Here is a 109,926-nt window from a genome sequence, read left to right as displayed (position 1 = left end):
GGTCTCACGGCTGGTTTGGGGGTTTCCCGTCAGTCCCATCGTCCTTCCGTGTCGGGCCGGTCCCTCAAGGGCGCTCCCTTCGGTCGCGTCGCTACGCGATGGCCTTCGGCCACCCTTGACCGACCGTCCCGCCCCGGAAAGACAAAGGACTGCCGGGAAGCCCCCAAAAGAACGGTCACGGTCCATGGTCGGAGGGGCGGGTCTCTCAGTGATGAGGCGAGGGGCCGGGCCTTGGCCGGCCGGGCATCCGGGCCCTTGCAGGCCTGGTCCAGGGTCGGGGGCGCGACTACCTGCACGAGAGGTTGATCAGAGCGACCTGCGGCGCCTCCAGGCGCGCCAGATCGCTACGCGCTCCCGTCGTCTCAGCGTCCGACGACCGTCCGGGGCTGATACCCGCACCATAGGTTGATCAGAGCAGCTCAGGGAGCGGACGGGCACGTGAGATCGCTACGCGCTTTTCTCGTCTCGGCGGCTGACGGCCGTCTGGGGCTGATCGGATCGCCGGGGGATCAGGGCTGCTCGCCCATGGCTGCGCGGAGCCAGTCCAGGGTGCCTTGGGCGAGGAGTTCGTCGGCGAGGCGCTGGGCGGTTTCTGTGGTCAGTCGGCCGCGGCTGTTGTCGATCCAGCGTTGTGCGTTCGCGTAGCCCTGTGCCTTGTACTCGATGCCCTGGAGCATGCATTCAAGCTTGTCGGCGTCCCGGGCGCAGATCGATTCGGGTGTTTCCTTGGCCTCGTATTCCGCTACGAGGTCTTGGATGGTTGCGGCGAGGAGGTCGGGCATGCCGGCCGTCTGGTCGGCCGTGATCGCGGCGGGGTCGGCGGACGGGGAGTACTTCTTGCCCAAGTGATTCACGTCGCCGCTGCGGGTTTCCTGGGTGTCGTGCCACACGGCGAGGAAGGCTGCGCGGGCCGGGTCCGCGCCCTCCAGCTTGGCGATGACGGAGGCGATCAGGGACGTGCGCCAGGAGTGCTCGGCCACACTCTCGGGGTTGTTGATGCCTGCCATCCACCAGCCCGTGCGGCGTGCGTTCTTGAGCGTTCCGGCTTCGTAGAGGAAGTGCGCCACCGCGGACAGGTCGTCAGCCACGTCTGTCTCCTTCTCACGCCTCGGCGAGGCGGATTGCGTACCGAATGCCTTCAAGCTCCCGACGCGATCCGGTCGAGGGCTCGGTGCCATCCAACAGCACGGGCATCCGGGCCCGCAGGTCTCGGGTAGTGGAAGTGGCCGTCTTCAGGAGGCTGGGGCGGGCCGCCAGGAGTGCCCAGAGGGTGTGCACGTTCAGGTCGAAGTAGCCGTGTTGCGGCCTGAGCCCCTTCACCAAATGCTGGAAGAGCTTCTGTCCTTGCCACGAGGCGGGATCGGTCTCCACGATGAAATCATCGGAGAGCTGGGGGTGCGCGGCCTCGCCGGTCCAGTACGCCCAGTAGTTGAGGTTGGCGGTCTCTCCCAAGTCATCGCCTTCGAGCGCGGCGGAGATGAAGTGCCCCATGCGCTCCCGGTCACCTTGACGGGCCGCAACGGTGGCCACGGAACGGGCATTGAGCCAACGGGTGAGCCAGTCGTCGGGTCGTTCCGCCTTTTGCTGCTGCATCAGCCAGCCGACGGTGTCCTCTGCCTGGTCGTAGTCTGCGAGGTACAGGGCTTGGCGGCGCAGCAGGAACTGGTCGGCGGCACGGGCCTCTTCGGCTGTCGTGCGCAAGTACTGGAAGAACCGGGTGCGTTCTGACACGCCCAACTCGGGCCCTCTTGGCACCGGGCCGCGCCGGGAGTGAATCGAAGGCGGCAGCGCACGCATGGAACTCCGGCGCTTCGCCGTTCAATGGCCAGGCCAGGACTTCCACCAGGTCGCGTTGCATGACCCACGAGCCGAGAGGGCTGATGCTGGCCGACTCATCCCCTTCGAGGGCACTCAGCAACAGGACGTCTGACTCCATCGCCCTTTCCAAGGCAGTGAGTAAGGCTGCCGGAGTCCCCATGTGCATGAGCCGATGACGGTGTCCGAGCATCTGGCCGACGGAGAGAGCCGTGAGCGGCCGTCTGCCGGATTCCCATCCCGCGATGGCGTCCGTCGAGAGGTGAAAGGCCTCCGCGAGGGTCTCCTGAGTGTGGCCGAGCTGCTCCCGGATGACCCGGAAGACATACCCGGAAACCGTCCCGAGACGGCTGGGCCGTCGACTTCCCGGACTGATGGTCAGGTTGGAACGTCCCTTGCCGACCACAGCACCTCCAGGCCCTCGGATTCTTCGCCAAGTACCCGTACCAACAGTCACTTCGACCGGCCGGGCGATGTGCCTACGCTCGTAGGCACAGTGACAAGCAGACCACTCAGCGTAGCGACATGGGGCCGTCTTGAACGCAGCAGAGAAGGATGCCGCCAGCGCACAGCCTCCGGGCGGCAAGCGTCTTGTCGTGTCCTGGCCGGAGCCGAAGGGCGTTTCCGCACCAAGTCTGGGGCTTCTCGCCCGAGCGCGCGCCGGGTGGGAGCGCTTCGTCGATTCCATGGAGGAGGACATGAGTGAGTGCTACGAGTACATCCCCCACAGGCTCCTTCGCCGCCGTGTGCGCGACATCGCGTCCGGTACTGAGGGCGTGCTGATGGCGGTGATCAACGAGAACGTCTCCGACACCGGCATCGAACGCTGGATGGAGCTCGCCTACATCCGCAAGGCCTCCGGCCGCGAGTTCACCACGGCAGTCACCAACATCGAGCCGGCCACCCACTGACCCTCAGGAGAGTCATGTCTACTCCGCTACCCCGAACAGCCCCCCAACCCCGGCCCCCCACTCCCCTCACCCCCACCCGCCCCGACCCCCGGACGCCCACCGGTCTAGAACTCTGACGCCCCTCTGGCGCCGGTATCAGCCCGAGAGGGCCGCCGGCCGCCGAGACCAGAGGAGCGCGTAGCGATCTCAGGCGCCCATCCGATCCCTGGGCTGCTCTGTTCGTCCTCTGGTGCGGGTATCAGCCCCGGGCGGTCGCCGGACGCTGAGACGACAGGAGCGCGTAGCGATCTGCTGCGTCTGGGTGCTCCGCAGGGGGCTCTGGTCAACATTTGGTGCAGGTAGTCGCGCCCCGACCCTGGACCAGGCCTGCAAGGGCCCGGATGCCCGGCCGGCCAAGGCCCGGCCCCTCGCCTCATCGCTGAGAGACCCGTCCCTCCCCCTTGGACCGTGCCGTTCTTTTGGGGGTTTCCCGGCAGTCCTTTGTCTTTCCGGGGCGGGTCGGTCGGTCAAGGGTCGCCGAAGGCGATCACGAAGTGACGCGACCGAAGGGAGCGCCCTTGAGGGACCGGCACGACACGGAAGGACGATGGGACTGACGGGAAACCCCCAAACCGACTCTGAGACCGCCCAGGGGGACACCGCTCCCCACCCCACCGGCCCGCACCTGGGGAGGCGGGTGGGCAGACACCGCCCGGCCCCCACCCCTCGAGGGGGAGATGGCGGGCCCGCGCCGCAAGCCGCGTACCGCGTACCGCGCCACCCCCCCCCGAAACGCCGACGGCCCCCTCGGCCGGAGCCGAGGGGGCCGTCGCAGGCGGAACGGGGGTCTCAGAGGCCCATCGCCGCCGAGAGGTCCTTCTTGATGCCGTCCAGGATCTCCTGGCCGCGGGTGCGGGCGCTCGCGAGGTCGGAGGCTTCGGCGACCGGGACCACTACCTCCAGGTAGCACTTGAGCTTGGGCTCCGTGCCGGACGGGCGGCAGATGACCCGGGCCTTGTAGTCGCCGTCCAGGTAGTAGCGCAGGCCGTCCGTGGGCGGGAGGGCGGCCGAACCGACCGACAGGTCCTCCGCCGAGACCACCCGCAGGCCCGCCAGGGAGGCCGGGGGCTCGGCGCGCAGCTGCGCCATGGCGTTGGCGATGACCGACAGGTCCGAGACGCGGACCGACAGCTGGTCGGTGTGGTGCAGGCCGTGGGCCATCGCCAGGTCGTCCAGCAGGTCGGTCAGGGTGCGGCCCTGCTCCTTGAGCTTCGAGGCGAGCTCGGCGACCAGCAGGGCGGCGGTGATGCCGTCCTTGTCGCGGACGCCCTCGGGGTCCACGCAGTAGCCGAGGGCTTCCTCGTAGCCGTAGCGCAGGCCCTCGACGCGGGCGATCCACTTGAAGCCCGTCAGGGTCTCCTCGTAGCCGACGCCCGCGGCCTCCGCGATCCGGCCGAGGAGGCTGGAGGAGACGATGGACTCCGCGAAGACGCCCCGGGCGCCCTTGTGGACCAGGTGGGCCGCCAGCAGCGCGCCGACCTCGTCGCCGCGCAGCATGCGCCAGCCGCCGTTGTCCGGGACGGCCACCGCGCAGCGGTCGGCGTCCGGGTCGTTGGCGATGACGATGTCCGGCTGGACCTCGGCGGCCTTCGCGAAGGCCAGGTCCATGGCGCCCGGCTCTTCCGGGTTCGGGAACGCGACCGTCGGGAAGGCCGGGTCGGGCTCGGCCTGCTCGGCGACGAGCACCGGGTCGGGGAAGCCGTGGCGGGCGAAGGCGGCCAGGACGACGTCCTTGCCGACGCCGTGCATGGCCGTGTAGACGGTCCGCGCGCCCCGGGGGGATCCGGGGGTCAGGACGGCGTCCGTGCGGGTCAGGTAGGCCTCCAGGACCTCCTCGTCGAGCTGGAGCCAGCCGTCCGAGGGCTGCGGTACGTCGGCCAGCGCGCCGACGGCCGCGATCTGCGCCGCGATCTCGGTGTCCGCGGGGGACACGATCTGCGAGCCGTCGCCGAGGTAGACCTTGTAGCCGTTGTCCCGGGGAGGGTTGTGGCTCGCGGTCACCTCGACGCCGGCGACGGCGCCGAGGTGCCTTATGGCGTACGCGAGGACGGGCGTCGGCAGCGGCCGGGGCAGGACGGCCGCGCGCAGTCCGGCGCCGGTCATCACGGCGGCGGTGTCGCGGGCGAAGTCCGCCGACTTGTAGCGCGCGTCGTAGCCGACGACGACGAGGCCGCCGGCGTGGCCCTGGGCCTTCAGGTAGGCCGCGAGGCCCGCCGCGGCCCGGATGACCACGGAACGGTTCATCCGCATCGGCCCGGCGCCGATCTCGCCGCGCAGTCCGGCGGTGCCGAACTGGAGCGTGCCGGAGAAGCGGTCCGCGAGCTCGGCCGTGTCGTTCGCGTCGATCAGGGCCGCGAGCTCCGCCGCCGTCTCCGGGTCCGGGTCCTCGGCCAGCCAGGTCCGGGCCCGGGCGAGGAGGTCGTCCTGTTCCTGCACTGCTTCCGCCTTACCTCTCGTACGTCGTCGTCGATCGTCGGTCGTCGATCAGATGCGGGCGAGGACCTGCGTCAGCAGCGTGCCCATGCGGGCGGCGGAGTCGCGGCCGGCCTGGAGGACCTCTTCGTGGTTCAGCGGCTCGCCGGACAGGCCCGCGGCCAGGTTGGTGACCAGGGAGATGCCGAGCACCTCGGCGCCGGCCTCGCGGGCGGCGATGGCCTCCAGCACGGTGGACATGCCGACCAGGTCGGCGCCCATTACGCGGATCATGTTGATCTCGGCCGGGGTCTCGTAGTGCGGGCCGGGGAACTGGACGTAGACGCCCTCTTCGAGGGTCTCGTCGATCTCCTTGCACATCGCGCGCAGGCGCGGGGAGTACAGGTCGGTGAGGTCGACGAAGTTCGCGCCGACGATCGGCGAGGTGGCCGTCAGGTTGAGGTGGTCGCTGATGAGGACCGGCTGGCCGGGCGCCATGCCCTGGCGGAGGCCGCCGCAGCCGTTGGTCAGGACGACGGTCTTGCAGCCGGCGGCGACGGCGGTGCGCACGCCGTGGGCGACGGCGGCGACGCCGCGGCCCTCGTAGAAGTGGGTCCGGCCGAGGAAGACCAGGGCGCGCTTGTCGCCGATCTTGTACGAGCGGATCTTGCCGCCGTGGCCCTGGACGGCGGCGGGGGGGAAGCCGGGCAGCTCGGTGACGAGGAACTCGGACTCGGGGGCGCCGAGCGCCTCTGCGGCGGGGGCCCAGCCGGAGCCCATGACGAGGGCGACATCGTGGGATTCGACGCCGGTGAGCTCGCGGAGGCGGGCGGCGGCGGCGTCGGCGGCGGCGAAGGGGTCGGTAACAGATGCGTTCACGCAGACGAGCGTAGCCGCTTATCGCCTACGCGCGTAGATGGCGCAGCTCACGGTGTTCGGATCGTTGCCTTGTCGTTTCCGCCGAATCGTCCCCCTCCGCCCGCGCGGGCCGGCCTCAGCAGGGGCGCTTGCGGAGTTCCATGACGTAGTCGTGCGGCGCGCCCGCCGATTCGGCGGCGTCCGCGATCTCGCCCAGGTAGCGCGCCGACGGCAGGCCGCCCTCGTAGCCGTTGAGGACGTAGCACCACGCCGCCTCCTCGCCGTCCAGGGTGTGGACGCGGATCCGCATGCGGCGGTAGATGTCGAGCCCGACACCCTCCCAGCGGTCCATGGAGTCCTCGTCCAGCGGGGCGATGTCGTAGAGCGCGACGAAGACCTGCTGGCGGGGGGCCTCCACGATGGTGGCGAGGGCACCCTCCCAGCCCATCTGCTCGCCGCCGAAGGTCAGCCGCCAGTCGTTGATCCAGCCCGTGCCGCGCAGCGGGGAATGGGGAGCGCGGCGCGTCATCAGCCGCGGGTCGAGGTTGCCGGCGTACGCGGCGTAGAGCGACATGAGGTCGAGGGTACGGGAGGGTCGCCCCGGCACGCGTGTCCGGATGGTGCGAGCACCTTGATGCGTGCGGGACAATGGGGCACGGAATGCATCCCCCGGGGAGGACCCCCGGACCGCCGGCCGGGGCGGCAGCCGGCCGGGTAGACGTGAGGCGGACTTTTCGTGACCCGGATCGTGATCATCGGCGGCGGACCCGGTGGGTATGAGGCGGCCCTGGTGGGCGCCCAGCTCGGCGCGGAGGTGACCGTCGTCGACTGCGACGGTCTGGGCGGGGCTTCGGTGCTGACCGACTGCGTGCCCTCGAAGACCCTCATCGCGACCGCCGAGGTCATGACGACCTTCGACTCGTCGTACGAGGAGCTGGGGATCGTCGTCGCGGACGACACACCGCACATCGAGCAGGCCGCGCGCGTCGTCGGCGTGGACCTCGGCAAGGTGAACCGGCGCGTGAAGCGCCTCGCGCTGGCCCAGTCCCACGACATCACCGCGTCCGTGACCCGGGCCGGCGCCCGCGTCATGCGCGGCCGCGGCAAGCTCGGCGGCCCGCAGGGCATCGACGGCACGCGGGACGTCATCGTCACCGCCGCCGACGGCACCGAGACGATCCTCACCGCCGACGCCGTGCTGATCGCCACCGGCGGGCACCCCCGCGAGATCCCGGACGCGATGCCCGACGGGGAGCGGATCCTGAACTGGACCCAGGTCTACGACCTGGAGGAGCTCCCCGAGGAGCTGATCGTGGTCGGTTCCGGTGTGACCGGTGCCGAGTTCGCCGGCGCGTACCAGGCCCTGGGCTCCCGGGTGACCCTGGTGTCCTCGCGCGACCGCGTGCTGCCGGGCGAGGACCCGGACGCGGCCGCCGTCCTGGAGGACGTCTTCCGCCGCCGCGGCATGAACGTCATCGGCCGTTCGCGCGCCGAGTCCGCCAAGCGCGTGGGCGACCGGGTCGAGGTCACCCTCTCCGACGGCCGTGTGATCACGGGTACCCACTGCCTGATGGCGGTCGGCGCGATCCCGAACACCAAGGACATGAACCTGGAGGAGTCCGGGGTCCGGCTCAAGGAGTCCGGGCACATCTGGACCGACAAGGTGTCGCGCACGTCCTCGCCGGGCGTCTACGCCGCCGGTGACGTGACCGGGGTCTTCGCGCTCGCCTCCGTCGCCGCCATGCAGGGGCGCATCGCGATGTACCACTTCCTCGGCGACGCGGTGGCCCCGCTGAACCTGAAGACGGTCTCCTCGAACGTCTTCACCGACCCCGAGATCGCCACCGTCGGCTACACCCAGGCCGACGTGGACGCCGGCAAGATCGACGCCCGTGTGGTGAAGCTGCCGCTGCTGCGCAACCCGCGCGCCAAGATGCAGGGCATCCGGGACGGGTTCGTGAAGCTGTTCTGCCGTCCGGGCACCGGGATCGTGGTGGGCGGCGTCGTCGTCTCGCCGCGCGCGAGCGAGCTGATCCACCCCATCTCGATCGCCGTCGACAACAACCTGACCGTCGAGCAGATCGCAAACGCGTTCACCGTGTACCCCTCGCTGTCCGGTTCGATCGCCGAAGTGGCCCGCCAGTTGCACACCCGCAAGGCGGGCGGCGAGGCGTAGGCGGCCCCGCCCCGATGCCCAACCGCCCCTTCCCGTACGCGGGTTGGGGCGGAGGCCGAGGTGGGGCGGGGGTGCGTGGTGGCGGGGGTCGGCAGCGGGCCGACCGCGTATACCACTTGCCGGGCCGCCGTATGGACAACTTCGGTATTCCGGCGCAAGGAGCTGAAAGCAGACGGTCGTTGGGGTTACTGTCAGTTTCGTGTTCGCTGCTGAACGTCGCCAATTGATCCTCGAAATGGTGCGGGCCAACGGTGCGGTATCGCTCCGTGAGCTCGCCCGTGTCGTCCAGACCTCCGAAGTGACCGTACGGCGGGACGTGCGGGCACTGGAGGCAGAAGGACTCCTCGACCGCCGGCACGGCGGTGCGGTCTTGCCGGGCGGTTTCACGCGGGAGTCCGGCTTTCCGCAAAAGTCCCATCTCGCCACGGCGGAGAAGACCGCCATCGCCGATGTCGCGGCCGGCCTCGTCGAAGAAGGCGAGGCCGTCGTCGTCGGCGCGGGCACCACGACCCAGGAGCTGGCCCGCCGGCTCGCGCGGGTGCCCGGTCTGACCGTCGTCACCAACTCGCTGCTCGTCGCCCAGGCGCTGGCGCACGCCAACCGGGTGGAGGTGGTGATGACCGGCGGCACGCTGCGCGGCTCGAACTACGCCCTCGTGGGCAGCGGCGCCGAGCAGTCCCTCCAGGGGCTGCGGGTCTCCCGGGCCTTCCTGTCCGGGAGCGGCCTGACCGCCGAGCGCGGGCTGTCCACGTCCAACATGCTCTCCGCGAGCGTGGACCGGGCGCTGGTGCAGGCGGCGGCGGAGGTCGTCGTACTGGCCGACCACACGAAGCTCGGCACGGACACGATGTTCCAGACCGTGCCGACCGACGTGATGACTCGGCTGGTGACGGACGAGCCCCCGCAGCACGACGAACGGGCCGCGACCGAGCTCCAGGCACTGGCCGACCAGGGCGTGCAGATCACCGTGGCCGGGTCGGCGCCGGTGGCCGGGGGCCACGGGGGCGCCGGGGAGGGCATGCCGGGGCGCAGGCCGCGCCGGGAGGCCCCGCTGCCGGTCCAGCGGCGCGGCGGGCCCACCGCCCAGCTGCGCAGCGCCCCCGCGTCGCTGCTGGAGCAGCAGGCCGGGGAGCGGGCGCGGGTCGCGGACATGCGGCGCCGCTAGGCCCTGTCCGGGGGTGCCGGGGCCCTGCGAGGCCGGAAGGGCGAAGGCCCCCGTCCGGGGTTCCGGGCGGGGGCCTTCGCGTGAGCGGGTGGGGCGTCAGTCCTTGATCTCGCAGATCGTGGCGCCCGAGGTGAGGGAGGCGCCGACCTCGGCGGTGAGGCCGACGATGGTGCCGGAGCGGTGCGCGTTCAGCGGCTGCTCCATCTTCATCGCCTCCAGGACGACGACCAGGTCGCCCTCGTTGACCTGCTGGCCCTCCTCGACCGCGACCTTGACGATCGTGCCCTGCATCGGGGACGCGAGGGTGTCGCCGGAGGCGGCCGGGCCGGACTTCTTGGCGGCGCGGCGCTTCGGCTTGGCACCGCCCGCGGCGGCCGTGCGGGCCAGGGTCATGCCCAGCGAGGACGGGAGGGAGACCTCCAGGCGCTTGCCGCCGACCTCGACGACGACCGTCTCGCGGCCCGGCTCGTCCTCGGTCTCCTCGGCCGCCGGAGCGGCGAAGGGCTTGATCTCGTTGACGAACTCCGTCTCGATCCAGCGGGTGTGGACCTTGAACGGGGTGCCGTCGGCCGGGGCGAAGGCCGGGTCGGCGACGACCGCGCGGTGGAAGGGGATGGCGGTGGCCATGCCCTCCACGTTGAACTCCGCCAGGGCGCGCGCGGCGCGCTGGAGGGCCTGCTCGCGGGTGGCGCCGGTGACGATCAGCTTGGCGAGCAGCGAGTCCCAGGCGGGGCCGATGACCGAGCCGGTCTCCACGCCCGCGTCCAGGCGGACGCCGGGGCCGGTCGGCGGGGCGAAGAGGGTGACGGTGCCGGGGGCGGGCAGGAAGTTGCGGCCCGGGTCCTCGCCGTTGATGCGGAACTCGAAGGAGTGGCCGCGCAGCTCCGGGTCGCCGTAGCCGAGCTCCTCGCCGTCGGCGATGCGGAACATCTCGCGGACCAGGTCGATGCCGGCGACCTCCTCGGTCACCGGGTGCTCGACCTGGAGGCGGGTGTTGACCTCCAGGAAGGAGATGGTGCCGTCGGTGCCGACGAGGAACTCGACGGTGCCCGCGCCGACGTAGCCGGCCTCCTTGAGGATGGCCTTGGACGCGGCGTAGAGCTCGGCGTTCTGGGCTTCCGTCAGGAAGGGGGCCGGGGCCTCCTCCACGAGCTTCTGGTGGCGGCGCTGGAGCGAGCAGTCGCGGGTGGAGACGACGACCACGTTGCCGTGCGAGTCCGCGAGGCACTGGGTCTCGACGTGGCGCGGCTTGTCGAGGTAGCGCTCGACGAAGCACTCGCCGCGGCCGAAGGCGGCCACGGCCTCGCGCACGGCGGACTCGTAGAGCTCCGGCACCTCTTCGAGGTTGCGGGCGACCTTGAGGCCGCGGCCGCCACCGCCGAAGGCGGCCTTGATGGCGATGGGCAGGCCGTGCTCCTGGGCGAACGCGACGACCTCGTCGGCGCCGGAGACGGGGTCGGGGGTGCCCGCGACGAGGGGGGCCCCGGCGCGCTGGGCGATGTGGCGGGCGGCCACCTTGTCGCCGAGGTCGCGGATGGCCTGCGGCGGCGGGCCGATCCAGGTCAGGCCGGCGTCGAGCACGGCCTGGGCGAAGTCGGCGTTCTCGGAGAGGAAGCCGTATCCGGGGTGGATGGCGTCCGCACCGGAGTCCGCGGCGGCCTGCAGGACCTTCGCGATGTCGAGGTAGCTGGCTGCCGGGGTGTCACCGCCCAACGCGAAAGCTTCGTCTGCCGCGCGGACGTGCAGGGCGTCCCGGTCCGGATCGGCGTAGACGGCTACGCTTGCGATTCCGGCATCCCGGCAGGCCCGAGCAACGCGGACAGCGATTTCGCCACGGTTGGCGATGAGCACCTTGCGCACGATGGCTCCCTCCTTGAAACAAGCTGAGTTTAGGGACTGCCGACACGGCCTTACGACCCTTCCCCGGTGGTGACCTTGCCCACACGGAGCGTGATTCGAGTGCCCCTTGAGTGCGAAATCCCGTGTGTCGCCCCAGGTCAGGGTGATCCCCGACTGCACAGTAACCCCGTGGAGAGGGGAAGGTCTCTGTTCGGCGGGTCAGCGGCCCCCGCTGATTCTTTGTGGAGTCCCTACGAACGGCCTATGCATTCTTTGAGTGAGAGCCGTCACGGTCGCCCGCGCGGCGCCTTCCCGTAACGAAGCGGGCCCGGACTCTTGTCCGAAGGTTTACTCGTTAGTAGCCTCCCAGGCGTCGAACACGCTTGTGGCGTGGGAGGGATGGGGGCGTCGTGCTGCGCAGACTCGTGGCGGGGCTGGCCGCGATCGCGCTCGTCGCGGAGGCCGCCGTACTCGTGCTCGTCCACCTCGTGCTGGGCCGGGCGACCGAAGCCCAGTCGATGTCCATCGCGGGCATGGATTCGGATGTCATGGCCACGGCAACCTACGGGATGGGGGCCGGCATGGGCGCCTTCCTCCTGCTGTGCGCCGTCCTGGCCGCCGTCGCCGCCCTGCGGGACCGCCCGCCGGGCCGTGCCGCCCGCGTCGTGCTCGTCGTCGCCGCCGTCACCCACGGGGTGCTCGGCGCCCTCGCCGTGGGACTCGTCGGCTGGGGTGCCTTCGCGGCGACGATGGTGATCCTGTGCCTGCTCGTGCTGACCCTGATGCTCCACGCCGGGCCGGCGGCCGGGCCGGCCGAGCGGCCCGGTGAGAGCCTCAGGCCCACAGGTCCGTGATGGAGACGTCCAGTTCGCCCAGCAGGGAGCGCAGCAGCGGCAGCGACAGGCCGATGACGTTGCCCGGGTCCCCGTCGATGCCGTCGATGAACGGCGCCGACAGGCCGTCCAGGGTGAACGCCCCGGCCACGTGCAGCGGCTCGCCGCTGGCCACGTACGCCGCCACCTCCGCGTCCGTCGGCTCGCCGAAGCGGACCGTCGTGGAGGCCGTCGCCGACACCTGACGGCCGGTGGCCGTGTCGATCACGCAGTGGCCCGTGCGCAGCACCCCGGCCCGGCCGCGCATCGACTTCCAGCGGGCGGTGGCGTCGGCCGCGTCGGCCGGCTTGCCGAGCGCCTCGCCGTCCAGCTCCAGCACGGAGTCGCAGCCGATCACCAGCGCGCCCGCGGCCTCCTCCAGGCCCGCCACCACGCCCGCCTTGGCCTCGGCCAGGGCCAGCGCCAGGCCGGCCGGTTCGTCGTGGTCCAGGGTGTCCTCGTCGAAGCCGCTGACGATCACGTGCGGGGCGAGCCCGGCCTGCCGCAGCAGGTTCAGCCGGGCGGGCGAGGCGGAGGCGAGGACGAGCGTGCGTACGGTCATGGGGGCCATCGTAGGGCGGCCGCCGGGACCGTCGCCGGGCCGCCCCAGGGGGTGTCCGGCGGATCACGGCCGGGCCCGGGTCCGCCGGGCACCCCCTAGAACGGGGGCACGCCGAGGACGTACACCGCGATCACCATCGCCAGTACGAGGACCACGAGCATCCGCCGGAGCATCGCCTGGGCGTCGCGCATGTCCTTCGGGGGCTCGTTCTTCGGGTCTGACCAGAGCATGCTCCGATCCTGGCCCCCGGTACGCCGGTGGCGCCTGAGTACGGGTACTCAGGCGCCACCGTCCGTTCGCGCCATCTTCCGGAACGCGGGGCTCAGCCCCGTCCGGGCCAGTACGTACGGCCCCACGCGCGCGGCCCGGGCAGCATCTGGCGCCGCCGGGCCACCCGGCTCGGCGAGGCCCACTCGTCCGGGATCCGGGGCGCGCCCGACGGGGCCGAGGCCAGCGCCGCCGCGCGCGCTTGGACCACCGCCAGTGCGGCGGCCAGCTCCTCGGGGGTCGGGTTGCCCTTGACGACCTTGATCACCACAGAGTCCTCCTGGAGGGCCTAGAGGGGGATGTTGCCGTGCTTCTTCGGGGGCAGCGACTCCCGCTTCGTACGCAGCTGGCGCAGCCCCTTCACCACGTGGGCGCGGGTCTCGGACGGCATGGTCACCGCGTCGATGTAACCGCGCTCGGCGGCCGTGTAGGGGTTGAGCAGGGTGTCCTCGTACTCGGTGATGAGCCGTGCCCTGGTCTCCTCCACCTCCTCCGGAGCGGCCTCCGCGATGGTGCGCCGGTGCAGGATGTTCACCGCGCCCTGCGCGCCCATGACGGCGATCTGGGCGGTCGGCCAGGCCAGGTTCAGGTCCGCGCCGAGGTGCTTGGAGCCCATGACGTCGTAGGCGCCGCCGAAGGCCTTGCGCGTGATGACGGTGATGAGGGGGACGGTGGCCTCGGCGTACGCGTAGATCAGCTTCGCGCCGCGCCGGATGATTCCGTTGTACTCCTGGTCGGTGCCGGGCAGGAAGCCCGGGACGTCGACGAACGTCAGCACCGGGATGTTGAAGGCGTCGCACGTCCGGACGAACCGCGCGGCCTTCTCGGAGGCGTTGATGTCCAGGCAGCCGGCGAACTGCATCGGCTGGTTGGCGACGACGCCCACCGGGTGTCCCTCGACCCGGCCGAAGCCGGTGAGGATGTTCGGCGCGAACAGGGACTGGGTCTCCAGGAACTCCGCGTCGTCCAGCACGTGCTCAATGACAGTGTGCATGTCGTACGGCTGGTTCGCACTGTCCGGGATCAGGACGTCGAGTTCCAGGTCGGTGTCCGAGACCTCGGTGTCCGCCTCCTCGGGGAAGGCGGGCGGCTCGGAGAGGTTGTTCGACGGCAGGTACGCCAGCAGCGACTTGACGTACTCGATCGCGTCCTTCTCGTCACCGGCCATGTGGTGGGCGACGCCGGACGTGCTGTTGTGCGTGCGCGCCCCGCCCAGCTCCTCGAAGCCGACGTCCTCGCCGGTGACCGTCTTGATGACGTCCGGGCCGGTGATGAACATGTGCGAGGTCTGGTCGACCATGACCGTGAAGTCGGTGATGGCCGGGGAGTACACGGCTCCGCCGGCGCAGGGCCCCACGACCAGGCTGATCTGCGGGATCACGCCCGAGGCGTGGACGTTGCGGCGGAAGATCTCGCCGTACATGCCCAGGGCGCTGACGCCCTCCTGGATGCGGGCGCCGCCGGAGTCGTTGATCCCGACGACCGGGCAGCCGGTCTTCAGGGCGAAGTCCATCACCTTGATGATCTTCTGGCCGTAGACCTCGCCGAGGGCCCCGCCGAAGACGGTGAAGTCCTGCGAGAACACGGCCACCGGGCGGCCGTCCACCGTGCCGTAGCCCGTGACGACGCCATCGCCGTAGGGGCGGGTCTTCTCCAGTCCGAAGTTGGTCGACCGGTGCCGGGCGAACTCGTCCAGCTCTACGAAGGACCCCTCGTCCAGCAGCAACGCCACTCGCTCACGTGCCGTCAGCTTGCCCTTGGCGTGCTGCTTCTCGACGGCACGCTCGGAACCGGCGTGTGTGGCTTCCTCGACGCGGCGCCGCAGGTCCGCGAGCTTGCCCGCGGTCGTGTGCATGTCGATCGGCTCTGAGGGTTGGGACATCGGGGTCGCGGCTCCCTGTGTGGTGTCAACTGCCTGGTCAATTGATTGACTGCTGCTGGCTACTGGTGCGTAGCGTATCGGCGGGCATGGCGCTCGGCAGTGCGGCGTTTGACACACCTACATTGGGTTGCATGACTCCACAAGATGCTTCAGCCGGAGCGGGCCAGGGCCGCTGGTCGAGCCTGGACCGCCCGCCCCTGAACGCCTCCGCGCTCTCCAGGGCGCTCGTCACGCCGGACGGTCTGTGGACCTCCCTGGAGGTCGTCGCCGCCACCGGGTCCACCAACACCGATCTCGCGGCCCGGGCCGCGGAACTGCCCGAGGGCGCCGTGCTGGTCGCCGAGGAGCAGACGGCCGGGCGCGGCCGGCTGGACCGCAGCTGGGTCGCGCCGGCCCGGTCGGGGCTGTTCTTCTCCGTTCTGTTCAAGCCGGGCGCGGGCGTACCGCAGGAGCGGTGGGGGTGGCTGCCGCTGCTGGCCGGGGTGGCCACCGCGGCCGGGCTGTCGCGGGGCGCGGGCGTGGACACCGCGCTCAAGTGGCCGAACGACCTGCTGGTGAACGTGGAGGGTGAGGAGCGCAAGGCCGGCGGCATCCTCGCGGAGCGGGTCGAGGACGGGGTGGTCCTCGGCATCGGCCTCAACGTCACCTTGACGGAGGACGAGCTCCCCGTACCGGCGGCCGGGTCGCTGGCCCTGGCCAAGGCGTCGGTGACCGACCGGGAGCCGCTGCTGAAGGCCGTGCTGCGGTCGCTGGAGGAGTGGTACGGGCGCTGGCGCGACGCGGCGGGCGACCCGGCGGAAAGCGGCCTCCAGGAGGCCTACGCGGCCGGCTGCGCGACGCTGGGCCGCCACGTCCGCGCGGACCTGCCGGGCGGGCGCGAGCTCACCGGAACGGCCGAAGCGCTGGACGCGGACGGGCGGCTGGTGATCCGTACGGCCGACGACGCCCGTGAGGCGGTGGGCGCGGGGGACGTGGTGCACCTGAGGTCGGTGAGGTGACACCGGAGGTCCGGGGGTCCGCCCCCGGACCTCCGCGGCGTTGCCCGCACGTGCGGGGCCGGAACTGGGGGAGTGAGCTACGGCACACCTGCCGTATGGTTTAGGCGATCCCGGTCCTCCCGGTGATCACCCGGTTCGGCAGCGCGCACGGAATGGACAGGAGGCGGCCCTTGACCGTCGACGACTCTACGTCCAGCGCGTCCCCGTCCGGTTCCGGTTCCGCGTCCGGTTCCGCGTCCGGCTCCGCGTCCGGTTCCGGCGGGAATCCGGGCACCCCGATCGGGCGGGACCAGCACACGCCCTTCCACGAGGTCGACCACGCGGCGCAGCCGACGGCCGACCCGCTCGCCATCCGGCTGGAGCAGCTGATCCTGGGCGCCGAGCGGCGGTACACGCCGTTCCAGGCGGCCCGGAGCGCGGGTGTGTCGATGGAGCTGGCCTCGCGGTTCTGGCGGGCCATGGGCTTCGCGGACATCGGGCAGGCCAAGGCCCTGACGGAGGCCGACGTACTGGCGCTGCGGCGCCTGGCCGGTCTGGTGGAGGCGGGGCTGCTGAGCGAGCCGATGGCGGTGCAGGTGGCCCGGTCCACCGGGCAGACCACCGCCCGGCTGGCCGAATGGCAGATCGATTCCTTCCTGGAGGGGCTGACGGAGCCGCCCGAGCCGGGCATGACCCGTACGGAGGTCACGTACCCGCTGGTCGAGCTGCTGCTGCCGGAGCTGGAGGAGTTCCTCGTCTACGTGTGGCGCCGCCAGCTGGCGGCGGCGACCGGCCGGGTGGTGCAGGTCGCGGACGACGAGGAGATGGTCGACCGGCGCCTCGCGGTGGGCTTCGCGGACCTGGTGGGCTTCACCCGGCTGACGCGGCGGCTGGAGGAGGAGGAACTCGGCGAGCTGGTCGAGGCCTTCGAGACGACGGCGGCGGACCTGGTGGCCGCGCACGGCGGCCGGCTGATCAAGACGCTGGGCGACGAGGTGCTGTACTGCGCCGACGACGCGGCGACGGCGGCCGAGATCGCGCTGCGGCTGATCGAGACCATGGAGGCGGACCCGCAGATGCCGGAACTGCGCGTCGGCATCGCCTTCGGCACGGTCACGACCCGGATGGGCGACGTCTTCGGGACGACGGTGAACCTGGCGAGCCGGCTGACCTCCATAGCCCCCAAGGACGCGGTGCTGGTCGACGGGGCGATGGCCGAGGAGCTGAGCCGGACGGGCGCCGCGCCGAAGTCCGAGAAGGACGCCGAGAACGAGGAGGGCGGCGGCGCGTACCGCTTCGCGCTCCAGCCCATGTGGCAGCGGCCGGTTCGCGGCCTCGGGGTCGTCGAGCCCTGGTCGCTGACGCGGAGGACACCTAAGATCCCCGGGTAACGATCGTTAACCGGGAGGGTGGCAGGATGTCTGAGCAGCGCTTCGGAGAGTTCGTGGCGGTGCGGCGGCACGGTGACGGCGACGTGGTCGCCGAGCTCGTGCTGGACCGGCCGAAGGCGATGAACGCCGTCTCCACGGAGATGGCGCGCTCGATCTCCGCCGCGTGCGCCGCGCTCGCCGCGGACCCCGGCGTACGGGTCGTCGTACTGACCTCCACCCATGAGCGCGCGTTCTGCGTCGGCGCGGACCTCAAGGAGCGCAACTCCTTCTCGGACGCCGATCTGGTGCGCCAGCGTCCCACCACCCGGGGGGCGTACGGGGGCGTGCTGGAGCTGCCGATGCCGACGGTCGCGGCGGTGCACGGCTTCGCGCTGGGCGGCGGCTTCGAGCTGGCACTGGCCTGCGACGTGATCGTGGCCGACGAGACGGCCGTGGTCGGGCTGCCCGAGGTGTCGGTCGGAGTGATCCCGGGCGGCGGCGGTACGCAGCTGCTGCCGCGCCGCGTCGGCGCGGCGCGGGCCGCCGAGCTGATCTTCACGGCCCGCCGGGTGGAGGCGGCCGAGGCCCTGTCCCTGGGCCTGGTCGACGAGGTCGCCCCGGCGGGCGGGGACCGCGCGCGGGCCCTGGAGCTGGCCGCGGCGATGGCGGCGAACTCCCCCGTCGGGCTGCGCGCCGCCAAGCGGGCGCTGCGGCTGGGACACGGGATGGACCTTGCGGCGGGGCTGGAGATCGAGGACGCGGCCTGGCGGACGGTGGCCTTCTCGGGGGACCGGGCGGAGGGAGTGGCGGCCTTCAACGAGAAGCGCAAGCCGAACTGGCCGGGGGAGTAGTCGGCGGCTGCCCGGAGCGGCTACTTGGGGTGACCTTCGGTCACCCCAAGCGGGGCTAACTATCACTAAATCGGATAAAACTCCCTAGTCTGGGGTGATGGGAGTTGACGGGCGGCTTCGGGCCGTCGTGGCACTCGCGCAGGCCATGGCGGCGGCCAGCGCGCCGCGGGACAGCGTCCGGGCAGCCGCGCGGGGTGCCCGGCTGGCGATGGACGGCTCGTTCGCCGCGATCTCGGCCTGGGAGCGCGAGCGGGGGCGGCTGCGGGTCCTGGTGAACGAGGGCGAGCGGCGGGCCGGGGAGGAGGAGTTCCCCGAGGACGAGTCCTATCCCGTGCACGACTTCCCCGAGATCACCGAGTTCCTGCACGAGCGCTGGGCGGGCGGCGGCGGCCCGCACGCCTGGGTCGAGAGCGCCGTCGGCGACCGCCCGGGCCGCCGCGGCGACGCCCTGCGCCGGCGCGGACGCGGGACGTGCGTGGTCGCGCCGGTCGTGCTCAGCGGGCGGGCCTGGGGCGAGCTGTACGTGGCCCGGGACGAGGGGCTGCCGGACTTCGACGAGGACGACGCGGAGTTCGCGGCGGTGCTGGCGGCGGTGGTGGCGGCCGGGCTCGCGCAGAACGAGCGCCTGGAGGAGGCCCGGCGCCTCGCCTTCACCGATCCGCTGACCGGCCTGGCCAACCGGCGGGCCGTGGACATGCGGCTGGACGAGGCCCTGGAGGAGCACCGGCGCAGCGGGGCGGTGGTGAGCCTGGTGGTGTGCGACCTGAACGGCCTCAAGCGGGTCAACGACACCCTGGGGCACGCGACGGGTGACCGGCTGCTGGAGCGGTTCGGGTCGGTGCTGAGCCTGTGCGGGGCGATGCTGCCGGGGGCGCTGGTCGCGCGGCTGGGCGGGGACGAGTTCTGCCTGGTCAGCGCGGGGCCGTCGGCGGACGAGGTGGTCCGGGTCACCGGCGAGGTGTGCGTACGGGCGGCCGAGCTGGAGCTGGGCGAGGGGGTGGCGTGCGGGGTCGCCTCCACGGGGGACCCGATCGGGCCGGTGAAGTCCTCGCGGCGGCTGTTCCGGCTGGCGGACGCGGCGCAGTACAAGGCGAAGGCGGCGCGGTCGGCGGAGCCGGTGGTCGCGGGGCGCGACACGGCGGTGGTCCGCCTGGCCGACGCCGCGGCCGCCCGCGAGGGCCGCGGGGAGCGGCGCCGCTTCCGGGGTCGGCAGTAGGGGGCGGGGCGGGGGCGGGCCCGCGCCGCAGAGTGCGTGGCGCCGCGCCCGCACCGCACCCGGGCGCCAGGCCGTGGACCGTGGGTGCGGCGGGTTGGAAATGGAGGGGTGACATGAAGGGATTCAGTCCGTAGGGTGCTGAATATGGATATGCACACTGTCGTGGTGGGGACGTCCGGGACCACCGCCGAGGACGTCATCGCCGTCGCCCGCGGCAACGCGCGGGTCGAGCTGTCCGCCGAAGCGCTGGAAGCGCTCGGCCGCGCTCGCGAGATCGTCGACGCGCTCGCCGCCAAGCCCGAGCCCGTCTACGGGGTCTCCACCGGCTTCGGGGCGCTCGCCTCCCGGCACATCAGCCCCGAGCTGCGCGCGCAGCTCCAGCGCAACATCGTCCGTTCGCACGCCGCCGGCATGGGCCCGCGCGTCGAGCGGGAGGTCGTCCGCGCCCTGATGTTCCTGCGTCTGAAGACGGTGGCCTCCGGGCACACCGGCGTGCGGCCCTCGGTCGCGCAGACCATGGCCGACCTGCTCAACGCCGGGATCACCCCCGTCGTCCACGAGTACGGCTCCCTCGGCTGTTCCGGCGACCTCGCGCCGCTCTCCCACTGCGCCCTCGCGCTCATGGGCGAGGGTGACGCCGAGGGCCCCGACGGCACCGTCCGCCCCGCCGGCGAGCTGCTCGCCGAGCACGGCATCGAGCCCGTCGAGCTCCGCGAGAAGGAGGGCCTCGCCCTCCTCAACGGCACCGACGGCATGCTCGGCATGCTGGTGATGGCCCTCGCCGACCTCGACACGCTGTACAAGTCCGCCGACATCACCGCCGCGCTGACCCTGGAGGCGCTGCTCGGCACCGAGAAGGTGCTCGCGCCCGAGCTGCACGCCATCCGCCCGCACCCCGGCCAGGGCGCCTCCGCCGCCAACATGGCCGCCGTGCTGAAGGGCTCCGGGCTCACCGGGCACTTCCAGGAGGAGTCCGCCCCGCGCGTGCAGGACGCCTACTCCGTGCGCTGCGCCCCGCAGGTCGCCGGCGCGGGCCGCGACACCATGGCGCACGCCGCCCTCGTCGCCTCCCGGGAGCTGGCCTCGGCCGTCGACAACCCGGTCGTGCTGCCCGACGGCCGCGTGGAGTCCAACGGCAACTTCCACGGCGCGCCCGTGGCGTACGTACTGGACTTCCTGGCCATCGCCGCCGCGGACCTCGGCTCCATCGCCGAGCGGCGCACCGACCGGCTGCTCGACAAGAACCGCAGCCACGGTCTGCCGCCGTTCCTCGCGGACGACGCCGGCGTCGACTCCGGTCTGATGATCGCCCAGTACACGCAGGCCGCCCTGGTCAGCGAGATGAAGCGGCTCGCCGTGCCGGCGTCCGCCGACTCCATCCCCTCCTCCGCCATGCAGGAGGACCACGTCTCCATGGGCTGGTCGGCGGCGCGCAAGCTGCGTACCGCGGTCGACAACCTGACCCGGATCGTCGCCATCGAGCTGTACGCGGCCACCCGCGCCATCGAGCTGCGCCACGGGCTCACCCCGGCGCCGGCCAGTCAGGCCGCGATCGCGGCGGTGCGGGCCGCGGGCGTCGAGGGCCCCGGTCCGGACCGCTTCCTCGCGCCGGACCTGGCCGCCGCCGACGCCTTCGTGCGCGCGGGCGGGCTCGTCGCGGCCGTCGAGCCGGTGACCGGCCCCCTCGCCTGATCCGGAGCGGGAGCAAGGGCAGGAGAAGGGCCGCACCCCGTTGGGGGGTGCGGCCCTTCCGCTGTGTCTAGAGGCTGCGGGAGCGGCGTACGGAGAAGGCCACGAAGCCCGCGCCGAGGCCCAGGCAGAGGGTGCCGCCCAGCACGTAGGGGGTGGTGTCGACGCTGCCGGTGTCGGCGAGCGAGAGGACGGTGATGCCGGCGGGCCGTTCGTCGGAGACGCCGGCGATGGTCCCCGTGCCCGTACCGGTGCCGGTGCCGGTGCCGGTGCCGGGGTCGGCGTCGCCGTCGTCCGTGCCGGTGCCCGAGACGGTTCCGGTGTTGGCGGCGGCGGGCGCGCCCGGGGTGCCCTCGGACAGGCCGGGGGCGGTGGCGTTCGCCGACGGGACGAACCAGAGGGCGGCGAGGAGGGTGGTCGCCCCGAGGGCGGTGAGCAGAGGTCGACGTGCGGACACGGTGCGATCCCCCTTGCGGAAGCAGCGAATTGGCCGTGTGCGCAGATGCTAGTGAAAGGGGCGGGTCGCGGGAAAGTCGAGGCTGTCGCGGGCTTACTCTCCGTCGTATGAACCCTTCTGATGCATCACGATACGTACGACTTCGGGTGGATTTGGTGCTGGAGGTGTCGGACTCCGACGCCCTCATCGGCGCGGCCCTCGCGCACATCAAGGCCGACGAGTTCATGCCGGACGAGGAGCGCGCGCACGCGGAGTCGGCCGTCATGGAGGACGAATCGGAGGCCCTGGCCTACCTCGTCGACCCCACCGACCTGGTCGCCGAGCTGACCGGAGTCGAGCTGGCGCAGGCCTCCTGGAGCAGTGAACCGGTCGAATACGACCCCGAGTCCCTGGAGTGGGACCTCGACGAGGAAGATGGTGCTTTCGAAGAAGGGGCCGACAACGCCTGACCGTGGGGTTGCACACATTCGAACGGAATGTGGAACCGAACCGCGTCGTTAACGCGTTGTCAGGACGAGCAGGGGGCGTCGCCCCCTGCCCGGCCCGATCCCGGGATCGCAGCCCGGGGTTTCACGGCAACGATGGAGTGACGTGTGAGGACGTACAGCATGCGGCGGAGAAGGTCCCTGGTGGCCGTGTCCGCCGTACTCGGTGGCGTACTGATGCTTTCGGCCTGCAATGACGGGGGCGGCGAAAAGTCTCAGGGCAGCTCGGAAGCGGGCAAGTCGCAGGCGGAGGTCGACGCGGCTGCGGCCAAGGACGCCTCCAAGGCCCGAATAGCCATCACGCCCAAGGACGGCTCCACCAATGTCCCGCTGAACGACGGGACGAACGTCGCCGTCACCGACGGCACGCTCACGAAGGTCGAGCTGAAGAGCTCCGACGGTTCGGCCGTCACGGGCAAGATCGCCGCCGACGGCAAGAGCTGGAAGCCGGACGCCGCGCTGAAGCGCTCCACCAAGTACGCCCTCGCCGCGACCGCGAAGGACGAGGCCGGGCGCGAGGCGCACGAGAACGCCTCCTTCACCACCCTCTCCCCGGAGAACAGCTTCGTCGGCTCCTTCGTGCCGGAGGAGGGCGAGACGGTCGGCGTGGGCATGCCGGTCTCGATCACCTTCAACAAGCCGATCAAGGACCAGAAGGCCGTCCAGGCGGCCATCAGCGTCACCTCCAGCAGCGGCCAGGAGGTCGTCGGCCACTGGTTCGGCAACCAGCGCCTGGACTTCCGCCCCGAGCAGTACTGGCAGGCGAACTCCACCGTCACCCTGAAGCTCGCCCTCCAGGGCGTCCAGGGCGCGCCCGGCATCGTCGGCGCGCAGAACAAGACCGTCACCTTCAAGATCGGCCGGAGCCAGGTCTCCACCGTCGACGTGAAGGCGAAGACGATGACGGTCACCCGTGACGGACAGGTCCTCAAGACCATCCCGATCTCGGCCGGTTCCCCCGAGAACCCCACCTACAACGGCCAGATGGTGATCTCCGAGAAGTTCAAGGAGACCCGGATGGACGGCTCGACCGTGGGCTTCACGAACAAGGAGGGCAAGGGCGAGTACGACATCAAGGACGTCCCGCACGCGATGCGGCTGTCCACGTCCGGCACCTTCATCCACGGCAACTACTGGGGCGCCGACTCGATCTTCGGCAAGGTCAACACCAGCCACGGCTGTGTCGGTCTGAACGACGCCAAGGGCGCCAACGACCCGAACCAGCCCGGCGCCTGGTTCTTCGACAACTCGCTCATCGGCGACGTCGTCACCGTGGTGAACTCCCCGGACAAGACCATCAAGCCGGACAACGGCCTCAACGGCTGGAACATGTCGTGGGCCGAGTGGAAGGCCGGCCCGTCGGCCTGACGCCACGGCAGCGGTACGGACGGACGGCGGGGAGCCCGGAAGGGCTCCCCGCCGTCCGGCGTTTGAGGGGCGCGCAGCGGCTCGTCCTGGACCGCGGCGGGGAGATGGCCATGGTCGCGGCGGTCACCCCGGCCGGGGAGGTGGCCGCGTACACGGTGCTCGTGCGGCCGGACCCGCAGGGCCCGCGCGCCCTCCAGTACGACACCGTCGTCGTCCCCGGCCACCGGGGCCACGGCCTGGGCCGCGCGGTCAAGCTGCGCATGGAGGCGTACGCCGCCGAGCACCTCCCGGGGCTGCGCCGCATCGGCACCACGGTGGCCGACGAGAACGCCCCGATGCTGGCCGTGAACGAGTCCCTCGGCTACCGCCGCGAACGCGGCGCGGGCCTCTTCCAGCTCACGCTCTGATCCCTACGCCCTCTGATCCCTACGCCCGGTCTTCGGCGGGCCGCTGGGCCGACACCGGGGACACCGGCGGAGCCGTCCAGGACGACAGCAGCCGCAGGGCGTCCGCCGAGGGCGAGCCCGGCTCGGCGTGGTAGGTCACCAGGAACTGCGCCGGGTCGTCGGGCAGCGTCAGCGTCTCGAAGGCCAGCTCCAGCTCGCCCACGATCGGGTGCCGCAGCCGCTTCACCCCGTGCGTCTTGTCGGCCACCGTGTGTGCCGCCCACAGCCGGCGGAACTCCTCGTTCTTCACCGACAGCTCCCCGACCAGCGCGGACAGCCGCTCGTCGTCGGGGTGCTGGCCCGCGTACAGCCGCAGGTTGCTGACGACCTCGCAGGCCCGGCACTCCCAGTCGGCGTACAGCTCGGCCGTCGCCGGATCCAGGAACACCAGCCGCACCAGGTTCCGCTCCGCCGCCGGCAGCGCCCCGAAATCCCCGAAGACGGCCGCGGCGAGCGGGTTCCAGCCGATCACGTCCTGCCGCCGCCCCACCAGGTACGCCGGTACGCCCTCCATCGCCGCCAGCAGCGTGCGCAGCTCCGGCCGGACCTGCTGGGGGCGGGCCGGGCGGCCGGCGCGGCGGGTGCGGGGGCTCGCGAGGTGGTTCAGGTGCGCCGACTCGGTGCCGCTCAGGCGCAGCGCACGCGCGATGGCGTCCAGCACCTCCGCCGACACGTTCTGGCCGTGCCCCTGCTCCAGGCGGGTGTAGTACGCCACCGACACCCCGGCCAGCTGCGCCAGTTCCTCCCGGCGCAGCCCCGGCACCCGGCGCCGACGCCCGTGGTCGGGCAGGCCCACGTCCGCGGGGCGCAGCCGGGCTCGGCAGCTGCGCAGGAAGTCCCCGAGTTCGGCTCGCTGATCAAGCTGGTCCATACCGCAAGTATCCCCGGCGCGCGCGCCCCGAGCGGGGCTCAGCCTGACCCCGTCAGGGGTAGGTCCAGCAGTCCTAGGCTCGACAGGGGGCTGGGTGGGCCGCGCCGGGAGGGGCATCGTGGGGACGTCGCAGAACGGACGCCCCGGCCCGCCCGCCACACAGCGGACCGCCCCGCCGGGCGTCCTCGTCCGAGGAGAGCACCCCATGTCCGTCACCCAGGCAGCCGCCTACGCCGCCCCCGCCCCCAAGGCTCCGCTGGAGCGCACCACGGTCCCGCGCCGCCCGGTCGGTGAGCACGACGTACTCATCGAGATCAAGTTCGCCGGCATCTGCCACTCCGACATCCACCAGGCCCGCGACGGCTGGGGCGAGGGCATCTTCCCGATGGTCCCGGGCCACGAGATCGCCGGTGTCGTCACCGAAGTCGGCTCGGGCGTCTCGAAGTTCGCGGTCGGCGACCAGGTCGGCGTCGGCTGCCTGGTCGACTCCTGCCGCGAGTGCGAGTACTGCCTCGCCGGGCAGGAGCAGCACTGCGTCCGGGGCGCGACCGGCACGTACAACGCCCTCGACCGGAACGGCGAGCCCACGTACGGCGGTTACTCCACGCACCTCGTCGTCGACGAGAACTACGCCGTCCGCATCCCCGAAGGGCTCTCCCTCGAGGTCGCCGCGCCGCTGCTGTGCGCCGGCATCACCCTGTACTCGCCGCTCAAGCACTGGCAGGCGGGCCCCGGCAAGAAGGTCGCGGTCGTCGGCCTCGGCGGGCTCGGCCACATGGGAGTGAAGATCGCCGCCGCGCTCGGCGCCGAGGTGACCGTCCTGTCCCAGTCGCTGCGCAAGAAGGACGACGGCCTGCGGCTGGGCGCCGCGCACTACTACGCGACCAGCGACGAGGCCACCTTCGAGGAGCTGAAGGGCCGCTTCGACCTGATCGTGTCCACCGTGTCCGCGCCGCTCGGCCTGGACCGGTACCTGTCCCTGCTGCGGGTCGGCGGCGCGCTGGTGAACGTGGGCGCGCCCGAGGAGCCGGTGGAGCTGAACCTGTTCTCCGTCATCGGCGGCAACAAGACCCTCGCCGGGTCGATGATCGGCGGCATCGCCGAGACGCAGGAGATGCTGGACTTCTGCGCGGAGCACGGCCTGGGCTCGGACATCGAGGTGATCCGCGGCGAGGACATCAACGACGCCTACGAGCGGGTCCTGTCCAGTGACGTCCGCTACCGGTTCGTCATCGACGCCTCGACCATCTGATCCGCCGCCCGCCCCAGCGCCTCCCGCAGCCTGTCCCGGGCGGCCGTCTGCACGGCGATCCGGGCCTCCAGGACGGCGAGCCGCTCCCGGGCCACCGCCAGCCCCTTGGCCGACGGCGGCCCGGCGGCCACGTCCCCGTCCAGGCACGGCAGGAACACCCGTACGTCCTCCAGGGTGAGCCCCGCCTCCAGCAGCACCCTGATGTTGCGGACCCGTACGGCGGCCCGCTCCTCGTAGACCCGGTAGCCGTTCGGCGCCCGCTCGGAGGAGATCAGCCCCGCCCGCTCGTAGTGGCGCAGGGCGCGGGCGGTGGTGCCGGCGGCCGCGGCGAGTTCCCCGATCAGCATGCGGTCATGCTGTCAGGCCGCCGAGGCGCCCCCGTCCACCGGGACCACGGCCCCGGTCAGGAACGAGGCGGCCGGGTCCGCGAGCCGGCACACCGTCCAGGCGACCTCCTCGGGCCGGCCGACCCGCCCCAGCGGGGTGCGCGCCACCTGCCACGCCCGCACCTCGGCGGCCCGCTCGGGGCTGAGCCCCTGGTGGTCGCCGATCGGCGTGTCCACCGCGCCGGGCGCGACTCCCACGACCCGGACGCCGCGCGGGGCGAGCTCCACGGCCCAGCTGCGGGTGAGGGTGTCGAGGGCGGCCTTGGTGGCGGCGTAGACGGAGGCGCCGGGCCAGCCCCGCTGCCCGACGGCGGTGCTGACGTTGACGACGACCCCCGCCCCGGCGGCCTCCAGCGCCGGCAGGGCGGCCTGGGTGAGCAGCACCGGCGCGACGAGGTTGGTGCCCACCTGCGCGGCGACGTCGCCGCCGCTCACCCCGCCGAGGGCGCCGGCGCGCACGATCCCGGCGTTGTTCACGAGCACGTCGAGCCGGCCGTGCTCCGCCAGGACCCGCTCCACGATCCGCTCCGGCCCGCCGGGGGCGCTCACATCGCCGGCGAGCGGCCGGATTCCGGGATGGCCGCCGGCGCTCTCGGTGAGTGCCGACGCCCTCCGTCCGACCACCACCACCCGCTCACCGGCGGCCGCGAAGGCCCGCGCGGTGGCCCGCCCGATCCCGGTCCCGCCGCCGGTGACGAGGACGACCCGCTGCTCACTCGCTCTGTTCTCCATGCCCCGATGGAACAACCCTGCCGCCAGCGGCAAGGTCAAGCCCGGGGCGGTCCGGGCGGTGGCGCAGGGCCGTCACTCCGCCGCGGCCACCCCGATCGGGCAGGAGACGCCCGTGCCGCCGATGCCGCAGTAGCCGCCGGGGTTCTTGTCGAGGTACTGCTGGTGGTACGGCTCCGCAGGCCAGAAGGGGCGGTCCTCGGCGGGGAGGACGGCGGTGGTGATGTCGCCGTGGCCCGAGGCCGTCAGGACGCGCTGGTAGGCCTCGCGGGAGGCTTCGGCGGCCGCCTGGTGGGCGGGGGAGTGGGTGTAGACGGCCGAGCGGTACTGGGTGCCGACGTCGTTGCCCTGGCGGAAGCCCTGGGTGGGGTCGTGGGACTCCCAGAAGAGCTTGAGGAGGGTGGAGTAGGCCACCTGCGCCGGGTCGAAGACCACGCGGACGACCTCGGTGTGGCCGGTCTGGCCGGAGCACACCTCCTCGTACAGCGGGTTTTCGGTGTAGCCGCCCTGGTAGCCGGCCAGGGTGGTCCACACCCCGGGGGTCTGCCAGAACTTGCGCTCGGCGCCCCAGAAGCAGCCCAGGCCGAAGTCGGCGACCTCCAGGCCCTCCGGGTAGGGGCCGGACAGCGGGTTGCCGAGGACGGTGTGGCGCTCGGGCAGCGAGAACGGCGCTTCGGCGCGGCCCTTCAGGGCCTCCTCGCGGGTGGGGAGCTCGGGCGTGCGGCGGTACGAGAACATGGATTCCCTCCTTGTGGGAGGGACAACGGTCGGGGGGGGGGGGGGGGGGGGGGGGGGGGGGGGGAGGGAGGAGGGGGGGGGGGGGGGGGGGGGGGGGGGGGGGGGGGGGGGGGGGGGGGGGGGGGGGAGGAGGGGGGACCCACAGACCCCCCCCCCCCCCCTCCCACCACCCCCCCCCCCCCCCCCCACCCCCCCCCCCCCCCCCCCCCCCCCCCCCCCCCCCCCCCCCCCCCCCCCCCCCCCCCCGCCTCCGCCGGGGACTACGCGTCCGGCGTGGTCACGTTCACCGCCCAGTCGCGGGCGTACAGGTAGCGCTGCTTCGGCGACCCGGCGTACGTCCACGGCACGGCGCCGATGTGCCCGTCGACGTGGCGGAACTGTTCGACCGCCTCCGCGTCCCGGTCCTGCCAGAACAGCAGGTAGGCCAGCATGTGCCGCATCCGCGGGGTCCCGGGGTGCTCGTTGCCGGCGGCGGCCAGGTCGGCGAGTGCGGCGTCGGCCGCGGCGACGATCTCCGGCTCCTTGTAGTACGTCTCCGGCAGGAGGTCGTCCTCGTACGTCTCCTGCTCGAAGTACGCCATCAGGGGGAGCAGGGTGAGCAGGTCGCCCGGCTCGCCGGCGGCCGCCGACTCGCGGGCGAAGGCCATGGCCAGCTCGTGCGAGCCCTGCCACTTCGCGCACCAGTACTGAAGGCCCGCGACGTGCGACCACAGCACCCGCGGGGCGCGCTCGGTGATGCGTTCCCACAGCTCCCGGTAGCGCTCGTGCGAGTAGCCCAGGCCCATGCCGATGGCCTGCTCGACGACGTACGGGCCGGGGTCGGCGGGGGCGGCCAGCTTCTGCGCCTCGTGCGCGTCGGCCTGGGCCTTGGTCAGCAGCTGGTGGAAGAGCCGGAACTGCTCCTGGGTGGTGCGGCTGCCGGACTGGCTGCCGCGTACGTTCCAGGCCACCATCACGCTGGTGTCGGCGTTGACGAGGGCCGCCGTGGCGTCCCCGGGCCGGGCCGCGCGCCAGGCCAGCAGCCAGGCGTCGTCCTCGGCGGCCGCCTCGGCCAGCGGGCGCACCCGCTCCAGCCGCTCCTGCCAGTCCTGCCCGGCGTCCTCGACGTACGCGGCGGCCGCCTCCCAGTCGCCCGAGCGGACGGCCTCCAGGACGGCGAGCCGCCCGGCCGGGACCGGCGCCGGGTTCTCGGTGTCCAGGTCGGCCTCCGCGACGAAGCCCAGCGCGACGACCGCGGCCGCCTTGCGGGCCTCAGCGTCGGCCTCGACGGCCTCCGTCTGCGCGTTCAGGGTGCCGATCTCGGCTTCCAGGCGCTTGGCCTTGCGGATGAGGTACACCCCGCGCAGGACCCAGCAGGCGGCGGCCAGCAGCAGGACGCCGATGACGACGAGTACGACGGTCACGGGGCGAGCACCAGCTTCCGCAGGAGTTCGGTGTCGGGCAGGTCGGCGACGGCCGCGTCCAGGGCGGGGCCGAGCTCGTCCTCGAAACCGGGGACGGGGTAGGACAGGGCGGCCGAGTCCGACCAGGACAGCTCCCAGCGGGCGGCGCCGCGGGCCAGCAGCTCGACGGTGACGAGCTGGCCGAGGGCCCGCCGGACGACCGGGCGGGCGAACTCGCGGGCGGTGCGGCCGGTCGCGGCCTGCGCCTCCTCGGACTTCGGGAAGCGGTCGGCGATCCGCCAGCGCACCGCCGGGTCGGCGTCGATCGAGTCCAGCAGGTCGCCGAGGCCCGGGCCGGCGCCCTCGGCGGTGAGGGCCTCGCGGATCTCCTCCGCGCCCCGGCCGACGTAGGTGGTCATCGACTGGTGGACGAGCTCGTCCCAGTCCACGCGGGTGAGCGCGAGTGCCTCGGGGGTGAGGACGACCTGCTCCAGCGCGGCCAGCGCCTCCTGCGGGGCGGCGAGCAGCTCCAGGGCCGGGCGGGCCGCCTGGCCGGCGCGGCCGTCGTCGGGCAGGGCCTCGATGCGGGCCACGCGCTCGGCGAGCGCGGGGTGGGAGTCGTACGGGGAGGCGGGCTCGGTGGACAGGTCCCTGCGCAGGTCCTCCAGCTCGCCGGAGCGGGCGTCGAGCAGCTGCCGGAGTCCGCCGAAGACCTGGCCGGGGCGCGGCAGCAGGCCGGCGCCGACGCCGAGGGTGGCGTACGAGCTCATGTAGAAGCCGTGCGCCGAGTCGAGGGCGTTCAGCTCGCGCAGCGCGGAGGCGGCGGAGTCGCGGCCGGCGACGCGGACGGAGGCGAGGTCGGCGGCCAGCTCCTGGCGGCGCGAGGAGGACAGCGTGGCGCGCATGTAGAAGGCGGCGTAGAAGGTGTAGACCGCCGCCATGGCGCGGTACGAGAAGCCCGCGCCGTCGGTGTCGATCTCCTTGGCCTTCTTGCCCTTGGCGATCCGCTTCTCGGCGCGCTTCTCCTGCTTGGCGCGCTCCTTGGCCTCGGTGTTGTCCGCGCGCTCCTCGAAGTGGCGGATGGTGCGCACGATCTGGGCGCGGCCGCGGGCGATCAGCGGGGTGAGGCGGGTGTCGAAGTTGGCGTAGTGGCCCATCTCGTGGGCGAGCACGGCGCGCAGCTGCATCTCGTCCAGGCCCGTCATCAGGGGCAGGCCCAGGTAGAGGCGGCGGGTGCCGGACACCAGCCCGAGCAGCCTGGAGTCCTCGGAGACGGCGGCGTTGACCTCGTCGATCAGGAGGATCTCGTCGGGGGCGCGGGTGCCGACCTCGTCGGCGATCTCGCGTACGGCCCGCCACAGGGCGGGCTCCTGCGCCTCGGTGACGCGGACGCCCGGCATGGGGTCGGCCTTGGGGGTGCGGAGCATGAACATGCCGCGCACGATCGGGATGGCGAGGACCACCGTGCCGATCAGGATCTTGCCGGCGATACCGCCGTGCAGCCAGCTGAAGACCGCCCAGTCGATCAGCCCGAGGATGGCGAGCAGGAACACGCTGAGCAGGTAGAAGCCGGCGAGCAGGACGAGGGCGCGCAGAGCGCGCAGCGAAGCGCCCATATGGATGGGGTCCCCCACAGGATGGTGCGGTTTTTGACGCGCACATGGTGCAATGTTTACGCGCACCTTATGGCCCGGCGCCGACGGGCCGGGAGCGGGGGTGCCGGTATCCGCAGCGGGGGCGAGGGGTGAGGGGCGCACGCCGCCCCGCCCCTCACCGTCGCGGGTCAGTTCGGCAGCGTCGCCGGGGAGCCGCCGTTGGCCTCGTAGCCGGCCACCGCCATCGCCCGGGCCACCGCGTACGCGGCCGCCGGTTCCTCCGAGGCCGACCAGGGCAGGGCGCCCACGTACCCGTCGACGTGCCGGACCTGCTCCATGGCCTCCGCCCAGCGCCCCATGCTCACCAGGAACCACATCAGCAGGTGCCGTACGTGCGCCAGCATCGGGTCGTCCGCCCGCGCCTGGTGCACCGCGTACAGGGCCCCTTCCACTGCCCGCGAGACCACCGCGGTCTTCCCGAAGTCGCTCACCATGACCATGTCGGGCATGTTCTCGTACACCGAGAACAGCGGCAGCGCCGCCAGCAGCGAGCCCTGCGGGGCGCGGGCCGCGGCCGTCTGCGCGAAGGCGTCGGCCTTCTCCCGGGAGCCGTGCCACTTCTCGCACCAGTAGTGCAGGGCGGCCAGGTGCGCGCCCATGTGCTCCGGCGCCACGTCGATCACCCGGGCCCACAGCGCGTCGAACTCCGCCTCCGAGTACCCCAGCCCCCGCGCGATCGCGAGCTCCGTGATGACGGGGACCGGGTCGCCGGGCGCCAGCAGCGACGCCTTTCGGCAGGCGTCGCGGGCCTCCTCCAGGATGATCCGGTGGTCCTGCGAGCCCACCCCGCCCGAGGACCGCCACGCCTGCTGCACCAGCAGCTCCGCGTGCACCTGCGCACCGCCCGCGTCCTTCTCCGCCTCCAGCCGCCAGGCCTTCAGCCACTGCGCGCCGGCCCCCGGCCGCTGCGCCAGCTCCAGGGCCGCCGCGCCGCCGAATGCCTGCACGCGCTGCCAGCGCCGCTCGCCGTCCTTCGGGGTGCCGGCGAGCAGCGCGGACGCGGCCCGCCAGTGGCCGGTGCGCTGGACGTTCTCCAGAGCGTCCATCAGGTCGTGGTCGGGCCCGGGCACCCGGACGTCCAGCTCTTCCTCGCGTGCGAACCCGTAGTCCGCGGGGTCGGCGGCGTCGGGGCTGCCCGGCGCGACCAGGGTCAGACCGCCCCGCCCGGCCCGTCTGAACGAGAAGAACACGGCGACGGCCAGGGCCAGCCCCATCAGGACCCAGATAATCTGCATACCGCCAAGCGAACCAGACCCGGCGGCCGAATGGCGAACGGCCCGCTCCGCCCACCCCGTCCGCGCGCAGGTCAGCGCACGGTCAGGCCAGGAGAGGACCGCGGGGCTGACGGGGCATAGCATCTGCCTCATGAGCGACGACAGCCACGAGCACCAGAGCTTCGAGACCCGCGCGATCCACGCGGGCAACACGGCGGACCCGCAGACCGGCGCGGTCGTACCGCCCATCTACCAGGTGTCCACCTACAAGCAGGACGGCGTGGGCGGACTGCGCGGCGGCTACGAGTACAGCCGCAGCGCCAACCCGACCCGTACCGCGCTGGAGGAGAACCTCGCGGCGCTGGAGGGCGGCCGGCGCGGCCTCGCCTTCGCGTCCGGGCTCGCCGCCGAGGACTGCCTGCTGCGTACGCTGCTCTCCCCGGGCGACCACGTGGTCATCCCCAACGACGCCTACGGCGGTACGTTCCGCCTCTTCGCGAAGGTCGTCTCCCGCTGGGGCGTGGAGTGGTCGGTGGCAGACACCTCCGACGCGGACTCGGTGCGCGCCGCCCTCACCCCGAAGACCAAGGTCATCTGGGTCGAGACCCCCTCGAACCCGCTGCTGGGCATCACCGACATCGCGATGGTCTCCCAGATCGCGCGCGACGCCGGCGCGAAGCTGGTCGTCGACAACACCTTCGCCTCCCCCTACCTCCAGCAGCCGCTGGCGCTCGGCGCCGACGTGGTCGTGCACTCGCTGACCAAGTACATGGGCGGCCACTCCGACGTCGTCGGCGGCGCCCTGGTCACGGCCGACGAGGCCCTCGGCGAGGAGCTGGCCTACCACCAGAACGCGATGGGCGCGGTCGCCGGGCCCTTCGACTCCTGGGTCGTGCTGCGCGGCATCAAGACGCTGGCCGTGCGCATGGACCGGCACGCCGAGAACGCGGCGAAGGTCGTGGAGGCGCTCAAGCGCCACCCGAAGGTCACCAAGGTCCTCTACCCGGGCCTGCCCGAGCACCCGGGCCACGAGATCGCCGCCAAGCAGATGCGCAACTTCGGCGGCATGGTCTCCTTCCAGGTCGCCGGCGGCGAGGAGGAGGCCGTCGCGGTCTGCGGCCGCACCAAGATCTTCACCCTGGCCGAGTCCCTCGGCGGCGTCGAGTCCCTCATCGAGCACCCGGGCCGGATGACCCACGCCTCGGTGGCCGGCTCGGCCCTGGAGGTCCCCGCGGACCTGATCCGCGTCTCCGTCGGCATCGAGAACGCCGACGACCTCGTCGCGGACCTCGTCCAGGCCCTCGGCTAGGACTGCTCCGCCCCCGCCGCCGCCCCTGGAGCGCTACCAGCCCAGGGGCGGCGACACGTCGCTCGGCGGGACCACCCACGGGCGGGTCAGCGCCGCCCACACCGTGAAGGCCACCGCCGCCGCCCACAGCAGTGCCCAGCCGAACCGGCGCAGGGCCCGCCGACGGCGCAGCAGCCGCCTGCCGTGCGCCCGGGCCGCCGCCGCGAGGTCGGCCGGGACCGCCGGGTGCGGACCGTCGAGCAGCTGCCTGACCTGCGCCTCCTTGCGGTCGAGGGGGCTCATGCCGCCTCCGGGGCGGCTTCGGAGCGCAGGACCGCCACCGCCCGGTTGCACACGGCCTCGACCCGCTCAGGCGGCAGCCCCAGCTGCGCGGCCGTGACCTCCTCCGCGACGCCCTCGTAGATCCGCATCACCAGCACCAGCCGCTCCAGCGGGCCCAGCGGCGCGAGGACCCCGCCGCCCGCGGGGAGCCGGCGGGCGGCGCGGGCGTACGCGGCGCACAGCTCGGCGCGGGTGTGGTCGTACGGGTCGTCGTCGCGCAGCCGCGCCCAGTGCGCGTACGTACGGGCCAGCGCGCCCGCGAGGATCCGCCGGGCGGCGGGAGCCGCGTCCGGGGGCTCGGCCGTCAGCAGGGCGGCGACGTGCAGCAGCCGCCCCGCCGCGCCCGCGACGAAGGCCTCGAACTCCGCATCCCGCCCCGAACGCCGGTCCACAGCACACATGGTGGGGCCGGTGCCACCACCCGGGTCAAGGGGTCGGACACGGCCGGATCCGACGCGTCGGCGCCCGCCGGGTCAGGAGGCCGGGCCACCCTCGGAGGCGGCGGACATCAGCTCCGACAGCGAGCCGTTGAAACGGGTCAGCAAGGCGGTGAACACCTCGCGCTCGTCCTCCGCCCAGCCCTCCGTCACCCGGGCCATCAGCTCGCGCCGCGAGGAGCGGACCTCCTCCAGGCGGGCCAGCCCGCGCGGGGACAGCGCGAGCACCACGGCCCGGCCGTCCTCGGGGTGCGAGGTCCGCTTGACCAGGCCGCTGTCGACGAGCGGGGCGACCTGGCGGGTCACGGTGGACGAGTCGATGCCCATCCCGCCCGCGAGCGCCTTCACGCCCATCGGGCCTTCCAGGTCGAGCCGGTTCAGCAGCAGGTACGCGGCCCGGTCCATCGAGTTGCGGGCCTGGCCGACGCCGCCCAGGCGGGTCTGCTCGGCCCGGCGGGCGAAGACGGCCACCTGGTGCTGGAGCGCGTCGAGGAGTCCGGCTCCGGCGGGCGCTTCGGCCGCCGTGGGCAGGTCGGAACTGGCCGGGATCGAGGGCATGGCCGTGGGCTCTCTTCGCATGGGGCCGACAGGGATGGGGGACAGAGTACGCGGCCCTGCGGCGCCTCGTACGCCGCGTTTGATAACTGATACGGCCCGTCGTGGCGCCCGCCGGGGGTGTGTCCCGCATGGCGAGATTTCGCCGCTTGTGTGCCCCTTATGCGCCCCTTGTGAGGCCCTCGCGAGGCCCCGCGCGGTCGCCGCCCCGGCACGGCGCGCCCCTCGCGCGCCGCCCCGCCCGCGCTCCGTCCGTCCCTGAGCCGGGGCCCCCGCGGGCTGCGAGACTGGCCGCATGAACTACCGCGTGCCCGTGCCCGTTCCGCAGGTCATCCTCGACGACGTCCGGGGGGCCCAGAAGATGCTGTCGGGCGTGTCCCGGGTGACGCCGATGGAGGGCAGCCGGCACCTGTCGGCCCTCACGGGCTCCCCCGTCCACTTCAAGTGCGAGAACCTCCAGCGCACCGGCTCCTTCAAGCTGCGCGGAGCGTACGTGCGCATCGCGGGCCTGCGTCCCGAACAGCGCGCCGCCGGGGTCGTCGCCGCCAGCGCGGGCAACCACGCCCAGGGCGTGGCGCTGGCCTCCTCCCTGCTCGGGGTCCGCTCCACCGTGTTCATGCCGGTCGGGGCCCCGCTGCCGAAGATGGCCGCCACCCGGGAGTACGGCGCCGAGGTGCGCCTGCACGGCCAGGTCGTCGACGAGACCCTCGCCGCCGCCCAGGAGTACGCCGACCGCACCGGGGCGGTGTTCATCCACCCCTTCGACCACCGCGACATCATCGCCGGCCAGGGCACGGTGGGCCTGGAGGTCCTGGAACAGTGCCCCGAGGTGCGCACCATCCTCGTCGGCATCGGCGGCGGCGGGCTCGCCGCCGGCGTCGCGGTCGCGGTCAAGGCGCTGCGCCCGGACGTGAAGGTGATCGGCGTGCAGGCGGCGGGCGCCGCCGCGTACCCGCCCTCGCTGCGGGTCGGGCACCCGGTGTCGATCGAGAACCCGAACACGATGGCGGACGGCATCAAGGTCGGCCGTCCCGGCGACGTCCCCTTCGCGATCATCGGGGAGCTGCTGGACGACGTACGGACCGTGTCCGAGGACGCCCTGTCCAGTGCCCTGCTGCTCTGCCTGGAGCGGGCCAAGCTGGTCGTGGAGCCGGCCGGGTGCAGCACGGTGGCGGCCCTGCTGAGCGAGCCGGAGCTGTACGGGAGCGGCCCGGTGGTCGCCGTGCTGTCGGGCGGCAACGTCGACCCGCTGCTGCTCCAGCGGATCCTGCGGCACGGCATGGCGGCGGCGGGCCGCTACCTGTCGCTGCGGCTGCGGGTCGCGGACCGGCCGGGGGCCCTGGCGGGGCTGCTGGCGGTGCTGTCGACGGTGGACGCCAACGTGCTGGACGTCAGCCACGTACGGACCGACCCGCGGCTCGGGCTGACCGAGGTCGAGGTGGAACTGCAACTGGAGACGAAGGGTCCCGAGCACTGCGCGGAGGTCGCCCGCTCCCTGCACGCGGCGGGCTACCGGGTCATGGACTGACGCCGGGGACGCACGCGAGCCCCCGCCGGACCCGGTCCGGCGGGGGCTCGCGCACAGGTGTGCGTAGGGGGGTGATCAGCCGTTGAAGGGCTTGACGGCCAGGATCTTGACCGTGGCCTTCTTGCCGTTCGGCAGCTCGTACTGGGCGTCGTCGCCGACCTTCTTGCCGTTCACGCCGGCGCCCAGCGGGGACTGCGGCGAGTAGGTCTCGAAGTCGGAGGACGCGTACTCGCGGGAGGCCAGCAGGAACTCCAGGGTGTCGTCCTCGTCGCCGTCGAAGGCGATCGTGACGAGGGTGCCCGGCGCGACCTCGCCGTCGGAGGCGGGGGCCGTGCCGACCTTGGCGTTCTCCAGGAGCTGCGTGAGCTGGCGCACGCGCAGCTCCTGCTTGCCCTGCTCCTCCTTGGCCGCGTGGTAACCGCCGTTCTCGCGCAGGTCGCCCTCCTCGCGGGCAGCCGCGATCTTCATGGCGATCTCCGTGCGGGCGGGACCAGAGAGGTAGTCCAGCTCGGCCTTCAGCTGGTCGTACGCCGCCTGGGTCAGCCAGGTGACGCTCTCGCTCGTCTGGGTCACGGGTGCTCCTCGTCGGTACAGGGGACTACAAAGCCGCCAGCGGCGGGCGAAACCACGAGCCTAACAATTCGGGAAGAAAAGGGGGAGGACACCATGTGTATGAAGTGTGTCATTGGGTCCGGGGGGCGCGCACGGCCTCCCAGGCGGCACTGGTGCCGAAGTACGTGTCGTACAGGTCCTGGACCTCCAGCAGGCTCTCCGGCGGCACCTTTCCGTACCTGATGCGCTCCAGGTGGCGGAAGTACTCGAACCGCTCCACCCCCGGGGTGATGACCACCAGCATCTCGGCGCTCTCCCCGGGCGCGGCGGCGAAGGCGTGCTGCTGCCCCGGCGGCACGATGACCAGGTCGCCGGCCTCGGCGGTGACCACCTTGTCACCGGCCAGCAGCTGGGCCGTCCCGTCGATCATGTAGAACATCTCGGCGGACCGGCCGTGGTGGTGCGGGCGGGCGCCGTCGGAGCCCGCGTGCAGGCTCACGCGCATGGTGGACAGGAACCCGCCGCCCGTGGAGCTGTCGGCCAGCAGGCGCAGGGAGGAGTCCGGCCCGTAGTGGATCTCCTCCGCTTCGGCGGCGCGGACGACCACGGAGTCGTCGAAATCCGGGATGAAGAGTGACATGTCGGCTCCTGGTGCTCCTGGTGCTCGGATGACGGAACACCCCAGTCGATACCCCCCGGGGCGCGCGGCGCACGCCCCGGGCGGCCGTCTGTCACGTTCCCGGGCGCTCGAAGTTGGTCAGCACGCAGCCCTCGACCTGTGCCTTCTCCAGCCGGTAGCCGGCCGGCGCGGTGAAGCCGGTCTCGCAGTTCAGGTACAGGAACTGGAGCTGGTACAGACCGCCGCGGACGTTCTTGTTGTTGGTCTCCACGGCGATGTTCGTACCGACCAGCAGCTTGCTCGCGGTGGCCTTGAGGCGCCCGTCGTCCTTCAGGTCGGCCAGCTGCGCCGCCTTGGCCTTGGTCTGGAGGGTCTTCATGTCGGAGACGGTGTCCAGCCAGTTCAGGTTGTGCGCGCGCCGCTCCCCGCCGAGCTCGCCGCAGACGGCCCGCTGCTTGACGCCCCACGAGCGGGGGCTGCCGTCGACGACCGGCATGTAGTCGATCGACTGCACGTGCTCGTCGGTGACGGTCATCTTCGTGCAGTCGACCGTGTGCGGGCTGACGAGCTTCTTCAGCTCGGCGATGCTGCCCGCGCTCGGCAGGCCCAGGCTGCCGGTGGCCGGCTGGCCCGGCTCCGCGCTCCCCTCGGTGGAGGGGTCGCGGACCGCCCCGCGGTGGGGGCTGCCCTGGCCGTCGGGGCTGTTGACGTAGTCGGTGAGGAAGCACCCCTCGACCAGGGCCTTCTCCTTCTTGAAGCCCTCCGGTACGTAGACGTTGGGGTTGCAGCTCAGGATGCGCAGGTCGGAGTTGGGCGGGTCGACCAGGGACACGGCGGTGGCGGTCTTGAGCGCGGTCAGCGCGAAGGTCTTGCCCACGACCGTGCGGCTGGCGAGGTCGGTGTCGTCCCGGCCCTCGGCGAGCAGCTTCGCGGCGTGGTCCTTGGCGGCCTGCTGGAAGGCCTTCATGTCCGGGGTCAGGAAGAGGACGATCTCGCCCCGCGCCTTCTTGTCCGTGCAGACGCCGCGCTCCGTGATGGACCAGTCCCCGGCGCCGATGAACCCGCTGAGCGGCACCCGGCCGTCGTTCGGGTCGGTGCTCAGGTTCTCGCAGGACGTGTACTGCTGTACGTGTGCCTGCGCCCCGGCCAGCGTGGCGGGCGCGGAGCCGGCGGCCGTGGGGGAGGCCGGGGCGGAGGCCCCGGCGGTCGCGGCGGCGCTCGCGGCGGGCGGGCCCGGCTTGGCGGGGTCCTCGCAGGCGGTGGCGAGGGTGGTGAGCGCGGCGAGGGCCGCGGTCGCGGCGGATATCCGCTGGAGGCGCATGGGTGTCTTCCGTCGGGCTGGACAGGGGCGCGGGGGAGTGGCATGTCCATGCTAGGCGGCACCGATGGCCATGATCAAAGAAGCCGGGCCGGGTCATCCGGGCCGGATTCCGCCGCGCCGGGGCCTTCCGCCGAGCCTTCCGCCGCCCGGGTTCCTGAGCCCGCGGCCGCACGCGCCACCGGCCGGGCCGGTCGGCGGCAGGGGCCCGCGGCTCCAGCCCCCGGGCCCCGGGTTCCGAGGGCCGGGCGCCGAGGGGCGTCAGCCCGTCGTGCCCGCCGGCTGGCAGCCGACCAGCTCCACCATCGTGGCCCGCCCCGTGGTCTTCAGGGTGACCATCTCGTCCACCCGCTTCGCGTCCTGCCCGAACGTGAAGTCCGCGCGGCCCACCTCGCCGTGCTGCTCGTCCTGGGAGCTGAGGGTGCACACGCCGGTGACCGAGGCCTCCTTGCGGACCTCCAGGTGCACCTTGACCTCGCTGTCGGAGACGATCTGGAACTTGATCACCTCGGCGCTGACGCTCTGCCCGCCGACGTAGTCCCAGCCGATCCAGCCGACCACGGCCAGCAGCCCGACCCCGAGGACCGACCCGACGATCTTCAGCTTCCGGTCCGCGCGCTCGTCCGCCGACCGGCCGTACCGGCCCTCGGGGAGCCCTTCGCGCACCGCGCTCATGATCGATTCCTCTCGTCGGGGAGGGGTGGGGCACCCAGGAATTTTCCAACCCCCGATTCGGTCAATATAGAGGCTGACCGTCGCGCCGAATCACAGAGGATCCTGTCTTGACCGAGCAGCTTCGACTGATGGCCGTTCACGCCCACCCCGACGACGAGTCGAGCAAGGGCGCGGCCACGATGGCCAAGTACGTGTCCGAGGGGGTGCCGGTGCTCGTGGTCACCTGCACCGGCGGCGAGCGCGGCTCCGTGCTGAACCCCAAGCTCCAGGGCGACACGTACATCGAGGAGAACATCCACGAGGTGCGCGCCAAGGAGATGGACGAGGCCCGCGAGATCCTCGGCATCGACCAGGAATGGCTCGGGTACGTCGACTCCGGCCTCCCCGAGGGCGACCCGCTGCCGCCGCTGCCCGAGGGCTGCTTCGCCCTCGCGGACGTGGAGGAGGCCGCCGGCGAGCTGGTGAAGAAGATCCGCGCCTTCAAGCCGCAGGTCATCACCACCTACGACGAGAACGGCGGCTACCCGCACCCCGACCACATCATGACCCACAAGATCACGATGGTGGCCTTCGACGGCGCGGCCGACACCGACAAGTTCCCCGAGGCCGAGTACGGCGCCCCGTACCAGCCGCAGAAGCTCTACTACAACCAGGGCTTCAACAAGCCGCGCACCATCGCCCTCCACGAGGCGCTCCTCTCCCGCGGCCTGGAATCCCCCTACGGCGAATGGCTGGAGCGCTGGAAGGAGTTCGAGCGCAAGGAGCGGACCCTGACCACCCACGTCCCCTGCTCCGACTTCTTCGAGATCCGCGACAAGGCCCTCATCGCGCACGCCACGCAGATCGACCCGGACGGCGGCTGGTTCCGCGTCCCCATGGAGATCCAGAAGGAGGTCTGGCCCACCGAGGAGTACGAGCTCGCCAAGTCGCTCGTCGACACCTCCCTCCCCGAGTCCGACCTCTTCGCGGGCATCCGGGAGAATGCTTAGCCATGAGCGCTACCCAGGCAGCAATCACCCAGTTCCTTCCGCTGGCCGCCGACACCTTCGACAAGAACAAGGTGACCCCGGGCCTCCTCGGGTTCATCGTGTTCGCCGCCCTCGCCCTCGGCGTGTGGGGCCTGATGAAGTCGATGAGCAAGCACATGGGCCGCGTCGACTTCGAGGAAGCCCCCGCGCCGGCCGCCACCCCGGCAGCCGACGCCTCCAAGGCGTAGGACCACAGCACGGCGCGGCAGCGCCGTCCCGCCCCGGGCGGGACGGCGCTCACGCGCGCGCCGCTACGGCCTCGGCACCGGCACGCCCATGACCTCCCGCGCCCGCAGGTTCGGGACCAGGCCCAGGCGCCACGCCTGCCAGCCCTCCGCCGGATCCACCTCGCGCGCCAGCACCACCCCGTACGTCTCCAGGCAGTCCTCCAGCCGGCCGTCCCGCAGCGGATGCGGAGCCGCCGCCAGCCGGGCCAGCTCCGCCCGCGCCTCCTCCAGCGCCGAATCGCCCGCGCCCGCGTACGGCAGCATCGTGCAGCGCAGGAACCGCGCCCAGTCCTCCCCGCGCCGGTCCCCGTACGACACGAACAGCCGCACCGCGTCCTCGCACAGCCCGACCGCCTGCGGCACCCGCCCGTTCCCCGCGTCGATCACCGCCAGCTCCACACAGGTCCACCCCTCGCCGTGCGCCAGCCCGATCCGCCGGAAGTCCGCCCGCGCGTCCACCAGCAGCTGCCGCGCGAACCCGGAGTTGCGCAGGTTCCCCGTCTGCGCCGCCCGCTGGTCCCGCGTCACCCGCCCCGAGTGGTAGCGGGCGTGCGCCAGCCCGTACACGTCCCGCATCCGCGAGAACATCGTCCGGGCCCGCTCCAGCTCCCGCACCGCCCGGTCCCGCTCACCGTCCTCCTCCAGCGCCTGCCCCAGGTAGTACAGCGTCCACGCCTCACCCCGCGCGTCCTCCGCCAGCCGGTGCCGCGCCAGCGCGTCCCGCAGCCGCGCCAGCGCCGCCTCGGGATCACCGTCCACCACCCGGGCCCGCCCCAGCTGCGTCAGCGCCCACGCCTCACCCCGGTCGTCCCGCGTCCGCCCGTACAGGCCCAGCGCCAGCCGCAGCTCCTCCTCCGCCCGCGCCACCTCACCCGTCCGCAGGTACACCTGCCCCAGCTGGAAGTGCGCCCACGCCTCACCGTGCACGCTCTCGCTCTCCCGGTGCAGCTCCAAAGACCGCTCCAGCAGCGCCACCGCCTCCCCCAGCCGCGCCCGGTCCCGCTCCACCGCCCCCAGCGCGTGCAGCGCCCACGCCCGGTCGCCCGCCAGCTCCTCCGGCTCCTGGAGCACCAGCGCCTCCCGGATCCGAGCCGCCGCCTCCGGCAGATTGCCCTGGTGGTGCAGCGTGATCCCGAGCGACACCAGCGCCATCCCCGCGCCCGCCTCCTGCTGCGCCTCCCGGTACTGGTCCACCAGCGACGTCAGCGTCGTACGCGACTTGTCCAGCTCGCCCAGCTGACGCGCCGCGATACCCGTACGCCACTGCACCGAACGGTTCAGCCGCCCCTGGTCCACCGCCCGCGTCAGCTCGTTGATCTCACCGAGCCGGTACAGGTCCCCGCGCAGCAGACAGAAATCGCACAGCGCCCCCAGCAGGTCCAGCACCGCCTGCTGGTCCACCCCCTCCGAATGCCGCAGCGCCGCCGTGATGAAGCTCGACTCGTCGTCCAGCCATCTCAGCGCCGCGTCCAGCGACGCGAAACCGTGCCCCCCGAAGTGATTCGCCCGCGTCGACATCTTCCCGTCGACCATCCGGATCACCGAGTCCGCCAGCTGCGCGTAGTCCCGGACCAGCCGCTCGTGCGCGGCCGCCGCCTCCGCCCGGTCCTCGTCCGCCGCCAGCCGCGCCGCCGCGTACGAGCGCACCGCGTCGTGCATCCGGTACCGCTCCCCGCGCACGAGGTCCAGCAGACCCGCCCGCGCCAGCTCGCCCAGCAGCCGCCCGGCCTCCACCCGGTCCGCGCCCGCCAGCGCCGCCGCCGCGGCCGCCCCCAGCGAGGCCCGCCCCGCCAGCGTCAGCCGCCGCAGCAGCCGGCGCCGCTCCTCCGGCAGCCGTACGTAGGCCAGCTCCAGGGCGTGCTCCAGACCCCCGCCCCCACCGCCGTCCGAGGCCCGCGCCGACCCCAGCGGAGCCAGCACCCGCAACGCCAGCGGCAGCCCCGCACCCAGCTCCAGCAGCCCCTCCAGCGCCGCCCCCTCCGGCGCCGCCTCACCCGCCGCCCGCGCCCCGGCGCGCAGCACCTCGGCCGCCTCCTCCCGCGCGAGCCGCACCACCGGCAGCTGGTACACCCACGCCCCCAGGTCCCCGGGCAGCTCCAGCGGCTCCCGCGCCGTGACCAGCACCAGGCTCTCCGAGCGCTCCGGCACCAGCGCCCGCACCTGCCGCGCGTCCACCGTGTCGTCCAGCACCACCGTCACCGGGAACCCCTGCAGGTGCTGGTGGTACAGCTCGGTCAGCCGGCGCACCTGGGACTCCGCCGACGCCCCCTCGCGGAACAGCAACTGCTCGCGCGGCGCCCCCAGCCGGTTCAGCAGGTGCAGCAGCGCCTCCCGCGTCGACAGCGGAGCCTCGCCCGCACCCGTGGCCCCGCCCCGCAGGTCCACCACGCACGCCCCGCGGAACTGGTCCCGCAGCGCGTGCGCCGCCCGCAGCGCCAGCGCCGTACGCCCCACCCCCGGCTCGCCGTGCAGCACCACCACCACCGGCCGGGTCTCCGTACTGGCCCGCGCCGCCTGCACCCACTGCGCGATCCGGGTCAGCTCCGCACGCCGGCCCGTGAACAGCGCGTCCGCGTCCGGGAGCTGCCCGAACGACTGCTCCAGCATGTTGCGCCGCCGGGCCTCCGCGCTGCGGTCGCCACCGCGCACCTTCGGCGCCACACCGTTGCCGTTGACCGGCGCCCCGCTGGCGACGCGCCCGCGCACCGGACCGCGTACCGAGGCCGCCGCCACCGCCCGCTCCTGCTCCAGGAACGGCCGGATCCCGCGCACCTCCAGCGCCGTCAGCCACTGCAGCCGCAGCTGCTCCGGCCCGCCCGGCCGGCCCGCCGCCCCGGCCCGCCGGTTCGCCGCCGGCACGTGCAGCGCCGTCACCTTGGCCACCGTCGCCGCCGCCCCCGCGACGCCCACGACGATCCCCGCGCTGAACGCCGTCCCCGCCTCCACCCCGAACGCCAGGTCCGCCCCGACGGCGGCGGCCGCGGCGACCCCCGTCACGAACAGCGACGCCCCGGTGTTGCCCCGCCGGAAGGCCTCCCCGAGGGACTGCTCCCCGGCGGCGGCCTCGTCCAGCGCCGCCACGTACGCCGCGTACTCCTCGGCGGCCGCCGCCGCGATCCCGTCCAGCGCCTCCCGCCCGCGCGCGAGCAACGCCTCGGGATCCCCCGCGCCCGCCCGCCGGACCTCCTCCTCGACGGCCCGGGCCAGCACCCGTTCGGCCTCGACACGATGGCTGTCCCGCATCGGCATCCTCCTCGGAGAGCTCCGGAAACGTGCGCCAAGTGTCCTGCGGGACAGTCCGGAGCGCGAGGAATCTGAGCTATTTCAGAGGGAGTTGGGGGCTCGACGGACATCCGCGTGCATATATGTACGCCCAGAAGCGGCCTAGGCTGGACGCATGACCCCACGGTGGACGGTCCTGGCCCTCAGCGCGACCCTCCTCGCGGCCTCGGCCGCCTGCCAACAGCAGCCGTCGGCCCACGGATTCACCCTCCGCTACGAGACCCCCGACCCCGCCGACGAGGACCACGCCGCCCTGCTGCGCGCCCACAAGCCCGCCGAACGCGCCGTCGCGGCCCTCAACGCCCACCTCGGCCTCCCGGCCCCCGTCACCGTCCTCGCCCGCTCCTGCTCCGGCGAGGGCACCGGCTACGACCCGGCCGCCCGCCGCATAGAACTCTGCTACGACGACCTCGCCGACGACCGGGACCTCCTGGGCGACGACGCGGCCGCCGCCGACGTCACCGCCGAAACCGTCCACCACGAAGCCGGCCACGCCCTCATCGACATCCTCGGCCTGCCCGTCGCCTCCGACCGCGCGGAGGAGGACGCCGCCGACACCTTCGCCGCGTTCATGCTCATCCGCGAAGGCCCCGAGGGCGAACGCGCCCTGCTCGCCGCCGCCGAGGCCTACCGCCTCGCACCGCCCCCCGGCCCCGGCCCGGACGAGCACGCCCCACCCGCCGAGCGCGCCGCCGCCCACCTCTGCCTGCTGCACGGCGCCGCCCCCGAACGCCACCCCTCCCTCGCCGCCCGCACCCAGGGCTGCACCCCCGCCTGGCCCACCGTCCGCGACACCTGGACCCGCGCCCTCGCACCCCTGCTCAGGCACCGTTCCCAGTGATGCCGGATCCGGCTGCCTGATGGCCCGGTCATGAGGTACACGTGAGGTGGTGCGGCAGTATGGGCGCATGCCGAACCGCCTCGCGAACGAGACCTCGCCGTACCTGCTCCAGCACGCCGACAATCCGGTCGACTGGTGGCCCTGGTCCTCGGATGCCTTCGCGGAGGCGCGGGAGCGCAACGTACCCGTTCTGCTAAGCGTTGGGTACAGCTCGTGCCATTGGTGTCATGTCATGGCCAGTGAATCGTTCGAGGACGAGCTGCCGGCCGCCTACATGAACGAACACTTCGTCAACATCAAGGTGGACCGCGAAGAGCGCCCCGACATCGACGCCGTCTACATGGAGGCCGTGCAGGCCGCGACCGGGCAGGGCGGGTGGCCCATGACCGTGTTCCTCACGCCCGAGGCCGAGCCCTTCTACTTCGGGACCTACTTCCCGCCCGAGCCCCGGCACGGGATGCCCTCCTTCATGCAGGTGCTCGAAGGCGTGCGGACCGCCTGGGTCGGGCGGCGCGAGGAGGTCGCCGAGGTCGCGCAGCGGATCGTGCGGGATCTGGCCGGGCGGCAGCTGGACTACGGGAAGGCCGGGCTGCCGGGGCCCGAGAAGCTGGGGCAGGCGCTGCTCGGGCTGACGCGGGAGTACGACGCCGCGCGGGGCGGGTTCGGCGGGGCGCCGAAGTTCCCGCCGTCCATGGTGCTGGAGTTCCTGCTGCGCCACCACGCCCGGACCGGGTCCGAGGGGGCCCTTCAGATGGCCGCCGACACCTGTGAGGCGATGGCCCGGGGCGGGATCTACGACCAGCTCGGGGGCGGGTTCGCGCGGTACTCCGTGGACCGGGAGTGGGTCGTACCCCACTTCGAGAAGATGCTGTACGACAACGCGCTGCTGTGCCGGGTGTACGCGCATCTGTGGCGGGCCACCGGTTCGGACCTGGCGCGGCGCGTCGCGCTGGAGACCGCCGACTTCATGGTGCGGGAACTGCGGACGGAGCAGGGCGGGTTCGCCTCCGCGCTCGATGCCGACAGCGAGGATCCGGTGAGCGGCAAGCACGTCGAGGGGGCGTACTACGCCTGGACGCCCGCGCAGCTGGCCGAGGTGCTGGGGGAGGACGACGGCGCTCTCGCCGCCGCGTACTTCGGGGTGACCGAGGAGGGGACCTTCGAGCACGGCAAGTCGGTGCTGCAACTGCCGCAGGACGGGCCGGTGGTGGAGGGGGAGAGGGTCGCCTCGATCAAGGAACGGCTGCTCGGAGCGCGGGGCCGGCGGCCCGCGCCCGGGCGGGACGACAAGGTCGTCGCCGCCTGGAACGGGCTGGCCGTCTCCGCGCTCGCCGAGTGCGGGGCCTTCTTCGAGCGGCCCGACCTGGTCGAGCGGGCGATCGAGGCCGCCGACCTGCTCGTGCGGGTGCACATGGACGGGAGGGCCCGGCTGGCGCGGACCAGCAAGGACGGGCGGGTCGGGGCCAATGCCGGGGTGCTGGAGGACTACGGGGACGTCGCCGAGGGGTTCCTGACGCTGGCCTCCGTCACCGGGGAGGGGGTGTGGCTGGAATTCGCCGGGTTCCTCGTCGACCTGGTCATGGCCCGGTTCACCGCCGAGGACGGCTCGCTCTACGACACCGCCCACGACGCCGAGCAGCTGATCCGCCGGCCGCAGGACCCCACCGACACCGCGGCCCCCTCGGGCTGGACGGCTGCCGCCGGCGCGCTGCTCTCGTACGCCGCGCACACCGGTTCTGAGGCCCACCGGGAGGCGGCGGAGCGGGCGCTCGGGGTGGTGCACGCCCTCGGGCCGCGCGCCCCGCGGTTCATCGGGCACGGTCTGGCTGTGGCGGAGGCGCTGGTGGACGGGCCGCGGGAGGTGGCCGTGGTGGGTCATCCGGAGGATCCGGCGACGGCCGCGCTGCACCGGACGGCGTTGCTGGCGACGGCTCCGGGGGCCGTGGTGGCGGTCGGGCTGCCGCGCAAGGCGGACGGGAGCGGTGGGGAGTTCCCACTTCTGGCCGAGCGCACACTCGTGCACGACCTTCCGACGGCGTATGTGTGCCGTCATTTCGTCTGCGCGCGGCCTACGACGGAACTCGTCTCACTGGCTGAGCAGTTGGGTGTGGTTCATCACTGATTGTGGCAGAGTGGCGTCAATTCCGGTTGCCGCACTACCACTTGGAAACGTGGTTTTTATTCGAGTGGCGCCTGAGTTTCATTTTCACTGTCTAGTCTCGTGTCTTCGGGAGTAACGAGACGGCGCACTGGGGGGTGCGCGCGTGTGGGGGATGCGGGGGCGGCAGGCCGGGGGGCCGGGCCGTCTCCGGGGGGTTTTCGATCGCCGCCTGGGGTTGCGGCTCGGCTGTGGGGGACAGTTTGCTCACCTCTGTCTTTATTGCCGCCATTTCTCTGGCGCTCTTCTGGATGGCCGCGTTCACGCTGTGGTGGCAGATGCACGCCTGGCGGACGCCCGAGACGCTCGCCTCGACCCGTTTCGACAGCCCTGACGGCGGGGGACGGCTGGCCTTCTCGCTGCTGCTGCCCGCCCGCCACGAGCAGGCCGTGCTGGAGCACACCATCGACCGGCTGCTCGAATCGAGCCACACCGACTACGAGATCATCGTCATCGTCGGCCACGACGACCCCGAGACGGCCGCCGTCGCCGAGCGCGCCGCCGTACGCGCGCCCGAGCGGGTACGCGTCGTCGTCGACCACAACGAGACCAAGAACAAGCCGAAGGCCCTCAACACCGCCCTCCCGCACTGCCGGGGCGACATCGTCGGGGTCTTCGACGCCGAGGACCAGGTCCACCCCGAGCTGCTCACCCACGTCGACCACGCCTTCCGCTCCACCGGCGCGGACGTGGTCCAGGGCGGGGTGCAGCTGATCAACTTCCACTCCAGCTGGTACAGCCTGCGCAACTGCCTGGAGTACTTCTTCTGGTTCCGCTCCCGCCTGCACCTGCACGCCGAGAAGGGCTTCATCCCGCTGGGCGGCAACACCGTCTTCGTGCGCACCGCGGTGCTGCGCGAGGCCGGCGGCTGGGACCAGAACTGCCTCGCCGAGGACTGCGACCTGGGCGTGCGGCTGTCGTCGGTGGGCAAGAAGGTGGTCGTCGCGTACGACTCCGACATGGTCACCCGTGAGGAGACCCCGGGCTCGCTGATGAGCCTGCTCAAGCAGCGCACCCGCTGGAACCAGGGCTTCCTCCAGGTCTACCGGAAGAAGGACTGGCAGCAGCTGCCCGGCCGCGGGCAGCGCTGGCTGGCCCGCTACACCCTGATGACCCCGTTCATGCAGGCGGCCACCGGGGTGATCATCCCGCTCAACTTCGCGGTGGCGGTCTTCCTCGACGTGCCCGTGGGCATCGCGATCATCACCTTCCTCCCCATGATCACGGCGATGGTGACGTTCGTCTTCGAGATCGTCGGCCTGCACGACTTCGGCCGCCAGTACGGCCTGCGCGTGCGGTTCACGCACTACCTCAAGCTCATCGTGGGAGGTCCCTTCTACCAGGTGCTGCTGGCGGGCGCCGCGATCCGTGCGGTCTGGCGCGAGCAGCGCGGCCGCAACGAGTGGGAGCTGACCAGCCACACCGGCGCCCACCTGACCTCCGCCACCTCCGCCGCCTCCGCCACTCCGATCCGAGAGGACAGCCTCCAGTGACCGCCACCCTGCCCACGGCCACTGATCCCCAGCCGGCTGACACCACCGACACCGCCCAGCTGCTGCCCGTACGCCGTCCGCCCGGCTCCGGCGGTGCCGGTTCCGCGGGCCCCGGCGGCCGCGGCGGCGGCCTCGGGGTGCGCCCGGCGGCGTTCGCGCGCCCGATGGTGCGCTTCCGCTCCTCCCGCCCGGACCTGCTGCTCTGCGGTGCGATCCTGCTGGCGATCCTCCTCGTACAGGGCTGGAACATCACCAACTTCCCGACCCTGAGCGACGACGAGGGCACGTACCTCGCCCAGGCGTGGGCCGTCCAGCAGGGCGACGGGCTGGCCCACTACACGTACTGGTACGACCATCCGCCGCTGGGCTGGATACAGGTCGCGGGCCTGACGTACCTGCCCGCCCTCTTCGTGCCCGACTGGATGACGGTCGCGCCGATGCGCTTCTCGATGCTGGCCGTCTCCGCCGCGAGCTCGGTGCTGATGTACGTGCTGGCGCGCCGGCTGTGGCTGCCGCGCTGGGCGGCGGGGCTGGCGATGGGGCTCTTCGGCCTGTCGCCGCTGTCGGTGGTCCTCCAGCGGGAGATCTTCCTCGACAACCTCGCCGTGATGTGGATGCTGCTGGCCTTCTGCCTCGCCGCGTCCCCCAGCCGCCACCTGTGGCACCACTTCGGCTCGGGCCTGGCGGCCGCCACCGCCGTCCTGACCAAGGAGACGATGCTGGTCGTGCTCCCGGCGCTGCTGGTGACGATGTGGCGCCACAGCCACCGCGACACCCGCAAGTTCGCCGTGACCGGGGCGATCACCGCCTGCGCGCTGATAGGGCTGTCCTACCCGCTGTACGCCCTGCTCAACAACGAGCTGCTGCCCGGCGCCGGGCACGTCTCGCTGATCGACGGCATCACCTACCAGATGAGCCGCCCCGGCTCCGGCTTCATCCTCGAATCCGGCACCGGCTCGAACGGGGTCTTCCGGTCGTGGCTGTACTACGACGCGGTCCTGCCGCTCGGCGGGCTGGCCGGTGCCGTGCTGCTGCTGGCCACCCACCGCTGGTCGGTGACCGCCCGCGCGCTCGCCGGGCCGGCCCTGGCCGTCGTGATCCTGGCCGTGGTCGCGATGCGGCCCTCCGGCTACCTCCCGGCGATGTACGTGATCCAGGCGCTGCCGTTCCTCGCCCTGGTCCTCGCCGGGGGCGCGGCCAGCGTCACGCACGCCGTGCTGCGCCGCCGCCGTGCGCCGGGGGAGCGCCGGGGCGTGGTGTACGCGCGCCGTGCGCTGGTCGGCGTACTCGCCGTAGCGGCCGCCGCGTTCGTACTGCCGCGCTGGTACGAGGGCAACCGGACCGCCCTGACCGTCGACGCCAACGCCCCCTACCGGCAGGCGGCGGCCTGGCTCGGACGTGAGGTGGCCGATCCGGCGAACACCCGCGTCCTCGTCGACGACGCGCTCTGGCTCGACGCCGTTCACCACGGTTTTGCACCCGGGGACGGGGCAATCTGGTTCTACAAGGCGGACCTCGACCCGGCCGTCACCAAGACCCTGCCGCGGGGGTGGCGGGACATCGACTACGTGGTCTCCTCGCCCACCGTGCGTCGCGACGCGGCGGACCTGCCCAACGTGAAGGCTGCTCTGGAGCATTCGACCGCGGTCGCCGTCTTCGGTACGGGCGAGGACCGTATCGAGATCCGCCGGACCGACCGCGAGAGTGGGAGCTGAACCACGATGAGCGAGGACCTGTGGCCCCCGCATGCCCTGGATGATCCGGAAGTCGACGCTCCGCCGGGGGCGGCCGGCGGCAGCGTCACCCTGATCGTCCCGACCTTCAACGAGTCCGCGAACGTGGCGGAGCTGCTCGGCCGGCTCCGCGCGGCCGTTCCCGGCCGGCAGCCCTTCGAGGTGCTGTTCGTCGACGACTCCACCGACGACACCCCCGCCGTGATCGAGAAGGAGGCCGCCGGCTGCCCCTTCCCGGTCTCCGTACTGCACCGCGACAGCCCGGACGGGGGCCTCGGCGGGGCCGTCGTCGCCGGGATCGAGCGGGTCGGCTCCGACTGGGTCGTCGTCATGGACGCCGACCTCCAGCACCCGCCCCACCTGGTCCCCGAACTCGTCGGCGAGGGCGAGCGCACCGGGGCCGACCTCGTCGTCGCCTCCCGCTACCTGCCCGGCGGCAGCCGCGCGGGGCTCGCCGGCGGCTACCGCGTCGCCGTCTCGCGCGGCGCGACCTGGCTGGCCAAGGGGCTCTTCCCGCGCGCCCTGCGCGGCATCAGCGACCCGATGAGCGGCTTCTTCGCGGTCCGCCGCACGGCGGTGGCGGGTGCGGTGCTCCAGCCCCTCGGCTACAAGATCCTGCTGGAGCTCGCCGTCCGCTGCCGCCCCGAGCGGCGCGCCGAGGTCCCCTTCGTCTTCCAGGACCGCTTCGCCGGGGAGTCCAAGTCCACCGCCCGGGAGGGGCTGCGCTTCCTGACGCACCTCGCGGCGCTGCGCTCGGCGAGCCCGCTGGCCCGGATGATCGGCTTCGGGCTGATCGGCCTCTCCGGCTTCGTGCCCAACCTGCTGGCGCTCTGGCTGCTGACCCGCGCAGGGATGCAGTACCTCGCCGCCGAGGTGCTCGCCAACCAGGCCGGGGTCCTGTGGAACTTCCTGTTCATCGAGACGCTGCTCTTCCGCGACCGGCGCCGCCACCGCCACTGGGCGGACCGCCTCGGCCGCTTCGCCCTCCTCGCCAACGCCGACCTGCTGCTGCGCATCCCGGTCATCGCGCTGTTCGTGGGCCGCTTCGGCATGGAGGTGCTGCCCGCGACCGCCCTCGCGCTGGTCACCACGTTCGTCCTGCGCTTCGCCGCCACCGAAGCGCTCGTCTACCTGCCGCGCGGGCCACGTGCGGAGCGCACCACCAGGAGTTGAGCCGTACCGAAAGGACCCACGTATGCGTAGGAAGATCCGACGGGGGGCGGGGCGCCGGGCCGCTCTGGTCGCCGTCGGCGCGATGACCGCCAGCCTGCTCCTGACCGCACCCCAGCAGGCCACGGCCGGAGCGCCGAACCTGCTGACCAACCCCGGCTTCGAGACCGCCGGTCCGGCCGGCTCCGACATGCCCGCCTGCTGGTCGAAATCGGGCTGGGGCGACAACGACTTCACCTTCGCCACCGTCGCCGACTCCCACAGCGGCACCAAGGCCATGAAGGTCTCGGTGACCCGCCGGGTCAGCGGCGACCGCAAGGCCCTGGTCACCGAGAACGCCGCCTGTGCCCCGACCGTGGTGCCGGGCAAGCAGTACGACCTGTCCGCCTGGTACAAGTCGGACACCCCTGACGTGTCGGTGACGGTGTTCCGCCACGACACCACCGCCGGCTGGCAGTACTGGACCGACCTTCAGAACCCGCCGGTCAGCGCCGCGTGGGCGCGTACGGAGGTCCGTACGCCCGCCGTCCCGCCGAACACCGACAAGATCGCGTGGGGTCTGTCCGTCTACGGCGTGGGCACCCTCACCACCGACGACTACGCGTTGGAGGAGGTGGGCGCGGTCCCGCCGCAGCCCGCCTGCACGGGCACGGCCGAGCAGTGCGCCAAGGGCAAGTGGGAGGTGATGGCGGCCCAGAACCCGGTGCGCTCGATGCACGCCGTGGTCCTGAAGAACGGCAAGGTGCTCCTGATCGCCGGCTCCGGCAACGACATCTCCCAGTTCAACGCGGGGACCTTCACCTCCGCCGTCTACGACCCGGTGGCGGGCAGCGTCAAGACGATCCCGACGCCGGTGGACATGTTCTGCTCCGGGCACGTGCAGCTGGCCGACGGCCGGGTGCTGGTGATGAGCGGCAACAAGGGCTATCCGTCCGCCGACGGGAAGATCGGATACCAGGGGCTGAAGGACTCGTACGTCTTCGACCCGGCGACCGAGCAGTACACGAAGACCAACGACATGAACGGCGGCCACTGGTACCCGTCCGCCACCATCCTCGGCAACGGTGACGTCATCTCCTTCGGCGGGCTGAAGGAGGACTCCACGGGCAACGTCACGGCGGAGAAGTTCTCGGCGGCGCAGAACAAGTGGCTGCCGATGAACGAGGTCAACCAGACCTGGTCGTACTGGGGCCTGTACCCGTCGATGATCCTCATGCAGGACGGCCGGCTCTTCTACTCCGGCAGCCACACCTTCGGCAACGGCACGCCCGGCTCGGGCGCCTCGGTCTACGACTACGACGCCAACACCATCACGGACGTGCCCGGCCTGCGGAAGAAGGACGAGCGGGACGAGTCGGCGAGCGTCCTGCTGCCCCCGGCTCAGGACCAGCGGGTGCTGACCGTCGGCGGCGGCAACAACGAGACCAACCCGGCGGCCAACCGGCTCACCGACATCATCGACCTGAAGAAGCCGAGCCCCGCCTACACGGCGGGCCCCGACCTCCCGCAGGGCCTCGTCGACACCGGCACGGGCAAGCGTCCCCAGACCGGTGCCGAGGGCAAGATGTACGTCTCCGCGGTGCTGCTGCCCGACGGCAAGGTGCTGGAGACCGGCGGCGGCCTCCACGACCGGGCCGACCCGGTCTTCGAGGCCTCGTTCTTCGACCCGGCGAACAACACCTACCAGGCGGGCCTCGCCACCGACCCGATCCCGCGCACCTACCACTCGGGGGCGTTCCTGCTGCCCGACGGTCGGGTCATGTCGGTCGGCGACAACCCGGGCAACGGCACGTACAACCACGCGGTGTCCGTCTACACCCCGCCCTACCTGTTCAAGGGGCCGCGCCCGAAGCTCACCTCGGTGATCGACACGGAGTGGGTGTACGGGGACACGCAGCGGATCACCGTCGACCGGCCGATCGCCAAGGCGGAACTGATCCGCCCGGCGGCGGTCACCCACTCCTCCGACCCCAACCAGCGGTTCGTGGACCTGCCGATGACGGTGATCGACAACAAGACCATCGACCTCAACGTCACGAGCAACCCCAACCTGGCGCCGCCCGGCTGGTACATGCTGTTCGGGGTCGACGCGAACGGCGTCCCGTCGGTCGCGACCTGGGTCCACCTGGGCGGGGCCCCCGCACTGGCGGCGGCGGCGAAGGCGGACGGGAAGCAGCTGCCCGCCCCGCACGAGCACTCCTTCGCCGACAAGCTGGCCGCGCCCAAGGCCAACCCCGCGCAGCGGGACGCGGCCCCGGTCGCGCCCACCGTGGCCGGCTGCGACCGGCACTACGGAACGGCGAGCATCTGCGTACCGGGCACCTTCCCGGCGGAGGTGAAGAAGACGACCAAGGACCGCTGCGAGTGGCTGGCCGCCCACCAGTTCCCGAAGCGGATGAAGGTCAACGGCAGCGACCCGCTGCGGCTGGACCCGGACAGGGACGGCTACGCCTGCTGAGCGCGTAACGCCCCAAGTGCACCCGTTTGACGGCCCGTCGTCCCCTGTGGGAGGCGGGCCGTCCTCCTACGCTGGGCGTCGGTTTCTCCGGCCCGCCCCGTTCCGGTCGAAAGGTTCCGCGCCCATGCCCGTGACCGCCCCGTCCACTCCGCGCCGTCCTTGGCCCGCCGTGCTGCTGGCCTGCGCCCTGCTCGGTCCGCCGGTGCTCGCGGGGCAGGCGCGGGCCGCGGACGGCATCGGCAGCATCAAGGAGTTCACGCCCCCCACGGCGGGCAGCGGGCCGGTCGGCATCACCGCGGGGCCCGACGGCAACGTGTGGTTCACCGAGAACGCGACCAACAGGATCGGGCGGATCACCCCGGACGGGAAGATCAAGGAGTTCCGGGTACGCACCGCCGGCAGCCTCCCGGACGACATCACCTCCGCCGCCGACGGCAACCTGTGGTTCACGGCGCCCTCCGGCAAGCGGATCGGGCGCATCACGACCTCCGGCAGGATCACCGAGTTCCCGCTGTCGCGGGCCGGCACCTACCCGGTGGGCATCACCGGGGGGCCGGACGGCAACGTGTGGTTCGCCGACTCCGGGGCCGTCCGCGTCGGGCGGGTCACGCCGTCCGGCAAGGTCACCGACTTCCCGCTGCCCGCGACGGAGAGCGCCCCGTACCGGATCACGAACGGACCGGACGGGAACCTGTGGTTCACCGAGCCCGCCACCAACCGGATCGGGAAGATCACCCCGTCCGGCAAGGTCACCGGGTACCCGCTGCCGAACGCGGAGGGCGCCCCCTTCAACATCGCCGCCGGACCGGACGGGAACCTCTGGTTCACCGACCCGAACTCCAACGCCATCGGGCGGATCACCCGGCACGGCCAGGTCAGGATGTTCCCCCTGCCCACGGGTAACAGCGGGCCGGTCGGCATCGCGGCGGGCCCGGACGGGAACCTCTGGTTCGGCGAGTCCAACATCAACCGGATCGGGCGGATCACCCCGGGCGGCCAGGTCACCGAGTTCCCCGTGCCCACCCCCGATGTGGACAGCACGCCGTTCCACATCACCGCCGGCCCCGACGGGAACATGTGGTTCACGGAGATGCTCGGCAACCGGATCGGGCGGGTGAAGGTCGGGGGCCGGGCCGCCGATCTGGCCGTCCGGCTGGCGGCCCCGGGCAGGGCCCGCGCGGGCGACGCGTACACCTGCACGGTGACGGTGACCAACCACGGCCGTTCCGCCGCGGCCGGCACGGTCGTGCGGCTGGCCAAGCCCCGCGGCGCTTACACGGTGTCGGCCACTCCGCAGGCCAAGCGCCCCACCGCGGACGAGCTGACCTGGGCCGTGGGACCCCTGCGCGCGGGGGAGAAGCGCACCTTCCGCGTCGTGGTGCGGCTGAAGAACAAGGGTGCGGTCGAGGCTGCGGCCAGGGTCACCGCCGCCACGTTCGACCCGGCCACCGGGAACAACGCGGTGACCGCCCGCACCACCGTCTCGGGCCGCTGAGGCCCGGGGGCCCGGGGGCCGCCTACGCGTGCCGGTACGCGGCCAGCGAGATGCCGACGTAGTGGGCCACGAAGGCGGCGAGCGTCAGGGAGTGGAAGACCTCGTGGAAGCCGAAGAAGCGGGGGGAGGGGTTGGGGCGCTTCATCCCGTAGATGACCCCGCCCACGCTGTAGAGCAGACCTCCGACGATCACCAGGACGAGGACGGCGATCCCGCCGGTGCGCATGAAGTCGGGCAGGAAGAACACGGCCGCCCACCCCATCGCGATGTAGCACGGGGTGTACAGCCAGCGCGGGGCGCCGACCCAGAAGACCCGGAAGGCGATGCCGGCCGCGGCCGCGATCCACACCGCCCACAGCAGGGGCTTGCCGGTGGAGTCGGGCAGCAGCAGGACCGCGAGCGGGGTGTAGGTGCCCGCGATGATCAGGAAGATGTTCGCGTGGTCGAGCCGCCGCAGGACGGCTTCGCCGCGCGGCCCCCACGTACCGCGGTGGTAGACGGCGCTGACGCCGAAGAGCAGGCAGGCGGTGAGGACGTACACCCCGCAGGCGACGCGGGCCTTCGTCGAGTCGGTGAAGGCCATCAGCACCAGGCCGGCGATCACCACGGCGGGGAACATCCCGGTGTGCAGCCAGCCGCGCATCAGCGGCTTGGCCTCCGGAGCTGCCGGAACGACCGGTACAGCCGGCACGGCGGCGGCGTCTGAAGTCATGGTCCACATGCTACCTACGGGTCCGTAGGTTTCGGTTTTCCTCTTTACGGAAGATTGACGGACGTGGCGATGCTCACGTGAGAGGCCCCCTGGACATATGCGCACATCCACCGGATGATCAGATGAGTGCGGTCGGCACCGGATGAGCGGAGCGCGAAGCGTCCGGGTCGCAGCCCCCACGGGGCATACACCAAACAAACCCCTCAACAAGGAGCAATCGTGGCGCGCGACAACGCGGCTCCCACTTCCGTCCCGACGACCCACCGGGAGCTCGTCTCCTGGGTGGAGGAGATCGCAGCCCTGACCCAGCCGGACCGCATCGTCTGGTGCGACGGCTCCGAGGCCGAGTACGAGCGCCTGTGCGAGGAGCTCGTCGCCAAGGGCACGTTCAAGAAGCTCGACGAGACCAAGCGCCCGAACTCGTACTACGCCGCCTCCGACCCCTCCGACGTCGCGCGCGTCGAGGACCGCACCTTCATCTGCTCCGAGAAGGAGGAGGACGCGGGCCCGACCAACCACTGGAAGGCCCCGGCGGAGATGAAGGAGATCTTCGCGGGAGAGAAGGGCATCTTCCGCGGCTCCATGAAGGGCCGGACGATGTACGTCGTCCCCTTCTGCATGGGCCCCCTCGGCTCCGACCTCTCCGCGATCGGCGTCGAGATCACCGACTCCGCCTACGTCGCGGTCGCCATGCGCACCATGACCCGCATGGGCAAGGCCGTCCTCGACGAGCTCGGCACCGACGGCTTCTTCGTCAAGGCCGTCCACACCCTCGGCGCTCCGCTCGCCGAGGGCCAGGACGACGTGCCGTGGCCCTGCAACACCACCAAGTACATCTCGCACTTCCCCGAGACCCGCGAGATCTGGTCCTTCGGCTCCGGCTACGGCGGCAACGCCCTGCTCGGCAAGAAGTGCTACGCGCTGCGCATCGCCTCCGTCATGGCCCGCGACGAGGGCTGGCTCGCCGAGCACATGCTGATCCTCAAGCTGACCCCGCCGGCCGGCGAGGGCGAGGCCAAGTACGTCGCGGCCGCCTTCCCGTCCGCCTGCGGCAAGACCAACCTCGCCATGCTGGAGCCCACGATCCCCGGCTGGACGGTCGAGACCATCGGCGACGACATCGCCTGGATGCGCTTCGGCGAGGACGGCCGCCTCTACGCGATCAACCCCGAGGCCGGCTTCTTCGGCGTCGCCCCCGGCACCGGCGACCACACCAACGCCAACGCCATGAAGACCATGTACGCCAACACCGTCTTCACCAACGTCGCGCTCACCCCCGACGGCGGCGACGTGTGGTGGGAGGGCATGACCGAAGAGGCGCCCGCGCACCTCATCGACTGGAAGGGCAACGCCTGGACCCCGGAGTCCGGGACCCCGGCGGCCCACCCCAACGCCCGCTTCGCCGTCCCGGCCGCCCAGTGCCCGACGATCGCCCCCGAGTGGGAGGACCCCAAGGGCGTCCCGGTCTCCGCGATCCTCTTCGGCGGCCGCCGCGCCTCCGCCGTCCCGCTGGTCACCGAGTCCTTCGACTGGAACCACGGCGTCTTCATCGGCTCGAACATCGCCTCCGAGAAGACCGCCGCCGCCGAGGGCAAGGTCGGCGAACTGCGCCGCGACCCCTTCGCGATGCTGCCGTTCTGCGGCTACAACATGGGCGACTACATGGCCCACTGGGTCAAGGTCGCCGCCGACAAGGACCAGGCCAAGCTCCCGAAGATCTACTACGTGAACTGGTTCCGCAAGAACGACGCGGGCAAGTTCGTGTGGCCCGGCTTCGGCGAGAACAGCCGCGTCCTGAAGTGGATCGTCGGCCGCCTCGACGGCACCGCCGAGGGCGTCGAGACCCCCATCGGCGTCCTGCCGACCAAGGCCGCGCTCGACCTCGACGGCCTCGACATCGCCGACGAGGACCTCGACTTCCTCCTCACCGTCGACAAGGAGGTCTGGCGCGAGGAGGCCGCCCTGGTCCCCGAGCACCTGAACACCTACGGCGACCACACCCCCAAGGAGCTGTGGGACCAGTACCACGCGCTCGTCGAGCGCCTGGGCTGACCGCCCGCCCGGTCCGACCGGGCCCGCCCTGACACGACAGGGCACACGAACGTGGGAGTCCCCGACCAAGGTGCTCCCACCGCTGTGGGAATCCCCGACCAAGGCTTTCCCATCGCAGCACACGCCTGACTGGCCGACGGGCCGGCGCCACTGTCCCGGCCGCCGCCCGCCTCAGGAGCGTCCTCGCTCCTCCAGATAGGCCGTGTGCGTCTGCTGACGGCGGGCCTCCCTGTCCTGGAGGTCCGCCGTCAGGCGTTCCGCCTCCTGCGACAGCAGCGACAGCTGCCGCTCCAGGTGCCGCTCCGGGGACTCCCCGCCCGGCGTCAGCCGGGTCCACCAGCGCGTCCGGTTGTACGTGTCCACGCACTCCGGCACGTCCAGCCGGACCGCCCGCGCCAGCGAGTGCACCGCCTCCGGGTCCGCCGCCAGCTCCTGCGCCGGCCAGCCCGGGTCCAGCAGGGCCGCGTACAGGTCCAGCAGTTCGCTCAGCTTCCCCTCGGCGGCCGGCGGCAGCTCCACCTCCGCCACGTACCCGCGCAGCCGGCCCAGGTCCTCCCTTACGAGGTCCAGCTGCTCGGCGGGACCGGGGAAGGGCGGCGGCGGCGTCCGGTCCGGCGGTGCGATCAGCGCGCCGGCCCCGTACAGACCGGCGACCACCGCCGGCCAGTAGGCGCCCGCCACCCCGGCCAGGGTCAGGCCCAGCCCGAGGAGCCCACAGGCGCTGCCCCACAGGTTCTTCTTCGACTCCAGGTACGCGAGCGCTCTACTGGTAGCCACGGATCTCCTCGAACGCCCCGTCCAGCGAACCCCCGGCTACCGCTGGGCCGCCCCCCACGCCGGTCGCGTCGAAGAGCCGGCCCCCGGTCAGTTCCGTGATGTGCGTCAGCTCCTTGCGGTCCGAATCCCCGAACAGCACCGCGAAGACCGGGGTGCGCTTCTGCGCCTCCGGCAGCCCGGCGTAGAAGGAGTCGAAGTCCTTCACCTTGTCCCCGCTCTGCCCGTCCGTCATCAGCACGATCGAGGTGAACGCGTCGGCGTTGCCCTGCCCCAGGTGCTGGTACGCGGCCTTCAGGCTGGCGTAGACGGCCGTGCCGCCCTCCGGGCGCAGCGACTTCACGTCATCACGGATCGCGTCCAGGGCCGGACCCGGATTGCCCGGCTCGACGACGTGCGTCAGCACCTGCTTGACCTTGTCGCCGAACGGCAGCAGCGTCACCTCCTCGCGGTCCCGGAACCGCCGGCCCGTCCCCGAACTCCCCGTCCCCGTCAGGTCGGTGAGTGCCGAGCGCAGCCGCCCGATCCGGTCCGCCTCCTCCATCGAGCCCGAGGTGTCCAGCACGTACACCGTCCGCGAGGGCCGGCGCAGCTCGTTCTCGTACGAGGCCAGCAGCCCGTCCGCCACCGACCGGGCGCCCGGGAAGGGCAGTTCGCGGCGCACCGAGGAGTCCAGCCCGGCCGCGGGGGCCACCCCGGCCGCCACCGGCCGCCGGAACGTCTTCTCCGTGATCGCCTTCTGCGCCGCGTCGCCCCGCAGGTACTCCGTCAGCAGCCGGCCCGACTCCCGCGCCCCCGCCGGGGACGAGGTCAGCAGCGTCAGCGGGTAGTGCGCGGTGACCACCCCGTCCTTCGGGCGGATCACCTTCAGCGGCGCCTTCGCGCGGTCGTTCATCGACAGCAGCACCGACTCGTAGTTGACCAGCGCGTCCACGTCGTCCCGCTTGGCGTACGCCGTCACGAGCCAGCCCGAGGAGCCGGAGGTCAGCTTCTGCCCCTTGAAGAACTCCTTCAGCCGGGGCCGGGCCTTCTGCACGTCCGCGTCGGTCAGCGCGGACTGCGCGCCCGACAGGCCCGAGGCCACCGAGACGAGGGTGGAGAAGCCGGAGTTCGAGCGCACCGGGTCCGTCATCCCGTACGTCAGCTTCCCGGCCGCCACGGCCTCCTCGACCGCCGACCAGGTCACCTCCTCGGGCTTCCAGCCGAGGCGGGCCAGCGCCTCCGGCTTGACGCCGACGGCGACCGGCGAGGACATCACCGGGGTCTCGTTGGCGAGCTTGGCCGCGGCCTCGGGCCGCAGCCGCAGGTAGTCGTTGGAGGACAGCCAGATCGCGTCGTACTTGCCGTCGGCCTTGCCGGAGGCGACCTGCTCGGCCGCGTCCAGCGTCCCCGACCAGGTGAAGTCGACGGAGACCCCGGTGGCCGTCTTGGCGTCCTTCAGGACCTGGGCCATGTCGCCGAGCTCGCTGGAGGCCAGCACCCGCAGCCGGCCCTCCTTGTACTCCTGGGGCTTCGGGCCTCCGGCGGAGCCGCCGCTGCTCGTGGCGGGTTCGTCGGAGGTGCAGGCGGTGGCGCCCAGCAGGGTCGCGGCCAGGACCACGGCCGCGGCCAGGCGTCTGCGGACCCGCGCCGTGCGCAGTGCCGTCCTCGTGGTGCGTGCCTTCATCGCTCGCCGCCTTCCAGGGCGTTCGCGGTGCGGGTGCGGGCCAGGTGGGCCGAGGCCGCCTGGAGCTCGCCCGTCAGGGACTCCACCGTCGCCGCCATGTTCTCCGTGGCCTGGACCTTGAAGGTGTCGATCGCGTCGAGGGTCTTGTAGATCTGCGCGAACGCCGTACGGAGGGTCTCCGCGCCGACGGCCGGGTCGGCGGCGATCCGCTGGATCTCGCCGCTCTGGGTGGCCAGCATCTCCGCGTTCCCCCGGATCAGCTCCTCGGTGGTGCCGCGCAGGGCGTTGACCTGCTCGGCCACCTTGCGCTGGTTGTCGAGGGCCGAGGCCAGCATCACCGCGATGCGCAGCGCCGAGACGGTGGTGGTGGCCGCCCGGTCGACGCCCTTGATGAGCTCTTCGTTGTTGCGCCGGACCACGTCCATCGCCAGGTAGCCCTGCGCGCACACGGCCAGCTGGGTCAGCAGGTCCTGGTGCTTCTGGCGCACGGGGAACAGGACGTCGGCGCGGAGCGCGTCCGCCTGGGCGGGGTCGGTGTGTCCGGTCCGGGTGATCCGCTGCTCGACGGCCGCGTCCAGGGCCTCGGTGAGGACCGCGTACTCCTGGAGCTTGCCCATGGTCTCCCAGAGCCGGGCCCGCTCGGTGTGCAGGGCTGCGTTGTCGCGGCGCAGCTCGTCCTGGCCCCCGCGCAGCGCGCCGACGATCCGGTTCAGGGTCGCCTGGGAGGAGGCGTACTTGGCCACGTGGTCGCGGAACCTGTTGCCGCCCGGCAGCTTCGCCAGCAGTCTGCGGGCCCCCTTGGCGGGCGCGTCGCGCGGGTCGAGGTCCTCGACGGTGCGGCGCAGCTCGACCAGCGACCCCGCCACCCGGGCCTGGGCGTCGCCGCCGCCGTCCGGGCCGAGGGAGCGTACGGCCCGCTCCAGCATCCTGTTGGACTGGTTGGCGGCGGTGCGCATGTCGGCGGAGCCGAGTGCGGTGACGTCGCCGATGCGGGCGGCGAACTCCGGGGAGCGGACGTCGATGCCGGCGAGCTGGCCGACGTACTCCCCGGCCCGGCGGGCCATCTCCTCCTGGACGCCGTCCTGGAGCGGGACGAGGCCGGAGGCCTGTTCCCGCTTCACGGCGGGTACCGGCTCGGGTGCGGTCAGCACGAGCGGGCCGTCCTCGGGCGGTGTCAGTGTCACGGCGTGCCCCCCTGTCCCTTGGCGCGGCCTGCCAGCGCCGTCAGGACCTTCACGGTCGGAGCGCTGACCTGGCGGATCCCGGTCAGCTCCGGGTTGAGGTACCCGGCGTACCGGGTGGTGGCGGCGGAGAACTCGGCGGTGCCCTCCTGGGGGCGGAAGCCGTGCCGCACGGCCAGCTCGCGCAGCTTCTTGTCGGTGGCGAGGAGCGTGCCGAGGTCCTTGGCCTTCTCGCCGAGCGGTACGAAGGTGTGGGGGGAGTTCACGGTGGTGTCCGGGTACAGCACGACCATGCTCGCGGCCTCCCCGGTGGGCTGCTTCTGCAGCAGCAGCGCGGCGACCTGGGCCTCGTAGGCGAGGACCAGCGGCTCGCCGCTGCCGCTGATGAAGGAGCGGAAGGGGCCGTCGGTGCTGGGCTCCAGGGAGCCCTGGACGGAGATCAGCTTCCGCAGGAGCGGGGTCGTGCGCTCGATGCCGGTGTCGTCGGAGACGACCGTCTTGTTGTTGGCCACGTTCGAGGTGGCTCCGATGAACAGGGCGCCGGAGTTGGAGGTGGTGGGGTCGGAGGTCTTGATGAAGACCGTGCCGGTCAGTTCCGTGTGGGCCGAGGAGCCGGGGAGCTGCTGCCAGGTGCGGTCCTCGCCGGCCGCCTTGAGGAAGGGTTCCATCAGGAGCGTGCCGGTGTTCTTGCCGTTCATCTTGGCGAGGCCGTTGTCGGCGAGGACGCGCGCCGCGTTGGCGCGGGCGATGACCACGAGCGGGGAGAAGAAGGGCTTCGCGCTCTGCGCGCCCTTCACCCCGGCCTTCGCGGCGATCTCGTCGGCGGGCTCGCTGCTGCTGGGGAAGGCGAAGTCGTACTCCTTGAGGGCCAGCTGGTCCATGGCCCAGGAGCCCGAGGTCTCGGTCTTCACGGTGTAGCCCTTGGCTGCAAGGGCCTTGACGACGTCGGGATCGCGGAAGAACTCGGACTTCTCCGATCCGATGACGCCACGCACGGTCTTCGTTGCCGTGCCCTCTGATGTTCCGGTTCCCCCGAGGACGATGACGGCGACTACGCCGCCTATCAGGAGGACCGCCAGAGCGATTCCTAGGATGCGTCTCACGGGGGCAGCCTGCTCACGGAAACCCACATTCCGCGCGGCGTTGGGTGAACGCCGGGTGTCCAGACGGTCCCGCTTCGAAATGCTGTGTGGGTTGGCGGGTGCTGGTGGGCGGGGGCGGGCGGCGGGAGGATCTGGGGCATGGGTGTGAGAGCGTGCGGGTTGAGGTGGCAGGGGTGGGTGGTGGGCATGGTCTGCCTGTCCGGCCTGCTGGTGTTCGCCCCGTTGGGGCTGTACGTCTGGGCCAGCGGGAGCCCTGCCGGCCCGGAGGGCCGTGCGGCCGCCCCGCCGGAGGTACGGGTCACCGGGTGCCGGATCGACCCGCCGAGCCGGCGCGTGGTGGCGGTCCTGGAGGCCCGGGGCGAGGGCTCGTACGTCGCCACGGTCGAGTTCCGGGACCGGCAGCCGGAGCTCCCGGACGCCCGGGAGGCCCGCACCCTGGTCCGCCTCCCGGGCCTGACGCCCGATGCTCCCGCCGCCCGCGCGGAGGCGGTCGGGCCGGTGTGGGCGGCGGGGGCGGGCGTGTGGTGCGGGGTCGCGGGGGTGGTGGGGGAGGCGGGGGAGGGGTAGCCCCTTGACCGGGGTCAGGGAAGCCCCCAAAGGAACGGCACGGTCGATGGTCAGGCGTTGGCGGCGGCGATCTCCGCGCGTACGCCCTGGAGGGCTTCCTCGAAGGTCTTGGTGGTGTGGTCGTGGCCCGTGAAGCCTTCGTGGGGGGCCGGGTTGAGGCTCCAGCCCCAGCCCGTGGCGTCTTTGCCGTCGATCACCGCGAAGTCGTCCCCGATGGTGATGCCGACCGACACGTTGCCGACGGGGTGGACCTGTACGTCGGTCCGGGGGACGTCACCGAGGATGCGGCGGACGGTTTCGCGGGTGGTCTGCTCGTCGATGCCGGGCTCCGGGGCGGTCAGGACGACCGTGCGGCCGTCGGGGTCGGTCAGGGTGGTGGAGGAGAGGCCTGTCGGGGCCGTCAGGCCGAGGCGCAGGTAGCCGGTTCCGGGGCGGCGGGTGGCGGGGTAGAGCTCCAGGACGCTGCCGTCGGCGAGGGTCGCGGCGTAGTGGTCAGGGCCGTTGCCGTGGCGCTCCGGTACGAGGTCGAGGCCGAGGCCGGCGTAGAAGTCGCGGCACTCTTCGAGCCGGTGCGTGTAGATGACGAGCAGGTCGATGGTCATGCGGCACCGGGGGTCTTCTGCCGTCCGAGCAGGGCCGTGAAGCCCTGGAGGGCCAGGTCGATGCCCGCGAGGACCGCCGCCACGATCCACAGCGTGTGGTGGTCGGGCTGTGACGCCGCCATCGTGATCGCGGTTACGAGGCCCACGGTGGTGCACAGCGGGCGCAGGAAGGGGTTCCGAGCAAAGAATCCGAGCATCTGTCTTCCTTCCGTCGGGCGGGACACCCGCCAACTCGGCTTGTACGCCGGGGTGATGCGGCACCCACTGGTATCCCGCTCAAGGTATACATACCATTGGGGGTATGCCAAGGAAGAATGAGTCCGACGAGCTCGAAGAGCGGGACCTCGCCTACCGGATCGCCCAGGCGGTGTACGACCGGCGGATGGAACTCGGCTGGTCACAGCGCCAGTTGGCGGAGGCGGCCGGCATGAGGCAGCCGCACGTCTCGCGGCTGGAGGCGGCCAGGAGCCTGCCGAGCCTCGATGTCCTGCACCGGGTCGCGGAGGCGATGGGCACCGACCTGACCGTGTGCCTCGTACCCCGCGAAGCCGCGTCCCGGCAGGCCGCCGAGGTGATCGCCCCATGACGACCTGGCTCGGACGGGCCTCCAGACTGAGGCACCGTCACTACGGGAACGCGCTGGAGGCGGTCGGCGTTGCCGTCGTGGTCGTCGCGCTGACGGTCACCCACGGGACGTACGCGAACTTCGTCGTCGGCACCGCCGGCCAGTTCTTGCTGTTCGTCCCCACCCTGATGCGAGCCCGGCACCGGTCAGGGCCTCCGTGCGCGGAGTGCGTCATGGAGCTGCCGCTCAACCCGGCGGAATCGGCCCGGGCCGGCTGGTCGCACCGGGCCCTGCGCCTGTTCCACGTCACGGGCGGATCGAAGCTGCGGCTGATCCTGCTCCTGATCGTGCTGCTCACCCTCCTGGCCCTGAGCCCCGGCCTGCTCTACGCCACTGCCGGCATGGACGGCGCGGCGCGCAGGGCGGACTTCTTCCTGGGCCTCCTGCTGGTCATCGGCGTCGGGATGAACTGGACGACCCGGACCCACAACCGCCTGGCGCCGTGGTGCCCGTACTGCGACGACGGGGACGACGGCGACGAATCACCGGCCGTCGACCCCACCGGCGGGCGGGGTCAGCCCGCGCCGGCGTGAGTGCGGCCGCACAATGCGTGCTCGATCAGGGCGCCGGCCGCCTTCTCCTGCTCCAGCATGTGGTCCTTGGTGTCGCCGCGGGCCTCGGACATGGAGACCACGACGCTGCGCGTGCCGTCGTCGGTGACGCCGTTGAGGGTGATGTAGCCGCCGTCCCCGCCCTCGTGGCTCCAGTAGCTTCCGCCGCAGCTTTCGAGGGGGCGTTCGACCAGGCCGAGCCCGTACCTTCCTCCGGGCCAGAGCTCTTGGGCCTCGCTGCTGACCGCGACGGTCTGCTTCATCTTCGCCAGCTGGGGCGCCGGCAGCAGGCGGCCCGAGAGCAGCGCGCGGAAGAGGACGTTCTCGTCCCGTGTGGTCGTGACCCAGCCGAGGTTCTCGTGGTCCACCGGGATCTGGTCGGTGACGTCCACGCGGGAACCGGGGCCGAAGAACTCGTAGGACCGGGCGTGCGGCCGGGGCAGGGTGGGTGAGGTTCCCGTCCACCGGGTCCGGTCGAGTCCGAGCGGACGAAGGACGCGGGCCTCGATCTCCTGGTGCGCGGGGTGGCCCGTGGCCTTCTGGATGATCATGCCGAGCAGGACGTAGCCGGTGTTGGAGTACGCCCAGCCCTCGACCGGTGTGTGGGCCATGGCGCGGGCGACCAGCTGCTCGGGGCTGTGCACCTGGTGGCGCTGCTGGTAGTACTCGGCAGGTGTGGTGTATCCGGGCAGGTCGTCCTGGATGCCGCTGGTGTGCTGGAGCAGCTGCTGGATGCTGATCCGGCTGCCGTCGTTGCCGTTGCCCCGCACCATGCCCGGCAGCCAGTGCTCGACCGTGTCGTCCAGGGACAGCCTGCCCTCGGCCTCCAGTTGGAGGACCACGACGGCGACCAGAGTCTTGGACGTGCTGGCCATGCGGAAGTAGCCGTCGGGAGGGACCGGTCGGCCGGTGTTCAGGTCGGCGGTGCCGCTGGTGGCGACCGACTGACGGCCGTCGGGGCCGATCATGCGGGCCTGTACGCCGCTGATGCCGAGGGCGTGGAGGGCCTCGGTGTCCTTGCGTAACTGCTCGGCCGGGGTGGGAGGGGCGGGCCGGGCGGCGGCGGTGGTCACCCCGGAGGCGAGCAGCACGGCGGTGGCCAGTGCCACGGCGAGGCGCTTGTGCGAAGTCATGGCCACACGCTAGACCGGCCCCGGGGAAGGGCCGATCCGGCGGACCCCCTGAAGGGCCTGGGGCTGGCCCCCGCATGCGACGGGGGTCAGACCACGGCGAGCCGGTCCACCAGCAGCTCCACCCTCGGCTCGACGTCCTCCGGCAGCAGCCGGCCGGCCCGGGTCAGGGTCGCCAGGCCGTGCAGGGACGCCCAGAACACCTCGGTGAACAGCTCCGGTCTGACGCCGTCCCCGGCGACCTCGCCCAGGCTCTCCAGCAGCGCGGCGAAGGCGTCCTTGAGGGGTTCCGGGGTGTCCTCGACCGCGAAGGCCAGGCCGCCGTCGAGCTGGAACAAGGCGTCGTAGACCGCGGGGTTGCGGGCGGCGAAGTCGAGGTAGGTGCGGGCGAGGGCGGTGACCCGCTCACGCGGGCCGCCCGCGCCGGAGGTCGCGGCCCGCACCGCCGCGGCCATCTCGGCGGCGCCTTCGAGGGCGACGGCGCCGATGATCTCGCGTTTGCCGCGGAAGTGGCTGTAGAGGACGGGCTGGCTGTATTCGATGCGCTCGGCGAGCCGACGGGTGGTGACCGCGTCCCAGCCCTGCTGCTCTGCGAGTTCGCGGGCCGTCGCCACGATGAGGCGCTCGCGGACCGCCCTCTCGCGCTGCTTGCGTTCCTGTACCGACATGATTCGATCCTAGCACCGCTAGACAAGAGAGCGGCAGCAGTACTAGCGTTGCCTCATCACCTAGCAACGCTAGATATCGGAGGGGTCGTCATGCTCAACGCACTTGAGGTCATCACCACCGTGGTCGTCGGCGTGATGGTGGGGGTGGAGTTCTCCGTCGCCTTCGTCGTCAACCCGATCCTCGCCGCACTCCCCGAGGACAGCGGCCAACTCGGCCGCGCCCACGGGGGCCGGATGCTCGGCGCCGTGATGCCGGTCTGGTACATCGGCTCGCTCGTCCTCGTCGCGGTCTGGGCCATCGCCGGATGGCACCTTCCCGGCACCGGCCTCGTCGTCACCGCCGGCGCGCTGCTGCTCCTCAGCGTGATCATGTCGCTCCTGCTGCTCGTCCCGATCAACAACCGGAGCAAGACGTGGACCCCCGAGAACCGGCCCGCCGACTGGAAGGAGCAGTCGAACCGCTGGGACCGCTTCCACTACGTCCGCGTCGCCGTCATCATCGCCGCCTTCGCCCTGCTGGCGACCGCCCTCGCCTGAGCCACCGCGGACGGCATCCGGGAACCTGGCCGTCAAGAGCTGCACGGCTCCGTGGCCACGGGGCTCGGCGTCCACGGCCGTGAGCGCCTTCAGCAGGTGGAGTGGAACAGCCCGCCGACGGCCTCCCCGGCCCCGGCCAGCCGGTTGTACACCTCGACGGCGCCCCTGGTCTCGTCGACGTGCACGGCGACCCCCGCCTCCCGCAGCACCCGCACCGCCTCCGCCGTCGTCTTCAGCCGCCGCTCCATGCCCTGGCTGAGGACGACGACCGCACACCCCCGCTCAACCAGCTCCCGCACGTCCCCGGCCTGGATCCCCGGCTCGTGCCGGGTGCCGTGCGTGTTCCAGTCCCAGGCCTTCCCGCCACCGGGGTACAGCACGAAGTCCTTTGCCGCCGGCAGCCCTTCGACCTCCATCTCGCCCCACGAGACGTGCGTGATCAGCGGCGATCGATCCATCAGCACCCTTTCACGGTCCTCAGACGGCCTCGAAGACATCCGCACCCGTCTCCTGAGGCCAGGACGGAAGGGGCCTCGCGGAACAGCCGTGCGCCCTCGGTCCGCGACATGCCAACTCCTCTCGTCACGTCCCGTCCAGGGGTTCACCAGTCACCGAACGGGAGTAGCTTTCTGAGTGTCGAGGCCAGAAACGGAGTGTCCAGGATGCCCGAACAGCACGACGCCAATACGACATTCGCCCAACGGGTCCGTCTCGCGAGAGACCGAGCGGGGCTCACCCGGCCAGTGGCCGCAGGCCTCGTGGGCCGGTCATCGGAGTGGGTCAAAGGAATCGAGACGGGCGCCATCGGGATGCCCAGGCTCCCCATGCTCATCCGACTCGCCACGATCTACGAATGCGACCTCGGGGACCTCACCGGGGACGAACGCATCTCCGCAGCGACGTACACCAAGGCGACCCATACGGACTTGCCCGCGATCAAGCGCGCCCTGACCACCTACCGCCTCACGTCGGCGGACGGTGAGCCGGAGCCCGCCGAGGTGCTCAACGCGCGTGTGCGTTCGGCGTGGAAGCTGTGGCACAGCAGCGGTGACCACCGGTCCCGGGTCGCCGCACTGCTCCCGGACCTCCTCGCCGACGCCCAGCATTCCGCACGCCTCCTGGAAGGCGTGGAGCGCCGCCGAGCGCTCGTCGCGCAGGCGCAGGCCTACCACCTCACCCAGCTCTTCCTGGCGTTCCAGCCCGAGCCGGAACTCATCCTGCTCACCGGCGACCGCTCGATGGCAGCAGCCCAAGACGCCGACAGCCCGCGCGCGATGGCGGGCGCGGCCTGGTACATGAACCACGTCTACCGGGATGCCAGCGAGGCCGCCGACGCCCGGGTAGAGCTGGCGGAGCAGGCCGCTTCCCTCCTCCGCCAGGAGGATCCGGAAGACCTCGCGCGTTGGGGCCTCCTCCAGCTCGCGGTGGCGCTGTCGTTCGCGAAGATCGGCAAGGCGGGTCTCGCATGGCGGTACTGGGACCTGGCGCAGGACGCCGCCCGCCGCCTCGGGGACGAGTACGCACATCCGTGGCTGATCTTCGGGAAGGGGCTGGTGGACGCCTACGCACTCACCATCCACCTGGACCTCGTCCAGCCCGGCAAGGCGGTCGATGCGGCGGCAGCCCTCGACCTGAACACGGTCCCCTCCGCGACCCGCCGCTCGTTCCACATGATCGAGGCCGCCCGCGCGTACGGCATGCAGGACGAGGGCGTAGCCGCAGTGGCGCTCCTGCAAAAGGCCCACAAGACATCGCCCGAGACCGTCCGCTTCAACATGCACACCAGGATGGTCCTGCCGGAACTGGCGAAGACCGGCCCCCGCATGGTCCGTGAGGATGCCCGCGAGCTGGCACTCGCACTCAGCATCTCGACTTGATCGCCAAAGGGGTGGAAACCCTACCCCTGAGCACAGGGGTAGGACCCTCACCCTCCGTCAGTTCCCGAGGCCCCTACCGTCGGTGCACCACCCGCAGACGACGGTAGGGAGCCCCGCATCATGCCCGACGCATGCAGCACCGACACTTTGGACCTACCCAGGGTGAGGGCCATAGGCGAACCCAGCGCCGAACTCCTGGACCGAGCGCTCGTCGGCTGGGAGCGCTTCCTCGGCACCTTCGAGGGAGCGCCCGATGAGTGAGTGCTACGAGTACGTCCCGCACCGCCTCCTCCGCCGCCGAGTCCGCGACATCGCGTCCGGCACAGAAGGCGAATTGATGGCCGTGATCAACGAAAACGTCTCCGACACCGGCATCGAGCACTGGATGGAGCTCGCCTACATCCGGGGCGCCTCCGGCCGCGAATTCACCACTGCCGTCACCAACGTCGAACCCGCCGGCGACCAGCCCAGGACGGCCGTCGGCCGCCGAGATCAGGGAAGCGCGTAGCGATCCGTCGCGCCCAAGCGCTTCCCGCAGCGCTCTGATCAACATGTGGTGCGGGTATCAGCCCAAGACGGTCGCCGGACGCCGAGAAAAGAGGAGCGCGTAGCGATCTGCTGCGTCTGGGTGCTCCGCAGGGGGCTCTGGTCAACATCTCGTGCAGGTAGTCGCGCCCCCGACCCTGGACCAGGCTTCCAAGGGGCCGAATACCCGGCGGGGCATGGCCCGGCCCCTCGCCTCATCGCTGAGAGACCCGTCCCTCCCACCATCGACCGTGCCGTTCTTTTGGGGGCTTCCCGGCAGTCCTTTGTCTTTCCGGGGCGGGACGGTCGGTCAAGGGTGGCCGAAGGCCATCGCGTAGCGACGCGACGAAGGAGCGCCCTTGAGGGACCGGCACGAACCGGAAGGACGATGGGACTGACGGGAAACCCCCAAACCAGCTCTGACACCGCCCAGGGAGACACCGCTCCCCACCCACCGGCCCGCAGACGAGGGGGCGGGTGGGCAACTACCGCCCGGGCCCGGGGGGTCGAGGGGGAGATAGCGGGCCCGAGGCGTGAACCCCAACGCGTGAACCCCACCCCACCCCACCCCACCCCACCCCCCCCCCCGCAAAAACCATGGCGCCCGGTCCGGAGCCTGCGCGGTCCCGGACCGGGGCCGGTCAGTGGGCGCCGGCCCGGTCGGGGGCTTCGAGGGCGGCGGTGTGGGCGTCCATGCGCTGGGCCGCGAGGATCGCCGCGGCGGTGTCGGCGCGGGACGCGGCGACGAGCAGGGCGCGGGCGGCGAGGTCGCGGGCGCGGCGGTGGAGGGTGCGGGCGTCGGCGTCGTCGGCCAGGGCGGGGTAGGCGACGCGGACGGGGTGCGACCCGCGCAGACGGGTCACCTGGGCCGCGATGCGTACGGCACCGTCGTCGTCGAGGCCGAGCTCGTCGGTGACGGCGAGCAGCGCGGCGAGGTGCCCGGCGAGCTGGATGTCGAGGGCTTCGCCCCGGCTGCTCTGCGGGTAGGCGGCGGTGTCGGTGCGGTTGCCGTCCACTCGGTGGACGACCGACTTGGGGCGGCTCGGTTCGTACATGAGGAGGCCTCCTGCGTGGTCAGGAGGCCATCCTACATTGGAACCGGTCTAAGGTTGAGTCGAATCTTGGTAGAGCGCCACCGGAGCGCGGCTCCCGGCCCTACGGCTGCCCGTACCCGTCCAGGAAGCGGCCGATCCGGGTCACGGCGTCCGCGAGGTCCTTCGCGTTGGGCAGGGTCACGATGCGGAAGTGGTCGGGCTCGGGCCAGTTGAAGCCCGTGCCGTGCACCACCATGATCTTCTCGGCGCGCAGCAGGTCGAGGACCATCTGCCGGTCGTCCTTGACCTTGTAGACCGCCGGGTCCAGCTTCGGGAACAGGTACAGCGCGCCCTTGGGCTTCACGCACGTGATGCCCGGGATCTGGGTCAGCAGGTCGTACGCCGTGTCGCGCTGCTCCAGCAGCCGCCCGCCCGGCAGCACCAGGTCGACGATCGACTGCCGTCCGCCCAGCGCGGTGGCCACGGCGTGCTGCGAGGGCATGTTCGCGCACAGCCGCATGTTGGCCAGGATCGTCAGGCCCTCGATGTACGACGAGGCGTGCTTCTTCGGCCCGCAGACCGCCATCCAGCCCGCCCGGTAGCCGGCCACGCGGTAGTTCTTGGACAGCCCGTTGAAGGTCAGGGTCAGCAGGTCCGGGGCGATCGCCGCGGTGTTCGTGTGCGTGGCGCCGTCGTAGAGGATCCGGTCGTAGATCTCGTCGGAGCAGACCACCAGGTTGTGCCGGCGGGCGATGTCCGTCAGGCCCCGCAGCATCTCGTCGTCGTAGACGGCGCCGGTCGGGTTGTTCGGGTTGATGATCACGATCGCGCGCGTGCGGTCGGTGACCTTGCGCTCGATGTCCGCGAGGTCGGGCATCCAGTCGGACTGCTCGTCGCAGCGGTAGTGCACGGCGGTGCCGCCGGCCAGTGAGACCGACGCGGTCCACAGCGGGTAGTCCGGGGCGGGGACCAGCACCTCGTCGCCGTCGTCCAGCAGCGCCTGCATCGACATCTGGATCAGCTCGGAGACGCCGTTGCCGAGGTAGATGTCCTCGACGTCCAGGTGGATGCCCTTGGTCTGGTAGTGCTGCATGACCGCGCGCCGCGCCGACAGCAGGCCCTTCGCGTCCCCGTAGCCGTGGGCGTTGCCCAGGTTGCGGAGCATGTCCTCGAGGATCTCCGGCGGGCAGTCGAAGCCGAAGGCCGCGGGGTTGCCGGTGTTCAGCTTGAGGATGCGATGACCTGCCGCTTCGAGCCGCATCGCCTCTTCGAGGACGGGTCCGCGGATCTCGTAGCAGACATTGGCGAGTTTCGTTGACTGGATCACCTGCATGACGGGAGCTTACGGGCCCGGCCGCGCGCCCGCTCGGCCGTTCCGGCGGAATTACACCGCGCGATATATCCCATTTCGCGCGATGTATTGGTGCCGCCCCCGTCCACCCTTTGAAACGGCGGCCGGGCCCCCGTCCGGCCTGCGGAATGGGTGAACCGGCCGCGGCCCCCCGCCCTCCGGTGTTGCGCTCGTCACCCCGGCCGGGGGCGGCGGATCACCCCGCGCCGAGAGCGGCCGTGACGCGGACGCCAACCAGCTGAAGCGGCACGTCAACACGCGCCCGATCTACCCCTGAGTAGGGTCCCGGGTCCCGGCGGGGCCTGTGTCGGGGCTCACGGTTCCGGCCCGTGGACCCGGATTGACGACAAGGTGACTTTAGGTGAGCCTTACCTTGCTTTGACGCGGCTGACGGAGCCGCGCCCCTCATCCCGGAGCCTGCCGCCATGTCGTCCCCAGCCGCCAGACCCGCCCCCCGCCCCGTCCGCCTGTACGACTCGTGGTGGACCGTCGCGGCGGGGGCCCTCTGTGCGCTGGTAGTCCTGGCGGCGGGCCTGTGGTGCTCGCTCCACATGCAGGCCGACGCGGCCATGCACTCCGCCGCGCTGTTCGCGCACCTCGCCTCGCTGGTGCTGGGCTTCGGCGCGGTGCTGTCCGCCGACTACTACGGCCTGCTGTGGGCCACCGGGCGCTGCGGCCTGGAAGAGGTCGTCGCGGCGACCTCCCGGCTCCACGTCCCGATCTGGGCCGGCCTCGGCGGCCTCGTGGTGAGCGGCCTGATGCTCCACCCGGACCTGAACTCGCCGCTGACCCTCGCCAAGATCGGCCTGGTCGGCCTCCTGACCGTCAACGGCCTCCAGGCGGGCCTCCTCGGCCGCCGCCTGGAGGCGGCCGCCACCGGAGAAGTCGGCCGCGGCCTCCTGCTCTGGGGCGGCGCCACCGCCCTGGTCTCCCAGGCCTGCTGGTGGGGCTCGGTCGTCATCGGCTTCCTCAACACCAACCGCTGAGGCGGACGGCACGCGTTGTCAGAGCCCCCGCCTACGGTGGGGGGATGAAGCCGATCACCATCGTCTCCGGGGACGCGACGAGTCCGCAGGCCAAGGGCCCCAAGCTGATCGCCCACGTCTGCAATGACATAGGAGGTTGGGGGAAGGGCTTCGTGCTCGCGCTCTCCCGGCGCTGGCCCGGGCCGGAGGCCGAGTTCAGGGCCTGGCACCGGGCGCGCAGCGGCAACGACTTCGGCCTCGGCGCCGTGCAGGTGGTGCGGGTGCAGCCCGACGTGTGGGTGGCCAACATGGTCGGCCAGCGCGGGATACGCACCGGCAGCGGCGGCCCGCCCATCCGCTACGACGCCGTCGAGCGCTGCCTCGGCGCGCTGGCGGAGCACGCCCTGGAGCTGGGGGCGAGCGTCCACATGCCCCGCATCGGGTGCGGGCTCGCCGGCGGCAAGTGGTCCCGCATCGAACCGCTGATCACCGAGGCGCTCTGCGCGCGGGACGTCGCCGTGACGGTGTACGACCACGCGTGAGGTGACATGCGGGGCCTGTCGCCGGGGGTCGGGCCGGGGCGCGCGTGACAGCATCGCGGCATGCGCTTCCGATACGCCACCGAGGCCGACGCGCCCGCCATGGCCCGGCTGTTCGCCGCCAACCACCACGACGCCCTCACCGAGGAGCAGCGGGCCGCGCAGGGCTTCGTGCAGGGGGCCTTCGGCATCGACACCCTGCGCGGCATGGCCCGGGACGGGGAACTGCTCGTGGCCGACGCCGGGCACGGGCGGGTGGCCGGGCTGCTCGCGCTGTCGGTCGCCGAGGACATGGGCCGCCCGCCGGCGGCGGTCGCCGGGCTGCTGCGCGCCCAGTCCGCCCTCACCTGGCAGGGACGCCCCCTGAGCGAGGTGCCGTGGCTGCTGTACGGGCCGGTCGTGGTCGACGCGGCCTTCCGCGGGCACGGCGTGGCCCGGGGCCTGTTCGGGATGGCGGTCGAGGCCTCGGCGGGGCGCGCCGAGGCGCTGGTCGCCTTCATCGAGGCGGGCAACGCCCCCTCCTGGCGGGTGCACGTCGACGCCTTCGGCATGACCCCGCTCGGCGAGTACACGGTCGCCGGCCGCACCTACACCGCCGTAGCCACCCCGGCCGAGCAGCCGGCCGCGTAGCCACGGCTCATCGGCGGAGGTCCGGCGCGGTGGCCCGTCGTCAGGGGCTTCAGGGGCTTCAGGGGCTTCAGGGGCTTGCGGGGCACACGTGCCGGTGGCTGATCCGGCACGTGTCCGCCGGTGAGGCCGCTCCCAGGCCGACGGCCGTGCCGTCGGGGGCGATCCGCCGGGACCGCCCGGGCGGGGAAGGCGCCGGGCTCGATCAGGATCGGCTTCCCGTGGCGGATCGATTCGCCTCCGCGGGGACCCCGGGGCCGCCCGTCAGCCCTCCACGATGACCAGCGGCAGCTCCCGGGGCCACGCGAGCGCCTGGTAGTCCTCGTAGAGCGGCCACAGCGCCGTCAGCGCCTCCCAGTACGTCTCCCGCTCCACCGGGTCCGCCGTGTGCGCCCACGCCGCGAAGGTCCGGGTGCCCACCTGGAGGCGGACCTCCGGGTGCGCGGTCAGGTTGCCGTACCAGGCGGGGTGGCGGGGCCCGCCCGAGTTCGCGGCGACGACCAGGTACCGGCCCTCGTCCTCGGCGTAGATCAGCGGCGTGCGCACCGGCCGGCCCGTGCCGCGGTCGAGGGTGGTCAGGAGCAGGGTCGGGACCCCGTGCCACAGGTGGCCGTCGGTGCCGCCGCTCGCCACGTAGGTCCGTACGTGATCGAGCCGCGGCCCGGGGTGCGGGTCCGTCGGGTGGTCCCAGTCGACCGGGGAGACCGGGGCGACCGGGGAGACCGGCACGGCAACACTGTTCATCTGACCTCCGTAGGGCGTCCCCCGGAGCGCTAACGAGCCTTTACCGATTCTGGATGCGCCGGACCCGTAGCGCACGCCCGCAGGTCTGGACCAAGCTCGGACCATGGATCTGGAGCTGAGGCACCTCAAGATCGTCAGGGCCGTCGCCGACGCCGGCAGCCTGACCCGCGCCGCCACCGCCCTCGGGCTCGCGCAACCCGCCCTGAGCGGCCAGCTCAAACGGATCGAGCGGGCCCTGGGCGGCGAGCTCTTCGAGCGCGGGCGGGACGGCGTACGGACCACCGCGCTCGGCGAGCTGGTGCTGGAGCGGGCACGGGTACTGCTGCCCGCGCTGTCCGAGCTCCAGGAGGAGGCGGTGCGCTTCGTCCGGAGCGGTGCCGCCGGCTACCGGCTCGGCGGCACCCACGGGCCGCTGCTCGGCGGGCTCGTCGACAGGATCGCCCACCAGGAACCCGGGGTGCCCGTGACCACGTACACGTCCTGGTCGGAACGGGAGATCGCCCAGGGCGTGGCCGCAGGCCGGCTGGACTTCGCGCTGGTCGGGGCCTGCGGCGAGAGCGCCCCGCCCGAGCCCGGGCGGCTCGCCTGGCTGGAGGTGGCCCGGGACCCGGTCCACGTGATGCTGGCCGAGGACCACCCGCTGGCCCACCGCGCGGAGATCGAGCTGGCCGAGCTGGCCGCCGAGGCCTGGACCGACGTGCCCGGCGACGGGTGCTTCGGGGACTGCTTCGCCGCGGCCTGCGTCCGCGCCGGGTTCACGCCCGCCTGCGTCTACGAGACCGACACCGCCTCCTGCGTGCACCTGGTCCAGGTCGGCCGGGCCGTGGGGCTGTGCCGGGCCACCTTTCCCGTCACCCCCGGGGTGGTGGCCCGGCCGCTCGCCGGGAGCCCGCTCGTCTGGCGGCACCTGCTGGGCTGGCATCCGGCGGCGCCGGCCGCGGCCCGGGCGCCGGGCGTACTGGCGCACGCCCGGTCCGCGCACGCGCAGGCGCTGGCCCGCTCCTCGGGTGCCGCGGCCGGTCAGCCGGCCGTCGCCGCCTTCTCGATCACCACCGGGACCAGCGGGACGTCACCGTGCCCGCCCGCGCGGCCGGTGCGGACGGCGGAGATGGAGTCCACCACGTCCTGACCCCCGCTGACCGTGCCGAACACGGCGTAGCCCCACCCGGCCGGGGTCGGGGCGGTGTGGTCCAGCGCCGGGTTGTCGGCGGTGTTGATGAAGAACTGGGAGGTCGCCGAGTGCGGGACGCTCGTGCGGGCCATCGCCACCGAGTACCGGGTGTTCTTCAGACCGTTGTCCGCCTCGTTGCGCACCGGCTCGCGCACCGGCTTCTGCCGCATGTCGGCGGTGAAGCCGCCGCCCTGGTTCATGAAACCGGGGATCACCCGGTGGAAGACCGTGCCGTCGTAGTGGCCGCTCTCCACGTACGCGAGGAAGTTGGCGACCGTGGCCGGCGCCGCCTCCTCGTGGAGGTCGATGACGATGGTGCCGAGGCTGGTGGTCAGCTTCACCTGAGGCATGAGGGGGTCCGGTCCCTTCGGGTGCGAAACGTGCCTCTCAGCTTCGCAGAGGGTGATGGCGGGACCACGGGCCGGGGGCGGGCGGGACACCTCGAACGCCCCCGGCCACCGCTGGGATGCCCCCCGGGCGGGGCTCGACCAGGCCGCGGCCCCGGGGGCGGCCCCCGGGGTCGTGGGTTCGGCAGCCGTCGGCCGGGCGGGCGTTACGGGAGGTAGCGCTCGATGACCTGCGGGCCCTCCTTCTCGATCAGCTTCCGTGCCTTCTCGACCCGCTCCGGAGTCGGGTCGTGGCCGGTCGCCATCACCAGGTCCTCGGGGTCGTACGCGCGCTCTCCACCGGTGAAGAGCCGGTCCGACCGGGTGGGCTGCTCGTTGGTTTCACTGTCCATCGGATACCTCCTACCGTGCCCCCCAGGCCCCCATCCTGCGTCTCCCGCCCCATGAACGCACCTCGGGTGCCGGCGTCGCCCGGCCATAACACCGGGGGAGGGGCCAACCGGCAGCTCCCGCACGCCGGTTCGGATTCCTACGGTTTCGGTGACCCCCACTGAACCGAGGAGATCCACCATGCTCAAGCGACACGCCCGCGCGGCGTGTACCGCCCTGGCCGCCGCCGGGCTGGTGCTGGCCGGCACCACCGCCGCCGGGGCCGCCACCCCCACCGCGGACCCGGCCGCCCCGCAGAAGTCCGCGACGGCCACCCTGCGCCCCGGCGACGCACCCGCCGAGCTGCTCACCGCCCTCCAGCGCGACCTCGGCCTGACCCCCGCGCAGGCCAGGGCCCGGCTCGCCCACGAGGCCGAGGCGGGCGCCACCGCCGCCCGGCTGCGCGCCCGGCTCGGCGCCGCCTTCGCGGGGGCCTGGGTCGACGGGGCCGACTCCGCCACCCTGACGGTGGCCACCACCCGCGCCGCCGACACCGCCGCGATACGCGCGGCCGGGGCGAAGGCGAAGCTGGTCACCCGCTCCCTGGCCGACCTGGACGCCGCGAGGGCCGGCCTGGACCGGGCCGCCACCGCCGAGACGCCCGTCCGGTACGTCGACCCGCGCGCCAACGCCCTCGTCGTCGAGGAGACCCGGCCCGGCGCGGCCGCCGGGCTGCTGGCCGCCACCGGCACCGACCCCGCCCTCGCCACGGTCGTGCGCACCGCCGCGGAGCGGGCCCCGCGCCCGCTGTACGACCTGCGCGGCGGGGACGCGTACTACATGAACGGCCAGGGCCGCTGCTCCGTCGGCTTCCCGATCACCAGGGGCACCACCCAGGGCTTCGCCACCGCCGGCCACTGCGGCCGTGCCGGGACCGCCACCAGCGGCTTCAACCAGGTCGCCCAGGGCTCGTTCCAGGCGTCGGTGTTCCAGGGCAACGACATGGCCTGGGTCGCCGCGAACGGCAGCTGGACCGCCACCCCCTACGTCAAGGGCAGCGGCGGGGCGAACGTCCAGGTCACCGGCTCCGTCCTACAGCCCGTCGGCTCCTCCGTCTGCCGCTCCGGGTCCACCACCGGCTGGCACTGCGGAACCGTCCAGCAGCACAACACCAGCGTCACCTACCCCGAGGGCACCATCTCCGGCGTCACCCGCACCACGGTCTGCGCCGAGCCCGGCGACTCCGGTGGCTCCTACATCTCCGGCAGTCAGGCCCAGGGCGTGACCTCGGGCGGCTCCGGCGACTGCACCAGCGGCGGCACCACCTTCTTCCAGCCGCTGAACCCGATCCTGTCCGCGTACGGCCTGACCCTCAAGGTCACCGGCTCCGACCCGGGTCCCGGCCCCGGCCCCGAGGACCCGCAGCCCGGCGGCACCTGGAAGGCCGGCACCGTCTACGCCGCCGGGGACACCGTCACGTACGGCGGCGCGGGCTACCGCTGCCTCCAGGGCCACCAGGCCCAGACGGGCTGGGAGCCGTCGGTGGTCCCGGCGCTCTGGCAGAAGCTGTAACCGCGAGGACCGCCGAGCAGGTGCCGTGACGACCAAGGGGGGCGTCGCGGCACCCCCGCACGACGTGCGTCACAGGACGGCGGAGAGGGTCGCCAGGGCGCCGATCGCGACCAGTGCTCCGCAGATCGACAGGTTGACCGCCCGGTGCTCCCAGAACACCGCGACGAACTCGCGCAGCGTGGCGCTCGGCAGGAAGTAGCGGGCCGTCGGCGAGCCGACCACCTGCCCGTTGACCCCCGTCTTGCGGGCCAGCATCGCGGCCCGGAAGGCGTGGAAGTTGTTGGTGACGACCACGCACCGGTAGCCCGGCTTTTCCGCCAGCATGATCCCCTTCGAGAAGAGCATGTTCTCCTCGGTCGTGGCGGAGTTCTCCTCCAGCTTCACGTGCTCGGCCGGGACGCCTTCCGCGATCAGCCAGTCGGCCATCGCCCGCGCCTCCGAAACCCTCTCGTCGGAGCCCTTGCCGCCGGAGGTGAGCAGTACCGGCGGGCGCGAGCCGCGGGCCAGCTGGGCCTCGTAGATCTGCCGCCCCTTGCGCAGCCGCGAGGCCAGCAGCGGCGGCACCCGGTCCCCGCCGATCAGGCCGGAGCCCAGCATGACCACGTGGTCGACGTCCCCGCGCACCTTGATCCGGCCGTAGAGGAAGGCGTACCCGAGGAAGCACAGGAAGATGAAGGCGACGTAGGCGACGACCAGGGTCAGGGTCGCGGCCACGCCGGTCAGGACGGTCGAGTGGAACATCGGGACGGCGATCAGCAGCGCGATCATCCCGAAGATCCCGAGCCCCGCGAGCATCGACAGCAGGTTGGCCGGGCGGCGGCCCTCCTTGCGGATCATCGTCACGCCGTTGGCGATCAGGAAGCCGCCGATCGCCATCGTGCCGAGCACGGGTGCGGTGAAGGCGAGCGCGATGATCGTCAGGGCCGCCCACGACGGCAGGGCCGTCACCTTGAAGAGCAGCGCCGCCGACAGCGTGATGCAGGTCAGGCCGAGCAGCACCGCGTTGCTGAAGCGGCGGCGGTCCTTGAAGGCGCTCACGCAGAAGGCGAGGAAGAGGAGGGCGGGGAGGAGGAAGACGGCCATGCAGTTCATCGTATGTGCAGGCCGTGAACGCCCGAGGGGACCAAAGTCCTATCCGGCGGCCGGTGTTCTGCGGACCGCCCGGCCGGCCAGGACGTCCGTCCGCCGCCCGTCCCGCATGACGAACCGTCCGTCGACCAGTACGTACGGGATCCCCGTCGGCAGCGCGCGCGGCCGCTCGTACGTGGACCCGGCCGCGACCGTCTCCGGGTCGAAGAGGACCAGGTCCGCGCGGAAGCCCTCGCGGACGAGCCCCCGGTCGGGCAGCCGCAGCCGCGCCGCCGGGCGGCCGGAGAGGTGGGCCACGCACTCCTCCAGGGACAGCACGCCCAGCTCGCGCACGTAGCGGCCGAGGTAGTGGGGGAAGGTGCCGTACGCGCGCGGGTGCGGCTTCGCGCCGTGCAGGATGCCGTCGGAGCCGCCGGTGTGGACGGGGTGGCGCATGATCGCCCGGACGTTCTCCTCGTGGCCGACGTGCTGGAGGACGGTCGGCCCGAGCCGGTCCCCGATCAGCAGCCGCCGCGCGGTCTCCCATCCGTCGAGGCGGGTGCCGACGCGGCCGCCGTACGCGGGGTCGTTCGTCCCGGAGATCTCCACGGACGCCCAGTCCACCGGCACCCCGTGGCAGCCGTCCGAGCCCTCCACCTCCAGCGCGTACCGGATCCGCCCGGCCGTGTCCTCGTCGCGCAGCCGCGCCAGCAGGGCCTCCGGGCCGCCCTCGTGGGCCCAGCCGGGGAGCAGCGCGGCGAGGGTGGTGCAGCCGGGGGTGTACGGGTAGCTGTCGAGGCTGACGTCGGCGCCGTCGGCGAGGGCCGCGTCGAGCAGGGCCAGCAGCTCGGGGGCCCGGCCCTCGTTCTCCCCGAAGTTCATGGTGGCGTGCGCCAGGTGCAGGGCGCAGCCGGCCTCGCGGGTCAGCGTGAGCATCTCGGCGTAGGCGGCGAGCGCGCCGCGCCCGTACGAGCGGTGGTGCGGGCAGTAGTAGCCGCCGTAGCGGGCCACGACCCGGCACAGTTCGGTGAGTTCGGCGCCGGTGGCGTACATGCCGGGGGTGTAGGTGAGCCCGGAGGACAGGCCGACGGCGCCCTGCTCAAGCCCCTCGGCGACGAGCCGCCGCATCCGGTCGAGCTCGGCGGGGGTGGCGGGGCGGTCGTCCCAGCCGAGGGCGTACGCGCGGACGGTGCCCTGGGGCACGAGGTAGGCGGCGTTGACGGCGATGCCGCGTCCGCCGTGGGCGCGGTCGAGCCGGTCGAGGTACTCGCCGACGGTCCGCCAGTCGAAGTCGACGTCGTCCCCGGGGCCGTTCCAGCCCGCGATGGCGGTCCGTACGCCGGCGAGGGTCCGCTCGTCGGCGGGCGCGTACGACAGGCCGTCCTGGCCGAGGACTTCGAGGGTGACGCCCTGGGCGGCCTTGGCGCCGTGGTCCGGGTCGCGGAGCAGCGCGAGGTCGCTGTGGGCGTGCATGTCCACGAACCCGGGGGCCAGGGCCAGCCCGTGGGCGTCGACGGTCTGCCGTCCGCCGGCCGGGATCCTGCCGATGGCGGCGATCCGGCCCTCGTGCACGGCGACGTCCGCGGTGTACGAGGGCCCGCCCGTGCCGTCGACGACACGGGCGCCCCGGATGACGAGGTCCACGGCTAGAAGAAGGTCCGGACGTACTCGGTGACCGTGCCGTCGGCCTCCACGACCGGGATCAGCGGCCACTTCTCGAAGATGGTGCAGGGGTGCGACATGCCGAGCGCCACCCAGTCGCCGACCTGCACGTCCTCGGCGGAGCCGGTCTCCAGCCAGGCGTGCTGGTCGGAGAGCTTGACGACGCGGATCCCGGTGGCGGGCCGCTCGGCGCCGTCGAGGGCGTCGCGGACCAGCTCGGCCTCGGGCAGGCCGAGGTCGTAGGCGATGTCGCGCTTGCCGGCGTTGACGAAGGCCTGGGTGGGGGAGGGGCGGGAGACGACCTGCGTCCAGAGCCGGAAGGCGGGGCGCAGCCCGCCCTCCTCGGGGACCCGGTTGAAGGGGGTCAGGCGGCCGTACCAGCCGTGGTCGTGGGACACGTACGCCCCGGAGCGCAGCAGCTTGAGGACGGGCCGGGACAGCTCGGGCAGCTCCCCGAACACGTCGGCGACGGCGTCGAACCAGGCGGAGCCGCCGGCGCTGACGACGATCTCCTCGACATCGGGACCGAACCGCCCGGCCTTGTCGAACTCGGCGGCGAGCCCGGTGAGGCGGCGCAGCCAGGCGTGCACCTTCTCCGGGTCGGCGTCGGGCACCTCGGCCTCGTACCCGGCGATGCCGACGAGGCGCAGGGTGTCGGTGGCGGCGACGGCGTCGGCGACGGCCCGGCAGTCCTCGTCGGTACGGGCCCCCGTGCGCGCCCCCTCGCCGGCCCCGAGCTCGACGACCACGTCCAGCACGGCGCCGTGGCCCTGGAGGGCCCGGTCCATGAGCCGGACCCCGCGCACGGAGTCGACGTAGCAGACGAACCGGAAGCCGGGGTCGGCGACGAGCTCGGCGGCGACCCAGCGCAGGGCGGCGGGGTCGACGAGCTCGTTGGCGAGGAAGATGCGCCCGATCCCGAAGGCGCGGTAGACGCGGGCCTGGTGGGGCACGGCGGCGGTGATGCCCCAGGCGCCGTGCGCGAGCTGGCGCTCGAAGAGCTGCGGGGCCATGCAGGTCTTGCCGTGCGGCGCGAAGGCGAGGCCGTGGCGGGCGGAGTACTCGCCGAGCACGGCGAGGTTGTGCGCGAGCGCGTCGGCGTCGAGGGTGAGGACGGGGGTGGTGAACCCGCCGGTGTAGAGGTCCCGCCGCTGCGCGGCGAGCTCCCCGACGGTGAGGCCCGCCGTCTGGGCGTCCGGGGGCAGGCCCTTGAACCGGTGGTCGACCGGTTCGTCGGCGAGCCGTCGGACTGCGTCGCTGCCCATGGGGTCCTCCTGGGGTGGTGCGGATGCGCTGCGCGTGGTGCCTGTGGTGTAACACCGCGGAGGACGAGGGGTCAACGTCCCCCGGTTCCGCTTCTTGGCGCCGTTCCCCGGGCGCGGCCCGGACCCGTACGGGCGCTGCGCGCCCGTCGCCCCGAACTCCCCCGGCCACCGGTGGGCGGAGCCCGCGGGAGGGGCCGGGGCGGAGCCCCGGGGAACGGGCGAAGGGCGGGTGGGGGACCCGGCCACCGGCAGCGGGAGCGCGGGCGGTAGCCCGTCCTCGCGAACCGGTCGAACGGGGGCCACGGGGGCCGCGCCCCGCTGACACCATCAGCGGGGGGAAACAACCCCCGCACCGATACGAACGCAGAGGACCCCTCCGTGAGCGAGAAGACCGCCGTCACCCCCGAGTCCCACCCCGCCCCGCCCGCGAAGTTCTCGCACGGCGTCCGCAAGGGCAACATCCTCCAGGTCGCCGGCCAGGTCGGGTATCTGCCGCACGTCGAGGGGCAGCCGCCCACCACCGCCGGGCCGGCGCTGCGCGAGCAGACCCTCCAGACGCTGGAGAACGTCCGCTCCGTGCTGGAGGCCGGCGGCGCGAGCTGGGACGACGTGGTGATGATCCGCGTCTACCTGACCGACACCGGCCACTTCGCCGAGATGAACGAGATCTACAACACCTACTTCGACGAGCAGGGCGTCAAGGTCCCCGCCGCGCGCACCACGGTGTACGTGGGCCTCCCGGCCGGGCTGCTGATCGAGATCGACGCCCTGGCGGTGCTGGGCTGACGCGGACCCGCGGAAGGGGCGCCCCCCTGGCGGTGGGGCGCCCCGGCTCACCCGGCCGCTATGAGCAGTACTGGGCTTCCTTGCCGATCGAGCGGTACATGCAGTCCGCGTTCTCCAGCAGCTGGAGCACCGCGTCCTTGTTGCGCGCCGTCTCGCGGTCGATCACCTCGTCGGGCGGGTAGAAGCCGCCGCCGCCGTTCGCCGGGTACATCTCGAAGGTGTAGGCGAAGATCTTCTGGTTTCCCCACAGCCAGTCGTCGATGGTGCCGTCGGTGATGTACAGGTCGCTCGACTGTTCGGGCGTGTAGCCGTTGCTGGCGGCCATGCTCGTGCCGATCTTCTTGTACACGGCGAGGTCGTCGGCCGTCAGGCCCGGCGCGGTGTCGTTGTACGTGTAGCCGAACGGCCACAGCACCAGTTCGCTGTACGTGTGGAAGTCGATCGCGGCCGTGATCTGCTGCTTGCCGCCGACCACCCGGCTGCGGACGAAGTCGGAGACCACCTTGACCTCGGGTGCGGACTCGGCGGCCGGTCCGCGGTAGGTCTCGGAGCTCTTGCTGGTGCTGGAGCCGCCGCAGCAGCCCCACTTGTAGTTCCAGTTGCGGTTCTCGTCCGTGCCGACGTACGAGGAGCCGCTGTTGGGCTGGCGGTTCTTGCGCCAGGAGCGGTAGGAGCCGGTGGCGATGTCGTACTCGCCGCCGTCCGGGTTGAGGTCCGGGATGATCCAGATCTCGCGCTGGTCGACCATGTTCGTGACCCGGGTGTCGGTCCCGTACTTGGAGCCGAACTCCTTGAGCAGGTACAGGGCCATTTCCACGGTCAGGTGCTCGCGGGCGTGCTGGTGGGCCGTGAAGAGCACCTCGGGTTCGGCCTCGTCCGTGCCGACGTTGTCGCTGATCTTGATCGCGACGAGGTCGCGGCCCTCGTGCGACTTCCCGATGACCCGCTTGCTCATGATCCCGGGGTACTGGGCGATGCGCTGGTCGATCTCGGCCTTCGCCTCGGCGTAGTTGTGGTACCTGGAGTCCGCCGACGGGAAGTCCATCGGGGTCGCCGCGACGCCGCGCTCGCCGCGGTCCGGCGGGCCGGGCAGCGGGGTCAGGGTGTACCCCAGCGCGCGCAGGCTCCTGGCCTGCATGGGGTCGGCGCTGACCACGACCGAGCGGGCGTCCACCTCGTCGATCGAGACCCCGGTGCGCAGCAGGGCCGTGCGTTCGGCGGCCGTGGAGGGGCCCTGGATCTCGTACTGGGCGATGGCCTCGTCCTGCGTCGCCGTGGACGGGGTGGGCGGGGGCGCTGCCGTCGCGCTCATGCCGTAGGCGGGTGCGCCGAGCGCGAGCGCCAGCAGGGCTGCCGTGACGGCGGCCCTTCGGCGGGTGTGGAGCCGCATGCGTTCTCCTGGGTGGGAGTGTGGGGGTAGCCGTGCGGACGCGCACAGCGTGCTCTTGTGGCATGTCCCGGTCAATAGCCCCGGGGGTGTCCGGCGGGCTCACCGGACCGAATCAGCCACCCCCACACCTCTACCGCCTACGGCAGCCCGTGGACCTTGGGACCCACCGCGTTGGACCAGGTGCTACCCGCCTTGGCGTCCCAGTTGGTCGACCAGGTCATCGCCCCGCGCAGCGAGGGGTAGGTCTTCGACGGCTTGAAGGACCCGCAGTTCGTGCCCCTGGCCAGGCAGTCCAGGGCGTTGTTCACGATGGTCGGGGAGACGTAGCCGCTGCCCGCGCCGCTCGGCGAGGCCGGGACGCCGATGCCCACCTGCGAGGGGTCGAGGCCGCCCTCCAGCTGGATGCAGGCCAGCGCCGTCAGGAAGTCCACCGAGCCCTGGGAGTAGACCTTGCCGTCGCAGCCGTTCATCGCGCCGCTGTTGTAGTACTGCATGTTCACGACCGTCAGGATGTCCTTCACGGCCAGCGCGGTCTTGAAGTACCCGCCCTGCGTGGACTGCATGTCGATGGTCTGCGGGGCCATGGTCAGGACCAGGGAGGGGCCCGCCTTCGCCGACAGGGCGCGCAACGCCTGCGTCATGTAGGTCGGGTTGAGGCCGTTCTCCAGGTCGATGTCGATCCCGTTGAAGCCGTACTCCTGCATCAGCGCCCAGGCGGAGTTGGCCAGATTCGTCGCCGAGGCGGAGTCGTTGACCGAGATCGTGCCCTTCTCGCCGCCGATGGAGAGGACGACCGACTTGCCGGCCGCCTTCTTCGCGGCGACGTCCGCCTTGAACTGCGCCACCGTGTACCCGCCGAGGCCGGCCGAGTCGAGGTTGAAGGTGATGGCGCCGGGCGTGGTCGTGGCGTCGGCGAAGGAGACGGCGACGATGTCGTACTGCGCGGAGACGTCGGAGAGCTTCTGGACGGTCGCGCCGTTGTCGAAGTTCTGCCAGTAGCCGGTCAGCGCGTGCTTGGGCACCGACGGGTTCGGGTTCGGGCCGCCGCCCCCGGTGGTCGTGCCGGTCACCGGCGCCGACCTGGGGCCCTCGCCGGCCGCGTTGTACGCGCTCACCTGGAAGGAGTAGGAGGTGTCGGCCGCCAGTCCCGTGACCGGGGTGGAGGTGTTCGCCACCGTCTGGACGCGCACCCCGTCCTGGTAGACGTGGTAGCCGCTCGCCCCGCTGACCGCGTTCCACGAAAGGGTGAGCCCGTTCTGGCTCTGGCCGGAAACGGCGGCCCCCGCGGGCGCGCCCGGCAGGCCGGGACCGGGGTCGGTGGGGCCGCCGCCGTCCGGGCCGAAGACGCCGAACTCGTCGACGGTGTAGGCCGGCTGGCCGTACCAGCCGTGGGTGTGGACGGTGACCTGGGTGGTGTTCGGGCCGGTGGTGAAGGTGGTCGACAGCTTCTGCCAGCCGCCGCCCGAGCCCGGAGTCCAGGTGGAGACGTCCTGGGTGCCGGTGCCGGTCGCGCCCAGGTAGACGTACGAGCCCTGCACCTGGGCGCTGAGCGTGTACGTGGAATTCGGCTTGACCGTGACGGTCTGGCCGCAGCGGGCGTTGTCCGACCCCGCCGGGGTGGCCTTCAGGGCGCCCGCCCCGGTGTGGACGGGAGCGGAGACGGAAGCGCCGCTCGCGTTGGAGCAGGACCAGTTGGCGAGGCCGGACTCGAAGCCGCCGTTGCGGACGACGTTGACGTCGGCGGCCTGGGCGGGGCCCGCCGCGAGGGCGGTGAGGCCGCCGGCGGCGAGGGTGGCGGCGAGCGGCAGGGCGAGGGAGCGTATGCGGTTCACGTGGGCTCCGTGGGGGGAGGAAGGGGAGAAGCGGAAGGGGGGAGCTGTGAGGGGGGAGTGGGGTCCCCGGGACCGAAAGCCGGCGCCAGCCAAGTTGGTCCAGACCAATCTCCGTGTCAAGAGTGTTTGCAATGTGGCTTGAAATGGACCCGGTCCCGATCCCTGTTGTCCGGGTTTTCCGCATCCTGTGACAAGTGCTTCCGGCACGGGAATCTTCAAGCCCCTGCCCTGCCAGGGGCGTCGCGGATATGGTGCTCGGGCAAGGGGGAAGGGCGCCGATCGTTTGCGGTCGCGCAGCATGCGCGCGTGCGGAAGTCAGGCCGACGGCCGGGCGAACGGACGTCGCGCGGAGGGTGAACGGGGGGATTCGCATGCCGACCGCCATCGCTGTCACCAGTGCCGATCTGGTGCTGCCGGCCCCCGACCGGCACACCCCCGGCGCCGCCGTACTGCACCCGCCCGCCGAAGCCGGCCTGGAGGCCTCGCTCGCCGCGACCGCCGCCCTGCTGGAGCGGCACGGACACCTCGTGGCCGTCGTGCCGTCCTGGCTGCCCCCGGCCACCGTGCGCCGGGTGCGCACCGTGCGGGCCATCCTGGAGACCGACCGGATCGCGCTCGTCGACGTGGACCTACCGCCGCTGGGCACCGCCGTGCTGGTGCGTCAGCTGCGCCAGCTCACCGTCTGCGACTTCAGCCCCGGGGTGATCGCCTCCGCCGCCCGGCTGCTGTCCCACTACATCCACGCGGGTGCCCTGCTGGGCTCCGTCGCCAAGCTCGACCGGATCCCGGTCGGCCTCAAGGCGCACGCCCGCTCCTGGTCGCCCAGCGCCCAGTTCGCCGTACTCGCCCACCCCTCGCCGCACCTGGCCCGGCTCGGCACCGCCGCCACCGGGGTGATCCCGCCCGGCCCCGCCTTCGCCACCCACCTCACCTTCGCGCGCGGCCAGCTGTCCTCCGACTGGGTGGCGGCCGAACTGGCCCCCGCCTGGCAGGTGCAGGGCGTCATGGAGAACCCGCTGCCCGCCGACTCCGCCCGCTGGTGGGCCACCCCCAAGCTCATCGAGTTCGCCGCCGCCATCCCCGACGTCTCCGTGCTCTACCAGCTGGTCTCCTCGGTGCGCCGCGAGGAGTGCGGCTGGTGCGGCTTCGAGCTCATCGGCGACCGCTGCGGCTTCTGCGCCGCCCCCCTGGCCGCACCCCCGCCGGAGGTGCCCGCCGCCCGCTCCAGATCCGGATCCTGACCGCCCGAACGAACGTAGAACGGCGAGGTAGTACGGCCAATGAACTCACGCCAGCGCCGCGGCGTCATCCTGCTGCTCCTGTCGGTCCTGTGCGCGCTCGCCGCCTTCGCCGGGGTCCTCGTCGTCATCGGCGACGTCAACTCCAAGGTCGGAGCCGAGGTCGTCGCGTACCGCGTCAAGGGCGACATCGCACCGTACAGCGCCCTGACGGCCGGCCAGTTCGAAGAGGTGAAGGTCCCCAAGCGGTGGCTGTCCGACACCGCCGTCGACGACCTCGGCGCGCTCCAGGGCAAGATCGCGCTCACCACCCTGAAGAAGGGCTCCCTGCTCCAGAGCGACATGTTCGTCGACAAGCCGCAGCTCCAGGCCGGGGAGCAGGAGATCGCCATCATGATCGACGCGGCCACCGGCGTGGCCGGCAAGATCACCTCGGGCGCGAAGGTCAACATCATCGCCACCTTCAAGGGCGCCAAGGAGACCGACCCCTCCCGCTCGGTGATCATCGTCGCCAACGCCCGCGTCCTCGGCGTCGGCAAGCTCACCGCCCTCGACAAGGACAGCGACCGCAAGGGCCCCGCCGAGGCGGTCCCGATCACCTTCGCCCTGAACACGAAGGACACCCAGCGCGTCGCCTACGCCGAGTCCTTCGCGGAGCACGTCCGGCTGGCCCTGGTGGCCCCCGGCACCGACTCGGCCCCCAGCCCCACCGACCGCACGTACACCCTCGACGGGGACAAGTGAGGCGCGGATGACCACTCGAATCCTCCCCGCGGCCGGCGACCCGGACGCCGCCCGCTCCATCACGGCCCTGCTCAGCCAGCTGCCGGACGCCGAGCCCGCCCCTCCCGTCCCCGACTCCACCTCCCTCCTCGACATGCTCGGCCGGATGGCCGCCGAGTCCGTTGACGAACTCCCCGAGGTCGTCCTCGTCCACGAGCGGATCGGCCCCGTCCCCGCGCTGGAGCTCATCCGCGAAGTCGCCCTGCGCTTCCCGGCCGTGGGCGTGGTCCTGCTCTCCTCCGACGCCGGACCCGGCCTCTTCTCCGCCGCCATGGACTCCGGCGCACGGGGCCTGATCGCCCTGCCCCTCTCGTACGAGGAGCTGAGCGCCCGCGTCCAGGCCGCCGCCCTGTGGGCCGTCGGCGTACGCCGCCACCTGGGCGGCGGCGCCGAGGTGTTCACCGGCCCGGGCGGCCGGGTCGTCACCGTCACCGGGGCCAAGGGCGGCGTCGGCACCACCTTCACCGCCGTCCAGTTCGCCCTCGCCGCGGCCGCCTCGGGGCGGCGTACCGCCCTGGTCGACCTCGACCTCCAGGCCGGGGACGTCGGCTCCTACCTCGACGTGCAGTTCCGCCGCTCCATCGCCGACCTCGCCGGCATCCAGGACATCTCCCCCCGGGTCCTCCAGGACGCCGTGTACGAGGACCGCACCGGCCTGGCGCTGCTGCTGGCCCCGGCGGAGGGGGAGCGGGGCGAGGAGGTCGACGAACGCGCCACCCGCCAGGTCATCGGCGCCCTGCGCGCCCGCTACGAGCTGGTCGTCGTCGACTGCGGCACCCAGGTCACCGGAGCCAACGCCGCCGCCGTGGAACAGGCCGACGTGGCCGTACTGGTCACCACCCCCGACGTGGTCTCCGTACGAGCGGCCAAGCGGATGGTCCGGATGTGGGAGCGGCTCCAGGTGCGCAAGGCGGAGGACACCGCGGTGGTGGTCAACCGCTGGAGCAGGCACACCGAGATCCAGCCCTCGCTGATCGAGAAGATCACCAAGACCCGGCCGGTCCGTACACCGGTCCCCGCCGCCTTCAAGGAACTCCAGGCCGTGGTGGACGCGGGCCGGGTGCAGGACCTCGACAACCGCTCGACGGTGAAGCAGGCCCTGTGGGCGGTGGCGGGCGAGCTGGGGCTCCTCTCGGCGCCGGACAAGGCGCCGGTTCCGGCGCAGCGGGGTACGGGTTCGGCCCTCGCCGTCAGGGCGGCCGGCCCGGTGGCCCGGCTGCGGCGCGGCCGGGAGGGCTGACGCGTGCGCCGGGGGAGGGGCGGGGACCGGGGGCAGGTGGCCCTGGAGTTCGTGGGCATGGTGCCGCTGATCCTGCTGCTCGTGGCGGCGGTGTGGGAGTGCGTACTGATCGGCTACGCGTTCTCCCTGGCCGGGAACGCGGCCGACGAGGCGGCGCGGGCGGGGGCGGTCAAGGGCGGCGGGGCGTGCGAGGCGGCCGCCGCCGAGCACATCGGGGGCGCGTGGGGCATGTCGGCGCAGTGCACGGAATCCGGCGACGTCTTCAAGGCGACGGTCAAGCTCAAGATCCCCGTCTTCTACCCGGGTCTGAACTTCGGCGAGATCACGGGTGCGGGCGGCGCGGCGATGGAGCGGGAGGAGTGAACGTGAGCCGACGCAGCATCCGCTCCGACCGGGGCCAAGTCGCCCTGGAGTACATCGGCTTCGTGCCGATCCTGCTGTTCGTCGCGCTGTGCGGGATCCAGCTGGGCTGGATCGCGTACGTCCACGAACAGGCGGACACGGCGGCCCGTACGGCGGCGCGCGTGGAGGCCCTCAAGGGCTCGGGCGGCGCGGCCGCGGGCCAGGCGGCCGTCCGGGGCGGCCTCACCGCTCAGGTGGACATCAGCAAGAGCGCCGACGCCGTCACCGCCACCGTGACGATCTCCATCAACTCGATCGTGCCCGGTCTGTCCGTCGACCCGGCCAAGGCAACCGCCGTCATGCCCGACGACGACCCGAAGGGACCGTGACCATGAGCCTGCGTTCCCGGGTCAACACCCCCGACGACCGCCACAGCCCCCGCGAGGACGGCCGGCTCGTCTCCTCCTACCGCACCAAGCTGCTGGAGGAGATCGACCTCGCCGAGATGTCCGCGCTCGCGCCCGCCGAGCGCCGGGCGCGCCTGGAGCGCGTACTCGGGCACATCATCAGCCGCGAGGGCCCCGTCCTCTCCACCGCCGAGCGCGCCCAGCTGATCCGCCGCGTCGTCGACGAGGCGCTCGGCCTCGGCGTACTCGAACCGCTCCTCGAAGACGCCTCCATCTCCGAGATCATGGTCAACGGCCCCGATCAGATATTCGTCGAGCGCTCCGGCCGGGTCGAGCAGCTCCCCATCCGCTTCGCCTCGCACGAGCAGCTGATGCAGACCATCGAGCGCATCGTCTCCACCGTCAACCGGCGTGTGGACGAGGCCAATCCGATGGTCGACGCGCGCCTGCCCAGCGGCGAGCGCGTCAACGTCATCATCCCGCCGCTCTCCCTCACCGGCGCGACCCTCACCATCCGCCGCTTCCCGCGCGCCTTCACCCTGCACGAGATGATCGCCCTCGGCTCCCTCGACGAGCAGATGCTGCTCCTGCTCTCCGGGCTGGTCCAGGCGAAGATGAACCTGATCGTCTCCGGCGCCACCGGCACCGGGAAGACCACCCTCCTCAACGCCCTCTCCGGACTGATCCCCGAGGGCGAACGCGTCATCACCATCGAGGACTCCGCCGAGCTCCAGCTCCAGCAGGCGCACGTCATCCGCCTCGAATCCCGCCCCGCGAACGTGGAGGGCAAGGGGCAGATCACCATCCGCGACCTCGTACGCAACTCCCTGCGCATGCGCCCCGACCGCATCATCGTCGGCGAGGTCCGCGGCGGCGAGACCCTCGACATGCTCCAGGCGATGTCCACCGGCCACGACGGCTCCCTCGCCACCGTCCACGCCAACAGCTCGCAGGACGCCCTGATGCGCCTCCAGACCCTCGCCTCCATGTCGGAGGTCGAGATCCCCTTCGAGGCGCTCCAGGACCAGATCAACAGCGCCGTCAACGTCATCGTGCAGCTCACCCGCTTCGGCGACGGCTCGCGCCGCATCACGGAGATCTCCATCCTCGACTCCCACGGCCGCGAGCCGTTCCGGATCACCACCGTGTGCCGATACATCGCCCAGCCCATGGGGGCCGACGGGCGCGTGCACGGCTACTTCGCCTACGCCCCGCTGCCCCGCCGGATCGCGGAGCGCCTCTACATGAGCAACCAGCCCATCCCCCAGGCCTTCGGGGTCGCCCCGCCGGAGGACTACCTCGACCCGCTGACCTCCCGGACCGTGCTGTGACCAACCTCGTCCTCCTCACCCTCGGCGCCACGCTGCTGGCGGGCCTGTTCGTGTCCCTCGGGGTGCACGCGTACTCGGCCGGGCTCGCCCAGCGCGCGGCCCTCATCGACCGGCTCTCCGCGGAGGGCGCCCCCGAGGCCGCCGGCCGCAGGCGCCGCTTCCAGGGCCTCGACCGGCGCCTGCGCAGGACGGAACTGGGCCGGCGCATCGAACTGAAGCTGGCGACCACCGGCCTGGACCTCACACCGGGCGAGTTCTTCGCGTACATGCTGATGGCGGTCGCCGGGACATGGCTGGTCTCCTCCTCGCTCCTCGCCCCGTTCTTCGGCCCGGTGGCCGGCCTGATCGGGCTCTGGGCCGCCAACGCCTTCCTCAACTGGCAGCGGGCCCGGCGTACGGAGCGGTTCATCAACCAGCTGCCCGAGCTGGCCCGCATCCTCGCCAACGCCACCCAGGCCGGGCTCGCCCTGCGCACGGCCATCGGCATCGCGGCGGAGGAGCTGGAAGCCCCGGCGGGGGAGGAGCTGTCCCGGGTCGCGGACCGGCTCGCGGTCGGTCACTCCATCGAGGAGGCGCTCGGGGAGATCGTCGAACGGCTCCCGTCCCGGGAGCTGGTCGTCCTCGTCTCCACCCTCGTCCTGTCCGCGCGGGCGGGCGGCGCCATCGTCGGCAGCCTGCGGAACCTGACCGTGACCCTGGAGCAGCGCAAGGAGACGCGCAGGGAGATCCGTACGCAGCTCTCCCAGGTCACGGTGACCGCGTACCTCGTTCCCGCCATCGGCCTCGGCTCGCTCCTCCTGGTCGACGTGATGATGCCGGGCGCGCTGGACCGGATGACCGGCGCCTGGATCGGGCAGACGGCGGTGCTGATGGCGCTCGGCCTCTTCACCCTCGGGTTCGTCCTCATCCGCCGCCTGTCGAAGATCGACGTCTGAGGGGCCGGCCGCCGACATGAACACCTACCTCCCCTTCCTCCTGGCCCTGGCCGCCGCCCTGTCCGTCTTCGGGATCCTGTACGGCGTACGGCTCTACCGCGCCGACGTCAAACTCCCGACCGACCTCGCCCTCGCCCTGGAGGTCGGCGCCACCCGTACGACCGCCGTCGGCTCGGTCGTCGACCGCCTCGGGATCCGCTGGGCGCCGCTGGTGCTGCGGCTGATGGGGCCCAAGCAGGTGGCCCGCAAGCGCCGCCAGATCGACATGGCGGGCAACCCGGCCGGCCTCACCATCGACCGCTACGCCGCCCGGCGCGCGGTGTACGGCTTCCTGGGCGGCCTCGGCGCCCTCGCCATGCTGATGAACGGCAAGCTCGTCCCGGCGATCCTGATGGTCGCCTTCGGGCTGTTCTGGATCGAGGCCGGGCTGTGGTCGGCGATCCGGATCCGCCGGGACAACATCGAGCGGACCCTGCCGGACTTCCTGGACGTCCTCGCGGTCGTCGTCAGTGCCGGGCTCGGCTTCCGCCAGGCCCTCGAACGGGTCGCGGGCAAGTACGAGGGCCCGTGGGCGGACGAGGTCCGCATCACGCTCCAGCAGATGGACATGGGCGTCAGCCGCCGCCAGGCCTTCGACGAGCTGCGCCGCCGCAACGACTCCGAGCAGGTCGCGCAGTTCGTCACCGCCCTCCAGCAGGGCGAGGAGCTGGGCTCCCCGATCGTGGAGACCCTGATCGCGATCGCCGAGGACATGCGCCGCACGGACGCGCAGAACGCGCGCCGGCGGGCCGCCCGGGCCGTCCCGAAGGCCACCTTCGCGGTGACGATGTTCATGCTGCCCGGGACCCTGATCCTCCTGGTCTGCGGCTTCGTCTACGGCGCGAACGTCGACTTCGGCGCGCTGCTGGGAGGCGGCTGAGCCATGCGCCTGGAAGCCAACGCCCTCCAGGCCCTGTGCCGCCAGGTCTTCGCGGTACGGCTGGTCATGATCCCCCTCGGCGCCCCGCTCGCCCTGGGCCGGACGGCGCCAGGCGTTCCCACCTGCCTGGTGGCGGGCTCCGTCGTCTTCACCTTCATGCTGTCGTACGTCCTCTTCCGCGACTGGGAGCGCTTCGGGCCGCTGCTGCTGCGCCACCGGTGGCTGCTGGCGGCGGACATGGCGGTGGGCGCCCTGCTCCTGGTCACGGCCACCCCGTCGTCCCCCCTGGGCCTGGTGGCCCTGGGCACGCCGCTCCTGTCCGGCCTGGTGTACGGCTGGCGGGGCTCGGCGGTGTTCGCGGCGGCGCAGACGGTGGTGGTGGCGGCCCTCGGGGGCGGCCTCGTCCTGTCCCTCCTCTGCGTGCTGGCAGGGGCGGCGGGCTCCTCGGTCCGCGACTTCCTCTTCCGCCTGTCGGAGACCCGGGCGCGGCTGGCGGCCGCCGAGGCGGTCCGGGAGGAGCGGGAACGGCTGGCGCGGGAGATGCACGACTCGGTCTCCAAGACCCTGCACGGCCTGGCGCTGGCCGCCGACGCCCTGTCGCGGACGTCGGACCCGGCCACTGTCCGCAGCCAGGCCGAACTGGTGGCTTCGGCGGCCCGCCGCGCGGCCTCCGAGTCCCGTGCCCTGCTGACGGACCTGCGGGGGGAGGCGGTCCCCCTCCTGCCGGCGCTGCGCGCGCTGGACGCGGAGGTCCGCGTGTCGGGCGAGCTCCCCGGCCTGCCGCCCCCGACGGCCCGGCACGTGCTGTCCATCGCCGCGGAGGCGGTGGAGAACGCACACCGCCACGCGGAGGCGAACGAGACCCTGCTCACCGTCTCGGTGACCGGCACGCACCTCACCGTCTCGGTGGAGGACGACGGGAGGGGCCTGCCGGCGCAGCTCCCGTCCGCGGGCCACTTCGGCGTGCGCGGCATGCGGGAACGCGCCGCGGCGATCGGAGCCGCCCTGTCCCTCGGCCCCCGCCCGTCCGGCCGCCCGGGCACCCGTGTCCGTCTCTCGCTCCCGCTGGAGGGGATCCGATGACCCCGATCGACATCCTGATCGCCGACGACAACCCGGTGGTGCGGGCCGGGCTGAGCGCGCTGCTGGCCACTGCGGGAGACCTCCGGGTGGTGGCGCAGGCCCGCGACGGCAGGGAGGCCCTGCACCTGACGCGGGTCCACGCCCCGGACGTGATCCTGCTGGACGTCCGGATGCCGGGGGTGGACGGCATCTCGGCCCTGCCGCACCTCGTCTGTCTGGCCCCGGTCCTGATGCTGACGTACAGCCAGGAGGCAGACCAGGTGAGGGAGGCCCTGCTGCTGGGCGCGGGCGGCTACCTGATCCACGGCGAGTTCACCGCCGACGAGCTGGTACGGGCGGTCCGCGACGTCCGCGACGGCCGCGCGCACTTCACCCCGACGGCGGCGACGGCGGTGCTCGCGGAGCTGAGGTCCTCTTCGCAGACGCAACCTTCTGTGGCACAGTCGACGGAGCGCGTGCACAACTCCGTTGTCTTCGGGCTGAGTTCGCGGGAGGTGGAGATCATGGACCTGATCGCGTCCGGCATGAACAACCAGCAGATCGCCGGCGCCTGCTTCATCAGCGAGAAGACGGTCAAGAACCACATCAACCGCATCTTCGCGAAGCTCCAGAGCGCGAGTCGCAGCGAGGCGATAGCCCGCTGGCTGGGAACCGCCCGTCCGGGGGTGGCCGGTCATGGGTAGACGCCGTGCGCAATGGGACCGTATTTGGGCCCCGGGACCCTTGGTTATCTCTCGTCACTCCCCGTACCGTCCGCAGATCGACAGCGGAACCGGACCGGGAGGGACCCCCTATGTCGAACAACACGCTGCTGAAGGTCTCCGTCGAGGCGAAGATTCGCGTGGCGGGCTGGACGGACACGGCGGTGTCCCGCATCCGCAGGCGCTACGCGAACCTGGACCGGGGGCAGACGGCGTTCGAGTACCTCGGGATCATCCTGGTGGTCGTGGTGATCATCGGTGCGATCATTGGTACAGGAATCGGCTCGGAGATCACCAAGCGCATCAAGCAGGCTGTGACGGACATCAAAGCCGGATAGTGGTGGAGCGTAGGAGGAACCGGCAGGATCGCGGTCAGGCATTCCCTATTTACATCGTGGCGATTGCTGCCCTTCTCTTCGCCGCGCTTGCGTTCTTTGTGATCGGGCAAGCCTCCGTGACCCGCAGCGACGCACAAGGCGCGGCGGACGCGGCGGCTCTGGCTGCGGCCCAAGACACACGCGACCACCTGCTCCCAGGTTTGATCCTTGCCGAGCTGCAGCCTAAGGACTGGGAGGCGGTCCTCGCCGGCAACAGGCTCGACTCCGCTGGGGCATGTGAGAAGGCTTCCGACTTCGCTGAAAGTAACGATGCCACGGCTTCGTGCACGGCCAGCGGCCTCAGCTTCAAAGTGGCTGTCAGTACCAAACGGACAGTGGGCAACTCGGTGATCCCCGGAACCAATGACATGAAGGGGACGGCTGACGCCACCGCCGTGGTCGAGCCGCGCTGCCGCCTGGGAGTGGTGGTGCCGCCTAAGCCGGCGCCCATGCCGTCCACGCCTACCTCTACGCCTGTGCCTTCGCCCTCGCCCGAGGAGACCTCCCCACCCAAACCGGCAGCGGTGAAGTTCCTTTGCAAGGGCGGGAAGGAAATTAACTTCGACCCCACGAAGCCCGATCCGTGGCGCAGCGTGGGACGAGCGCTGTTCGACGTGCGCTTGACCGACTGACCGTGAAACGTCCGAGAGGGAAGCAGTGCAGATGATCATTCGGCAGACAGTGAAGGCCCGCGGGGGAGCGGCCGTTGTGGTTGCAGCGATCCTGGCCCTCACTGCGGCCGGGTGTGGAGGCGGAGACGAGGGCGGCGACAAGACCCCGTCGAAGTCGTCGCAGCCGCAGTCACAGGGAGCCGGAACCTCGGTTCCCTCGTCAGGAAAGGGGGCGAGCCCCGCGCCGGTCGCGGTCATCGCCACTCTCAGCGGCCAAGACGGCATGGTGCTGGAAGTCAACTCTGCCCAGAGGGACCCGGGCGGATTCCTCACGGTCACGGGGCAGCTCAAGAACACCAGCAGTAAGTCCTACAAGGACACCGCTGCCTGGCGCGGCATCGAGCTGAAGGGTTCCGGAGAATCCGTGGCGGGCGCGACCCTGGTGGACAAGGTTGGCAAGAAGCGCTACTACGTGCTGCGGGACACAGAGTCGCGCTGCCTCTGCACGGCTGGTATCTCAAGCGTTGATCCAGGTCAGAGCGTGCCCTTCTTCGCGCAGTTCCCAATGCCACCGACGTCCACCACGGAGGTCGAGTTCAACCTCCCCACCTTCGCCACGGCCACCGTCAAACTCTCCGGGTGACCCCATGACCAAACGCCACCGCGTAGCCGCAGCCACAGCCGTCGCCGGGCTCGTCATCGCCGGCACCCACCTGATCGGCGCGACAAGCGCCCACGCCGACGACCCGAAGCCATCGGTACCCCCCGGCACAGAGCCATCGGCAGCCGCACCCGTGCCCATCGACTCCAACGCCCCCGGCCTCAAGATCCCCCAGGGCGGCACCCTCGCCCCCATCAAGGTGCTCGACATCGCCGAAGTCGTCGAAGACCTCGGCGGCGAGCAGCGCCGCCAGGAGACCAACCAGAACGTCATGATGGCCCTCCAATCCGAGGTCCTCTTCCCCGAGAACAGCGCCGTCTTCAACGCCCAGGCCGCGTCCCGCATCCAGGCCATCGCGCAGGAGATCAACACCCAGAAGGCCACCCGCATCCGAGTCTTCGGCTTCACCGACGACCAGGGCAGCTACGAACACGGCAAGGAACTATCCAAGCAGCGCGCCGACGCCGTCCAGGCCGAGCTGGCCAAGACCGTCACCAACGCCGGCGTCACCTACGACGTCCGCGGCTACAGCGAGGACTATCCGATCGCCGACAACAGCACCGAGGAAGGCCGCAAGAAGAACCGCCGCGTCGAGATCACCTTCCCCCGGGGCGCCGTCGGCTAGGACTTGTCCGGGCGATCGAGTTCGCAGCCAGGCCCGTTCGACGGTGTTGCGCTTCTTGTAGCGGTCCTGGTCGAAGCCTGGTGGCGGTCCGCCGCGTGATCCTGTCCCGGCGTGACGACCAGGGACAGGGGCCGGCAGCGGCCCAGGCCCTCACCTCCAGCACCACCTTCACCAGGTGGCCGACCAGGCTCTGCCACGGTGTCTCGTCCTGGTGTTCTACCTGCTCGCCCGCCCCTTTGACGCGGGTGCCGGGGGCGGGTCGGCCCGAGCGCCGGCCGCATGCTGGTGAGCGCGGACGATGGTGGAGTCGACCTAGATGTCCCAGTCGGTCTCACCGGCCCCGTCGACCGCGGCCTGGACCTGCTCGAGCAGGCGCTCCCACGTTCCGTCCGCGGACCACGGCCGGTGGCGTTCAGAGACGGTCTTCCACGGGCCGAACCGGTTCGGGCAGGTCACGCCACTGAACGCCCGTCCGCACCCTGTGCAGAATCCCGTCGATCACCTGCCGGTGGTCTTGCCACCGGCCACAGCGCCTGTTGCCGACCGGCAGGAACGGCCGCAGCCGCTCCCACTCGGCATCCGTCAGGTCACCCCGCCTCATGTCCACATCAACGACGCCGACATGAAGTAGACATGACCGACCGGTCAGCTTCTGGGGGCGGGCGTCCGATCAGGTGGCGGGGCCGGCGAAGCCGGTGTGCCTGAGTCCCGCCGGCCGGATCCGACCTAGGTTCGTAGGGAGATCAAAGGAGGCTGCCATGGCCGATCACCCGAATATCGGGGTGTTTCACCGGGCTCTGGAGGCGTTTTCGGCTGGCGATATGGAGGCGCTGGCGGAGGTGTTCCACCCGGATGTGGTGTGGCATCTCGGCGGCCACGGTCCGCTGGCCGGTGACTACCGGGGGCGCGACGCCGCCTTCGCCCTGTTCCAACGGGAATTCGAGCTGACAGGCGGCACCTACCGCCCCCAGCTCCACGACGTGCTCGCCAACGACGAGCACACGGTCGCCCTGCTCCACGTCACGGCGTCACGCGAGGGCAAAGAGCTGGACATGAACGAGACGATCACCTTCCACATCCGGGAGGGCCGGATCACCGAAGCCTGGGGGCTGTGGTCCGACCAGAAGGCGTACGACGCGTTCTGGTCGTAGAGACGCCGCCCGTTCGCCACGCGCAGGACCGCCCCCGGCACGGTGGCGGTCCTGCGCTCGCGGAAGTCCGGTACCCGCGCCAGGCGTCGTAGACCCGGCCGAGATCCACCGGACAGGACCTGACCTTCCCGGTCGCGGTGTCGAGTGCGGCGAAGAGGGTGGTGGTGCCCGCGCGGACGTAGTCGTGGCTGCGGCGTTCGGGCACCCCGGGCATCATCGGCAGGACCGGCTGGGACCGGTCCAGGGCCTGGATCTGCGACTTCTCGTCCACGCAGAGCACCAGGGCCCGCTCCGGCGGATCGAGATACAGACCGACCACGTCACGGACCTTGTCGATGAACAGCGGATCCTTGGACAGTTTGAACGTCTCGGCCCGGTGCGGCTGGAGGGCGAACGCGCGCCAGATCCGTGAGATCGCCGACTGCGACATCCCGGTCGCCGCGGCCATCGACCGGGTCGACCAGTGAGTCGCGTCCTTCGGCGTTTCCTCCAGCGTTTTCACGATGACCCGTTCGACGTCAGCGTCCGTGATCTTCCGAGGAACGCCGGGCCGGGGCTCGTCGCACAGGCCGTCCAGCCGGCGTTCGAGAAACCGCCGCCGCCAGGCCCGGACGGTGTCCGTGGTGATGCCCAGCCGCCGGGCCACCTCCGCGATCGCGTGTCCGTCCGCGCTCTCCAGGACGATCCGTGATCGCAACGCCAACGACAAATCTACGACTCAGGACACTAGGTCAGTCGGGCGGAGGAGGGGTGGTTCCCCCGCCGGGGGGAGCCGGTACCTCCCCGCGGATGAGGCCGCGGCACGGGGTGAGGTGGGAGGTTGGAGGCGGTCGGGAAACAGCCCGACTGCCTTCTCCCTAGCGAGGATTGACCATGCGAAAGCTCATCGCCGCCATAGCGCTCACCACTACGGCTGTGGCGCTCGCGGCTGGCACCGCCGCGGCCGCGCCCATGCCGGCCACCCCCGTACCGGCACAGCACCTCGCACTGCAGAGCTGGACCCTGCTCAACGAGCACGGCCCGGGCCCCAACCCGGGCGAGCGGCTCACCGCGCAGGTCAGCGCCCGTACGGTCGACGGCCAGGCCCGCGGGCACGTCGTGGTGCAGCACGTGTTCGAGCAGATCGGGACCACGCGGGCCGAGTTCGACGTCGACTGCCTGACCGTCGACGGGAACGGCGCCATCACCGTGACCGGGCCCATCTCGCGGATCGTGGTCACCCCGTTCGGGGGCGAGCCGTACCTCTTCCAGGAAGGCCAGCACCCCGAAGCCGGCCTCACCTTCTACCCCACCGACGCGCAGCACCAGCGCCGGGTCGGCTGGAACCAGACCAACCCCGAGACCCACTCCGAAGTCGTCAAGTGCGGCGCGGTACCGGCCAGCCTCTGGATCATCGACGGCGGGACCTTTCTGCACCGCTAGGGGGTGTCCGGCGGATCAGGGTCGGATGGTCCGGGTCGTCTGGTGCCGTGGCTTGCAAGGCGGAGGAGGGAGCCACTGCGGAGCATTGGCGACCGACGACAACGCGGCAAGCCGCGGTGCCCGGGGGCACCTCCCAGCGGTAGCTGGGGGAGGGCCGGGCCCGGCCGTGATCCGCCGGACACCCCCTAGACCGGCAGGTGGAAGACGTCGTCCTGGATGTTCGAGATCCGCGTGTTCCGCTTGATCACGTCCGACATCTTCGTGCCCTTGATCGCGGCGACCTCCGCCGGCGTGAAGGCCGGGTCGTTCTCGAACCAGAAGCGGTCGCCGGCCCGGGTTCGGGTGAGCTGGTCGGTGATGACCGCGGTGAAGAGCGGACCGAACGGCGTGCCCGGCACGTGCGGCTCGGCCAGACCGCCGATCAGCGGGTCGACCAGGCGGACGTCGCCGTACGCCGCGCTGAGCTTCGCCTGTACCGCCGGGTCCGGCGTCAGCTCGGCGAACGTGCGGCGCGCGGGTAGCCCGTACGCCTCACGGCACCGGTTGTAGTCCGGGACGCCGTGGTCGCGGGCGCGCTGGATGTCCAGGGCGACCAGGTCCAGCGGCGGCGCCCCGGTCAGCCGGATGCTGCGCATGGCCTCGATCACCGAGACGTCCACCTCCTGCATGATCTGGGACGCGAAGCCCTTGAACACCGGGCCGATGCCGTACTGGTTGACGATCCCGATGTTGAGCAGTGCCTGTGCGTGCGGCACCTTCTGCAGGAGCCGGCCGTCGTCGTCCACGATCAGCAGTTCGGGGGAGAGCATCGAATGCCCGAACCGGAACCCGAACGTCGCGAACTCGGTGCTCACGGTGGGGTCCACTTCCGGGTCGTAGCCGCCGTACGGGCCGATCGCGTTCGGCCCGAGGACCGCCGGCACGAACTCCTGGAAGGTGATCGACCCGATCAGTGCCCCGACCCACTTGCGGGCGTGCTGGTAGACCTGCTCGGGCGTGGCCGTGGGCCGCTCGGCGGCGATCAGTGCGGCCAGCCGGTTGTGCTCCCGTACGAACAGCGTGTGGATGCTCATCAGGCCGTACCCGGTGTTGGCCCGCTCGTCACCGGCCAGGAAGAAGCCTGCGGCGGGCCCGACCGTCTGGTTGAACAGTCCGGCCGTGTTCAGCGGGAGCGCCGGCCCGTCGACGCCCGTGCTGGTCTTGAGCATGCTGGTGTAGACGGATACGGGCCCGAAGTTCTGGAAGGCGCGCAGCGCCGAGGCCCGTCCCTCGTCGGGGCCGTAGACCTGGCTGGCGTCGATGTACGAGGTGAAGCTGTCGATCTGCTGCCTCGGGTTGCGGCGCCAGGTGCCGGTGGACGGGTCGTACGCGGACCGGGTGAACGGGATCTGGCTGCCCGGCGGGAACGCGGTGTCGTCGGCGGGCACGGGGATGCCGGCCGTCTCCAGGGGGTCCGAGGCCGCGATGAGGTTGATGTCGTGGTTGAGGAACTGCCCCCACATCCAGGTCAGGTCCGTCAGGCGCTGGGCGTTGAGGGTGTCGGCCTCCTGCCGGCAGACGACGTTGCTGACCACCCGGGCGCTCGGCCGGTCGGCGCCGGCCTGGGAGCTCACGCCGTCGGCGTACCCGACGGGGGCGCGTCGCAGGAAGACCGAGCCGTTGGCCCCGCGCGCCGGGTGCCTGAGGTTGTTGCCGTAACCGCTGAGAGACCGGTACACCGGCGGCTTGGGCGTCACCGCCGTGCCTCCGCCGGACTCGGCCGTGTAGTCCTCTTCCATGTCGGGGATCCTCCGGGAATGCGCCCCCTCAGATGGGGTTCGGGGGGACCATCAGGTTGTAGATCTCCACGATCTTCGTGTCGAACTGCGGCGCCCCGAGTTCCTGTGCGACGGGGACCAGGACGTCCTCCAGGAAGCGCTGGTAGTCCTCCTCCGACTCCCACACGTCGATGACCGTCCACCCGTCGGGGTCGCCGGGCATCGCCATGTGGGAGATGAGCCCGGCGGGAGGTTTGGTGACGTCGGGGAGGACGCGGTCGTGCAGGGTCTGGTAGAGCTCCCGGTCCCAGCCCGCGCCCGTGTTCTGCACCAGAACGGCCATGGCGGACCCCTCGCTTCCTGATCGCCCCCCAGGCACGACGCTACGCCGCCGGGCGCCTGGCGGCGCGGTGGGCCGGGTCAGCCGTCCAGCAGGTGATCGGCCTTGCCGGCCTTGATGTCACGGATCAGCGCGGTGAGCGCGGCGCGGCTGTCCGTGAGGGGGCGGTCTTCCTGTCCCGCGACGGCGATGTAGCTGTTGCCGTCCTTGTCCACTCCGATCCGGTAGCAGCTCGCTCCTTCGCCGCAGAAGGCGTCTTCCCAGTTGATGTCGGCCATGGTGTCCTCTCAGAGTTGTTGGGCCAGGTCGTGGATGAAGTCCCGCGACGCGGCAGGTGGGAGGCTGAGCCGCTCTGTCCAGTCCAGCTGGGCGCGGTATTTCGCCAGTTGGGCTTCGGTGTGCAGGAAGTCAGGGCCGTGCGTGCTGTCGACCTGCACGGTGTCGAGCTGGGGAATGGCCCCTTCCAGGTAGTTGACCGTCTGGCCTGCGCCGGGGAAGCCTCCCGCCTCGAAGGTGAGGACGCGGAGGGTGATGTTCTCCCGCTCGGACATGTGAACCAGGTACTCCAGCTGCGCCCGTGCCACCTTGCGCCCGCCGAACTGCATGCGCAGCGCCGACTCGTGCACGACGGTGGCGTACTCGGGTGCCGTTGCGCCCTCCAGGACCCGCTGGCGCTCCAGCCGGTGTGCCAAGCGCAGCGCCACCTGTTCCTCCGGGAGGGGCGGCACCACGAAGCGGAAGAGGGCCATGGCGTGCTCGCTGGTCTGTAGCAGGCCGGGGATGTGGACCGAATGCGCACAGCGCATCCGCTTCGCGTGGGACTCCAACTCGGCGATGTCGAGAACGGCAGCCGACAGGGACCCCCGGTAGCGCTCCCACCAGCCGCGCTTGCGGTTCTGCGCCATGGCGACGAGGGCGTCGATGTACTCCCCGTCCCCGCAGTCGCAGTGGCAGGCCAGCGAGCGTAGACGCTCCTCGCTGATGGTGCGGATCCCCTGCTCGATGGCGGAGACCTTGGACCGGTCGATGCCGAGCAACCCGGCAGCGGATTCGGCCGATACGTCAGCTGCGAGTCTCATCCTGCGCAGCTCGGCGCCCAGTCGCTTCTGCCGTTCAGTCGGCGAGGTACGTGGCGGCATGAGTGCAGTCTGCCGTGTCGCGGCCCATCGGATCCACGGGGTTGCCCAATCCCGCAAGCGAGTGGTCAATAGCCCACCTACCACGCTACATTCGGTAGCGCACCGCTCACGCAGGGGAGTTGAAGTGCACCGCCGCAGCACGCCTCGGCCTCGGCGACGAGCCACTCTCCCCGCCCGCGTGAGCCAGCCGTGCGCGTCGAGCTTCCGATGCCAATCCGCCGTCACCGCCGACGACTTGGGAGCCGAAGATGCTCAGCCCGTTCACCGCGAACCTGTACACCGCCCCAACCTCCTGCCCCGTCGCCCCCGACGGGGACCCCGTCGACCCGCCGCCCGGGCTGTCGTGCAGCATGACCCTGCCCGCCTCGCCCCGATCCGCCGGGATCGCGCGGCACGTGGTGCGGGCCGCGCTGCGGGCCTACGCGCTCGATCCGCTCGAACCCACCGCCGTCCAGGCGGCCTCCGAACTCATGGGCTCGGCCTGGCGGATGGACCCGCACGGCGAGCTCTACTCCCTGCGCCACCGCGACGACGCCCTCCGCCTGATCGTCTACGACGGCCACTCCGCGCACGCCCACCCCCGCCTCGCCGCCCTCTGCGAAGCCCGTCGCCGGGCCACCCTCCGGGTCTTCGCCGCGCTCGTCCGCGACCACGGCGGGGAGTGGGGCGTCGGCCCCTCCCGGGAGCCCGGCGGCGGGACGCGGACCTGGGCCGCCCTCCCCTGCCGACAGGCGTAGGGGCGTGGTGGGGGTTGGTCCTGAGCGAGCGCGAGCCACAGGTTCACTGCTGCGGCGAAGCAAGACCGGTGCGAGGGAAGTCCCGTCATGGTCCGCTAGGTTCCGGCCGCCCTCCGAGGGGCTGGTCGGGCGGTGCTGGCGGTGCACGTAGGCCCGCTTCCCCCGGGATTGCCGGGGGAAGCGGGGTCGGTCGGCCGGCGGATGGTCAGGCGGTGGCGCCCAGGGGGGAGGCGAGGCCGACGGCGGGCCAGCGCTGGGGGTTGGAGCCGTTGCACTGCCACAGCTGGAGCTGGATGCCGTTGTCGGTACGGCCCTGGGGCAGGTCCATGCAGCGGTTGTTCATCGGGTTGTAGAGGCTGCCGTCGGCCTGGGGCAGCCACTGCTGGGGGCCGGTACCGTTGCAGGTCCACAGCTGGACCAGGGTGCCGTAGTTGGCGGCGTCCACGCACTTGCCGAGGACGCGGAGCTCCCCGTTCTCGCGAACCTCGAGGAACGTTGCGACGTCGGCTGGTGTGCGAAGGCGGGCGGTAGAAGGGCTGATGTGGTGGCCGTGTGCTTCCAGGAGTGGGCGGACTTCCTGTTTCGCGCGGCTGATGGTCATGGCGGTGACGCCGAAGAGTTGGCCGAGGAGGTCCATGGTCGCGAGTTTGCGCAGGTGGAGCACGGTGGCCAGGACCCGGTCGGCTGGGGTGAGCTTGGCTTTGGCACCTGTGCCAGGGGCCACCAGGCGCTCGTGACCGCGACGTGTGCGGGCCGACCAGTTCCTTCTTCTTCGTGTCCACACTGATCACTGGAGCCCCGCAGTCCTGGTGGTCGCGGGCCTGCTCGTTGAGGTAGTGGAACTGTGCGTCCCGGTCGGGGTGCTGCTTGCCTTCCAGCGTCTTGGCGTTGCTCTGCAGGCTGAAGCCCTCCTCGCGCAGGAGGTCGCCCACCGTGTCCGCAGAGATCCGGTGGCCCTGCCGGGTCAGCTGCTCGGCGAGCTTGCGGGTGGATTTTGTGGTCCAGCGCAGCGGCGACATGGGATCCCCGCGGACATCGGGCTCGACCAGCGTGAGGAGTGCCTCCCGAACGGCTGGGTTCCGGTCGACGATGCGTTTGCGGCCAGCGCCGGGCCGGCGGATGCGTCCCAACGGCGCCTCTCCGGAGTCGAGTTCCCGCACTCCGATAGACACTGTGGCCTCACGGACACCGGCGGCGCGGGCGACTGCTCTGATCCCGCCGTGGCCGAGGGACTGGGCCTCCGCTCCTATCAGCAGGCGACGCTGCCGCTCGTCGAGGTGCGGCAGAATCGCCTCGAACTTGGCAGCCAGCACGGCCCGTTGCCCATCCAGCCCGCTCATGCCAGACCAGCGAACCACCGAACGGAAAGCCACGAGTTAAAGATCTGCACGCCCTAACAACGGCTAACACAATGAGGTGGATCGGCTCTGACAGCAGTGCCCTGGGTGGAAGTTGAGCGTTCACCCCGGCGTGGGGAACTTGCGGCCGTGTCGGCCGTCCCCGCCGCAAGCCCGACTCTTTGCCGACCGTGGCTATGACCGCGACGTCTACCGTGACCAGGTACGCGATCGCGGCATCGTGCCGGCGATTGCCCGCCGTGGAACACGGCATGGCACCGGGCTGGGCACCCACCGGTGGGTGGTCGAGCGGAGTTTCGCGTGGTTGCACGGCTTCCGACGCCTGAGGATCCGCTGGGAACGTCGGGCCGACATCCATGAGGCCTTCCTCAGACTGGCCAGCTGCCTCATCACCTTCCGACGAGTGAAATCCTTGTGTCAGCTGTTGTGCGCTGCTGGACGGAGCTCAAGCACCTCGGACCGCAGCCGACAACCGCACCGGTGGCCATGTTTGACCTGACCTCTCTTGGCAGCCGCCGAGACCGGCGACCCACAGGGACGAGGAAGGAACTCTGATATGTCTCAGCCTGCTGTCGCTCGCCTGCGTCAGCTACTCCCGCCACCTGTCTCCGGAGGGGACGCGGTGGACTGGGAAGGGCTCGCCGACACGGCGCAGTTGGAACTCCCGGCGGACTACCGCGAGTTCGTGGAGTCGTACGGCGGGGGAGAGATCGACGAGTACCTGTCCGTCAGTACGCCTCCCGTCCCGGGATCACCGTATGGGGATCTCCTCGACAGAGTCGATCCCGCACTCTCGGACCGGGACTGCCAGGAACTGGGCGCTCTCCTTGGAAGGCAAGGCTTGCCGCTCCTGTTGCCCTTCGCGGACTCGGCGAGCAGCGATGTCGCCTTCTGGCTACGAAAGGGCGCACCCGACAGCTGGAGGGTGGTCACTTTTCGGAGGCAGGCGCCGTGGGGGGCGAACCGCTGGACGGTCTTCGATGGTGGCATGGCCGAGTTCTGCCTGGCCGTCCTGACCGGTGTGGTGGATCCGTTCAGCGAGCCGATCGCGGGATCAGGGCCGCACGTGTTCGTGAGCTGGCGCGACTTGTAACCACCAGGCCGACTCGCGCGATCACCCGAACGTACTGCTGTCCTCAGGTGCCGGTAGGCGACTCACGTCATTATGTCAGCCGTTGTATAAGCGCTGGTTCCTCATCAACGATTCCATGGGCGGACCGCTTGCCAGCGTGGAACTCTTCTCGGCGCCACAAGGGTGGAGTGTCACCAGGTCGGAGCTGAGTGACCTAAAAGGCGGGCGTGAATACACGGTGGTTCTCGACGGTGCGGTCAGAGGTCGCGGACTGGATGGAGAGATATCATTCGCGCCTGACCACTTCGAGGCCATCAAGCCGGGACAGGTTCTGGTCCGGGACGGTAAGGGTTCGAAGGTAATCAAGAAATCCGAGTTCATGAAAATGGATGCTGACCGCTGCACTCCCGAATAGTGAGGCCCTGGGCCCGGCACCGTGAATGCGCCGTGTCGGGCCCTGCCGACTCCGCAGCGCGACCACGGCGGGAGTGGGGTGTCGGGTCCTCCCAGGAGCCCGGCGGTGGGACGCGGGCCTGGGCCACGCTGCCGTTGCCGGCGTGAGCGTCAGTCCACGCGGCGGACGTAGACGTCGTCGTGGCCGTTGTTGTCCTCGGGCAGCAGCGCCTTGTAGGCGGTGAAGACGACGGACTTGCCGCCGGCGGTGAGTGAGACGTCCCGGTAGTCCATGGACTTGCCCAGTGTGGTCTTGTGTCCTTCGACGGGGTCGACGTGATGGTGCACGTAGTCGCTGTTGCTGTCGGAGGTCACCGCGTACCGGCCGTCCTTGCTGACCGCCTCCACCCTGGGGCCGAGGTGGACGGTGCGGTTCGTGGCCAGGTCGCGCCGGTAGGACTGCCGGCCTGAGGGGACGGAGCCTGCCACGAGGTTGCGGGCCTCCGAGTTGAAGATGACGGATGTGCCGTCCTCGGTGATCGTGACGAGCCGCGCATCCGCCGCCTTACCGTCGGTGCTGACGTCCACGTGCCGGACGGTGCCCGTCGTCCGGTCCTTGACGGAGATGTCGGAGTAGTCCCCCGGGGAGCGGGTGAGCGTGTACGCGGCCTTGGTGCCGTCGCCCGAGAGGGAGAGGCCGATGTGGAAGCCCGTCGGCCGGCCCGCCGACGGCTTGGCGGTGAACAGTTCGTCCTGGCCCGTGACGAGGTCGCGGATCCGGTACTGCACCGGGTCCGGCCCCTGCGCCGTGTAGGTGACGAACCGGCCGTCCGGGGTGATCCCCTTGATCGACCCGCCCTTGTAGGTCTTGCCGTCCGGCGGGGTCAGCCGGGTGCTGGTGCCCGTGACCCGGTCGTAGAGGTGGGCGCCGGACTGGATGCCGACGGTGAAGCCGACGTAGCGGCCGTCCGCGCTGATCACCGGCCTGTCGGGCCCCCAGCGGAAGGAGCCGGGGACCGTCGTGACCTTCCCGGTGGTCAGGTCCTTGAGGTAGAGGTCGTAGGTGTTCCACTCGACGTCACCCGAGTAGAAGGCGGCGTAGCGTCCGTCCTCGCTGACCACGCCGCCCTGCGAAGGCGGTCAGTGCGGCGGTCAGGGCTGCGGCGACGGCGGTCCTCGCGGCGTTCGGCTTCATGTGTGCGGAGGCCCGGGGACCGTCATGCCCCAACGCTGACGTTTGTCACTTTCGTCCGGGCCCAAGTCGGCCCAGGCTGGGAGGAGATGGCCGAGGAGGGGATCAAGTGACCGCAGCGGATCGGGTGATGGCGGGGACGGTGACGGCCGGGCCGGGGAAGGCCGGTATCGCGAGGGTGTGGGCGCGGTCGCTGGCGGAGGTGATCGTGCGGCGTCCGGCGGTGCCGGGGGTGCGGCACTCGTCCGGGGTGCGGCAGCTGGTGCTGCCGCTGGTCGCCATCGAGATCGTGACCTCGTTCCTGGTCTCCTCGATGGTCCCGCCCCCTCTCCGGCCCGCCCACGCGGTGGTGGAGGTGCTGCTGATCGTGGGCGGGCTCGCCCTGGTGGCCTCGCTGCTGCGGCATCCGCACCAGGTGGACGCGGAGCGCCTGGTCCTGCGTACCGGGTTCCTCGGGGACGTGGCGCTGCCGCGCTCGGCGGTCCGGTCCGTGTCGCCGGTGATCCGTACCGTGGACGGCCGGGGGCCGCGGCCCGTGCCGGGGGAGCCGGAGGCGGTGGCCTGCTCGGTGAGCGACTCCCTGGAGGTCGCCGTGCACCTGGACCCGCCCGTACGCCTCGACCTCGGCGCCGCCGGGGTGGTCGACGCCACGACCGTCTACGCCTCGGCCGACTCCCCCGCCGCCCTTTCCGCGGCCCTCCGGGCGTCCTAGGAATTCCCTCCCGATTCACCCGTCGTATGCGTTCGGCTCGATATCGCGCACGCCGTTGCGGCGGGGTGTAGCGGAAATGTCGGGCGAGGAACGTTTCGGCATATTGAGGGCGTGTCTGAAATTCGGGTCCGCCCTGCGCAGGGGTGTGGCGCAGGGTGGACCCGGCGTGTCGGACCATGAACTTTCGGCCATTTTGGCAGGTGGGGCGGGCGGCGGTTTTGCGCCCGCACGGGAGGTAATTCGCCAGTCGGAGGTCATCGGATCATCTGCCGACTGCTCGTTACGGGTGAACGGGTCGTCCAATCCAATTGACCGGCCGGTGATCGCTGGTATCAATTCCGTGTGCTCGTAATCGAGCCGGATGACTCCCTCTTTTTGGCTTGAGTGAATCACTCCTGCCTGCGTCGAGAATGGAATCCGCATCATGGCAATCGCCTTCCGCAAGACGCTCGCCCTCGCCGCCCTCGCCCTGACCGCCTCCCTCCTGCCGGCCGGCGGGGCGGCGGCGGGCACCGTCCAGCAGGCCGCCGTCCCCGGCCGGTACTGCCTCGCCAACGCCTGGGGGACGCCGGACGTCTCCTCGAAGCCGTGTGACGCCGCGGACCGGGGCCAGCAATGGACCCTCTCGGGCCATCAGATCTCCCTCACCAACGCGCGCGGCTACTGTCTGGCCAACAACTGGGGCACCCCGGACGTCTCGACGAAGCCGTGCAACCCCAACGACCAGGGGCAGTACTGGAACGTCTCGGGTCAGAAGATCTCCCTGGCCTTCGCCCCGGGGTACTGCCTCGCCAACGCCTGGGGGACCCCGAAGATCTCCACGAAGCCCTGCGACGCCGCCGACCGCGGGCAGAACTGGGTGGTCTTCAACGACCAGATCAGCCTGGCCCTCGGCTGACCCCCGCTCCCGGGGGGGGGGGGGGGGGGGGGGGGGCGGGGGGGGGGGGGGGGGGGGGGGGGGGTGGGGCGGGGGGGGGGGGGGGGGGAGGGAGGGGGGGGGGTGGGGGTGGGTGGGGGGGGGGTGG

At 71.9% G+C, this 109,926-nt stretch carries 109 protein-coding genes and 6 pseudogenes; 58 read left to right on the top strand and 57 right to left on the bottom strand.

Going from position 1 to position 109,926, the window contains the following annotated elements; all coding sequences use genetic code 11:
• Positions 1-509: 509 nt before the first annotated feature.
• The gene (locus tag ACZ7IF_RS11550; RefSeq protein ID WP_470967284.1) at positions 510-1,088 is read right to left on the bottom strand and encodes an HD domain-containing protein; all 579 of its coding nucleotides are present in this window, start codon (positions 1,086-1,088) and stop codon (positions 510-512) included.
• A 13-nt stretch (positions 1,089-1,101) separates the two neighbouring features.
• A pseudogene (locus ACZ7IF_RS11545) lies at positions 1,102-2,221 on the bottom strand (helix-turn-helix domain-containing protein).
• A gap of 292 nt (positions 2,222-2,513) precedes the next feature.
• On the opposite strand from ACZ7IF_RS11545, the gene ACZ7IF_RS11540 reads away from it, so the two are divergent.
• Entirely contained in the window at positions 2,514-2,726 is a 213-nt protein-coding gene (locus tag ACZ7IF_RS11540) for a hypothetical protein (protein WP_470968175.1), read from the top strand.
• Between the two features lie 828 nt (positions 2,727-3,554).
• On the opposite strand, the gene ACZ7IF_RS11535 is transcribed toward ACZ7IF_RS11540, so the two are convergent.
• From ACZ7IF_RS11535 to ACZ7IF_RS11525, 3 genes are all read right to left on the bottom strand, one after another.
• Entirely contained in the window at positions 3,555-5,201 is a 1,647-nt protein-coding gene (locus tag ACZ7IF_RS11535; RefSeq protein ID WP_470967281.1) for a phospho-sugar mutase, read from the bottom strand.
• A gap of 48 nt (positions 5,202-5,249) precedes the next feature.
• Complete coding sequence (locus ACZ7IF_RS11530; RefSeq protein ID WP_470967277.1) at positions 5,250-6,056, bottom strand: purine-nucleoside phosphorylase; 807 nt, start codon at positions 6,054-6,056, stop codon at positions 5,250-5,252.
• Positions 6,057-6,171: 115 nt separating this feature from the next.
• The gene (locus tag ACZ7IF_RS11525; protein WP_007266087.1) at positions 6,172-6,609 is read right to left on the bottom strand and encodes a gamma-glutamylcyclotransferase family protein; all 438 of its coding nucleotides are present in this window, start codon (positions 6,607-6,609) and stop codon (positions 6,172-6,174) included.
• Between the two features lie 162 nt (positions 6,610-6,771).
• Between ACZ7IF_RS11525 and ACZ7IF_RS11520 the strand changes: the two genes are divergently transcribed.
• Together ACZ7IF_RS11520 and ACZ7IF_RS11515 are read left to right on the top strand one after the other, a co-directional pair.
• Entirely contained in the window at positions 6,772-8,211 is a 1,440-nt protein-coding gene (locus tag ACZ7IF_RS11520; protein ID WP_470967271.1) for an NAD(P)H-quinone dehydrogenase, read from the top strand.
• Between the two features lie 199 nt (positions 8,212-8,410).
• Positions 8,411-9,376 carry a DeoR/GlpR family DNA-binding transcription regulator gene (locus ACZ7IF_RS11515; RefSeq protein WP_470967265.1) on the top strand — a complete coding sequence of 322 codons (966 nt, stop codon included), beginning with the start codon at positions 8,411-8,413 and terminating at the stop codon, positions 9,374-9,376.
• Positions 9,377-9,472: 96 nt separating this feature from the next.
• Here ACZ7IF_RS11515 and ACZ7IF_RS11510 read toward each other — a convergent pair whose 3' ends face one another.
• Positions 9,473-11,236 (bottom strand): acetyl/propionyl/methylcrotonyl-CoA carboxylase subunit alpha, encoded by a 1,764-nt coding sequence (locus ACZ7IF_RS11510; protein WP_470967260.1) that lies wholly within the window; start codon positions 11,234-11,236, stop codon positions 9,473-9,475.
• A gap of 389 nt (positions 11,237-11,625) precedes the next feature.
• Between ACZ7IF_RS11510 and ACZ7IF_RS11505 the strand changes: the two genes are divergently transcribed.
• Complete coding sequence (locus ACZ7IF_RS11505; RefSeq protein ID WP_470967256.1) at positions 11,626-12,069, top strand: hypothetical protein; 444 nt, start codon at positions 11,626-11,628, stop codon at positions 12,067-12,069.
• Here the strand turns inward: ACZ7IF_RS11505 and ACZ7IF_RS11500 are convergent.
• From ACZ7IF_RS11500 to ACZ7IF_RS11485, 4 genes are all read right to left on the bottom strand, one after another.
• Positions 12,050-12,658: a Maf family protein gene (locus ACZ7IF_RS11500; RefSeq protein ID WP_007266093.1), complete on the bottom strand. Its 609-nt coding sequence runs from the start codon at positions 12,656-12,658 to the stop codon at positions 12,050-12,052. The two genes, ACZ7IF_RS11505 and ACZ7IF_RS11500, sit on opposite strands and share 20 nt — an antisense overlap.
• 86 nt (positions 12,659-12,744) lie before the next feature.
• Positions 12,745-12,879 (bottom strand): morphogenic membrane protein MmpB, encoded by a 135-nt coding sequence (gene mmpB / locus ACZ7IF_RS11495; protein WP_260613863.1) that lies wholly within the window; start codon positions 12,877-12,879, stop codon positions 12,745-12,747.
• Positions 12,880-12,971: 92 nt separating this feature from the next.
• A complete protein-coding gene (locus tag ACZ7IF_RS11490) occupies positions 12,972-13,184 on the bottom strand; it encodes an acyl-CoA carboxylase epsilon subunit (protein ID WP_405983021.1) in 213 nt (70 codons plus the stop codon).
• 21 nt (positions 13,185-13,205) lie between these two features.
• Positions 13,206-14,798 (bottom strand): acyl-CoA carboxylase subunit beta, encoded by a 1,593-nt coding sequence (locus ACZ7IF_RS11485; RefSeq protein WP_470842450.1) that lies wholly within the window; start codon positions 14,796-14,798, stop codon positions 13,206-13,208.
• A gap of 131 nt (positions 14,799-14,929) precedes the next feature.
• Between ACZ7IF_RS11485 and ACZ7IF_RS11480 the strand changes: the two genes are divergently transcribed.
• From ACZ7IF_RS11480 to hutH, 5 genes are all read left to right on the top strand, one after another.
• Complete coding sequence (locus tag ACZ7IF_RS11480) at positions 14,930-15,796, top strand: biotin--[acetyl-CoA-carboxylase] ligase (protein WP_470967252.1); 867 nt, start codon at positions 14,930-14,932, stop codon at positions 15,794-15,796.
• 170 nt (positions 15,797-15,966) lie between these two features.
• Positions 15,967-17,166 carry an adenylate/guanylate cyclase domain-containing protein gene (locus ACZ7IF_RS11475; protein WP_470967249.1) on the top strand — a complete coding sequence of 400 codons (1,200 nt, stop codon included), beginning with the start codon at positions 15,967-15,969 and terminating at the stop codon, positions 17,164-17,166.
• 26 nt (positions 17,167-17,192) lie between these two features.
• Complete coding sequence (locus ACZ7IF_RS11470) at positions 17,193-17,996, top strand: enoyl-CoA hydratase/isomerase family protein (RefSeq protein WP_470967243.1); 804 nt, start codon at positions 17,193-17,195, stop codon at positions 17,994-17,996.
• A 97-nt stretch (positions 17,997-18,093) separates the two neighbouring features.
• Complete coding sequence (locus ACZ7IF_RS11465; RefSeq protein WP_470967237.1) at positions 18,094-19,212, top strand: GGDEF domain-containing protein; 1,119 nt, start codon at positions 18,094-18,096, stop codon at positions 19,210-19,212.
• Positions 19,213-19,362: 150 nt separating this feature from the next.
• A complete protein-coding gene (gene hutH, locus ACZ7IF_RS11460) occupies positions 19,363-20,904 on the top strand; it encodes a histidine ammonia-lyase (RefSeq protein WP_470968170.1) in 1,542 nt (513 codons plus the stop codon).
• Positions 20,905-20,971: 67 nt separating this feature from the next.
• Here the strand turns inward: hutH and ACZ7IF_RS11455 are convergent, their stop codons facing one another.
• Positions 20,972-21,358 carry a hypothetical protein gene (locus tag ACZ7IF_RS11455; protein WP_470967232.1) on the bottom strand — a complete coding sequence of 129 codons (387 nt, stop codon included), beginning with the start codon at positions 21,356-21,358 and terminating at the stop codon, positions 20,972-20,974.
• 146 nt (positions 21,359-21,504) lie between these two features.
• Between ACZ7IF_RS11455 and ACZ7IF_RS11450 the strand changes: the two genes are divergently transcribed.
• The 3 genes from ACZ7IF_RS11450 to ACZ7IF_RS11440 all read left to right on the top strand — a co-directional run bounded on the left by ACZ7IF_RS11450 (position 21,505) and on the right by ACZ7IF_RS11440 (position 23,618).
• On the top strand, positions 21,505-21,807 hold the full coding sequence (locus ACZ7IF_RS11450; RefSeq protein WP_470967227.1) for a hypothetical protein: 303 nt from the start codon (positions 21,505-21,507) through the stop codon (positions 21,805-21,807).
• A gap of 159 nt (positions 21,808-21,966) precedes the next feature.
• Complete coding sequence (locus ACZ7IF_RS11445; RefSeq protein ID WP_470967222.1) at positions 21,967-23,211, top strand: L,D-transpeptidase; 1,245 nt, start codon at positions 21,967-21,969, stop codon at positions 23,209-23,211.
• Positions 23,212-23,273: 62 nt separating this feature from the next.
• Positions 23,274-23,618, top strand: a complete 345-nt coding sequence (locus ACZ7IF_RS11440) for a GNAT family N-acetyltransferase (RefSeq protein ID WP_470967219.1) — start codon at positions 23,274-23,276, stop codon at positions 23,616-23,618.
• A gap of 19 nt (positions 23,619-23,637) precedes the next feature.
• On the opposite strand, the gene ACZ7IF_RS11435 is transcribed toward ACZ7IF_RS11440, so the two are convergent.
• Positions 23,638-24,528: an MmyB family transcriptional regulator gene (locus ACZ7IF_RS11435; protein ID WP_470967215.1), complete on the bottom strand. Its 891-nt coding sequence runs from the start codon at positions 24,526-24,528 to the stop codon at positions 23,638-23,640.
• Between the two features lie 205 nt (positions 24,529-24,733).
• Between ACZ7IF_RS11435 and ACZ7IF_RS11430 the strand changes: the two genes are divergently transcribed.
• The gene (locus ACZ7IF_RS11430; protein ID WP_470967210.1) at positions 24,734-25,780 is read left to right on the top strand and encodes an NAD(P)-dependent alcohol dehydrogenase; all 1,047 of its coding nucleotides are present in this window, start codon (positions 24,734-24,736) and stop codon (positions 25,778-25,780) included.
• Here ACZ7IF_RS11430 and ACZ7IF_RS11425 read toward each other — a convergent pair.
• The 6 genes from ACZ7IF_RS11425 to ACZ7IF_RS11400 all read right to left on the bottom strand — a co-directional run bounded on the left by ACZ7IF_RS11425 (position 25,747) and on the right by ACZ7IF_RS11400 (position 31,905).
• Positions 25,747-26,127 carry a MerR family transcriptional regulator gene (locus tag ACZ7IF_RS11425; RefSeq protein ID WP_470967204.1) on the bottom strand — a complete coding sequence of 127 codons (381 nt, stop codon included), beginning with the start codon at positions 26,125-26,127 and terminating at the stop codon, positions 25,747-25,749. The two genes, ACZ7IF_RS11430 and ACZ7IF_RS11425, sit on opposite strands and share 34 nt — an antisense overlap.
• A gap of 12 nt (positions 26,128-26,139) precedes the next feature.
• Entirely contained in the window at positions 26,140-26,898 is a 759-nt protein-coding gene (locus tag ACZ7IF_RS11420) for an SDR family NAD(P)-dependent oxidoreductase (RefSeq protein WP_470967199.1), read from the bottom strand.
• Positions 26,899-26,970: 72 nt separating this feature from the next.
• A complete protein-coding gene (msrA, locus tag ACZ7IF_RS11415; RefSeq protein ID WP_470967194.1) occupies positions 26,971-27,633 on the bottom strand; it encodes a peptide-methionine (S)-S-oxide reductase MsrA in 663 nt (220 codons plus the stop codon).
• Positions 27,634-27,893: 260 nt separating this feature from the next.
• Positions 27,894-29,036 (bottom strand): hypothetical protein, encoded by a 1,143-nt coding sequence (locus tag ACZ7IF_RS11410; RefSeq protein WP_470967188.1) that lies wholly within the window; start codon positions 29,034-29,036, stop codon positions 27,894-27,896.
• On the bottom strand, positions 29,033-30,631 hold the full coding sequence (locus ACZ7IF_RS11405) for a M48 family metalloprotease (RefSeq protein ID WP_470967185.1): 1,599 nt from the start codon (positions 30,629-30,631) through the stop codon (positions 29,033-29,035). The genes ACZ7IF_RS11410 and ACZ7IF_RS11405 overlap by 4 nt, the downstream gene beginning before the upstream one ends.
• Positions 30,632-30,798: 167 nt before the next feature.
• Positions 30,799-31,905 carry a hypothetical protein gene (locus tag ACZ7IF_RS11400; protein ID WP_470967181.1) on the bottom strand — a complete coding sequence of 369 codons (1,107 nt, stop codon included), beginning with the start codon at positions 31,903-31,905 and terminating at the stop codon, positions 30,799-30,801.
• Between the two features lie 130 nt (positions 31,906-32,035).
• Between ACZ7IF_RS11400 and ACZ7IF_RS11395 the strand changes: the two genes are divergently transcribed.
• A complete protein-coding gene (locus ACZ7IF_RS11395) occupies positions 32,036-33,193 on the top strand; it encodes a cystathionine gamma-synthase (protein ID WP_470967178.1) in 1,158 nt (385 codons plus the stop codon).
• A gap of 33 nt (positions 33,194-33,226) precedes the next feature.
• Here ACZ7IF_RS11395 and ACZ7IF_RS11390 read toward each other — a convergent pair whose 3' ends face one another.
• From ACZ7IF_RS11390 to ACZ7IF_RS11380, 3 genes are all read right to left on the bottom strand, one after another.
• The gene (locus ACZ7IF_RS11390; protein ID WP_470967175.1) at positions 33,227-33,475 is read right to left on the bottom strand and encodes a hypothetical protein; all 249 of its coding nucleotides are present in this window, start codon (positions 33,473-33,475) and stop codon (positions 33,227-33,229) included.
• Positions 33,472-33,915, bottom strand: a complete 444-nt coding sequence (locus ACZ7IF_RS11385) for an RNA polymerase (RefSeq protein WP_470967171.1) — start codon at positions 33,913-33,915, stop codon at positions 33,472-33,474. The genes ACZ7IF_RS11390 and ACZ7IF_RS11385 overlap by 4 nt, the downstream gene beginning before the upstream one ends.
• A 72-nt stretch (positions 33,916-33,987) precedes the next feature.
• Positions 33,988-34,509, bottom strand: a complete 522-nt coding sequence (locus tag ACZ7IF_RS11380; protein ID WP_007266115.1) for a MarR family winged helix-turn-helix transcriptional regulator — start codon at positions 34,507-34,509, stop codon at positions 33,988-33,990.
• Positions 34,510-34,801: 292 nt separating this feature from the next.
• Here ACZ7IF_RS11380 and ilvA point away from each other — a divergent pair, with 292 nt between their 5' ends.
• Positions 34,802-36,034, top strand: a complete 1,233-nt coding sequence (ilvA, locus tag ACZ7IF_RS11375; RefSeq protein WP_470967160.1) for a threonine ammonia-lyase — start codon at positions 34,802-34,804, stop codon at positions 36,032-36,034.
• 75 nt (positions 36,035-36,109) lie between these two features.
• Here ilvA and greA read toward each other — a convergent pair whose 3' ends face one another.
• From greA to ACZ7IF_RS11355, 4 genes are all read right to left on the bottom strand, one after another.
• Entirely contained in the window at positions 36,110-36,607 is a 498-nt protein-coding gene (greA, locus tag ACZ7IF_RS11370; RefSeq protein ID WP_470967155.1) for a transcription elongation factor GreA, read from the bottom strand.
• Between the two features lie 109 nt (positions 36,608-36,716).
• Complete coding sequence (locus ACZ7IF_RS11365; RefSeq protein ID WP_470967152.1) at positions 36,717-37,226, bottom strand: cupin domain-containing protein; 510 nt, start codon at positions 37,224-37,226, stop codon at positions 36,717-36,719.
• A 91-nt stretch (positions 37,227-37,317) separates the two neighbouring features.
• On the bottom strand, positions 37,318-38,526 hold the full coding sequence (locus ACZ7IF_RS11360) for a hypothetical protein (RefSeq protein ID WP_470967146.1): 1,209 nt from the start codon (positions 38,524-38,526) through the stop codon (positions 37,318-37,320).
• Between the two features lie 258 nt (positions 38,527-38,784).
• Complete coding sequence (locus ACZ7IF_RS11355) at positions 38,785-39,198, bottom strand: DUF4307 domain-containing protein (protein WP_470967141.1); 414 nt, start codon at positions 39,196-39,198, stop codon at positions 38,785-38,787.
• A gap of 107 nt (positions 39,199-39,305) precedes the next feature.
• On the opposite strand from ACZ7IF_RS11355, the gene mca reads away from it, so the two are divergent.
• The gene (mca, locus tag ACZ7IF_RS11350; protein WP_470967134.1) at positions 39,306-40,187 is read left to right on the top strand and encodes a mycothiol conjugate amidase Mca; all 882 of its coding nucleotides are present in this window, start codon (positions 39,306-39,308) and stop codon (positions 40,185-40,187) included.
• Positions 40,188-40,189: 2 nt separating this feature from the next.
• Positions 40,190-40,414: a hypothetical protein gene (locus ACZ7IF_RS11345; protein ID WP_470967127.1), complete on the top strand. Its 225-nt coding sequence runs from the start codon at positions 40,190-40,192 to the stop codon at positions 40,412-40,414.
• A 63-nt stretch (positions 40,415-40,477) separates the two neighbouring features.
• Here ACZ7IF_RS11345 and ACZ7IF_RS11340 read toward each other — a convergent pair whose 3' ends face one another.
• Complete coding sequence (locus ACZ7IF_RS11340) at positions 40,478-43,696, bottom strand: tetratricopeptide repeat protein (RefSeq protein ID WP_470967125.1); 3,219 nt, start codon at positions 43,694-43,696, stop codon at positions 40,478-40,480.
• Between the two features lie 154 nt (positions 43,697-43,850).
• Here ACZ7IF_RS11340 and ACZ7IF_RS11335 point away from each other — a divergent pair, with 154 nt between their 5' ends.
• The 7 genes from ACZ7IF_RS11335 (at position 43,851) to ACZ7IF_RS11305 (ending at position 55,083) form a co-directional block, all read left to right on the top strand.
• Positions 43,851-44,576 (top strand): DUF4344 domain-containing metallopeptidase, encoded by a 726-nt coding sequence (locus ACZ7IF_RS11335; RefSeq protein ID WP_470967122.1) that lies wholly within the window; start codon positions 43,851-43,853, stop codon positions 44,574-44,576.
• A 67-nt stretch (positions 44,577-44,643) separates the two neighbouring features.
• Positions 44,644-46,698, top strand: a complete 2,055-nt coding sequence (locus tag ACZ7IF_RS11330; protein ID WP_470967119.1) for a thioredoxin domain-containing protein — start codon at positions 44,644-44,646, stop codon at positions 46,696-46,698.
• A 239-nt stretch (positions 46,699-46,937) separates the two neighbouring features.
• The gene (locus tag ACZ7IF_RS11325) at positions 46,938-48,227 is read left to right on the top strand and encodes a glycosyltransferase (RefSeq protein ID WP_470967115.1); all 1,290 of its coding nucleotides are present in this window, start codon (positions 46,938-46,940) and stop codon (positions 48,225-48,227) included.
• Complete coding sequence (locus ACZ7IF_RS11320) at positions 48,224-49,942, top strand: ArnT family glycosyltransferase (protein WP_470967109.1); 1,719 nt, start codon at positions 48,224-48,226, stop codon at positions 49,940-49,942. The genes ACZ7IF_RS11325 and ACZ7IF_RS11320 overlap by 4 nt, the downstream gene beginning before the upstream one ends.
• A 6-nt stretch (positions 49,943-49,948) precedes the next feature.
• Entirely contained in the window at positions 49,949-51,133 is a 1,185-nt protein-coding gene (locus tag ACZ7IF_RS11315; RefSeq protein ID WP_470967105.1) for a glycosyltransferase, read from the top strand.
• 22 nt (positions 51,134-51,155) lie between these two features.
• A complete protein-coding gene (locus ACZ7IF_RS11310; protein WP_470967099.1) occupies positions 51,156-53,588 on the top strand; it encodes a galactose oxidase-like domain-containing protein in 2,433 nt (810 codons plus the stop codon).
• 124 nt (positions 53,589-53,712) lie between these two features.
• The gene (locus ACZ7IF_RS11305; protein ID WP_470967095.1) at positions 53,713-55,083 is read left to right on the top strand and encodes a virginiamycin B lyase family protein; all 1,371 of its coding nucleotides are present in this window, start codon (positions 53,713-53,715) and stop codon (positions 55,081-55,083) included.
• Between the two features lie 22 nt (positions 55,084-55,105).
• On the opposite strand, the gene trhA is transcribed toward ACZ7IF_RS11305, so the two are convergent.
• The gene (gene trhA / locus ACZ7IF_RS11300) at positions 55,106-55,795 is read right to left on the bottom strand and encodes a PAQR family membrane homeostasis protein TrhA (RefSeq protein ID WP_470967092.1); all 690 of its coding nucleotides are present in this window, start codon (positions 55,793-55,795) and stop codon (positions 55,106-55,108) included.
• A 219-nt stretch (positions 55,796-56,014) separates the two neighbouring features.
• Between trhA and ACZ7IF_RS11295 the strand changes: the two genes are divergently transcribed.
• Entirely contained in the window at positions 56,015-57,847 is a 1,833-nt protein-coding gene (locus ACZ7IF_RS11295; RefSeq protein WP_470967087.1) for a phosphoenolpyruvate carboxykinase (GTP), read from the top strand.
• Between the two features lie 171 nt (positions 57,848-58,018).
• Here the strand turns inward: ACZ7IF_RS11295 and ACZ7IF_RS11290 are convergent, their stop codons facing one another.
• From ACZ7IF_RS11290 to ACZ7IF_RS11275, 4 genes are read right to left on the bottom strand one after another with little or no spacing between them, the layout of a single operon-like run.
• A complete protein-coding gene (locus ACZ7IF_RS11290) occupies positions 58,019-58,624 on the bottom strand; it encodes a hypothetical protein (protein ID WP_470967080.1) in 606 nt (201 codons plus the stop codon).
• Entirely contained in the window at positions 58,611-60,287 is a 1,677-nt protein-coding gene (locus ACZ7IF_RS11285; RefSeq protein ID WP_470967075.1) for a substrate-binding and vWA domain-containing protein, read from the bottom strand. The genes ACZ7IF_RS11290 and ACZ7IF_RS11285 overlap by 14 nt, the downstream gene beginning before the upstream one ends.
• Positions 60,284-61,471, bottom strand: a complete 1,188-nt coding sequence (locus ACZ7IF_RS11280; protein ID WP_470967070.1) for a toxic anion resistance protein — start codon at positions 61,469-61,471, stop codon at positions 60,284-60,286. The genes ACZ7IF_RS11285 and ACZ7IF_RS11280 overlap by 4 nt, the downstream gene beginning before the upstream one ends.
• A complete protein-coding gene (locus ACZ7IF_RS11275; protein ID WP_470967065.1) occupies positions 61,468-62,571 on the bottom strand; it encodes a hypothetical protein in 1,104 nt (367 codons plus the stop codon). Before ACZ7IF_RS11275 ends, ACZ7IF_RS11280 begins: the two co-directional genes overlap by 4 nt.
• A gap of 138 nt (positions 62,572-62,709) precedes the next feature.
• Between ACZ7IF_RS11275 and ACZ7IF_RS11270 the strand changes: the two genes are divergently transcribed.
• Positions 62,710-63,138, top strand: a complete 429-nt coding sequence (locus ACZ7IF_RS11270) for a hypothetical protein (protein WP_470967060.1) — start codon at positions 62,710-62,712, stop codon at positions 63,136-63,138.
• Between the two features lie 50 nt (positions 63,139-63,188).
• Here ACZ7IF_RS11270 and ACZ7IF_RS11265 read toward each other — a convergent pair whose 3' ends face one another.
• Complete coding sequence (locus ACZ7IF_RS11265; RefSeq protein ID WP_470967055.1) at positions 63,189-63,740, bottom strand: VOC family protein; 552 nt, start codon at positions 63,738-63,740, stop codon at positions 63,189-63,191.
• Complete coding sequence (locus ACZ7IF_RS11260; protein WP_470967050.1) at positions 63,737-63,937, bottom strand: hypothetical protein; 201 nt, start codon at positions 63,935-63,937, stop codon at positions 63,737-63,739. The genes ACZ7IF_RS11265 and ACZ7IF_RS11260 overlap by 4 nt, the downstream gene beginning before the upstream one ends.
• 104 nt (positions 63,938-64,041) lie before the next feature.
• Here ACZ7IF_RS11260 and ACZ7IF_RS11255 point away from each other — a divergent pair, with 104 nt between their 5' ends.
• Positions 64,042-64,326 (top strand): helix-turn-helix domain-containing protein, encoded by a 285-nt coding sequence (locus tag ACZ7IF_RS11255; RefSeq protein ID WP_470967044.1) that lies wholly within the window; start codon positions 64,042-64,044, stop codon positions 64,324-64,326.
• Positions 64,323-64,898 (top strand): hypothetical protein, encoded by a 576-nt coding sequence (locus ACZ7IF_RS11250; RefSeq protein ID WP_470967038.1) that lies wholly within the window; start codon positions 64,323-64,325, stop codon positions 64,896-64,898. Before ACZ7IF_RS11255 ends, ACZ7IF_RS11250 begins: the two co-directional genes overlap by 4 nt.
• Here the strand turns inward: ACZ7IF_RS11250 and ACZ7IF_RS11245 are convergent.
• Positions 64,880-66,049 carry a serine hydrolase domain-containing protein gene (locus ACZ7IF_RS11245; protein WP_470967033.1) on the bottom strand — a complete coding sequence of 390 codons (1,170 nt, stop codon included), beginning with the start codon at positions 66,047-66,049 and terminating at the stop codon, positions 64,880-64,882. The genes ACZ7IF_RS11250 and ACZ7IF_RS11245 overlap by 19 nt on opposite strands.
• A gap of 86 nt (positions 66,050-66,135) precedes the next feature.
• On the bottom strand, positions 66,136-66,714 hold the full coding sequence (locus tag ACZ7IF_RS11240; protein ID WP_470967029.1) for a TetR/AcrR family transcriptional regulator: 579 nt from the start codon (positions 66,712-66,714) through the stop codon (positions 66,136-66,138).
• 90 nt (positions 66,715-66,804) lie between these two features.
• On the opposite strand from ACZ7IF_RS11240, the gene ACZ7IF_RS11235 reads away from it, so the two are divergent.
• On the top strand, positions 66,805-67,251 hold the full coding sequence (locus ACZ7IF_RS11235) for an anthrone oxygenase family protein (protein WP_470967026.1): 447 nt from the start codon (positions 66,805-66,807) through the stop codon (positions 67,249-67,251).
• Between the two features lie 89 nt (positions 67,252-67,340).
• Here ACZ7IF_RS11235 and ACZ7IF_RS11230 read toward each other — a convergent pair whose 3' ends face one another.
• Entirely contained in the window at positions 67,341-67,709 is a 369-nt protein-coding gene (locus tag ACZ7IF_RS11230; RefSeq protein WP_470968164.1) for an Mth938-like domain-containing protein, read from the bottom strand.
• Positions 67,710-67,913: 204 nt separating this feature from the next.
• Between ACZ7IF_RS11230 and ACZ7IF_RS11225 the strand changes: the two genes are divergently transcribed.
• Positions 67,914-69,128 (top strand): helix-turn-helix domain-containing protein, encoded by a 1,215-nt coding sequence (locus ACZ7IF_RS11225; RefSeq protein WP_470967023.1) that lies wholly within the window; start codon positions 67,914-67,916, stop codon positions 69,126-69,128.
• Between the two features lie 253 nt (positions 69,129-69,381).
• Positions 69,382-69,636, top strand: a complete 255-nt coding sequence (locus ACZ7IF_RS11220) for a hypothetical protein (protein ID WP_470967018.1) — start codon at positions 69,382-69,384, stop codon at positions 69,634-69,636.
• Between the two features lie 658 nt (positions 69,637-70,294).
• Here ACZ7IF_RS11220 and ACZ7IF_RS11215 read toward each other — a convergent pair.
• The gene (locus ACZ7IF_RS11215) at positions 70,295-70,708 is read right to left on the bottom strand and encodes an SCO4983 family protein (RefSeq protein ID WP_470967013.1); all 414 of its coding nucleotides are present in this window, start codon (positions 70,706-70,708) and stop codon (positions 70,295-70,297) included.
• A gap of 100 nt (positions 70,709-70,808) precedes the next feature.
• On the bottom strand, positions 70,809-72,020 hold the full coding sequence (locus ACZ7IF_RS11210) for a pyridoxal phosphate-dependent aminotransferase (protein WP_125814709.1): 1,212 nt from the start codon (positions 72,018-72,020) through the stop codon (positions 70,809-70,811).
• A gap of 443 nt (positions 72,021-72,463) precedes the next feature.
• Here ACZ7IF_RS11210 and ACZ7IF_RS11205 point away from each other — a divergent pair, with 443 nt between their 5' ends.
• Genes ACZ7IF_RS11205 through ACZ7IF_RS11195 form a run of 3 tightly spaced genes read left to right on the top strand, consistent with a single transcriptional unit; the run spans position 72,464 to position 74,172 of the window.
• Entirely contained in the window at positions 72,464-73,024 is a 561-nt protein-coding gene (locus ACZ7IF_RS11205; RefSeq protein ID WP_470967004.1) for a hypothetical protein, read from the top strand.
• A gap of 44 nt (positions 73,025-73,068) precedes the next feature.
• Positions 73,069-73,545 carry a macro domain-containing protein gene (locus ACZ7IF_RS11200; protein ID WP_470967000.1) on the top strand — a complete coding sequence of 159 codons (477 nt, stop codon included), beginning with the start codon at positions 73,069-73,071 and terminating at the stop codon, positions 73,543-73,545.
• 60 nt (positions 73,546-73,605) lie between these two features.
• Complete coding sequence (locus ACZ7IF_RS11195; protein WP_470966996.1) at positions 73,606-74,172, top strand: GNAT family N-acetyltransferase; 567 nt, start codon at positions 73,606-73,608, stop codon at positions 74,170-74,172.
• Between the two features lie 67 nt (positions 74,173-74,239).
• On the opposite strand, the pseudogene ACZ7IF_RS11190 reads toward ACZ7IF_RS11195, so the two are convergent.
• A pseudogene (locus tag ACZ7IF_RS11190) lies at positions 74,240-74,356 on the bottom strand (DUF6083 domain-containing protein); the annotation flags it as partial.
• A 77-nt stretch (positions 74,357-74,433) separates the two neighbouring features.
• The gene (locus ACZ7IF_RS11185; protein ID WP_470966990.1) at positions 74,434-74,913 is read right to left on the bottom strand and encodes a nitroreductase family deazaflavin-dependent oxidoreductase; all 480 of its coding nucleotides are present in this window, start codon (positions 74,911-74,913) and stop codon (positions 74,434-74,436) included.
• Positions 74,914-75,016: 103 nt separating this feature from the next.
• Between ACZ7IF_RS11185 and ACZ7IF_RS11180 the strand changes: the two genes are divergently transcribed.
• Positions 75,017-76,042 (top strand): LysR family transcriptional regulator, encoded by a 1,026-nt coding sequence (locus ACZ7IF_RS11180; protein WP_470966986.1) that lies wholly within the window; start codon positions 75,017-75,019, stop codon positions 76,040-76,042.
• Here ACZ7IF_RS11180 and ACZ7IF_RS11175 read toward each other — a convergent pair.
• Together ACZ7IF_RS11175 and ACZ7IF_RS11170 are read right to left on the bottom strand one after the other, a co-directional pair.
• A complete protein-coding gene (locus tag ACZ7IF_RS11175; protein ID WP_470966981.1) occupies positions 75,934-76,434 on the bottom strand; it encodes a peptidylprolyl isomerase in 501 nt (166 codons plus the stop codon). The two genes, ACZ7IF_RS11180 and ACZ7IF_RS11175, sit on opposite strands and share 109 nt — an antisense overlap.
• A 203-nt stretch (positions 76,435-76,637) precedes the next feature.
• The gene (locus ACZ7IF_RS11170; protein WP_470966976.1) at positions 76,638-76,823 is read right to left on the bottom strand and encodes a hypothetical protein; all 186 of its coding nucleotides are present in this window, start codon (positions 76,821-76,823) and stop codon (positions 76,638-76,640) included.
• Between the two features lie 178 nt (positions 76,824-77,001).
• On the opposite strand from ACZ7IF_RS11170, the gene ACZ7IF_RS11165 reads away from it, so the two are divergent.
• On the top strand, positions 77,002-78,372 hold the full coding sequence (locus ACZ7IF_RS11165; RefSeq protein ID WP_470966973.1) for a carbohydrate-binding protein: 1,371 nt from the start codon (positions 77,002-77,004) through the stop codon (positions 78,370-78,372).
• Positions 78,373-78,441: 69 nt separating this feature from the next.
• Here the strand turns inward: ACZ7IF_RS11165 and ACZ7IF_RS11160 are convergent, their stop codons facing one another.
• From ACZ7IF_RS11160 to ACZ7IF_RS11150, 3 genes are read right to left on the bottom strand one after another with little or no spacing between them, the layout of a single operon-like run.
• Positions 78,442-79,455: a YdcF family protein gene (locus ACZ7IF_RS11160; protein ID WP_470966969.1), complete on the bottom strand. Its 1,014-nt coding sequence runs from the start codon at positions 79,453-79,455 to the stop codon at positions 78,442-78,444.
• A 48-nt stretch (positions 79,456-79,503) separates the two neighbouring features.
• Positions 79,504-81,084 (bottom strand): N-acyl-D-amino-acid deacylase family protein, encoded by a 1,581-nt coding sequence (locus ACZ7IF_RS11155; RefSeq protein WP_470966966.1) that lies wholly within the window; start codon positions 81,082-81,084, stop codon positions 79,504-79,506.
• 2 nt (positions 81,085-81,086) lie between these two features.
• Positions 81,087-82,367, bottom strand: a complete 1,281-nt coding sequence (locus ACZ7IF_RS11150) for an alanine racemase (RefSeq protein ID WP_470966963.1) — start codon at positions 82,365-82,367, stop codon at positions 81,087-81,089.
• Between the two features lie 378 nt (positions 82,368-82,745).
• On the opposite strand from ACZ7IF_RS11150, the gene ACZ7IF_RS11145 reads away from it, so the two are divergent.
• Positions 82,746-83,153: a RidA family protein gene (locus ACZ7IF_RS11145; protein ID WP_470966960.1), complete on the top strand. Its 408-nt coding sequence runs from the start codon at positions 82,746-82,748 to the stop codon at positions 83,151-83,153.
• A 58-nt stretch (positions 83,154-83,211) separates the two neighbouring features.
• Here ACZ7IF_RS11145 and ACZ7IF_RS11140 read toward each other — a convergent pair whose 3' ends face one another.
• Complete coding sequence (locus ACZ7IF_RS11140; RefSeq protein ID WP_470966957.1) at positions 83,212-84,543, bottom strand: M14 family metallopeptidase; 1,332 nt, start codon at positions 84,541-84,543, stop codon at positions 83,212-83,214.
• Between the two features lie 137 nt (positions 84,544-84,680).
• Complete coding sequence (locus ACZ7IF_RS11135; protein WP_470966953.1) at positions 84,681-86,375, bottom strand: chitinase; 1,695 nt, start codon at positions 86,373-86,375, stop codon at positions 84,681-84,683.
• Positions 86,376-86,746: 371 nt separating this feature from the next.
• On the opposite strand from ACZ7IF_RS11135, the gene ACZ7IF_RS11130 reads away from it, so the two are divergent.
• The 14 genes from ACZ7IF_RS11130 (at position 86,747) to ACZ7IF_RS11065 (ending at position 97,628) form a co-directional block, all read left to right on the top strand.
• Complete coding sequence (locus ACZ7IF_RS11130) at positions 86,747-87,616, top strand: hypothetical protein (protein ID WP_470966950.1); 870 nt, start codon at positions 86,747-86,749, stop codon at positions 87,614-87,616.
• A 39-nt stretch (positions 87,617-87,655) separates the two neighbouring features.
• Positions 87,656-88,357 (top strand): Flp pilus assembly protein CpaB, encoded by a 702-nt coding sequence (gene cpaB, locus ACZ7IF_RS11125; protein ID WP_470966945.1) that lies wholly within the window; start codon positions 87,656-87,658, stop codon positions 88,355-88,357.
• 7 nt (positions 88,358-88,364) lie between these two features.
• Positions 88,365-89,636 (top strand): AAA family ATPase, encoded by a 1,272-nt coding sequence (locus ACZ7IF_RS11120; protein WP_470966942.1) that lies wholly within the window; start codon positions 88,365-88,367, stop codon positions 89,634-89,636.
• Positions 89,637-89,639: 3 nt separating this feature from the next.
• The gene (locus tag ACZ7IF_RS11115) at positions 89,640-89,999 is read left to right on the top strand and encodes a TadE/TadG family type IV pilus assembly protein (RefSeq protein WP_470966937.1); all 360 of its coding nucleotides are present in this window, start codon (positions 89,640-89,642) and stop codon (positions 89,997-89,999) included.
• Between the two features lie 2 nt (positions 90,000-90,001).
• Positions 90,002-90,367, top strand: a complete 366-nt coding sequence (locus ACZ7IF_RS11110; protein WP_470966932.1) for a TadE/TadG family type IV pilus assembly protein — start codon at positions 90,002-90,004, stop codon at positions 90,365-90,367.
• Positions 90,368-90,369: 2 nt separating this feature from the next.
• Positions 90,370-91,716, top strand: coding sequence for a CpaF family protein (locus tag ACZ7IF_RS11105; protein ID WP_470966928.1), 1,347 nt, complete (start codon positions 90,370-90,372; stop codon positions 91,714-91,716).
• Entirely contained in the window at positions 91,713-92,651 is a 939-nt protein-coding gene (locus tag ACZ7IF_RS11100; protein WP_470966923.1) for a type II secretion system F family protein, read from the top strand. The genes ACZ7IF_RS11105 and ACZ7IF_RS11100 overlap by 4 nt, the downstream gene beginning before the upstream one ends.
• A gap of 16 nt (positions 92,652-92,667) precedes the next feature.
• Positions 92,668-93,570, top strand: coding sequence for a DUF5936 domain-containing protein (locus ACZ7IF_RS11095; RefSeq protein WP_470966920.1), 903 nt, complete (start codon positions 92,668-92,670; stop codon positions 93,568-93,570).
• Positions 93,571-93,573: 3 nt separating this feature from the next.
• Positions 93,574-94,653: a sensor histidine kinase gene (locus ACZ7IF_RS11090; RefSeq protein WP_470966915.1), complete on the top strand. Its 1,080-nt coding sequence runs from the start codon at positions 93,574-93,576 to the stop codon at positions 94,651-94,653.
• Positions 94,650-95,336 (top strand): response regulator, encoded by a 687-nt coding sequence (locus tag ACZ7IF_RS11085; protein ID WP_470966912.1) that lies wholly within the window; start codon positions 94,650-94,652, stop codon positions 95,334-95,336. Before ACZ7IF_RS11090 ends, ACZ7IF_RS11085 begins: the two co-directional genes overlap by 4 nt.
• A gap of 110 nt (positions 95,337-95,446) precedes the next feature.
• Positions 95,447-95,692 (top strand): hypothetical protein, encoded by a 246-nt coding sequence (locus ACZ7IF_RS11080; protein ID WP_470966907.1) that lies wholly within the window; start codon positions 95,447-95,449, stop codon positions 95,690-95,692.
• Positions 95,692-96,363 (top strand): pilus assembly protein TadG-related protein, encoded by a 672-nt coding sequence (locus ACZ7IF_RS11075; RefSeq protein WP_470966903.1) that lies wholly within the window; start codon positions 95,692-95,694, stop codon positions 96,361-96,363. The genes ACZ7IF_RS11080 and ACZ7IF_RS11075 overlap by 1 nt, the downstream gene beginning before the upstream one ends.
• Positions 96,364-96,394: 31 nt before the next feature.
• Positions 96,395-96,985, top strand: coding sequence for a hypothetical protein (locus ACZ7IF_RS11070; protein ID WP_470966900.1), 591 nt, complete (start codon positions 96,395-96,397; stop codon positions 96,983-96,985).
• Between the two features lie 4 nt (positions 96,986-96,989).
• Entirely contained in the window at positions 96,990-97,628 is a 639-nt protein-coding gene (locus tag ACZ7IF_RS11065) for an OmpA family protein (protein ID WP_470966895.1), read from the top strand.
• A gap of 315 nt (positions 97,629-97,943) precedes the next feature.
• Here the strand turns inward: ACZ7IF_RS11065 and ACZ7IF_RS11060 are convergent.
• Positions 97,944-98,229, bottom strand: a pseudogene (locus tag ACZ7IF_RS11060) (transposase); the annotation flags it as partial.
• 157 nt (positions 98,230-98,386) lie between these two features.
• Between ACZ7IF_RS11060 and ACZ7IF_RS11055 the strand changes: the two are divergent.
• A complete protein-coding gene (locus ACZ7IF_RS11055) occupies positions 98,387-98,779 on the top strand; it encodes a nuclear transport factor 2 family protein (RefSeq protein ID WP_470966892.1) in 393 nt (130 codons plus the stop codon).
• Positions 98,780-98,900: 121 nt separating this feature from the next.
• On the opposite strand, the pseudogene ACZ7IF_RS11050 reads toward ACZ7IF_RS11055, so the two are convergent.
• Positions 98,901-99,482, bottom strand: a pseudogene (locus tag ACZ7IF_RS11050) (IS630 family transposase); the annotation flags it as partial.
• Between the two features lie 170 nt (positions 99,483-99,652).
• Between ACZ7IF_RS11050 and ACZ7IF_RS11045 the strand changes: the two are divergent.
• Positions 99,653-100,201 (top strand): hypothetical protein, encoded by a 549-nt coding sequence (locus tag ACZ7IF_RS11045; RefSeq protein ID WP_470966887.1) that lies wholly within the window; start codon positions 99,653-99,655, stop codon positions 100,199-100,201.
• Between the two features lie 185 nt (positions 100,202-100,386).
• Here ACZ7IF_RS11045 and ACZ7IF_RS11040 read toward each other — a convergent pair whose 3' ends face one another.
• From ACZ7IF_RS11040 to ACZ7IF_RS11025, 4 genes are all read right to left on the bottom strand, one after another.
• Positions 100,387-101,979 (bottom strand): peroxidase family protein, encoded by a 1,593-nt coding sequence (locus tag ACZ7IF_RS11040; protein ID WP_470966878.1) that lies wholly within the window; start codon positions 101,977-101,979, stop codon positions 100,387-100,389.
• Between the two features lie 28 nt (positions 101,980-102,007).
• Positions 102,008-102,301 carry a hypothetical protein gene (locus ACZ7IF_RS11035; RefSeq protein ID WP_470966872.1) on the bottom strand — a complete coding sequence of 98 codons (294 nt, stop codon included), beginning with the start codon at positions 102,299-102,301 and terminating at the stop codon, positions 102,008-102,010.
• A gap of 77 nt (positions 102,302-102,378) precedes the next feature.
• Positions 102,379-102,576: a hypothetical protein gene (locus ACZ7IF_RS11030; protein ID WP_470966868.1), complete on the bottom strand. Its 198-nt coding sequence runs from the start codon at positions 102,574-102,576 to the stop codon at positions 102,379-102,381.
• 9 nt (positions 102,577-102,585) lie between these two features.
• A complete protein-coding gene (locus ACZ7IF_RS11025) occupies positions 102,586-103,437 on the bottom strand; it encodes a helix-turn-helix domain-containing protein (protein ID WP_470966862.1) in 852 nt (283 codons plus the stop codon).
• Between the two features lie 248 nt (positions 103,438-103,685).
• Here ACZ7IF_RS11025 and ACZ7IF_RS11020 point away from each other — a divergent pair, with 248 nt between their 5' ends.
• A complete protein-coding gene (locus ACZ7IF_RS11020) occupies positions 103,686-104,174 on the top strand; it encodes an ATP-binding protein (RefSeq protein WP_470966857.1) in 489 nt (162 codons plus the stop codon).
• Between the two features lie 205 nt (positions 104,175-104,379).
• On the opposite strand, the gene ACZ7IF_RS11015 is transcribed toward ACZ7IF_RS11020, so the two are convergent.
• Both ACZ7IF_RS11015 and ACZ7IF_RS11010 read right to left on the bottom strand, forming a co-directional pair.
• A complete protein-coding gene (locus tag ACZ7IF_RS11015; RefSeq protein WP_470966850.1) occupies positions 104,380-104,898 on the bottom strand; it encodes a ricin-type beta-trefoil lectin domain protein in 519 nt (172 codons plus the stop codon).
• A gap of 7 nt (positions 104,899-104,905) precedes the next feature.
• Positions 104,906-105,514 (bottom strand): annotated as a pseudogene (locus ACZ7IF_RS11010) (ISAzo13 family transposase); the annotation flags it as partial.
• 143 nt (positions 105,515-105,657) lie between these two features.
• Between ACZ7IF_RS11010 and ACZ7IF_RS11005 the strand changes: the two are divergent.
• Together ACZ7IF_RS11005 and ACZ7IF_RS11000 are read left to right on the top strand one after the other, a co-directional pair.
• Positions 105,658-105,944, top strand: a pseudogene (locus ACZ7IF_RS11005) (transposase); the annotation flags it as partial.
• Positions 105,945-106,154: 210 nt separating this feature from the next.
• Positions 106,155-106,625 (top strand): SMI1/KNR4 family protein, encoded by a 471-nt coding sequence (locus ACZ7IF_RS11000; RefSeq protein ID WP_470966844.1) that lies wholly within the window; start codon positions 106,155-106,157, stop codon positions 106,623-106,625.
• A gap of 543 nt (positions 106,626-107,168) precedes the next feature.
• On the opposite strand, the gene ACZ7IF_RS10995 is transcribed toward ACZ7IF_RS11000, so the two are convergent.
• Complete coding sequence (locus tag ACZ7IF_RS10995; protein WP_470966837.1) at positions 107,169-108,119, bottom strand: TolB family protein; 951 nt, start codon at positions 108,117-108,119, stop codon at positions 107,169-107,171.
• Positions 108,120-108,298: 179 nt separating this feature from the next.
• On the opposite strand from ACZ7IF_RS10995, the gene ACZ7IF_RS10990 reads away from it, so the two are divergent.
• Positions 108,299-108,901 (top strand): hypothetical protein, encoded by a 603-nt coding sequence (locus ACZ7IF_RS10990; RefSeq protein ID WP_470966830.1) that lies wholly within the window; start codon positions 108,299-108,301, stop codon positions 108,899-108,901.
• A gap of 15 nt (positions 108,902-108,916) precedes the next feature.
• Here the strand turns inward: ACZ7IF_RS10990 and ACZ7IF_RS10985 are convergent, their stop codons facing one another.
• The gene (locus ACZ7IF_RS10985) at positions 108,917-109,327 is read right to left on the bottom strand and encodes a hypothetical protein (protein WP_470966826.1); all 411 of its coding nucleotides are present in this window, start codon (positions 109,325-109,327) and stop codon (positions 108,917-108,919) included.
• Between ACZ7IF_RS10985 and ACZ7IF_RS10980 the strand changes: the two genes are divergently transcribed.
• The gene (locus ACZ7IF_RS10980; RefSeq protein ID WP_470966823.1) at positions 109,326-109,799 is read left to right on the top strand and encodes a ricin-type beta-trefoil lectin domain protein; all 474 of its coding nucleotides are present in this window, start codon (positions 109,326-109,328) and stop codon (positions 109,797-109,799) included. The two genes, ACZ7IF_RS10985 and ACZ7IF_RS10980, sit on opposite strands and share 2 nt — an antisense overlap.
• Positions 109,800-109,926 lie beyond the last annotated feature (127 nt).

The organism is Streptomyces sp. NPDC037421 (assembly GCF_055602105.1).
The sequence above is the reverse complement of the archived record's forward strand: the minus strand, read 5'-3'. Positions and strand labels throughout refer to the sequence as shown.

Excerpts from the sequence above, each read along its gene's own strand:
- ACZ7IF_RS11540 (WP_470968175.1), top strand. The coding sequence starts at position 2,514 with ATGAGTGAGTGCTACGAGTACATCCCCCACAGGCTCCTTCGCCGCCGT.
- ACZ7IF_RS11525 (WP_007266087.1), bottom strand. The coding sequence starts at position 6,609 with ATGTCGCTCTACGCCGCGTACGCCGGCAACCTCGACCCGCGGCTGATG.
- ACZ7IF_RS11500 (WP_007266093.1), bottom strand. The coding sequence starts at position 12,658 with ATGGCCCCCATGACCGTACGCACGCTCGTCCTCGCCTCCGCCTCGCCC.
- mmpB (WP_260613863.1), bottom strand. The coding sequence starts at position 12,879 with ATGCTCTGGTCAGACCCGAAGAACGAGCCCCCGAAGGACATGCGCGAC.
- ACZ7IF_RS11485 (WP_470842450.1), bottom strand. The coding sequence starts at position 14,798 with ATGTCCCAACCCTCAGAGCCGATCGACATGCACACGACCGCGGGCAAG.
- ACZ7IF_RS11480 (WP_470967252.1), top strand. The coding sequence starts at position 14,930 with ATGACTCCACAAGATGCTTCAGCCGGAGCGGGCCAGGGCCGCTGGTCG.
- ACZ7IF_RS11470 (WP_470967243.1), top strand. The coding sequence starts at position 17,193 with ATGTCTGAGCAGCGCTTCGGAGAGTTCGTGGCGGTGCGGCGGCACGGT.
- ACZ7IF_RS11465 (WP_470967237.1), top strand. The coding sequence starts at position 18,094 with ATGGGAGTTGACGGGCGGCTTCGGGCCGTCGTGGCACTCGCGCAGGCC.
- hutH (WP_470968170.1), top strand. The coding sequence starts at position 19,363 with ATGCACACTGTCGTGGTGGGGACGTCCGGGACCACCGCCGAGGACGTC.
- ACZ7IF_RS11445 (WP_470967222.1), top strand. The coding sequence starts at position 21,967 with ATGCGGCGGAGAAGGTCCCTGGTGGCCGTGTCCGCCGTACTCGGTGGC.
- ACZ7IF_RS11435 (WP_470967215.1), bottom strand. The coding sequence starts at position 24,528 with ATGGACCAGCTTGATCAGCGAGCCGAACTCGGGGACTTCCTGCGCAGC.
- ACZ7IF_RS11430 (WP_470967210.1), top strand. The coding sequence starts at position 24,734 with ATGTCCGTCACCCAGGCAGCCGCCTACGCCGCCCCCGCCCCCAAGGCT.
- ACZ7IF_RS11425 (WP_470967204.1), bottom strand. The coding sequence starts at position 26,127 with ATGCTGATCGGGGAACTCGCCGCGGCCGCCGGCACCACCGCCCGCGCC.
- ACZ7IF_RS11420 (WP_470967199.1), bottom strand. The coding sequence starts at position 26,898 with ATGGAGAACAGAGCGAGTGAGCAGCGGGTCGTCCTCGTCACCGGCGGC.
- msrA (WP_470967194.1), bottom strand. The coding sequence starts at position 27,633 with ATGTTCTCGTACCGCCGCACGCCCGAGCTCCCCACCCGCGAGGAGGCC.
- ACZ7IF_RS11405 (WP_470967185.1), bottom strand. The coding sequence starts at position 30,631 with ATGGGCGCTTCGCTGCGCGCTCTGCGCGCCCTCGTCCTGCTCGCCGGC.
- ACZ7IF_RS11400 (WP_470967181.1), bottom strand. The coding sequence starts at position 31,905 with ATGCAGATTATCTGGGTCCTGATGGGGCTGGCCCTGGCCGTCGCCGTG.
- ACZ7IF_RS11395 (WP_470967178.1), top strand. The coding sequence starts at position 32,036 with ATGAGCGACGACAGCCACGAGCACCAGAGCTTCGAGACCCGCGCGATC.
- ACZ7IF_RS11390 (WP_470967175.1), bottom strand. The coding sequence starts at position 33,475 with ATGAGCCCCCTCGACCGCAAGGAGGCGCAGGTCAGGCAGCTGCTCGAC.
- ACZ7IF_RS11385 (WP_470967171.1), bottom strand. The coding sequence starts at position 33,915 with ATGTGTGCTGTGGACCGGCGTTCGGGGCGGGATGCGGAGTTCGAGGCC.
- ACZ7IF_RS11380 (WP_007266115.1), bottom strand. The coding sequence starts at position 34,509 with ATGCCCTCGATCCCGGCCAGTTCCGACCTGCCCACGGCGGCCGAAGCG.
- ilvA (WP_470967160.1), top strand. The coding sequence starts at position 34,802 with ATGAACTACCGCGTGCCCGTGCCCGTTCCGCAGGTCATCCTCGACGAC.
- ACZ7IF_RS11365 (WP_470967152.1), bottom strand. The coding sequence starts at position 37,226 with ATGTCACTCTTCATCCCGGATTTCGACGACTCCGTGGTCGTCCGCGCC.
- ACZ7IF_RS11360 (WP_470967146.1), bottom strand. The coding sequence starts at position 38,526 with ATGCGCCTCCAGCGGATATCCGCCGCGACCGCGGCCCTCGCCGCGCTC.
- ACZ7IF_RS11355 (WP_470967141.1), bottom strand. The coding sequence starts at position 39,198 with ATGAGCGCGGTGCGCGAAGGGCTCCCCGAGGGCCGGTACGGCCGGTCG.
- ACZ7IF_RS11345 (WP_470967127.1), top strand. The coding sequence starts at position 40,190 with ATGAGCGCTACCCAGGCAGCAATCACCCAGTTCCTTCCGCTGGCCGCC.
- ACZ7IF_RS11340 (WP_470967125.1), bottom strand. The coding sequence starts at position 43,696 with ATGCGGGACAGCCATCGTGTCGAGGCCGAACGGGTGCTGGCCCGGGCC.
- ACZ7IF_RS11335 (WP_470967122.1), top strand. The coding sequence starts at position 43,851 with ATGACCCCACGGTGGACGGTCCTGGCCCTCAGCGCGACCCTCCTCGCG.
- ACZ7IF_RS11330 (WP_470967119.1), top strand. The coding sequence starts at position 44,644 with ATGCCGAACCGCCTCGCGAACGAGACCTCGCCGTACCTGCTCCAGCAC.
- ACZ7IF_RS11315 (WP_470967105.1), top strand. The coding sequence starts at position 49,949 with ATGAGCGAGGACCTGTGGCCCCCGCATGCCCTGGATGATCCGGAAGTC.
- ACZ7IF_RS11310 (WP_470967099.1), top strand. The coding sequence starts at position 51,156 with ATGCGTAGGAAGATCCGACGGGGGGCGGGGCGCCGGGCCGCTCTGGTC.
- ACZ7IF_RS11305 (WP_470967095.1), top strand. The coding sequence starts at position 53,713 with ATGCCCGTGACCGCCCCGTCCACTCCGCGCCGTCCTTGGCCCGCCGTG.
- trhA (WP_470967092.1), bottom strand. The coding sequence starts at position 55,795 with ATGACTTCAGACGCCGCCGCCGTGCCGGCTGTACCGGTCGTTCCGGCA.
- ACZ7IF_RS11285 (WP_470967075.1), bottom strand. The coding sequence starts at position 60,287 with ATGAAGGCACGCACCACGAGGACGGCACTGCGCACGGCGCGGGTCCGC.
- ACZ7IF_RS11270 (WP_470967060.1), top strand. The coding sequence starts at position 62,710 with ATGGGTGTGAGAGCGTGCGGGTTGAGGTGGCAGGGGTGGGTGGTGGGC.
- ACZ7IF_RS11265 (WP_470967055.1), bottom strand. The coding sequence starts at position 63,740 with ATGACCATCGACCTGCTCGTCATCTACACGCACCGGCTCGAAGAGTGC.
- ACZ7IF_RS11260 (WP_470967050.1), bottom strand. The coding sequence starts at position 63,937 with ATGCTCGGATTCTTTGCTCGGAACCCCTTCCTGCGCCCGCTGTGCACC.
- ACZ7IF_RS11255 (WP_470967044.1), top strand. The coding sequence starts at position 64,042 with ATGCCAAGGAAGAATGAGTCCGACGAGCTCGAAGAGCGGGACCTCGCC.
- ACZ7IF_RS11250 (WP_470967038.1), top strand. The coding sequence starts at position 64,323 with ATGACGACCTGGCTCGGACGGGCCTCCAGACTGAGGCACCGTCACTAC.
- ACZ7IF_RS11245 (WP_470967033.1), bottom strand. The coding sequence starts at position 66,049 with ATGACTTCGCACAAGCGCCTCGCCGTGGCACTGGCCACCGCCGTGCTG.
- ACZ7IF_RS11240 (WP_470967029.1), bottom strand. The coding sequence starts at position 66,714 with ATGTCGGTACAGGAACGCAAGCAGCGCGAGAGGGCGGTCCGCGAGCGC.
- ACZ7IF_RS11235 (WP_470967026.1), top strand. The coding sequence starts at position 66,805 with ATGCTCAACGCACTTGAGGTCATCACCACCGTGGTCGTCGGCGTGATG.
- ACZ7IF_RS11230 (WP_470968164.1), bottom strand. The coding sequence starts at position 67,709 with ATGGATCGATCGCCGCTGATCACGCACGTCTCGTGGGGCGAGATGGAG.
- ACZ7IF_RS11225 (WP_470967023.1), top strand. The coding sequence starts at position 67,914 with ATGCCCGAACAGCACGACGCCAATACGACATTCGCCCAACGGGTCCGT.
- ACZ7IF_RS11220 (WP_470967018.1), top strand. The coding sequence starts at position 69,382 with ATGAGTGAGTGCTACGAGTACGTCCCGCACCGCCTCCTCCGCCGCCGA.
- ACZ7IF_RS11215 (WP_470967013.1), bottom strand. The coding sequence starts at position 70,708 with ATGTACGAACCGAGCCGCCCCAAGTCGGTCGTCCACCGAGTGGACGGC.
- ACZ7IF_RS11210 (WP_125814709.1), bottom strand. The coding sequence starts at position 72,020 with ATGCAGGTGATCCAGTCAACGAAACTCGCCAATGTCTGCTACGAGATC.
- ACZ7IF_RS11205 (WP_470967004.1), top strand. The coding sequence starts at position 72,464 with ATGTCGTCCCCAGCCGCCAGACCCGCCCCCCGCCCCGTCCGCCTGTAC.
- ACZ7IF_RS11200 (WP_470967000.1), top strand. The coding sequence starts at position 73,069 with ATGAAGCCGATCACCATCGTCTCCGGGGACGCGACGAGTCCGCAGGCC.
- ACZ7IF_RS11195 (WP_470966996.1), top strand. The coding sequence starts at position 73,606 with ATGCGCTTCCGATACGCCACCGAGGCCGACGCGCCCGCCATGGCCCGG.
- ACZ7IF_RS11185 (WP_470966990.1), bottom strand. The coding sequence starts at position 74,913 with ATGAACAGTGTTGCCGTGCCGGTCTCCCCGGTCGCCCCGGTCTCCCCG.
- ACZ7IF_RS11180 (WP_470966986.1), top strand. The coding sequence starts at position 75,017 with ATGGATCTGGAGCTGAGGCACCTCAAGATCGTCAGGGCCGTCGCCGAC.
- ACZ7IF_RS11175 (WP_470966981.1), bottom strand. The coding sequence starts at position 76,434 with ATGCCTCAGGTGAAGCTGACCACCAGCCTCGGCACCATCGTCATCGAC.
- ACZ7IF_RS11170 (WP_470966976.1), bottom strand. The coding sequence starts at position 76,823 with ATGGACAGTGAAACCAACGAGCAGCCCACCCGGTCGGACCGGCTCTTC.
- ACZ7IF_RS11165 (WP_470966973.1), top strand. The coding sequence starts at position 77,002 with ATGCTCAAGCGACACGCCCGCGCGGCGTGTACCGCCCTGGCCGCCGCC.
- ACZ7IF_RS11160 (WP_470966969.1), bottom strand. The coding sequence starts at position 79,455 with ATGGCCGTCTTCCTCCTCCCCGCCCTCCTCTTCCTCGCCTTCTGCGTG.
- ACZ7IF_RS11150 (WP_470966963.1), bottom strand. The coding sequence starts at position 82,367 with ATGGGCAGCGACGCAGTCCGACGGCTCGCCGACGAACCGGTCGACCAC.
- ACZ7IF_RS11140 (WP_470966957.1), bottom strand. The coding sequence starts at position 84,543 with ATGCGGCTCCACACCCGCCGAAGGGCCGCCGTCACGGCAGCCCTGCTG.
- ACZ7IF_RS11130 (WP_470966950.1), top strand. The coding sequence starts at position 86,747 with ATGCCGACCGCCATCGCTGTCACCAGTGCCGATCTGGTGCTGCCGGCC.
- cpaB (WP_470966945.1), top strand. The coding sequence starts at position 87,656 with ATGAACTCACGCCAGCGCCGCGGCGTCATCCTGCTGCTCCTGTCGGTC.
- ACZ7IF_RS11120 (WP_470966942.1), top strand. The coding sequence starts at position 88,365 with ATGACCACTCGAATCCTCCCCGCGGCCGGCGACCCGGACGCCGCCCGC.
- ACZ7IF_RS11105 (WP_470966928.1), top strand. The coding sequence starts at position 90,370 with ATGAGCCTGCGTTCCCGGGTCAACACCCCCGACGACCGCCACAGCCCC.
- ACZ7IF_RS11095 (WP_470966920.1), top strand. The coding sequence starts at position 92,668 with ATGAACACCTACCTCCCCTTCCTCCTGGCCCTGGCCGCCGCCCTGTCC.
- ACZ7IF_RS11090 (WP_470966915.1), top strand. The coding sequence starts at position 93,574 with ATGCGCCTGGAAGCCAACGCCCTCCAGGCCCTGTGCCGCCAGGTCTTC.
- ACZ7IF_RS11085 (WP_470966912.1), top strand. The coding sequence starts at position 94,650 with ATGACCCCGATCGACATCCTGATCGCCGACGACAACCCGGTGGTGCGG.
- ACZ7IF_RS11080 (WP_470966907.1), top strand. The coding sequence starts at position 95,447 with ATGTCGAACAACACGCTGCTGAAGGTCTCCGTCGAGGCGAAGATTCGC.
- ACZ7IF_RS11070 (WP_470966900.1), top strand. The coding sequence starts at position 96,395 with ATGATCATTCGGCAGACAGTGAAGGCCCGCGGGGGAGCGGCCGTTGTG.
- ACZ7IF_RS11065 (WP_470966895.1), top strand. The coding sequence starts at position 96,990 with ATGACCAAACGCCACCGCGTAGCCGCAGCCACAGCCGTCGCCGGGCTC.
- ACZ7IF_RS11055 (WP_470966892.1), top strand. The coding sequence starts at position 98,387 with ATGGCCGATCACCCGAATATCGGGGTGTTTCACCGGGCTCTGGAGGCG.
- ACZ7IF_RS11045 (WP_470966887.1), top strand. The coding sequence starts at position 99,653 with ATGCGAAAGCTCATCGCCGCCATAGCGCTCACCACTACGGCTGTGGCG.
- ACZ7IF_RS11040 (WP_470966878.1), bottom strand. The coding sequence starts at position 101,979 with ATGGAAGAGGACTACACGGCCGAGTCCGGCGGAGGCACGGCGGTGACG.
- ACZ7IF_RS11035 (WP_470966872.1), bottom strand. The coding sequence starts at position 102,301 with ATGGCCGTTCTGGTGCAGAACACGGGCGCGGGCTGGGACCGGGAGCTC.
- ACZ7IF_RS11030 (WP_470966868.1), bottom strand. The coding sequence starts at position 102,576 with ATGGCCGACATCAACTGGGAAGACGCCTTCTGCGGCGAAGGAGCGAGC.
- ACZ7IF_RS11025 (WP_470966862.1), bottom strand. The coding sequence starts at position 103,437 with ATGCCGCCACGTACCTCGCCGACTGAACGGCAGAAGCGACTGGGCGCC.
- ACZ7IF_RS11020 (WP_470966857.1), top strand. The coding sequence starts at position 103,686 with ATGCTCAGCCCGTTCACCGCGAACCTGTACACCGCCCCAACCTCCTGC.
- ACZ7IF_RS10980 (WP_470966823.1), top strand. The coding sequence starts at position 109,326 with ATGGCAATCGCCTTCCGCAAGACGCTCGCCCTCGCCGCCCTCGCCCTG.
- ACZ7IF_RS10985 (WP_470966826.1), bottom strand. The coding sequence starts at position 109,327 with ATGATGCGGATTCCATTCTCGACGCAGGCAGGAGTGATTCACTCAAGC.